This window comes from Eubacterium sp. CAG:156 (genome assembly GCF_000434315.1).
Lineage (GTDB): Bacteria > Bacillota > Clostridia > Lachnospirales > Lachnospiraceae > Eubacterium_U > Eubacterium_U album.
Genome location: NZ_FR878152.1, coordinates 1 through 89,774, shown reverse-complemented (window position 1 = coordinate 89,774; position 89,774 = coordinate 1). Strand labels below are relative to the sequence as shown.

The window sequence follows — 89,774 nt, the reverse complement described above, 5'->3', positions numbered from 1 at the left end:
CTCTTAATCAGGGTGTCCAGGGTTCGAGCCCCTGATCGCGCATTTGCGGGTACCGTTTCTGTAGTGCAACTACGGGGATGGTGCTTTTTTTGTGCGTAAGCAATGAGTCCACATGCACCAAAAAAGGAACAGGTTCTAGAGAAAGCTTGCTTTCAGAAAGAACCTGTTCCTTTTTTGGTGATGCGGCGAATGCCGCATCAGTGAGATGTAGCGAAGCGGAATCGAACTGTATGTGAACTCATTGCGTTAGAAAAGAAGCGAATGCCGCATCAGATTCTCCCATACTTAGCAAGAATACCCAGCAATTTATTGATAGCAATCGGTTTAGACATATAATCATTCATTCTGACATCAATACTTCCATTCATTAGATTAACTAATTCCTTACCAATAGAAAGTCCTAATCCATATCCGTATTTAATAAATCAGCGTAATACACAGAAGTATAGTCTCTGCAAAGAACTTCTAAAAATTGACGTTCCTGTTCTAGAGCAGAGATACTTTAATTTAAGGTAGTTTGTAAGTTTTTTTCTGCCATAAGGGTAAAAATCACTTCCTAAAACACTATTTTTATACGTTTCATAAATTTATATGTATATTAAAATATATAATATTTAAATAAATTTATATGATAATACTGCAAAAATGGCATGTCAATTAAGTTATGGGAGGGTTTAAATAAAAAAATAACTTCAAAATGTACAATTGAAGTTGAATTTGTTATAATAAAAAATTGAGTAAAATAATTGGAGGATAAAATTATGGATATGAACATTGTTTGTTTGGATTTAGAGGGAGTTTTAGTTCCTGAAATATGGATTGCATTTGCAGAGGAGACAGGAATTCCTGAACTTAAGAGAACAACAAGAGATGAGCCTGATTACGATAAACTTATGAAATATAGAATTAACATTCTTAAAGAACATGGATTAGGTCTTAAAGAAATACAGGATACAATTGCAAAGATTGATCCTATGCCAGGTGCTAAGGAATTTTTAGATGAACTTAGAGCAATGACTCAGGTAATTATTATAAGTGATACATTTACACAGTTTGCAGGTCCTTTAATGAAAAAATTAGGATATCCTACAATTTTCTGTAATTCATTAGAAGTTGCTGAAGATGGTGAAATCACAGGATTTAAGATGAGAATTGAAAATTCAAAACTTACAACAGTTAAAGCGTTACAGTCAATCGGATATCAGACAATTGCCAGCGGTGATAGTCACAACGACCTTGGAATGATTAAAGCAAGTAAAGCGGGATTTTTATTTAGAAGTACAGAGGAAATAAAGAAAGAATATCCTGAACTTCCTGCATTTGAAACATATGATGAATTAATGGATGCAATTAAGAAGGCATTATAGACAAACAAAAACCACATCAATTTGATGTGGTTTTTGTTTGTCTATATAATATTTAGTTAAAAGATTTATAGTAAATTGAAATTCCTGAGTCCTGATACAAAAATGAAATTAATACATCTTTAGTTCTCCACCAGGATTCTTTGTATCCATTTGAATATTCTCTGCTGTAAGTAGCAGGACCAAATTGGGACGAAGCATCAGCGATAATTGAATCATAAGCTGAAGCATCTAACTTTCCATATTGCCAGCGAACTTCTATAAGTTTGTTATCTTTAAATACATAAACTAAAGATGCGGAAGCGTCGGAAACATTAGCTACAGTTCCGAATGCTGTAGGGTCATTTTTACCATTAAATGAATATGTAAGATAAGTATATCCATCAACTGATGATGAATCATCTGGATTATCTAAAGTATCATCGGACTTACTCTCTAATGCTTTGATTTCATCCATGGATGATGCAAAACTAATGTTTCTAAAATTAATTTCTGAATCCGCAATTTCTGTCTGGTCACCGCTTTCATTCTGAACAACAACAGGTGGAACAGTAGTGCCGGAGTAACTTGAACTTGCAGCGATTGTTCCTGAAGTTGATGATGACTCGTTTTTATTTCGGGAACATTGAACAACAAAGAAAATTAAAACTATAGCTAAAAGTGCAATAGTAATAATTTCAGCAATATGCTTGTTAGAAGAAGTGTTATTGTTAGAATTGTTTGTTGAAATATTGTCAGATGAAACATCTGAATATTTATTATCGTTGTTATTATTATCGGACATAAAACCCTCCTTAAGTAAAAAAATCTATTTTAATAATAGTAAATAAATTAAAAAATCACAATAGAAAATTAATATCTCATATGATTATTTACAAAAATATACATAAAATCGCTTAATAAAAGAAAAATATTAATAAATATCAATAAAAACATTGAAAATATACTTTATATATTTTAGAAATTTGATATAATTTAACACGTAGTACCTAATACTTGATTTTACGAAGAATCGTAAAATAGAACCACTCCTAGGGTTCATAAGTATACTAACATATTTTTCAGTCCGGAACGGTTAAGGCAAGGGGGCCCTAACCGTTCTTTACGTTTATAAGAAAAAAGATATAATAGTACAAAATTATAATTAAGAGGTGGTGGACAAAATGAAGGGATGGCTTGTAGTTAACGGATATTTAAATAGTGATAAATTTAATGAAATATACCAATGGCTTGTAATTGCAGCAAAAAAACAGAATTGTGAATTGAAAATAATGACTAATGACAGGTTGCTATCAATTCTTGGAATAGAAAGTGGGAAAGTAGATTGGAATAACAAGCCGGATTTTGTAATATTTTGGGATAAGGATTACAAATTAGCAAGATTATTGGAAAAAACAGGATTAAAAGTATTCAATAATGCAAGGGCAATTGAGGTTTGCGACGATAAAGCATTAACATTTATTGCTTTAAAAAATGAAGAGATAAAGATGCCAAAAACATTCATGTCACCAATGACATTTGAAAAAGAATATTCAGATTATGCATTTTTAATGCAGGTTGAAGGAAGCCTAGGATTTCCGTTCATAATAAAAGCAAATAAAGGCTCGTTTGGAGCACAGGTGTATAAAGTTAACAATCATCAGGAAGCCATAGATACAATAAAAAAAATAGATGGAAATGAATTCATAATGCAGGAATTTGTAAAAAGTTCAGTAGGTAAGGATTTGAGATTAAATGTAGTTGGAAATAAAGTAGTCGCGACAATGAAGCGTTTAAACGAGGATGATTTTAGAGCGAATATAACCAATGGTGGAAAAATGGAACAGTATAATCCAACACAAAAACAACAGGATATGGCATTAAACGTGTGCAGGGCACTGGGATTAGATTTTGCAGGAGTTGATTTGATGTTTGGAGAAAATGATGAACCGATTTTTTGCGAAGTGAATTCCAATGCACACTTTAAGAATATATGTGATTGCACAGGCATAAATGTTGCTGATACAATTATTGAATATGTTATAGATAAGTGCAAATTATAATACAAAGTCTGGTTTGGAGTTGTTAATTATGACAGGTTACATGATTTATGAAAAAAACGATGCACAGAAAAATAAAATGTATGTTGAAATGCATAAAGAAGCCTTTGCAGATTTTGGTGTAGATATAAAACTAGTACTGACAGATAAAATTTATAAAGAACATAAAATGGAGTTAGGAAAACCTGATTTTGTAATAAACAGAAGCAGGGATTATATAATTTCAAAAGAGTATGAAAAAATCGGAATCAGGGTATTCAATTCGTCTGAAGTAACAAGAATTGCAAACAATAAAGGCTTAACATATAAATTCCTAAAGGGAAAAGTACCATTTATGCCAACGGAATATGAAAAACTAATGTTAATAAGTGGTGTAAATGTTAATAACAATTTGATTTCATATCCTTATGTGTTAAAAAGTTGTAGTGGTCATGGTGGAAGTCAGGTATTTATGATTAATTCAAATGACGATGAAGAGATTGCAATTAAAAAAATTGAAAATGATAAATTTGTAAAACAACAATGCTGTACAGATTTAGGAAAAGATGTAAGAGTATATATAATAGGGAATAAAGTGGTGGCAGCAGTTTTAAGAACCTCAGAAAAAAGCTTTAAAAGTAATTATAGCCTGGGCGGAAATGTTTCTTTATATGATTTAAATGAGACTGAAAGAAAATATGTAGACACAATTACACAAATGTTACCAATGGATTTTGCTGCAATAGATTTTATATTTAACAATGGGCAGGCTGCATTTAATGAAATAGAAGATGCAGCCGGTGCCAGAATGTTATATAGCATATCTGATATAGATATCGTAAAAATGCAGGTTGAATATATGATGAAAGAATTAAAGAAGTCATGCATTGCCAAAAATTAATATGGCAAATCAGCTTTTCCTTTCATAAATTTAATAACTTTTTTCTTTTGTGCCTTATTAGTTATAATGTCAGGCTGCCAGTTATTTGTGTCGCCTGTGTATACATAACAGGGAATAATTTTACCGGACTGATTAGATAAAACTCCATCGGTTATTGTAAGCTTATGTGTGTAAATAATTGTCCTGTTTTCAGGATGCCTGTTACCACCGAAAATAAAATTACCAAGAGAGTAAATAATTGTAACTCCTTTATATTTTTCCATTGGCTGCAACACGTGAGGATGGTCGCCCATTATCAAATCAGCTCCGGCATTGATTAAATCGTGGCAGGCCTGTTTTTTCCATGATTCAGGTACATGTATAGCTTCTTCTCCTCCGTGAAAATATATAATCTGGTAATCAGAATTTTCTGATGCTTCTGTAAGCAGTTCTTTAATTGAATCTACAGCGTAAGAGTTGTACATAGATACACAAAGAATTGCAATATTAAATCCATTTTTTGAAAAATAAATATTAGAGCCTTCTTCGCCCCATTTTACATTGGCTGCATCAAGTGCGGCCTTAGTATCAGAATGTCCCTGCTCGCCATAGTCATTAATGTGATTATTTGAAATCGAAACACCGTCAATTCCGCCGGCAGAAAGAATTGCGGCATTTTTTGCAGCAGATTTAAACCAAAAAGCTCTCATTCCGGGGTCAGCATATTGTCCCTTATCACGTACTTTTAAATTCTTGCTATCTGAATAAACATTTTCGCAATCAGCCATTGTAAAATCGTCATTAAGGAAAATGTTACTGACTTTAGAAAGAAAATATTTAGGCTTCTTTTCATCAGCAACGTCATTAAAACAATTTGCATAATATGTATTTTCATCTGTTGCGCAAAGACAATCTCCAATAAAACTTAAATCAATTGTAAAAGTATTGGTTGTTGTTGGCTCTTCAGTAGTAGATTCGGCTAAATTATTAGAAGGTTCATTGGAAACATCAGTGCTATAAGCAGGTTCTGTATGTTTAGGTTCCAGTAATTTTACAGTGCCAGATATTACTGCAACAATAATTAATATTGAAAGTGCACAACCTAAAATAAATTGCTTTTTATTCATAAATCCTCCGTATTTATAGTGTAAAATAAAATATAACATATTAAAATCTTCTGATTTTGAACAAATGAAAACGATAGTATTATATTTTATTTTAAATTTTATGTTTACACGTTAAATATAAACGAATACATATTATTTTACAACTTAACATTTCCTTAAGAAATATTCGTTTTAATGACAAAAGATAGCCTGTGTGCTATAATCACGAATGATAAAAATCATTTCAAACGGAGGGATAACGAAATGGAAAAAGAAGTTAAAGTATCGGTAATTGTGCCGGTGTATAATTCAGAAGCCTTTATTAGACAGACTGCAGAATATATTTTAGGACAATCTCTTAAAGATATAGAAATAATATTTGTAGATGATGGTTCTACTGACAAAACAAGAGAGATTCTTGAAGAAATAAGTAAGACAGATGATAGAGTTAAAGTATTGCATCAGCAAAACAGTTTTGCAGGTGCTGCAAGAAATTACGGATTCAGAGAATCATCAGGAAAATATTTAGTATTTTGGGATGCAGATGATATTTTTCTTCCGGAAGCGTTGGAAAAAATGTATGACAAAATAGTAGAAGACGATGCGGATATATGTATTTGCCCGGCTGATTACTATGATAATGAAACCAGCAAGATTTTGAAGAATAATGTATACATTAAATATGATATGATTCCTGAAAAAACTCCGTTTTTTAAAGAGGATGTTGAAGATGTATTGTTTAATTTTTCAACAAATGTTCCATGGAATAAAATGTTTAAAAGGGAATTAATTACTGATAATAATCTTGAATTTCAGCAGATACAAAGGGCGAATGATAACTATTTTGTAATGACAGCTTTTTTCTATGCAAACACATTTACTTACATTAAAGAAAGCGTAATTCAGTATAGAATTAATTTATCAACAAGCCTTATTGGTGGAAATTCTAAGACCCCATTATGTGTATATGAGGCTTATAAAAAAACTTATGATAGAATTAAAGATGAAGCAGGATTTGATAAAGTAAGACAGAGTTTTCTTAACAAGGCAATGCGTGCATGCTTTTATTTCTTAAGTGTTCAGACTAAATTTGAATCATATGAAGTACTTTACAATAAGTATAAAAATGAAGTGTTTAAGGAATGGAATTATCCTGAAGATAAAGAGTTTTATTATAATGAAAAAGATTATAACAGATATCAGAGAATGAAGGAAAGTACAGCAATAGAATTTATGGTGTGCGAGTATCAGGGGGCAATAAATGAAGTTAGAAAATTAAAGAATTCAAGATATCAGCTAAGATTGAAAAATGACAGACTTAAAGATAAAAATGACAGACTAAGGGAAAAGAATGAAAAATTAAAGATTGCAAAAGAAAATTTGAAAGCTCAGGTTTCAAGACTCAAAGCTAGAATTGCAGAAATTGAAAATAGTACGAGTTTTAAAATTGGAAAAGCAATTACTTATTTACCAGGCTTAATAAAGAAAGCCATAAAAGGTAAAAAGTAAAATATAAAATAATAAAAAATAAGAGAGTGAATAAATGTCAAAAAAGAAAGATAAAACTAAGAAAAATGGAATAACTGTTTTAATAGGTCTTATCGTAGTTGCTATTATAGTGATTGCTGTGGTAGCTGTTATTCAGTCGACCACAAGTTTAAGTACTCATAAACCAACAAACGCTGCAAAGAACTATGTAAAGAGTCTTTTAAAGGAGATGGATTATGATCTCGTGGTTAAAGGCGCAGAAGTAAAATATCATGGAGATCTGGATAAAGCTAAGGAACTGTATGGAAGTGAAGTAGATAATAAAAATTCCATAGAAGATTATTGCGTAGTTAATGTAAAATTAATGACAAGCACAGGAGATGAAAAGAAGTATATAGTTGATTGCATAAAATACAATGGCAAATGGAAGGCTATGGGTGTACATTCTGATTATAAAGAGTCAGAAAATAGTAGTAACAGTGCAATCGATAATCTGCCTAAAATTAATCTTGATGGAGAATCTAAATAATGAGCGTGGTTAACAATTTTTTTGGACATTTAAGAACAATAACGAAACATAGGCATATGGTTATAAAACATTGTAAGAAAGCAGGGATACTTTGGCAGGGGTTAAGACATGACTTGTCAAAATATTCACCAACAGAATTTATACCTGGAGTTAAATACTATACAGGTACAAAAAGCCCTAATGAAGGTGAACGAATTGATAAAGGGTATTCTGTCGCATGGTTACATCATAAAGGAAGAAATAAACATCATTTTGAGTATTGGATGGACTATAGCAATGTTACTCATAGAAATGATCCGGTAGAAATGCCTTATAATTATGTAGTGGAAATGTTTTGTGACAGAGTTGCTGCAAGTAAGATTTATAATGGAAGTTTATATAAGGAAACTGATCCTATAGATTACTTTAATGCAAAACATGGTCAAAGAACAATCCATCCAAAAACATCGGATGAGATTGAAAAACTTTTGAAAATGCTTGCCAGTGAAGGTGAGGATGCTACATTTGCCTACATTAGGGAGCAAATGAAAAAATTTAGAATTGAAAAGAAAAAACATATTAAATTGAAACGAAGCCTGCGAAATTATTAACATTTTTAAGTAGATAATAAATAAACATGGGCTATCAAATGCTTAACAAAGAGTAAAAAAAGAGCACCATAATGTGTATTAGATTAAATTTGTGATGCCAAGGTCAAAAGGTTTAAGCCCACATGAGCTTGATCATGAGTGGGTGAAAGACCTTTTGACCCTGCCATCAAATTATTATAAAATACACTTTTGATGCTCATTTTTATATGTATTTAATTTTCAACTTCTTTCTTAAAGATTACAAGTTTGCTTAAAACGTAATTTAAGACAATAACTACAACACTTATTGTAACTTTGCTAACCATTCCCTTTATACCGAAAATTGTTCCGTTTACACCTAATTTTACAAGGAGAGGTGTTCCAAAAACCTCAATTATACCGGTGAAAATTCTAGCGGAAATAAATTTGCCAAATTCAGCAATGACAAAAGAAGGTTTCCAGCTGTAACTTTCAAAAACCCATATTTTATTAGTGAAATATGCAAATATAACAGCAATTGTCCATGAAACAATACTTGAAAGTAATACATTTGTGTCATCGGAGAACGCTGAGAATACGAAGGTGAAAATTGAATAAGAAACCCAGCTTATAAAAGTAGTTGCAAAACCCATAATTAAGTACATAATAATTTCTTTGTACTTAATAAATAATTCCGAAAATTTTTTCATAATATTAATCTCCATATAGTATTATGTTGTTTATGTACTAATGTACTAAATACAACCTTTATAGTATAACATAGGCACAACAGCGGTTCAATAGATAGGAAAGTTGCACTGATAAAATTGTCGACTAATATCCTAACCTGCTGTATAATTGTTCTTTAGAAGTTTGAAATTTAAAGAGTATTTGAAAGAGTTAAAATAAAAAAGTAATATTAGGAAATTAGTATACAAACAAGGGTATTATTTGAAAGAAATATATTAAAAGAAAAGGAAAGAAAAATGAAATTTGATTATTTAATAGTAGGAGCAGGATTGTTTGGAGCAGTATTTGCCCATGAAGCAACTAAGGCAGGGAAGAAGTGTCTTGTAATCGACAAAAGAAACCATATTGCCGGAAATATTTATTGCGAAAAGATAGAAGATATTAATGTTCATAAATATGGTGCACATATTTTTCATACAAGTAATAAGAAAATATGGAACTATGTTAATGAGTTTGCAGAATTTAATAATTACATAAATTCTCCTGTGGCAAGATATAAAGATGAATTATATAATTTGCCATTTAATATGAACACATTCAGTAAATTGTGGAATATTGCAACACCGGCTGAAGCTAAGGCCATTATTGAAAAACAGAAAGCGGATTTGAATATTAGTGAGCCTAAGAATTTAGAGGAACAGGCATTGTCATTAGTTGGAACAGATGTATATGAAAAATTAATAAAAGGATACACTGAAAAGCAGTGGGGAAGAGATTGCAAGGATTTACCGGCATTTATTATAAAGAGACTTCCGCTTAGATTTATTTATGACAATAATTATTTTAACGACAGATATCAGGGAATCCCTATTGGTGGGTATACTGAAATTGTTGAAAAAATGTTAGAAGGAAGCCAGGTAGAACTTGGAGTAGATTACTTTGAATTTAAAAAACTACATCCTGATATTGCTGAAAAAACAATATATACAGGTATGATTGATGAATACTTTGATTTCAAATTAGGACATCTTGAATATAGAACTGTAAGATTTGAAACAGAAGTTTTAGATACTGATAATTATCAGGGGAATGCAGTTGTAAACTATACAGAAAGAGAAGTACCTTACACAAGAATTATTGAACACAAGCATTTTGAATTTGGAAATCAGCCAAAGACGGTTATTTCAAAAGAATATTCATCAGAATGGAAGCCGGGAATTGAACCATATTATCCAATTAATGATGAAACAAATGGAAAGTTATTTGAACAGTACAAAGAGTTGGCAGATAAAGAAGAAAATGTAATTTTTGGTGGAAGACTTGGAAATTACAAATATTATGATATGGATAAGGTAATAGAGGCAGCGCTTGATTGCGCAGAGAGAGAATTGGTGTAAGGAGTTTCTATGATTCAGCATACAATAACGCATACATTAGAGAAAATGGGATATCAAAATATTTCAGGAAATACTGTTACCGCAGATTGCATGTTTAGATTTAAAGATGGCGAAGCAAAATTTTGTGTCATAGTTAAAAATTGGGGATTGAATGCACTTAATTATGAAGAGGTTGTGGAATCTACAAAAGAGGTGGAAAATAAAATTCTATTGACCGGTGGAAAAAGCTTTGAAGCGTTTTATATAATTATCACCGATAGAAAAGAAAATGTAGAATGGTTTCAGCAACATGGCATGAAATTCTGGATAGCTGATTTAAATACAAAAAAGTTGTTAATCTATGAAAACCAGCCGGATGATTTTGAAGGATTAAGAAGTATTGTAGAAAGTGAACTTGAAAAGACTGACATCTCAGATGGAAAATATGAATATGACTGGAATGAGGTTAAGGTAAGAGATAATAATGGAGAAATTGTAGACATAACAGACCATTTTAGACAGAAGAAAAAGATTCCGATAATAACAATTTTATTGGTAGCGATAAATATAATTGTATTTATAATTGCTCAAATATTTGGAAACACGGAAGATGTTGATTATATGATAAAGATAGGCGCAAGCAATTATGAAGATGTGCTTATGAATGGTCAGTTTTACAGGCTTTTCACATCTATGTTTCTGCATTTTGGAGCAGAGCACTTACTTAATAATATGTTTATGTTGGCTGTTTTAGGAAATGAATTGGAAACTAAAATTGGAAAAAGACATTTTGCAGGAATTTACTTAGTAAGTGGACTTTGTGCAAGTATAGCATCTGTTGTGTATCACTATTATATAGCGGATTATGCGGTAAGCGCAGGAGCTTCAGGAGCAATATATGGTATATTTGGAGCGTTTATTGTGTTCATAATTATGAATCGTGATGATGGAAGAAAATTCAGCATAGGAAGAATAGCATTTGTTGTTTTCCTTCTTATATTTGGAAGTTTTCAGGAAACAGTGGATTTTGTAGCACATATAGGTGGATTTATAGCCGGAGCAGTGCTTGCAATAATCCTTTGCATAAATAAAAGAAAGACAGAGGTGTAAGACAATGGTAAATGATGATTGTATTTTTTGCAAATTAGCAAATGGCGTATTTGAAACAAATACACTTTATGAAGATGATGATTTTAGAGTTATTTTTGATGCCAGTCCTGCAACAAAGGGACACGTTCTTATTTTGCCAAAAGAGCATGCGGCAAACGTATTTGAACTTTCAGAAGAAACAGCTTCAAAAGTATTTGTACTCGCTAAAAAAATAGCAACTGTATTAAAAGAAGTTACAGGATGTGAAGGAGTTAATATTTTGCAGAATAATGGTGAAATTGCAGGTCAGACTGTATTCCATTTCCATATGCATATAATTCCAAGATATAAAGGCGATACAGCAAATATCAAATGGGTTCAAAATGAAGTTGACCAGGCTGTTGTCGATGAAATTATAAACAAGGCAAAAGATTTATTATAATGATGTCAGAATTAAAAGGCTTTCACCCACTTATGAGCAAACTCATGTGGGTGAAAGCCTTTTTAAATTTGGTATTTTAATTTATAAAGTAACGTCCTTGATTAACGAAATAATAGTGTCTACACCATTAGAAAGTCCGGAAACACGCATTGATTCAATGTAATCAGCACGGTTGTCATAAACTTTCTTAATTGTATCTAAAAGAACATCAGTTGTCATTGTATCTTCGTCTATTACTTCACAGAATCCCTGCTTCTCAAATGATTTTGCATTTAAAATCTGGTCGCCACGACTTGCATTTGCAGACAATGGAATTAAAACACTTGGTTTGTTAAGTGCTGCAATTTCGCAAATTGAATTTGAACCGGCACGGGATACAATAATATCTGCCATAGCAAAGAAATCTTTCATTTCATCACTTATGTATTCAAATTGTGCATAACCTTTTGTGCCTACAAGGCTTTCGTCAAGTTTACCTTTGCCGCAAAGGTGAGCAACCTGAAAATGTTCAAGTAATTGTGGTAAAGCAGCACGAATTGCATCGTTAACTTTTTTGGCACCAAGACTTCCACCTACGACTAATAAAACAGGTTTGTCAGTAGTAAATGAACACATATTAAGAGCATTAACTTTGTTTCCTTTAAACAATTCTTCTCTTAATGGAGAACCTGTAAATACTGCTTTATCTCCAAGAAATTTAGCTGTTTCAGGAAATGTGTGGCATACCTTAGTTGCGTAACGCATTGCTATTTTATTTGCTAAACCGGGAGTCATGTCGGACTCATGAATAATTGTTGGAATTTTGTAAGCACTTGCTGCCATAACAACAGGAACAGTTACAAATCCGCCTTTAGAAAATACAACGTCCGGTTTATATTTCTTAATAATTTTTCTAGCTTCAAAATATCCCTTAATTACACGGAAAGGATCAGTAAAGTTTTGCCAACTGAAATATCTTCTTAACTTACCTGAAGAAATTCCTACGTAGTTTAGACCTTCTTTTTCGACTAATTGTTTTTCCATTCCGTTATAAGACCCGATATATTTAATGTCAAAACCGGCTTCTTTTAATTTAGGAACTAATGCTATATTTGGTGTTACATGTCCTGCTGTACCACCGCCTGTAAGAATAATCTTTTTCATAATAATACATCTCCTTGCATAATATGTAATGACTCCGCCTAATGGTTGGTGGATAATCGTAGAAAACAGTTAATAAACTTTGTTAATTTTAGTTTAACAAAACTTAAATTGTTTCCTGATTTATAATCATAATTTTGGGGCCAAAATCACATTTTGACCCCATGAGTGTCGTAATATAACAACATATAATTTTATTTTTTATCTGCATTCAAGCTGTCTACATAAGCCTGAACAGTTTCGTAATCTTCTCCACCTAAAACTTTTTCTATGATAGAAGAAGCATTGGCAACAGAAGTTTCATCAATTGACAAAACAGATAGATTCTGTCCGTTCCAAGTACACTGTTTATAGCCGTCATTTAAACCACTAACACTGTATGAAACAATGTTCCAGCCATTGTAACCGGCACTTAACTGTTTCTTTAATTGAAGATTTGCTAAAGAACCTAAATCCATGTCAGTCGTAAAACTTGAACCGATTGCATTAATAATTTTATTGTAATTAGTTAAAGTTGAAACTGAAAGCATTTTATCAGTCATTGCTTTTATAACTGAAATCTGATTTTTGTTACGCTGAACATCACCACTTGCAAATGAATGACGCTCACGTGCATATGTAAGAGCTGTTGCTCCATCCATTTTCATTTTACCTTTAGTAAAAGTATATTTCTTACGTTTTGATTTATTAGTCTGCATATCTTTATCAGTGTAGTTTGCATAAGTATATGTGCTGAAACCTTCTTCAACATTAACAGTTATTCCACCTAATTCATCAATCAATTCAGAAAATCCTGTAAAGTTTAATCTGAGATAATGATATTCAGGACTGTCAGTTGTTAAAGTTTTACCATTAATCTGTATTCCGTATAAATTAGATAATGTGTTCATTAAAACCTGATAACCCGGCTTCCATGTCACTTCCTGTCCCCAACCCCATTCACTAGGACTTGTTGGTTCTGCCGGTTCACCACTTCCGTATAAACCACAGTGAGTAAGTTTATCGTATGAATTTGCAGCAATATTTTTACCTGCCTGAATTTCCACATAATAATCTCTAGGTGTTGAAATTAAAGCAACTGTATTTGTTTTAGGATTAACAATAGCTAAAATATTTGTGTCTGAACGACCATTTGAATTAGAGTCAGTTAATTCGCCAAAAGTATCACTTGCTGAAACATACACAACAAATGGGTCTTCAGAAACGGCAGCCCCTTTAGTATCAATAATTTTTGTTAAAGGTGCAACAAAATATGTACCTAAAAGACAAATAATAATAACTATAATAGAAAGTATCTTACCTATACGTCTTAAAATAGTTCCCCTTGTTGCAAATATAATTGTAATTAAGAAGAATATTCCAAGAACAACGCCAAGACCAATTGTAAGTGGCATTGTTAAAATGTTGATAGTTACCAGTTTAATCATTAAAAAGACTGAAGTAACTAATTGTAATATTGATAATATAATTCCAAATATTGTACTAACTTTATTTGGATTCTTTTTCTTTCCTGAATCTGAATAATCTGAATTAAAATCTTTACCATATACAGATTTATATTCATTTCTTGATTTGCTCATATGTACCTCCAAAATAAATGAGAAAAATCAGCCTGTAATTAAATACAAGCGTACTTGCTGTGTAATTATACTATATTGAATAAAAAAAAACAAACTAATGAAGGCGATGATGTCAATAATTAAGAAAATTTTAAAAAGTTCACAAATATGGCATTAATTGACAAACATTATAGGCTTTGATAAAATTAATAGAATTATGTACACTAATAAATAGTAGTAGTTTAAACGGACAGGAGTAGTTATGAGGGAATCAAGTGCGTTTAGAAGATGTATTATATTGTTGCTTCAGGCAATAATAATTGTAGCGCAGACTTATACGTTCTGGCATTTTTGGGACACTTATTATAGTGAAGGTTTAACAAGAATGTTCTTCTTTAAAGGACATATCGTAATTGTTTTTTTATATGCATTATTGTTTGGCGTGTTTGCAAACGTTTATGGAGCATTTCAAATAAGCAGATTAAGATTTGGGGATATGGTATTTTCTCAGATTTTATCATTCGGATTTGTTAATGTGGTAATGTATTTGCAGATTTCAATGCTTTCATTAAAGATGGTTAATGTAGCTCCTATTTTAGGAATGAGCTTTGACAATCTTTTATGTGCATTAATTTGGAGCTGCTTTGCAAAATTAGTCTACAGATGGTTATATCCACCAAGAGATTTGTTGCTTGTATATTGTGATAGAGATTCTGAGGGGTTAGTAAAGAAAATGAACTCCCGTAAAGACAAATATGACATTAAGGCATCAATTCATATAGATGAAGGCAACGAGAATGTATATAAGGCAATAAGAAAGCATGAAGCAGTATTGCTTTGTGATATACCGGCACAGAGTAGAAATGAAATATTAAAATATTGTTATGGATGCGGAAAAAGGGTATATGTAACACCTAAATTATCAGACATTATTTTAATGGGTGCCGAAACAAATAATATATTTGATTCACCATTACTTATTACCAAGAGCAAGGCTTTAAAATGGGAACAGACAGTAATCAAGAGAATTTTTGATATTGTTATTTCACTTATACTTTGTATTCCAACAATCATTTTGACAATTATTGTGGCAATCTGTGATTTGGTATACGACAGAGGTCCTGTATTTTATACTCAGGAAAGACTTACTTTGGATGGAAAGAAATTTAAGATATTTAAATTTAGAAGTATGAAAGTAGATAGTGAAAAAGACGGAGCAAGATTGGCGGCTAAGGAAGATGACAGAATTACTCCAATCGGAAGAGTACTTAGAGCTTCTCATTTAGATGAACTTCCACAGGTATTTAATATATTATTAGGAACAATGTCTATTGTAGGACCAAGACCGGAAAGACCGGAAATTGCTGAAAAGTATTTGGAAAGTATTCCTGAATTTTCATTTAGACTTAAGGTTAAAGCCGGACTTACAGGATTTGCTCAGGTTTATGGAAAATATAATACTACACCATATGATAAATTGAAATTAGATTTATATTATATAGAACATTATAGTTTTTGGCTTGATATTAAACTTATTCTTATGACATTTAAGATTATGTTTATGAAAGATAATACAGAAGGTGTTGAAAAGAATCAGAAGACAGCGACAATAACTAAAGATGTATTGAAAAAATAAAGGCAGGGTTATAACTTTGGAAAATTATTCTGTTTTAATGTCTGTTTATTATAAGGAACAGGCAGAAAACTTAAGAGAGGCCATAGACAGTATTTTAAATCAAACTGTAAAAACAAATGAATTTATTATTGTAAAAGATGGCCCTTTAACAGAAAAACTGGATAATACAATAAAAGAGTATGTGGAAGAATACCCGGGTGTATTTAAAATAGTTACTCTTAAAAAAAATATGGGACTGGCAAAGGCATTAAATAAAGGTATTGAGCAGTGCAGTAACGAAATTATTGCAAGAATGGATAGCGATGACATCAGTATGCCGGACCGAATGGAACGCCAGTTAGAAGCAATGGAAGCAAATAGAGCAGATATTCTTAGCGGAACTATTGTGGAATTTGATGAAAGCGTAGATAAGCCGACTGCCAAAAGAGAGCTTCCTGAAAAAAAAGAGCAGATTATTGAATTTGCAAAAAAAAGAAGCCCATTTAATCATCCGGCAGTTATGTATAAAAAAAGTTCAGTTTTAAAATCAGGATTGTACGAAGATTATACATATTTTGAGGATTATAATTTATGGGCAACAATGTTAAATGACGGATGCATAGGATATAATGTAAAGGAACCGGTGCTGTATATGAGAGCAGGCGAAGGAATGTACAAACGCCGTGGAGGATTAAAATATATATCCTATATATATAAATTTAAAAAGCATTTAAAAGATATTGGATTTATAACAACAGGGCAATTTATAGGTGATACGGTAGCAAGAAGTATTGTGAGTATAGTCCCATATAAAGTTAGAAAATTCATATATGCAAAACTTTTACGCAAGTAAGGTAATGAGAAAATGAACAAGAATGTATTAAGGCTTTTTTTTAAGCCCTTAACAATATTAAATAAATTTACTGCAAAGGATAGCAGGCTTATATTCTTTTATTCTAATTTAGGATTTAGGGACAATGTTAAAGCTATGTATGATTACCTCATTGAGGAAAAATTCAATATGGGCTATAAGTTTGTAGTAAGCATAAATGATTATGAAGACTATAAGGACAATGCCCCTGAGAATGTTACATTTGTAAACAATAAAGAGGGCATTAAGTATTTTATGAAGGCAAAATATGCTTTCTATTGCTTTGGCAAATATCCTATTAAGCCATCAAAAAAACAGACAGTTGTTAATTTGTGGCACGGTATGCCGTTAAAGAAGATAGGAAACATGGAGTCAGGGTTAGAAAAAATAGATTATAATTTTTTTACTGATATAGTTTCTACATCAGAATTATTTAATCCTATTTTGATGAAAAGTTTTAACTGCAATGAAAAACAGGTAATTATAACAGGACAACCTAGAAACGATGAAATGTTCAAGGAAAATCCTATCATGGATGGTGCTGTAAGAAGAGGTGCCGATAAAGTTATTTTGTGGTTGCCAACTTACAGAAATGAGGAAAAAGATTTTCCAACACCGGTGCTTACTGAAAGGCAGGCACTTGAATTAAATGAAATGCTAAAATTAAGAAATGCTAAGCTTATAGTAAAGATTCATCCCCTTCAAAAATTGTCAGGTGAGATGAAAAAATATTCATATATAGAATTTGTTACACAGGAACAGTTGAATAAATCTGAAATGACAGTTTATTCATTACTTAGAGCAGCAGACGCACTTATAACAGATTATTCATCAGTTTATTTTGATTTTATGATGTTAGACAGACCTATTGGATTTACGGTAGATGACATAGAAGAGTACAAAAAAAACAGAGGTTTTGTATTTGAAAATCCGTATGATTACATGCCAGGATATAAAATATCTAATTATGGTGATGTTCTAAGTTTTATAGAAGATGTAATAGAAGGAAATGACAGATACGCTAAAGAACGTAGAGAGTTAAATAAAAAAATAAATTTCTACAATGATGGTAAAAGCTGTGAAAGAGTTGTAGCTAAGGTATTTAGGAGACATAACTCATGAAAAAAATAAAAGATTTGTTGAGATGCATTATGCTTCTATACAAAAGAATGTTGTTTTTTATTGCAAAAATCACAACAAAAACTGATGAAAAGGCTGTGTTTTTTGAGTCATTTCAGGGAAGAAGCTTTGCCTGTAGTCCAAAAGCAATGTATTTGCAAATGCAGCAGGATGATAAATATAAAGATTTTTCATTTTTCTGGGGTTTGAGAAAAACAGACAGAGAAGATTTTAGTAATAAAAAAAATACTCAACTTGTTAAATTTGAAAGTTACTCATATTATAAGGCGTTGACAAAAGCAAAGTATTGGATAGTTAATTCAAATACAAGGTTATTTTTGAAACCGGGCAAAAAACATGTTTTCGTCCAGACATGGCATGGAACACCTCTCAAAAAAATAGGATGCGACATTACATGTACAGGAAATGCAATGACTAAATATGAAAATATTCAAAAAATTTACGATGGAGAGGCTGAAAAAATTACATATATGATTTCTCCGTCACAATACTGTACAGAAAAGTTTATTTCAGCATTTGATTTGAAGAAATTTGGAAAAGAAGATGCAGTGTTAACTGTAGGTTATCCGAGAAATGATTATTTGTTTAAATTTACTGATGATGAATGCAAAAATATAAAATTAAAACTTAATATTCCAATGGATAAAAAAGTTATTTTATATGCACCAACATTTAGAGATAACAAATATAGTGCAAAAGATGGTTTTAAAATTCAGAATTTTATGAATTTTGATAAAATGAGAGATAAATTTGGAGAAAATTGCGTTATATTATTTAGGGCTCATTATTTTATTTCGGGAAGAATTGATTTCTCAAAATATGCAGGATTTGTGTATGATGTGTCAAATGTAGAAGATGTTAATGAATTGTATGTAATCAGTGATATACTTATAACAGACTATTCTTCAGTATTTTTTGACTATGCAAATCTTAAAAGACCTATTATATTCTATATGTATGATTATGAAGAATATAAGAATGAGCTTAGGGATTTTTATATAGATGTAAATGAACTACCCGGCAGAATTGTAAGAGATGAGAATGAACTCGCAGATGCAATAGAAGGGTCATTAAACGATTTTAATGTAGATAATAAATATCTGCAATTTAATAATAAATTTAATTATCTTGATGGAAGTGATTCCAGCAGGAGAGCATTGGAAAAAATTATAAATTAAAGGAGATTAACCAATGAAAAGAGTAATTACTTATGGAACATTTGATTTGTTGCATTATGGTCATATCAATTTATTAAGAAGAGCTAAGGAATTAGGAGACTATTTAGTAGTTGTTCTTTCAACAGATGAATTTAACTGGAATGAAAAACAGAAAAAATGCTATTTTTCATATGAAGACAGAAAGAAAATGTTGGAAGCAATCAGATATGTAGACTTAGTAGTTCCAGAAGAAAATTGGGACCAGAAGAGATCTGATGTACAAAAGTATAATATTGATACTTTCGTAATGGGAGATGACTGGAAAGGCAAATTTGACTTCCTTAAGGATTTATGCGAAGTTGTTTATTTACCAAGAACACCGGACATTTCAACAACACAGATTAAAAAGGATTTAAACAAGAAATAAGGTTCAAAGGAGCAAAGTAATGGTAAGCATTATTGTTACACACAAAAAAGGATTGGCATATTTGGAAGATTGTCTTGAAAGTATTTCAGAGCAGGAATTTCAGGATTATGAGACAATCCTTGTTGTAGATGGAAATGAAGATGATCCGTCTGAAGTAATCGAAAAATACAAAGAAAGCGCAAAGATTAAATTATTCAGATTAGAAGGAAAACATGGTGTTTCCGCAGCTAGAAATTTAGGACTTGAAAAGGCAACAGGGGAATTTGTTTATTTCCTTGATGGAGATGATTATCTTGACGGCGATACAATTGGAAAATTAGTAAAATTAATGACACCTGAGGATGATGTTGCATATGGAGATATTATGTATACATGGTTCCAGAAAAAAGCTTTCAACGAAGAGCAAAAAGGTGAAAATGAAGATAACGACAGCGAAGATAAGAAACAGATATATACTTACAATGATATTTTCCAATACAGATATAACATGTACAACAGATTAAAAACAGTAACAGTACTTGGAATGCTTTACAGAAAAAGTTTCTTAGATGATAACGATATAAGATTTGACGAAAATCAGTTGTATTATGCTGACGCACCTTTCTTTACAAAGGTTATGTGTTGTGTAAAAAATTATAAATGTGATGAAAATGCAATTTATGTAAAGCGTTATCATAATGATAAAGAGGATAATCCTTCAATTAATCAGATTGTAGATGAAAATAGAGAGCAGCATTACATAGCAAGTTATAATCTCGCTATTGAATATGCAAAAGATAATGAAAAGATAAAAGCACATATGGAAGAGATAATCTGCAAATATTTTGTCAGATTTTATGCTCCAAGATTCCATTGGGATAAAGATCCTAAGTGGGATAATGAAAGACTTGTGCCATTCCAGACAGCTATTGCAAAGACAGATAAAAAATCACTTGTTACAATGCCATTTTTACATAAGGTATTGATAAGCAAGGTTAGAAAAAATAATTTAAAAGCAATGAAGCGCTGGACAAATATTATTTTGATTAAGAAAAAACTTGGAAAAATGCTTACAAATAAGAGACAGTTCTTAAGAGCTGTAAACCTTCATATTTTCTATAAAATGAGCATGAAGGAAAACTGGGTAACATTTGAAAGTTTTGTAGGAAGAAATTATTCAGGACAGCCTAAGTATGTATATCAGTATATGCAGAAAGTTTACGGTGACAAATATAAATACATTTGGATTGTAGATAAAAAAGGTATTAAGATTGATGGAAAACATACAACTGTAAAAAGATTTGGATTAAGATATTTTTACTATATGACACGTTCTAAATACTGGGTTAACAATATGAGACAGCCAACATGGCTTCCTAGAAAAGAAGGGCAGATAATGCTTGAAACATGGCATGGAACACCTTTAAAGAGACTTGTATTTGATATGGATGATGTACATGCGGCTAATCCACATTACAAAAACATTGTATATAAGCAGTCAAGAGGATGGGATTATTTATTGTCAGACAATCCATTTTCAACAGAAAAATTCCAAAGCTGCTTTAGATTTGATAAAGAAAAAATCCTTGAAGCAGGTTATCCTGCAAATGACCCTCTTTACGCAGAGGATTTAGAGGAACGCTCAAAGGCTATCAAGGAAAAACTTGGAATTCCTTTAGACAAGAAGGTACTTTTATATGCACCAACATGGCGTGATGATAATTACTATGATGCAGGTGAATATAAATTTGAACTTGCCCTCGATTTGGACAGATTAAAGAAAGAATTTTCAGACGAATATGTAGTGCTTCTTAGAATGCATTATTGGATTGTAGACCAACTCGACTTATCTAAATATCCGGGATTTGTATATAACGGAAGTGATTATGATGACATAACTGAGTTATACATGATTTCAGATATTTGTATGACAGACTATTCATCTGTATTCTTTGATTATGCGAACTTAAAGAGACCAATTCTTTATTACATGTATGATTTGGAAAAATACAGAGATGTACTCAGAGGATTCTATCTTGACGTAGAAAAAGAACTTCCGGGACCAATACTTCAGACAAACGATGAAGTTGTGGAAGCAATTAAAAATATAGATAAAGTAACAGAAGAATACAAAGACAAATACGCAGAATTTTATGACAGATTCTGTTGCATAGACGATGGACATGCAGCCGAAAGAGTCGTAAAAGCTGTATTTGGAAACTAGTTAGCCATTCAACACAAAAAACCAAAAGAACCATTATGCTTGCATAAAATGGTTCTTTTGGTTTTTTTGTGTTATGTGGCGCTTAGCCACAGTGAGATGGAGCGGAGCGGAATCGAACTGAATGGCTAACTAGTAATGCAAGGCATGTGGCGCTTAGCCACAGTGATGTTAGAGCGAAGCGGAATCGAACTGAATGGCTAACTATTTTTGTGTTATGTAGCGTATGTAATTACAAAAAATACAAGTTATGCAAAAAAAGATACAAGTTACGCAAAAAAATTTTTTGCACCGATTATTATGATAAAATATTTAATGTATTAAAATAAGACAAATATATATGCGAAAAAAGTGAAAAAATATAAAATAATAAATGGGAGATGTTTATGTATAGAATAGCAATTTGTGATGATGATAAAGAATTCATTGATTATATTAAAAAAATAATCATAGAACTGGGGATGAATTATAATAATACAGAATATTATGAATACGAGTCAGGAGAATTATTTATAAATGCATTAAAAAAAAATATAGAATATTCTTTAATTATATTAAGTGTCGAATTAAAAAACATGAAAAGTTATGACCTAGCGTTTAAAATAAGAGAAATTTACAAAGATACAATTCTTGTGTTTTGTTCTGGAATATATGAACCAAATCCAATTTCTTTTAAAACAATGCCTTTTAGATATTTACTAAAAGAATACAGCAGAGAAAAGATGGTTAAAGAAGTCAGAGAAATAATTAACTATATGAAAAAAAATGAAAAAAAAATAGAAGTACATTACAATTGTATTAAGTTTAAAATTAGTATTGATAAAATTTATTATATTTCTATTGCAAAAAGAGGAAGTGTTATACATACAAGTAAGATAGTGGAACAATTAGAAACTGATTGTTTTATATGTGACGAAAGAATGATTGACATTTATAATAGAATAAAAGAATTCGGATTTAGTTATGCACATAATAGTTATATTGTGAATTTAAAATATATTAAAATAAATGGAGCAAATGAATTGGAATTTCCAAATGGAGAAAAATTGACAATTTCGAGATCAAAAATACAAGAGTTCAGAACAAATTTTGCTAAATACTTAGAAAAATAAAATATAAAATAGTGGAAAAAGTAATGTTTAATAATTTGATTAACTTTATAATATGTTTGCAATCATAATTTCAGCATCGTCTAGTGAAATGTTTAGAAGTATAGAGTGTAAAGAGAAGCATTTTATAATTATGATTATATTGAGGTTATGTTACATATATATTTTTATGAGGCTTAGAAATTATGTTTTAAACTTAAGACGAAAAATAGATTTTCAAATATTAAAGTATTATATATTAATGTCAAATTTGAGTAATGGAATTATGGCGTCGATAATGTATGTTGAAATTGAAAAAATAGAATTAATTTTTGAGGGAATATATTTCGTTTAATGTTTTTAATAAAGATTCAATTTTAGTTCAAAATATAAATATGAAGAAGAGATAGTTAGTCGAGATATGAAAATGTAAAACAAAAAAATAAATGAAATAGCAAAAAAATAATAGGTATTTACAATAAATTACATTAGATGGGAAAAGCATGAAATTAAGACAATATTAATAGTACAAAGTTAATAAGATAGATATAAATACAAAAATTGACCTAAAAACGTAAAAATAGCCAATTATATTGATGTTTATACTTGGATAGAGTATATAAATAATAGACTAGTCAAATAAAATTAATTTGTAGGAGGTTTATTATGGATAAGATAAGAAAAGCAGTAATTTTTTGGATAGTAGTATTAGATATCATTGTTTGGGGACAAATGGGGGTGTATGCAGAAACAAAAAATTCTAATAGCAATACGATAAGAGAGTTTGTGATTAATGAATTAGAAGATTATTTAGCAGGATTAGGCTATACAAATTCCGATGAAATTGGTGTGAGTCAAAAATTTATGTTAGAAAATAGTAAGGAACAAAGTATATTTTTTGTTGCTGTGAATGGTAAAAAAATTGGAGCGGTTAATGTTTCGGAAATAGATGGCGAAAAAGTAACAGCTTTTTTGTATGGCAATTTTGACAAGTATATTCCAGACAATGAAAAAATTCTAGTAAAATCAAATGAAGATGGTTTGTCTATTGTTCATGGAGATATAGAAGAACATATATCAGGAAAAGATGCAGGAAAAACTAAAAAAAGTGAAAGTGAATATACGAATGCTAAAAAAATTAAAGTTATTGACGAAAGTGAAAATATAGAAATACAGAGTGATAAAATTGATGGTGAAGTAGATAAAGTTATTCAAACAAAAGGATATAATGCGAAAAATGTAACAGTGGGTTCTCATTATAGAACACCAAGCCAAATATCGAGTACTTCAAATAAAATATTATATTATATGAATGATGTATCGTTTAGACAAAATTATAATATAAATGGTGGAATCTGCTGGGCGGCAGCTGGAGCAAGTATTATAGATTTTAAATTGAATACGAATTTTACCACAAAAAATGTGTATAATTCCTTAAAAAATGCCTATGGAGCAACACCAATTGGAACAGATGATTGGATACAAAGGATGTGGAATTTATATGGTGTGCCTATGACATATGTTTCACATAGAGTGTCATTTAATACAATTATGCAGAAATTAGGTAGTAGAAATCCAATTATGTGTAATTTCTTTTATTCGCCAGATGGACAGTCTTTGACAGTGGGACATTCAGTTGTATTGTGTGGGTGCTATTATAGAACAGATTTAAGAAAATATTATTACGTTTATATGGATCCTAATTATGCAAATAGTGGCTTATATGTGGTAAATCATATACCAGTTTCTGTTTTAGATTATGAGGAAGGTACAGATTTTTATTATAATGACGGTAATGGATTAATATTTAACAATTGGATATCAGCATTTTATTAAACTGCAATTACTTAAAGTGTAAAATATCAATAGCATTAATAAAATATAACTAAAACTAGTGGAGGTATATTGTGAATAAAACAAAACTATTTATAATAACTATCTTGGCAATATCTGTATTGGCAATTCCTGTTGAAGCATCGACAATTAATTACAATGCTTCAGATTGTAGGAAAATTGTAATGAAAAAAGGAACAAAAGCCAAAGTTACAAATACAGGGTGGAAGAAATTTAAAATTAAAGTTTCAGATAGAAAAGTTGTGAAAGTTGTAAAAAATGGAACGATAAAGGCAATAAAAAAAGGAACAGTTAAAGTTAAATTAATAAAGGACAAAGAGGTAAAGAAAATAACAGTAGTTGTAAAGAAAAATACAGTAGATGCTAATACAAAGACTGTAAAAGCAACAGTGAATAAACAGGATGAACATATAAATACTGTAATTAATAATACTTCAGATAAATTATTACAAATTAATACAAATGGAATAATAGAAAAACTCGAGAATAATCAGTGGAAGAGTGTAGGATTAAAAGAGGCGATTGTAAGTTCATCTCCATATGTATATGTTGCTGCCGGTAAAAATTATACAATTAATAAACCCATCAATATATATAATATTGCAAGTTCTGGAACATATAGAATAACATTTAATTGCAAAATAATGGAGACAGGAGAGAAATTGCAAATATCAGAAAAATTTGAAGTAAAATAAAATTTGAATAATGCATCTAGAGAACAGGATGCAGTAATTTCCTTACAAGTCAAATTAAAATAATAGAAGATTTGTTAGAGGATTATGACAATATAATTAATTATGTAAACTAAAATACGGATGATATAAATAAGTTAAATATCATCCGTATTTTTTATTGAATTAAAAATATCCTACAATTTCTTTATTGCATTTCCAAATTCAGCCCAATATTCAGTTAATGTACCTTCCATTAAGACTTCGTCAAAACGCACATTTCCTAAAGAACGCTTGATTTCACGTTTGAAAAATTTCTGGTTATATTTTGTCACATAAGGAAGTGCATACCATACAAGTACACGGACTTCTTTCGGAATATTGTTGTTAAAATATACTTTATATTTAGTGTCAGTAAAGGAAGTAGTAAGTATTGTAACATCAGTTGTTCTATATTCGTATGATTCCAATTTCTTACGAAGATTTTCATAAAATGTCATATCGTTATAATTAGTATTTACGCATATTAAAATCTTTTCTTTATGAGCCTCTAAGCCATTGATAACAGAATACACACCGTTTCCTTCAAGTTCAGAAACAGGTTCTCTTCTAAACACTACATCCACTAAACGTTTGCAGGAATTGCCATCATCGTTATAAATACACCATTGCGACATGTCCTCATGAAGTTTAGAGTAACGTTCCAAATACTTTTCGCGAATCGGATTAACAAGTTCCGATGTACAAATATTTCCAAGAGTAATGGAAATGTCATTTATATTGGAGGACACATATCCCGGAAGTCTGCTGACAGGAACATATAAACCACGACCTGACTGATATTCTTCTAAATCCGGAACGTAGAAAAGAATAGGTTTCTTAGTTGCCAGAAAGTCAAAGAATATACTTGAATAATCAGATATTAAAACATCAACAACAGATAATAATTCATTAGTATCAATTGTAAATGGAATTAACATAGGTCTTAATTCAGGGTCATTTGCCAAAATCTTATAAAGGAAATAGTGAACACGAAGATAAATACGATAGTGCTCAGTGTCAATATTTTCGGATAATTTGGCAACGGTCTTTTTAAAATCCTCTACGTTATAATCTAAATTATTATATAAAGTGCCTTTCCATGTAGGGGCATATAAAATAATCTTTTTATCAGTGTGAATGCCTGCAGTGTTAAGTTTTCTGTGAACATCTAAAGTATTAGGATTAATGATTGCATCACTTCTCGGATGACCTAATTCAAGAATTTTTCCCTGAAACAGTCCGTCTAATTTGTAAGCACGTTTATACATAACCTCAGTCATAAACTGATTTGCAGAAACTAAATAGTCTGCAAGAAGAAAATTACGTGCAGGACCTCGGGCATTTTCCACTCTTTCAGCAGTATGCTCGTATCCCATATATTTTGTAGGAACACCATGCCATGTATTAATATAAACCTGGCTGTTTCGCTTTTCAAAATAATATCCAAAAGTTGAGTTATTTATTAAATACTTGCTTGTTGCCAAATATTTGTAATAATCCTCAGATTCACGCTTTACAATAATAACGTTATCTAAAGATGAAAATTCAGAAATATTATCTGCGGCAAGTTCCGGATTTTCAACAGACCATATATGAGTGTATGATTTAAAATCCTCCTGATTTAACAAATATTTAAAAATAGCTCTCGGGTTGTCCAAAATTCCTAGCCCGGCAAATGCTTCATAAAAAATAAATTTGTCATTAACCGGCATAGAAAGAAATTTGTTATAAAGTAACTTGCCCTTATCTTTTTCGGATATACGAAAAGGCTGAACAATTTTTTTTACTGTACGTTTTAATTTATACTTAAAACCTTGCGGAGCATTAGCAGTATATTTCATATGGCGATTCCTTTCTTAAAATTATAAATAATGTTTTTGATAGAGATTAATTATTCATTAATAATATCTTCAAATTGTTTGATTGTAATATTATTATAATCGGCGTATTCAAATTCGCAAGTAGGAACTTCATTATTTATAAAAGCAATTAATCCGTTGTAAATATCATCAACAGAATTGCCAATTACAAGTTGTCCGTTGTCAAATAATGAAGAAGCTGCGGAACTGAAATTTGACATAATTATTGGAAGTTTTAACAAACGTGCTTCCAACAAGGAAACAGGTTGACCTTCATGAAGTGATGGAAGAATGAAACAACTACATTCCTTCATAAGCATAAATGGATTATCCAAATTTCCTGTTAAAATAACTTTGCCGTCCAGATTTAAACTATGAACGAGACCTTTAAGTTCACCCATAAGGGCACCATCGCCAATAATATACAATCTTAAATTCTTATTTGCATCATAAGCTTTTGCAAATGCCTTTATTAATGCAGCCTGATTTTTCTCAGGTGAAAGACGGCCCATGTTTACAAATGAAATTAGGTCTTTATTTAATAAATCAGGAAAACCTGCTTCATCTGCAGATTCGGCTGTATAGGATTCTTTAGAACCGTTTATTACACGTTCAAAATTAGCAGCATTTCTTACAAAGCAACATTTATCCTTTAACTCATTATATCCGATTTTTTCTAAATTAACTTTCATCGTTGCCTCTGAACAGCCTACAATTTTGTCATAAAACTGATAAGTTGAAAAAACAACCCTAAGTTCTCTGCTGTGAGGTTTTTTGTGATTAACGATTTTATTCTTATCTGTTAATAAATCATTGTGTTGCCAAATAAGCTTCTTAGCATTTTTTGCACTTAAAAGCAAAATTGAATAAAATGAACCATATCCTGAGTAATCAATTACTGCGTCGAAATCACTTGTGCCAAAACAACGAATAAATTCTCTGTCATACATTGCTTTTGGGTAAATTTTCTTCATTAAAGGAAAATTAAATCCAAAAACTCTTAAAAAGTCATTTCGAATCTGCTCGCCAAATGTGGCGGGAGTATATGATACTCTGGCAAAAATTCTGGCTTTATCATTAAATGTACAAATCATATCCTTACTGTCAGCAAATTTTAAATTGCCGGCATAAACTGTTACGTCATATTTATCATAATCGATGAAATCAAGCATTGTTCTAAGAGCAGTGGAAATTCCGTTCATGCGAAGTCCGCCGCCAAAGAATAATAATTTCTTCTTTGTATTTTCACATTTAATAATGCGGTATGGATTACCATTTGAATCAGAAGTATTTCCTCTAAAAACAATGTCAACAATTCTTGAAGAAACATTGCCATCATCGTATGGACATGCAAAATTCTTGGCTTGTGAATAACTATCTTTATATTTATTAATAACTTCACCCAAATTGTTAATAGAATTTCCAATTTCCTTAACAGATGTTAATGCAGGTCCGGGAAGCTTGTCAGGTTCCATGTATAAACCACGATAATTTTTATATTCTTCTAAGTCAGGAATGTAAAATAACACTGGTTTGTCGCTTGCTAAAAAATCAAAAAATATACTTGAATAATCTGATATTAAAATATCAGTAATAGACAAAAGTTCGTTTGTGTCAATAAAAGCAGGAATTAAGGAATTGCTAAACATACCTGATTTTACCAACTCTTTATATACAACCTGGTGCGGCTTAAGAAGAATCTGATATTTGTCCGTATCTATATATTCTTCCAATTCTCTTTTAAAATTATAATAGTCATCAGGATTTACTTCAGGCTTATTATAATCGGCACCTTTCCATGTAGGTGCATATAAAATAACCTGCTTATCTTTTTCAAGTTCTATTCCATATTTAAGAAGAATTGACTTTATTTCTTCTTTAGGACAATTTAAAAGACGGTCATTTCTTGGATAACCTTCCTCGATAATACTTCCGTTGTAAAGCCCGCGTAATTTGTATTTATCTAAATAAACTTCTGTTAAAAATGGATTCGCAGAAATCATATAGTCAGCAGAAAGCATATTTCTAAGAACATTTGAAATAGTGGCTGCTGAACCCGGAATATCGTATCCTAAGCTTTTTATAGGAGTGCCGTGCCATGTGTTGACAAAAATTTGTCCGGGCTTTTTGCAATAATAAAAAGGCAGAGATACATTTGAAATAATATAATGTGCAGTCGCTAAATATTTCAAATGGTCATTACTATGCCTTCTTATGACATAAATATTATCGTGGTCAGCAAACTGTTCCATAACAGGTTCGTTTCCTACACGGTCATCAACAACCCATACATGAGTGTATTTGTCAAATTCAGAATTTGAAAGTAATTCTCTGAAAATTGCATAAGGATTGCAAAGCATTCCACGGCTAAAATATGAGTCGTATAAAATAATATTGTCTTCGATATCGTAATCTTTATAATAATGCGCGTATTTGCTACGTCTTGCAGTTTCTTTGAAATTGCCTAATTTTGTCTTAATTTTACTTAGCATATAAACCTCCTAATGCTATATACATATAGGAAGATTATAGTATACACAACTGTATTTTTCAAATAAGAAAGAGTTAATTTTAAATGTGGCAATTGTCTGGCAGATGGCATAAATCCTTTGACGAAAAAGAAAGAACCATTATAATGTAACGTAGAGTTTAGAGGAGGTAGTTATGAAAGAGAAAACATTAAAAAGCATAAGCAAGTTGCTTGTTGCAGTTATGATAGCCACTATCGCATTACCATCAGGTGCTTTTGCAGGTCATGGAAACTATAAACAGGATAAAGTCATGGCAGCAGAAGTAAGCATAGCTGATAGTGAACAGGAAACAACAAAAGAAAACACAGAGACAACAAAGCCGGCTGAAGAAACGAGCACGGATGAAAGTAGTACTAAGGAAACAGGAACTGATGAAACATCTACAACAGAAGAGTCATCAACAACTGAAACAACAACACAGGCACCGACAACAGAAGTGCCAACAACAGAAGCTCCTACAAGTAACCCTGATTTCGTAATTGAAAACGGAGTCCTTACAGGGTACAAAAAGGCAGCAACAGATACAACAAATAAAGAAATTGTAATTCCTGCAAGTGTTACAAAGATTAATGCAAATGTATTTTATCAGTATAAATATATTGAAAAGGTAACATTTGAACAGGGCTCATTACTTCAGGAAATTGGAGAAAATGCTTTTAAAGAATGTACAGCATTAAAGACAATTGAATTACCTGAAGGATTGCAGATTATTGGAATTGAAGCATACAGAGGATGCAGTGCCGTTACGGAAATTAAATTACCGACAACAATAAAGTATATTTATAAGAGAGCTTTTTATGGAATTAAAAAAGTAAAAGAATTAACTTTGCCTGAGGGCTTGCAGAAAATAAATTATCATGCATTTTACAAAATGACAGGGCTTACAAGTCTTACAATTCCAAGCACGGTAACAAGTACATATGAAATAATCGGCAAAGGGGCAAATGTTACAACAGTTACATTTGCTAATGGAATGACAAAAGTTCCAAACAGAGTTTTACTTAATGCAAATTCAGTAAAAAAAGTTATATTACCGGAAACACTTACTTCAATAGGATATCAGGCATTTAGCGGATGTACTCAATTATCAACAATAAAGATGGTTCAAACAATTAAGAAAATTGGAGAAAGTGCATTTAAGAATTGTACATCACTAAAAAAGCTTACATTATATAAAACAGTTAAGACAATAGGTGCAAATGCTTTTGCAGGAGCAACAAATTTAACTCTTAAGGTATATTCAAATTCAGCAGGAAAAAAATATGCAAGAGTTAACAATATACCTTGGGAATATACAGATTCTGAAAAAGAAAGAATGGCTGAGGATTTAAGAGTATACGATATGCTTGTAAATAGTGGAATTCAGTCAGTAAAGGATAAATACATATTATTATCTCTTAAAAATTATGTACCACAGGGAACCTGTGTTATTGGAAAATACATTGTAGTTTCAATGTATCACAAGAATTTGACAGCAAAATCAATACTTTTGATATATAATAAACGGGGTAATTTCGTAAAGAAACTTAAATTGACAATAAAAGATCACGTAGGTTCAGTAACAAATGTAAAGAAAAATTTAGTAGTAGGTATAAATAACCTTCCGGGTGCAGTAGATAAAGTAGGTATAATTACATATAAAAAACTTTTGAAAGCTAAAAATGGAAAGACAATAAAATTTAGCTATAGAGTAACTCTTAGAGGATGCGCAGACTTTGCAGCATTTGACGGAACTCATTTCTGGGCAGGAAGAAGTGCAAACAGTAATTCGTGCCTTATGTATGGATATAGAGTTAAGCGAAATAAAAAGACAAAACGATTAACATTTACAAATCAATATAACCTTTATGTTCCTGCAAATACACAGGGATTGGTTGTAAATAAGATTTCTGCTACAGAAAGAAAGTTTACATTGTCCCAGTCATACGGAAGAATAGCAGATTCATATTTAATGGTTTATGAACCGGTAAATATTGTGACAGCATCCGCACTTGATACACCTGTAAAAACAGTTGTGCTTCCATCAATGATGGAAGGAATTTGTGTAAGCGGAAAGAAGACATATATGGTATTCGAATCTGCAGCAGGTAAATATTGTTCAAATCAGGACAATACGTCAGAAATTCAGATTGATAAAGTAAAAGTAATTAAGACATGGAAATTGCTTGCACTTAACTAATTAAAAAATATCTATGACAGATGCATTGAAAAATGTAGAATAACAAAAATTCCCACAGATTAATTCTTAATTGTGAGGGTTTGTAATATTAACTAAATAACGCTCGCGCTGAATTCAAAAAAATTATCTCAGATAAAAAGCTTTGGCTGGTAAAACTGGAAAATTTCCCAGATATACATATTCACAATATGCTGATTTTAATGCACTACTTTCTAAACAAATTTTGTTACGAAAGTGGTGCATTTTTATGTGTGTAACAAAAGTGGCAACTATTATTAATTATATAAGCCAAAGCTATTTATATCATTATATTTCCCGTTAATTTGACATAAAAAAATTATAATATATAATAAGATTAGTTTATTGTCGGGAATTTAATCTTATATGGATAAACTATAAAAATAAGTGCTTCAGTTTTGGAGGTTATATGAATAAGTACGTGAAAAATTTTGCAAGATACAGATATTTATTAATCGAACTTGTAAAAAAAGGAATTAAGTTAAAGTATAGAAGATCATATCTTGGATTGATATGGACAATGCTTGAACCGTTACTTACAATGATTGTTCTTACAATCGTATTTGGACAGTTGCTTGGTAAAGGTGACAGATTATATCCTGTTTACATTTTGTGTGGACGACTTATATATAGTTGCTTCTCAAGTTCAACAAAGATTGCGATGAGGTCTATCAGGGCAAATCAGGCAATGATAAAGAAAGTTTATGTACCTAAGTATTTGTATCCGCTTTCAAGTTGCATTTATAACTACATTTTATTCTTACTGTCATTAATAGTTCTTGCAGTAGTTTCAGTAGTTTTAGGTGTTCCACTTACATGGCATGTAATTGAAGCGGTTATTCCTTTGACAATTTTGTTTATTTTGTCAATTGGTGCAGGAATGGTATTGTCAACGGTATGTGTATTCTTTAGAGATATGGAATATTTGTGGGATGTTGTGTTGATGCTTGTTATGTACTGCTCAGCAATTTTCTACAAAATCTCAAGTATGGGACAGGGATTAATTCTTATCAAATTAAATCCGCTTTACGGAATTATCAGTAACTTCAGAGCTGTATTGTTAGAAGGTCATTCTATGTTTAACAGTTATAGTTACGGAGTGTCAAATTTAAAATTATTTGCATACTCAGGAACTTGTAGTGTTGTATTACTGATATTTGGAATATATGTATTTAAGAAAAATCAGGATAAGTTTATTCTTCATATTTAGGAGGAGTTATGGCAAAGAATGATGTAGCTCTTAGAGTTAATGATGTTAGTATTTGTTTTAATTTAAGCAAAGAAAAAGTTGATAATTTTAAAGAATTATTTATAAAGAAATTAAAAGGCGAAAAGCTTCGTTTTAATGAATTCTGGGCGTTAAAAGATGTTTCGTTTGAGTTGAAAAAAGGCGAACGTCTCGGAATACTTGGACTTAATGGAGCAGGAAAAAGTACGCTTCTTAAAGTAATTGCAGGTGTTTATAAGCCAACAAAAGGTTCAGTGCAAAGATATGGACATATGGCACCTATGATTGAACTTGGTGCAGGATTTGATCCTAACTATACAGGTAGGGAAAATATATTCTTATATGGCTCGGTTCTTGGATTTTCAAAAGAATTTTTAATGTCAAAATATGATGAAATTCTTGAATTTTCTGAGTTAGGAGAATTTATAGACGTTCCAATTAAAAACTATTCTTCAGGTATGAAGGCAAGACTTGGATTTTCAATTGCTACAGTTGTAGAACCGGAAATTCTTATTTTAGATGAGGTATTATCAGTTGGTGATGCTAAATTTAGAAAAAAATGCGAAAAGAAAATGAAAAAAATGTTTGATCATGGGGTTACAGTTTTATTTGTATCACATAGTTTGGCTCAGGTTAAGAGATTGTGTAACAAGGCAATCATTTTGGAACATGGTCAGTTAATTGCCAAAGGTGATATAGATGATGTTGTAGAAATTTATGAAAAGAAGATAGGCGATTAGAAAGCCTTGGATAGGAGTGCAGTTATGAATTATAAGACAAAAGGAACATGTTCAAGAGAAATTAGTTTTGATGTTGTTGATAATAAAGTTACTAATGTAAGATTTCTTGGAGGATGCAGTGGAAATACACAGGGAGTTGCTGCATTAGTCGAAGGAATGGATGTGAACGAAGCAATTAAAAGAATGGATGGAATTGATTGTGCAGGAAGAGGAACTTCATGTCCGGACCAGCTTGCAAAGGCATTAAAATTGTACTTAGAAGAAAATAAATAAAGGAACAGGTGTAACGTGTTAGGAATAATTGGAGCGATGGACAGCGAAGTCCAGGAATTAAAAAATGAAATGCCGGATGCGAAAATTACATCAGTTGCAGGAATGGATTTTTATGAAGGACATATTCATGATAAAGATGTAGTTGTTGTAAAGTGTGGTATTGGAAAGGTAAATGCAGCTATATGCACACAGATTCTTGCTGACAGATATAAAGTAGATTCTGTTATTAATACAGGAGTTGCAGGCTCATTAAATAGTGATATTGATATTTGCGATATTGTTATATCAAAGGATGCCATTGAGCATGATATGGATGTGACGGCGTTAGGTTATGAACGTGGAGTTATTCCTGATATGGACAACTCTGTATTTCATAGTGACAGCAGATTAATTGATGTAGCAGTCAAAAGTATAGAAGAGGCAAATCTTTCTGTTAAGGTATTTACAGGAAGAGTTGTTTCAGGCGACCAGTTTATTGCCGGTAAGGAAAAGAAAGATGATTTGGTAAATACATTTGCCGGAGATTGTGCAGAAATGGAAGGTGCTTCTATAGCACATGCAGCATATGTTAACAATATTCCATGTCTTATAATCAGAGCGATTTCTGATAAGGCAGATGGAAGTGCAGAAATGGATTACCCTACATTTGAAAAGAAAGCAGCGGCTAATTCAATTAAAATATTAAAACAGTTAATTAAGAATTTGTAGAAATTTGACGAACGATTTATAGTGTTAAAAGACCTCTTGTATGATAAAATTTTATTGTATAAAGGAAACAAAAAACAAAGTTTAAGCATTAATGTTTCCGACTATCGGCCACCAACAAAAGGCTGGTCAATACATATCGTACGAGGAGGTTTTTTATGTTTGACAAATGTATGTCATGTTTTAATGTTAATATGGAAAAAATCACATCAATAATTGAAAATAAAGCGTACTTCCTATGTTTATTAGGAAGTATTTTTTTAGTAGGAATTGTAAGTAAATGTCTGGTAATGTGGATTTTTGGTAAAATGATTAAAAAGGCAGAAAATATGGATAGCCCCAAAAGTAATATTCTTCGCCAGATAAAATTGAAATTTGAAAGTATTAAAACCATAAACGGCACGGTGGCTAATCCCATGCTTTTAGTAAGTAGGTACATAAATAAGTGTAAAATAGGCATATTTTATCTTGATTCCATAAATAAAATTATTAGCTGGTGTGGATTTTTGTGTGTGGCAATAGGCGGATTATGTGGATATATACTGTATAATCAGGGATACGGAAAGACAACGGCGATGTCGTATATTCTTGTAGGATTTTATTTTGCACTTGCATTATTTGTAGTTGAAAATACAATTCATACAAATGACAGAAAAACAGAACTGATATATGTTATTACGGATTTCTTTGAAAATAGTGTTAATTTGCGAGAGCAGATTAGTAGGCGGGAAAATGATTACAACATAGAAATAGGTAGCAGCAAAAATGAGCAGGAATCGGAACAGAATGTTAATGTAAATGAAATAAATAATACAAATAAAAAAATAGAAAATGAAAAACAGGGTAGAATAAATATTACAAAAGAACAGGAGAGAATAATCAACGAAGTTTTAGGAGAATATTTGCAGTAAAGATTTAAATGGTTTTGCAAAAATAAATTAAGATTTAATCATATAAGTTTTGTAGAAATGTTTACAGGTTCAATTGTATAATTTATATAGAAATATTCGCAGGTTGAAACAAATATGTTTTAAGGAAATATTCGCAGATTAAGCAAAATAGTTTCGGGGATATATTCTCGGGTTGACTCCAATAAAATTGTTTCAATAAATATGCTAAAAACATTGACATATGACGACAAAATATTTATTGTATATATGTTAGAGAGAATTTGAAGGAAATTTTACCGGTCGGCATGAATATTATATTATGTCGATAAATAAACGCTTTACCGGACACTGTGGATTTAGTGGAGAGATACCATGACAGTTTGCAAGGTGTACGGGATAGCAGGATTTGAAATGACGGAGGAAAAAGATATGGCTAAGGTAACATTTGATTACTCAAAGGCATCAAAATTCATCTCAGATGATGAAGTAGTAGCAATGAAGAAAATCGCAGAAGATGCAAAAGAAGTTTTGGTTAACAAATCAGGAGCAGGAAATGATTTCTTAGGATGGATTGATTTACCTGTAGATTATGACAAGGATGAATTTGCAAGAATTAAAGCAGCAGCTAAGAAGATTCAGAGTGATTCAGAAGTTTTAGTTGTTATTGGTATTGGTGGCTCATATTTAGGAGCAAGAGCAGCAATTGACTTCTTAAGACATGGTTTCTATAACAATGTATCAAAAGAAATCAGAAAAACACCTGAAATTTACTATGCAGGAAATAGCATTAGCCCTGCATACTTAAAGGGATTATTAGATGTTGTTGGAGACAGAGATTTCTCAGTTAACATTATTTCTAAGTCTGGTACAACAACAGAACCTGCTATCGCATTTAGAATTTTCAAGGAAAAACTTGAAAAGAAATATGGCAAAGAAGAAGCAGCAAAGAGAATTTACGCTACAACAGATAAGGCAAAGGGAGCTCTTAAGAATCTTGCAACAGAAGAAGGATATGAAAGCTTCGTAGTACCTGATGATGTAGGTGGACGTTTCTCAGTTCTTACAGCAGTAGGTTTGCTTCCAATCGCAGTAAGTGGTGCTGATATAGATAAATTAATGGAAGGTGCTGCAAGCGGAAGAGAAAAAGCTTTAAACAATACATTTGAAGATAACGATGCAGTAAAATACGCAGCAATCAGAAATATTTTATTAAGAAAAGGAAAATCAATTGAAATTACAGCTAACTATGAACCAAGTTTACATTACTTTGGTGAATGGTGGAAACAGCTTTATGGTGAAAGCGAAGGAAAAGACCAGAAAGGTATTTTCCCTGCAGCAGTTGATTTGACAACAGATTTACATTCAATGGGTCAGTTCATTCAGGACGGATCAAGACTTATGTTTGAAACAGTTGTAAATATTGAAAAGACAGATGCTGATATCGTAATTCAGGAAGAAGCAGATGATCTTGACGGATTAAATTACTTAGCTGGAAAAGATATGGATTTTGTTAACAAGAGTGCAATGAATGGAACAATTCTTGCTCATACAGATGGTAATGTTCCTAACCTTATGGTTAATGTACCTGAACAGAACGAATTCTATCTTGGAGAATTATTCTACATGTATGAATTTGCATGTGGTGTAAGTGGATATATTCTTGGAGTAAATCCATTTAATCAGCCGGGTGTAGAAAGCTACAAGAAGAATATGTTTGCATTACTTGGAAAACCGGGTTATGAAGACATGACAGCAGAATTACAGAAAAGACTTTAATTATAAGATAACACGGAGCGATTCGTGTTATATCCGGTAAATTTAAATAGTATATAAATATCCCCTCTGTATCGGTTGTCCGGTAAAGAGGGGATATGTTTTCTATAAGGCTTTTTTGTCAAGAATGATTTTGACCCCAACATATTAATCTTCTTCGATAATATAAAAATCTAAATAATCAAAATCAATATGTTCAATAAAACTGTCCTGATAAAATCTGGTTCGTGAAATGCGTTTGAATTCATCAATGTTATTATCAAGCCAGATTGGATTGCTTAAATCAAATTCCTCGCAAATATCTTCAAGTGCTTTGAAAACTTTGTGAGTTCTCGTCATCTCAGGGTTATCTATTTCGATTGTGGTATTTTTTATCATTTTATTATTTTTGAAGGTTCTTCCCCATATTCTAAACATATAAACTATCTCCTGTTTCATATTTTACTAATGTAAAGATGCCGGATAATTGTGAGAGTGCGTAGCACTGAACAATCTGTAGGCATCATAGTCGTGGCGGTTAACCCTGACATCATTTAATTAAGGGTAATTTTATATGAAATAATAAAACATGTAAAGAGTATATTAGTAATCTGTTATGGCTTATAAAGTAGTATAGTGGAAATAAAAATTACAATATGGTATACTAAATCATTAAGGTGCGTTAGAAACGTTGTAAGCTTTTTATATTTTAAAGATATACAAATATAAGGCAGAGATGAAGAATAAAGCAAATTAGAGGTGCTTATATGTTAAATGATAAAAAAGTAGCATTAAATGGGAAAATTACAAAGTATTTAAGGTGGCCTATTAACCTTAGTGTGCTTTGGATAGTAGTAACGGCTATAATATTTTTTATTGACAAAAGAGCCGGAGTGGTTATGGCGTTTGCAACAATTGTGTTTATTGTAATAGCGATTGTTATGATGCTTAGATTTTATCCAAATATCAAAAGATATCTTGTGGATTTTGGCGCAGAGTATAGTCAGATACAAAGACAGATGATGCATGAATTTGAAATTCCTTATGCGTTACTTGATTGTAATGGAAAGATGCTGTGGCATAATAGCGAAATGGAAAAGGCGTGCGAAACTAAACTTTTAAATATGAGGGGAATTGAATCTATATTTAAAGAGTTTACAAAGGATAAATTTGAATTTAAAGAAGAAAAGAAAGAGTTCAAAGTTGAGTATAATGAAAAAATATATAGAGCTGTGCTAAAGAAGTTTAAAATGAAAGATGCAGTTGATGAAGTGCCTATCGCAGTACTTGATTCAGATGATGACGATGCGGATATGTTTGCACTTTATTTATTTGATGATACAAGAATTCAGCAATTATCTAAGGAAAATAAAAATGATAAGATGATACCGGGACTTATCTACATAGATAATTATGAAGAGGTTCTTCAAAGTATTGAAGATGCCAGAAGAACATTGTTAGTTGCATTGATTGATCGACAGATACAGCGATATTTTGCAGAAATGGACGGTCTGGTAAGAAAACTTGAAAAAGACAAATACTTTGTAGTTGTTAAGGCTAAAAATATAGCAATTATGCAGAGTAAAAAATTCTCACTTCTTGATGATGTAAAGAATGTTAAGATAGGTAATGAGCGAACAGCTACAATCAGTATTGGATTCGGAATGGGTTCAGATTCGTATGTTCAGAATTACACGTCAGCCACAGCAGCTATCGATATGGCACTTGGCAGAGGTGGTGACCAGGCAGTATTAAAAGATGGTGCAAAGATATATTATTATGGCGGTAAGAGCAAGTCTGTCGAAAAGAATACCAGAGTAAAAGCCAGAGTAAAAGCTCATGCATTAAGAGAATTAATTGAAACAAGAGATAAAGTATTCATTATGGGACATCATTTGGGTGATAATGATTCTTACGGCGCAGCAATTGGTTTGTATAGAGCCATAACTACAATGGGTAAAAAAGCTTATGTGGTAACGGGAACTATGAGTTCTTCAGTAAAACCTTTGATTGATAAGTTTACGACAGATAATGGCTATGAAGAAGATATGTTTATTGCAGGAACATTGGCTACAACTATTTTAGAAAAAAATGATATGCTCATTGTAGTTGACTGTAATAGAGCAGGATATACTGAATATCCTGAATTAGTGAGAAGAGCACAAACACTTGTAGTAATAGATCATCATAGACAAAGTGCAGATGCAATAGAAAATGCACATTTATCATACATTGAACCATATTCATCATCAGCATGTGAAATGGTTACTGAAATTATGCAGTATATGGTTGATTCAGTTAAAATGAAACCGTATGAGGCAGATGCATTGTATAGCGGAATTATGATGGATACAAATAATTTTTCTAACAGAACAGGTGTAAGAACATTTGAGGCAGCAGCTTATTTGCGAAAAAATGGAGCTGATATTGTCAGAGTTAGAAAAATGTTTAGAGATGATATTGGAGATTATAAGGCAAAAGCTAAGGCCATTCAAAATACAGAGATATTTATGGATAAATACGCTATAGCCATTTGCCCGTCTGAAGGAACAAGTATGCCGACAGTTGTTGGAGCACAGGCAGCGAATGAATTGCTTAATATTAAAGGCATAAAGGCGGCGTTTGTATGTACGTTTTATAATGAAAAAGTATATTTAAGTGCAAGGTCAATAGATGAAGTTAATGTTCAGTTAATTGCAGAAAGATTAGGCGGTGGAGGTCATATGAATCTTGCCGGAGCACAGATTGAAGATTGTACATGTGAACAGGCAAAGACCTTGATAAAAGAGATTATTCAGGATATGACTGATGAAGGTGAAATATAGTTATTTACACAAGTGATATTTGACCTTAACATTAATATAGTTTGACGGATCGAATTTGAAAAAATGAAATTAATTGCTTAGATATAATAAGTTTATTGCTTTGAAAGGAGACATGAATATGGAAGTTATTTTATTAGAAGATGTTAAAGCGTTAGGAAAAAAAGGTGAAGTAGTAAAGGTAAGCGATGGATATGCTAAAAACTTTATTTTAAAGAAAAAACTTGGCGTAGAAGCAAATAGCGCAAATAAAAATGATTTAAAACTTCAAAAAGCTAATGAAGCAAAGGTTGCTCAGGAAAAATTGGATGCAGCAAAAGCTTTGGCAGAAGAATTAAAAGATAAAAAGGTGGTTATAAAGATTAAAGCCGGAAATGGAGACCGTGTATTTGGATCAATTTCTGCAAAGGAAATAGCAGCAGAAACAAAGAAGCAGCTTGGTTTAGAAATTGATAAAAAGAAGATTGTTATGGAAGAAGGAATTAAAAATCTTGGAGTCCATACAGTAAAAGTTAAATTGCACAAGGATGTAATGGCAACTTTAGACATAAAGGTTGAAGCTTTATAGGAGATAATTATTAATGGAAGATCCAATAGTAAAAAAAATACTACCTCATAGCTATGAAGCAGAACAGGCAGTAATAGGTTCGATGATTATGGATCCGGATGCTGTTCCGATAGCTATGGAGTTGATAAATAAAGATGATTTTTTTAACAGACAATATGGATTGCTCTTTGGGGCAATGACAGAATTGTACCGTGAAGGAAAAAATGGAGATTTGGTTACCATAAAGGCTAAATTGGAAGAGATGGATGTTTCTAGTGAAGTAATCAGCCTTGATTTTATCAGGGAAATATTAGAAATGGTACCGACTTCAGCAAATATAAAGCAGTATGCGACTATTGTATATGAAAAAGCAATGTTGCGTAAATTAATAAAAGTAAATGATAATATTTCAGCTAAATGTTATGCAGGAACGGATAAGCTTGAAGATATAATGGAGAGTACTGAAAAAGAAGTTTTTGAAGTGCTTAGATCACGTTCAAGTGGCGACTTTGTCCCAATTAATAAAGTAGTTGCTAATGTATTTGATAAATTAGAACAGGCATCGCTTACAAAGGGAACTGTTACAGGTTTAGCAACCGGATATATATATCTTGATAATCAGTTATCCGGATTGCAGCCATCAGACTTTATTTTGATTGCGGCAAGACCTTCAGTTGGTAAAACAGCATTTGCACTTAACGTAACAGAGCATATAGCTATACGTAAGCCGAATGCAGTCGCTATATTTAGTTTGGAAATGTCAAAGGAACAGTTGGTTAACCGTCTTATATCACAGCATTCAATGGTAAGTTCTCAGAAAATGAGAGCAGGAGAACTTAATGAATCTGAATGGGAAAAAATTGTAGAAACAGCGGATATTATAGGAAATTCAAATATTGTAATTGACGATACGCCAAGTATTACGATTGGTGACCTTCGTTCCAAATGCAGAAAGTTTAAATTAGAAAAAGATATACAGCTTGTGGTTATTGACTACCTACAGCTTATGAGAGGAAATGGTAATTATCCAAGCCGTGAACAGGAAATTGCGGATATTTCAAGATCATTAAAGGGAATTGCCAGAGAGTTGAATATTCCGGTAGTTGCACTTTCACAGCTTAACCGAAGCGTAGAATCGAGACCTGACCATCGACCTATCATGGCCGATTTGCGAGAATCAGGTTCTATCGAGCAGGATGCCGACGTTGTAATGCTTTTATCAAGAAAATACAACAAAGAGGACGAAACAGAAGACAGAAATACTATTATTGTGGATGTTGCTAAGCAAAGAAACGGTCCTGTAGGAGCTATAGAATTATTATGGTTACCTGAATATACAAAATTCGAGACAAAAGCAAGAGAGTAGATTTGCTTGTTTGTCCGCATTTTAAAACAAATGTGAGAGAATAATTAATATATTGTTAATCAAACAACTGGTGAAAAATATAGGCTCAAAATAAATGTGAGAGAATAATTATGCTAAGCCATATGCGAATTTGAACGAAAAAAATGAGATGTTTACACTCATTTGACGGCATTCGTCATTTGCTTAAAAAATAATTGAATATGGGACTGCCAATTCGTTGAATTGAGTAATAGTCAGAATTATACTAATGTTAACAATAATTTGGAAATTATTGTTAACATTATTTTTTTGGAGGGGAAAATGGGAACACGACGATATATTATTTCAGATGCATCTAAAATGCTAAAGGTAGAATCTCATGTGTTAAGATATTGGGAAGAAGAACTTGAGATAAAGATTCCCAGAAATGAAATGGGACATCGATATTATACGGAAGAAAATATTGAATTACTTCGGAAAATAAGAGATTTAAAAGAACAGGGATATGGTCTAAGAACTATAAAAATGATGATTAATGGAGAAATTGACATTAATCGTTCTAATCCTAATACAGTCAACATTAGAAATCTTTTTGACAAACCAAAGAGTGAAAAAAATACATTTTATAAAGAAGATGAAGAAGGATGTAATAATGGTGTAAATAATAAAGAAATTATGGATACAAAAACAAAAGATAATAGTGGAGACATAGAAAAATATAGAGGATTAGAAAATAAAACATCTTTAACTGAAAGTGTTAGCTCAGAAAGTAAAATGCAGCAATTTCAGGAAATTATGGGAAACATAGTTTCGAGAGCCTTAGAGGAAAATACCGAAAGTATAGTTACCAGAGCGATAAATAAGTCGACACAGAATATGTCTAAAGAAGTGAGTGATTGTGTGAGCGAAAAAGTATTGAAAGGTGTAGATTATATTATTAGAATGCAGGATGAAAGAGAAGAAGAACGTTATCGAAAAATAGATGAAGTAATAAGAAAAAAACAAAGAAAGTCCAGAAAAGAGCGAAAAATGGAAAGCCGCATTAATAAAGATGAAAAAGTTATGAACAAAAAAGCTGAAAGGGCTCGAAAAAAAGCCGAAAAAGTGCGAGTAAAGTCTGAAAAAAATAGGGAGAAGTCTAAAAAATTGGCGTTTAGCACATTGAGTAAATGAAATTATGTACATAATGTACAAATTGTGACTAAATTATTAAAAAATATTGACTAAATGACGAAAAGTATTATAATAATACTATCATAAAGAAAACGTTTTAAACATTTAATACATAAGGGTTTTCTATGTAGATGCAAGTAAATACAGAGGAGGAAACAGCAATGGAATACGCGATATACGCGACGGTGGGTTTGCTCTCTGGATTATGTTTTTACTATCTGGCGAGATACCAGATACAAGTAAGAAGTATATATGATACAGAAAATAAAGGACAACGAATAAACAACATAGGTTACAGAATAGCATGGATGGTGGTTCCGGCAGTATTGTTTGTAGGTATAGCCCTTAAAGAATTTGATTACTGGCAGACAGTGCGATATATGCTTATCATATTGATGGCAATAAATGTAGCAGGAATTGATATGTTGATAAGAAGAATACCTAATGCATTATTATTAGGAATGTTACTTTTACAAATATGCAACATAGTAATTACAAGTGGTGGGTTAGATGTGTTTATGGATACATTTTTTAATTCATTTATGGGATTGATAATTGCATATGTAATATTTGTTATTCCGGGGTTCTTTAAATTGAGGATTGGGGCTGGCGATGTGAAATATAGCGCCGTAATAGGTTTTATGTTGGGTCTTCAAGGTTATGTTGAAGCAATGGCAGTGATGGGTTTTACAATATTTATCTATTATCTGTTCTTAAAAATCACAAGAAGAGGCAACTTAAAAACAGCAGCTCCTATGGCACCGTTTTTATCGGGAGGGGTTTTGGTTTCATTATTTTTCCCGTTAATTTATTAAATTTATAATTAAGCACGACGGAGTAAAAGATAGTCGTATGCAAGAAGGAGGAAATATTATGAGAGATGTAAAGAATTTCTTAATGGATGAAGATGGACAGGGCATGGTTGAATATGGTCTTATCATCGGATTAGTAGCTTTAGCAGTAATCGGAGCATTAGCTGTATTAGGACCAAAGATTGCTGATATGTTCACAAATGCAAGCGATCAGCTTACAACAACAGCAAGACCATAAAAGTTACAAAAAGATTATATTCTAAAATAGAGGGGCATCAGCCCCTCTATTTTAGAATATGAGGAAATTATTTGAGAGGTAGCATCAATGAAGAAAAGAGAAAAAGGACAATCGGCTGTTGAATTTGCTTTGGTTTTGCCTATATTACTTTTAATTGTATGCGGGATATTGGACTTTGGGTGGCTATTTTACAATCAGTTATCAGTTGAAAATGCCTGTAGGGAAGGCGCACGAGTCGGATGCGTAAATGCACAAGATGCACAATTAGATCAAATTGTAACCGATAAGGTGGAAGCAATATTGCCGAAAAATCTCAATTCAGTAGTGGTTGATTCAAAACTTACAAATCCCACAAGTCCACTTGAGGGAGATTTGAAAGTAAATGTTAAGGCAGAAATGAATACACTAACACCGGTACTGGGAGTTATATATGGAAAGACTAAGGAACTATCTTATACAGTAACAATAAAAACGGAATCGTAAATTAATAAAAGACTAAAAATAAGAAACAGAGGGGTACAATTACCATGAAGAGAATTTATTTGATTGCACTTATAAGTGCATTGGTTGCAGGAATCGCAACATATATGTTTGCACAATCAGTTATAAGCAATAATGATCCAAATAAAGATAAGACAGAGATTGTGTATGCTATAGCAGATGTTCCAGCTGGAACACAGGTTACAGCTAATAATGTAAATAATTTTTTTAGTACTAGAATGATTGATAATGGTGCAATTGTAGATGGCGCAGTAAGAAGTCTTGATGAAGTTATAGGAAATACATCATCGGGTTATATTTATGCAGGTGAGCAGGTATCAATAAAACGATTTGGAACTGAACAGGAATCGAATGCCGGACTATCTTATAATCTTGCGGATGGAATGGTTGCATACAGTATGACAGCAGATGGTGTTACGGGTGTAGATGGATATATCCTCCCAGGAGATACAGTAAATGTTTTGGCAATGAAGACAGGCGATGGTAAGGCTACTGTAGATACAGTTTTGAGCGATGTTAAAGTATTGAAAATATCAACAAATGATGTAAATACAGATACAGCAAATGCAATAGTAACATATTCATCAATTACATTTGAACTGTCATATGATGATGCTAATATTTTATACGAAGTAGAAAATTCAGGAGAATATTCAGGTTATAAACTTATATTAAATAAGAGAACTGCGGAGGACGGAGAATAATATGGAAAGTATAAAAGTTGTTATTATTTCAGAAGATACATCAATTCGTGTTAATTTGAAAAAAAAGTTAGCGGATAGAGATATTCAAATTGTTGGTTATGCAGATTTTAAAGACGAGTCAAGATTGAAAGTAGATGGATTATTTCCGGATGTAGTTATTGTTGGTGTTAAAGTACCAATTGACCCGGAAGTATTTTCATTCGTTGAGAGTATGAAGTTCCAGAGTAAAGGATGTGCAGCAGTTGTAGCTACAGATGACGTAACCGTTGATTTAGTAAACTATGCAGCAAGATTTGGAATAAGACAGGTATTACCTTTGGATATGAAGGATAATGAATTTTATTCAAGAGTAGTACAGGTTAATGAATACGAAAAAGTAATTCAGGCACAGCTAAATATTCAGAAAAGAGTAAGATCAAAAGTAATTGCATTTTTCGGATGTAAAGGTGGTACAGGAAAGTCCGTAATGGCAACAAACCTTGCAGTTGCATTATCTAAGAGAGGAAGTAATGTTATTCTTTTAGATATGGACTTAAGATTTGGAGATCAGAATATTCTTTTAGATTTGGAACCAAAAGATACAATTGTGGAATTGGCACAGGATCCGGAAGGAATATCAATTGAAAGAGTTAATGCATTTAGTATAATGCATTCTTCAGGTGTAGTATTGCTTGCAGCACCAAAAAGTCCTGAATATGCCGAATATATTAAACCGGAACATGTTACAAAGGTTATACGTAGTGTAAGACCATATTATGAATATGTAATAGTTGATTTAGGAACGAATTTTAGTGATGAAACAATAGCTGCATTACAGGAATGTGATGAGATTATGATTGTGAACAATCCTGACATTTTATCACTTAAAGCAGCAAAAGCAGCTGTAAGTATATTAGAGCAATTAGGAATTAAAGAAAAAGCAAGGCTGGTAATGAATAAGAATGTTAATAGTTTAATCCGAATGAAGGATTTCGAATCAATGTTGGAGATACCATTTTACGCTTCAATATCATCGGATAAGATGTTTAACAGTAGTGTAAATAAAGGAGAACCGTTTGTATTAAGAACAAGTAGAACGGTGGCAGCAAAAGAATTCTCAAGTTTTATACAAAGGGTTATTGCGGATAAAGGTGAGTAAATAGTCGGAGGTTAATCGTATATGGGATTACTTGACATAATAGAAAAGAATAAGGAAGAAAATGGGGAAGAAACAACTACTCAACAACAGAAAAAGGTTGAAGAGGTAAAGGAAATAAAGGTTGAAGACCCATATGACGCTGTAAAGAAAAAAATTCACGGAAGAATTATTTTGACATTAAACAGAGCGGGAAAGGCTACTGTTGATAGGGATGAAATGGAAAAACTTCTTACGGAAGAAGTTGATAAGGATGAGTACAATATTCCGAGAGTTGAAAGAAAACCGATAGTAAAGACTTTATTAGATGATATATTAGGATATGGTCCAATTCAGGATTTAATTGATAGCGATAATTGTAGTGAAATAATGGTTAATGGACCAGATCATGTATATATTGAACAAAAAGGGAAATTGGTTCTTACAGATATAAAATTTAGAGATGAAGAACATCTTATGAATATTATTGACAGAATCGTTACTCAGGTTGGACGACATGTAGACGAGACCAGCCCTATGGTTGATGCAAGACTTCCGGACGGTTCCCGTGTAAATGCTATTATTCCACCGATTTCACTTATTGGAGCAGTACTTACAATTCGTAAATTTAGCTCTACACCAGTAACAGCAGCACAGTTAGTTGAATGGGGATCATTAAACCCGGTAATGCTTTCATTTTTAGAAGCGTGTGTTAAAGGAAAATTAAATATAGTAGTATCTGGTGGTACCGGTTCAGGTAAAACAACATTGTTGAATGTATTATCATCGTATATTCCTGAAGACGAACGTATTGTAACAATCGAAGATGCAGCGGAAGTTCAGTTACATCAGGAACATGTTATTACACTTGAATGTAGACCGGCAAACCTTGAAGGAAAAGGAGCAATAACAATTAGAGCTCTTGTAAAGAATGCATTGAGAATGAGACCTGACCGTATTATTGTCGGGGAAGTTCGTTCTGAAGAAACATTGGACATGCTTCAGGCTATGAATACAGGTCATGACGGATCATTAACTACGACTCATGCAAACTCTCCGAGAGATGCTATGTCTCGTATTGAAACAATGGTTATGATGTCTGGTATGGAATTGCCGGTAAAGGCAATTAGAGATCAGGCTTCCTCAGCTATAGATTTAATAATACAGCAGAGCAGACTTAGAGATGGATCCAGAAAAGTAACATCTATTACTGAGGTTGTTGGTATGGAAGGTGATGTTGTAAGTTTGCAGGATATATTTGTATTTGAGACAGACGGAACAACAGATTCCAGAGGAAAGTTCAAAGGACAATTTAGAGCAACAGGTGTAGTTCCAAAATGTATTGAAAAGATTAGAGGAAATGGGGTTGTTGTAAAAAATGAATGGTTTGCTAATTAGTATGATTTTCTTAGTTGTGGTCATGATGGGAGTTACATTTGTGCTTGTTACAACTATAGTTGGTAAAATAACTGAAAACAGCAGAAATGTAAAACGAAGAGAAGATTACATCGTAGGAAAGAAAAAGGAAGAAAAAAAAGTTGCAAAAGTTGAGAAACAAAAAAATAACAAAAAGCAGTCTGTAAATAATAATGGAAGTGCATTTGCCAAAATTAATAAAATTTTAGCTGAAGAATTGGAAAAAAGTGATATTTCGAAAAAAACCGAAGATTTTATTATAATATGGATAGTAGTAACATTTGTTCCGGGATTATTGTTTATACTTATTTTTAAAAATCAGTTAATAGCACCGATGCTTATGATAATAGGAGCTATAGCACCAATCCTATATATGAAAAATAAACAAAAAAAGAGACGAGATATGTTTGAATCTCAATTGAGTGATGCTTTAATGATTGCAAGTAACTGCTTAAAATCCGGATTAACATTCAATCAGGCGATGGACACAATTTCAAATGAATGTGATGATCCTATAAAGTCAGAGTTTAAGAGAACTGTTAACGAAATAACTTTTGGTAGTTCGCAGGATGAAGCATTAGAGGCGATGGCTGAAAGAGTAAAGAGTGAAGATTTTAATCTCGTTGTTTCTGCGGTTAGTGTCCAGAGACAAACAGGTGGTAATTTGTCAGAGATACTTGATACGATAGCTGGAACAATTCGTGAACGATATAAGATTAAAGGCGAAATAAAAACAATGACAGGGCAAGGAAGAGTATCAGGAATGATAATTGGTATATTGCCTATTGCATTACTGCTAATAATGAGTTTAATAAATAAAGAATTGATAATGACTTTGTTTACTACAACGATAGGAAAAACTTTGATAATTATATCTGTTTGTTTAGAAACTGTAGGTGCAATTGTTATTAATAAAATTGTAACGATTAAGTTCTAAAGGAGAATAAGCATATGGAATTTATGGTATTAGCAATTAGTGAGTTAGTATTCTTTGTTGTTTCATCTATTGGATATAATAAAGGAAAAGAAGATGATGCAAAAGAAAGAAAAATAGAGTACATAAGTGGTAAAAAGAAAGTACAGAATGAAAAAGAAGGAGAGAAGTCTTCAAAAAGATTTCTCTCATCTCAAATACAGGCACTTAACAATATGGCAAATAGAAGTGCAGCAAATGTTAAGAAAAATGCTAAGTACAAACTTGTTGAAAAACAATTAAGATTAGCAGGACTTTCTATAAGCCCTGAAAATTTTTTGTTTTACAAAAAAGCGATTATGGTTTTAATAATAGTTGTGAGTGCATTTATAGCTATAATTACAAAGACGATATTTCTTATATTAATTGGATTATTAATAGCTTTGTTAATTCCAAATTTATATTTGAATAGTAAAGTGAAAAGTCACCAACAGGGGATAAGAGATCAGTTGCCAGATGCTATGGATCTTTTAGGAGTTTGTATTGAATCAGGATTAAGCTTTGATGCATCTTTATTGAAGGTGTCAGAAAGAATGGAAGGCCCATTTATTGAGGAATTGTTGAAATTATACAGGCAGATTCAGATGGGTGTTCCTAGAGGAGACGCATTAAAAAATATGGCAAATTCATCAGAAATACCAGAATTAAAGACATTTATCGCTGCTTTGGCACAGGCAACCCAGTTAGGTATTCCAATGAATAATATTATGAAGGTACAATCTGAAACATTAAGAGAAACAAGAATGCAGATGGCAAGAGAAAAAGGGCAGAAAGCACCAGTTAAGATGCTTTTACCTATGGTAGGTCTTATTTTCCCAGTACTATTTATTGTAATTTTAGGACCTGTTGTAATTAATATTATGAGTATGGGAGTTTTTTAAAGAAAAAGTAAAAATAATTTGAATTAATAATGCAAATTTATAAAAAAAGTGATAGAATCGAGGTATGGATATGGTTATAACGTGTGATAGTCAGATTATATGCACGAAAGCTGAATATGCAAATACATTTTTTAAGAGATTTAAAGGACTTATGGGTCGTAAATCTTTAGCGGAAGGAGCAGGACTTTTAATAGAACCGTGTAATCAGATACATACATTCGGTATGAAGTTTGCTATAGACACATTGACATTGGATAAAGATAATGTGATTTTGTATATAGACCATGAAATTCAACCGGGAAAAATAAGAAAAATGGTTTCGAAGGGCAGAAGGGTGTTAGAATTGCCAAGCGGAACTGCAAATAAATATATGTTACAGGTTGGACAAGTTATTTCAGTGGAGTAGGAAACATTGAAATTGGACTCCAGCATTTATACATTTCAATTGAAATGTAAAAAATCTAGGAAAAGGAGTTGAGAAGTATGGCTAAGTTGTCAAGAATAGCTAGACCACAGACCAGGTTTATGCAGAGCAACGAAATTGGGGAGGTTGCAGCAGAAGAGAATGCTTATGGATTTAATCATGCGGTAAGAGGATATGATCCTGAAGAAGTAGATGATTATATTAATAACCTTTTCGGCAACTACAAAAACACACAGAATGTTTTAAATAAACAGAAAGAAGAGTTTGAAACAGAACGAGAAATGCTTCAATGTGAAATCAATGATTTACATGGGAAAAATGGTGCTCTTCAAGAAGAGAATGATGAACTTAAAGCAACAATAGAGGAACTTAGAGAAGAAATATTAGCATTAGCAGAAGGAGCAGGAGATTCACAGCAGAGTGTAGCACCTGCCGCTCCAGTAGAAAAACCGGAACCTGAAATTGTATACGTTGAAGTGCCGGTAGAAAAACCATCTACAGACGATGGAAGTGCTGAGTATGAAGTTCTTTATGCCGAGAATAATGAATTAATTGGAAAGAACAGGACTTTAAGTATTGAGAATGCTAAATTGCAAAAGAGTGTAGCTACAAGTGCTATGGAAGCTAAAGAAGCAACGGACAAATTAGGTGAAATTCAAAGTAGATTAGACGAAAGCGAAAATAAATTAGCAGATAATCAGAATAAACTTGAAGAATGTCAGGCTCAATTAGAAGACAGTCAGGTTCAGTTATTGGAAACTCAGGAAAAGGTTGAAGAAGGTCAGACAAGAATTCAGAGCATGGAAGAAGAAATGACTAAGATGCGTAAGAAGATGGAAATTGTTGATAGTAAAGAATTAATTGATTCACTTATTTCATCTATGGGAAGTCTTGAATCTGTACTTAAACAAAGACAGGAATAATTAGTGGGGGTATGAATTTTTGTATAGAAAAGATCGACAAAAATTTTGTCGGTCTTTTTTTATGTAGATTAAAAATAGTGTATAAGAGGGAGGTACAGTGCATATTAAGCACATTGTGTTTAGAAAATCTAAATGCAAAAAAATAAAATGAATAAATTTAGAAAAATAATAAGTATATATATAACAATCACATTAATAATAACTAGCATACAAGTGTTTGCTACTAAAGCAGATACAGTTGACGAAATATTTGTGACGGGTGGAGTCAAGTATAAGATTACTTCAATTGAGAAAAAAGAGGTAGTGGTTGTAGGTGGACAAGATTCAAATACAAAACAGTTGTACATACCAGGGAAAATAAAAAATGGCGGAATTGAATATAATGTAAGGCAGATAGCAGATAATGCATTTAAGAACTGTAATGAGTTGGAAGAGGTAAGTCTGCCGGACACAATAGAAACAATAGGAGCAAATGCGTTTCAGAATGATAAAAAACTAACAGGATTAAAACTACCGAAGAATATTAAAACTATGGGGTATGGAGCATTTGGAGAATGTACAGGATTGACGGAAATAGAGATACCAAAAACATTGGAGAAAGTATGGTGTGCATACTATGATTCAAAAAGCGATGGAGCGTTCAGAGGCTGCAGCAATCTTAAAGATGTAAGGTTCGAGGAAGGAACAAAGACAGTAACAGAGTATGTATTTAAAAACTGTACGGGACTTGAAAAGATTACAATACCAGAGGGAATAGAAACAATAGGAAACGGAGCATTTTCTGATTGCGGTAACTTAACAGAGATAATAATACCGGAAAGCGTAATGAAAATAGGAGAGTGGGCATTTTCAGGGTGCAAAAATTTAAAGTCTGTAAATATTATGTCAGAAGTTAATGAACTAAAAAGAGGAGTTTTTGCTGATTGTACAGAATTATCGAAATTGAATATTGGTGATTCTATTGAAAAAATTAATGGTGAAGCTTTTAAAAATGTAAATGATGTAGTTGCATATGTTAATAAATATTCAAAATCTATGTTTACTTTTATAGATAAGAATATAAATGTTCAATTTAAGAATACAATAGATCAAAGTAATAATGATAGTATATTAAGAAAAGAAAAAACTACATATTTTGTAAACAGTGTGACTTCTGATGGACAAGTAGCATTAAATATAGATTTTTACTTAAAAAATAATGCATTAGAAAATAGTGAAGAAAGACAGCTTAAAGTAAAATTACCATTAAAATATTCAATAAAAGGAATAAAATACAATAATAAGATACTAGATACTAGTGAATTTACAATTTCAACAGATAATGTAGTGACGTTGCCAATAGAAGAGGAAAATGGAAGATATACTATATATACAAATTTAGGTAAAAGCTGTTTAATATCAAGCTATGCAAAATTAGAATACAAAAAGCAAAATAAGTTATATAACGAAAATATAGGGGCTATAAGTGAAAAATGTTTTAATATTTCTTTTGATACAAGTGATGAAATTAATTTCTCAGAAGGTGAAAGTAAAGTAAAAACTTTAATCAGAGGAGAAGGGCCTAAAAATGAAAATGTAGATGTATATGTGGATGGTAAGTTGGATAAGTCAATAAATATATCTAAAACAGGTCGATTTGAAACAAATGTTGAGTTGCTTAACCCAGAAGCTTATAAGGAATATGATATAGAAATAAAATCAACAAGTGCTGATGGTAAACAAAAGGTTGTTTCGAAAAAAGTGACAACTTTATTAGATTGTCCTAAATTAATAGAGGCATCTTTATATATTGAAGCACATGAATATAAAAATGGTTACAATGAATTTAATATACTTAATGCAGACAAAATAAAATATATTACATTTCAACCTGGGAAAAATTACAATTTTAAAATTAAGTATAAAAACAGAGAAAAAATAAGTCATGTATATGTTATAAGCAATAGGGATGGAGAAGAAAAAAAATTAGAAGCTAAATGGAACGAAAAAGAAAAAGCATATATTACAGAAGGATTTTTTGGTGATGATGCAAGGTATGTACCAGGTAATTTATCGATAATTTATACAAATAAATTAGAGGAAAAAACAAAAGTAAATAATGATGGTAGTATTGAATTATCCAAATTTGATCAATCAAATATACCGGAACAATGGAGAAATGCAGAAACAAATCAAATAAAAGATTCTGATAGTGATTATGAGACAAATATTACATTAGGTAGTGGTGATGTAATTAATTATAAATTTGATAAATTATCATTTGATGATTATGCAGAAGAGTTACAAGGTGAATTAAATAAATTTCAAAGCAATAGCTTGATATCGATGTATAGTAATGATGAAAATGAAATAAATACTCATTTAACTGATAAAGATATTAAAGCAATAGGAGATATAATTAAGACTATAAATATGCATTCAGGGGATTTTGCTAAATATACAAATGATGTATATGATGCTTTAACTAAATATGGATTTGAAAAATATGTAACGGGAGAAAGAGATTTTGTCAAGGATTTACTTATGATGAAAACAGAAGTCACTCCAGAAAGTATTATTACATATATGATAGATCCTTCTAGTAATGATAATTGCATTTATAAATATGTAGTGAAACAAGCAAACAAAAATGCAACAAGTTCAGTTTGTAAGGCAATAGGAATAGATAAAACATTAGTGGGATATGCAGCAAATGATATGTTTGCAACAGCTACTTTTGGAGTTGATTGTTTTGATTTAATGACAACCAAAATGGATATATATATGAATCCAAATTTAACATTAGCCCAAAAACAGGCAAAAAGTGCCCAACTACAAAAAATGGCAGCTATAAGTTTTGAAAAATTAATGTTTACATATTTATCAAATGCAATTGGAATTACTGCGTATATGTGTGCTGGAACCGGAGTTGGTGTAGGTTTATCATTAGCATTGTTAGCATTAAATTATTATGTACTTCCGTCTATAGAATCAGGAGATTTTGATGACTATTTGCAAGGGAAAATCAGTTTGAGTGATTTATTCCTGAAATGGATTATTGATCCAAGTGGATATGTGTATGAGGGAGTTACAAATAATAGAATTTCAGGGGTAAAGACCACTATTTATTATAAAAATAATTTGAAGGATGAGAAACCAATATTATGGAATGCAGACGAATATGATCAGTATAATCCAATAGTTACAGATGATTCAGGGTCATATGCATGGGATGTCCCGGAGGGATATTGGCAGGTTAAGGCAGAGAAAGCAGGATATGAAACTACATATTCGGAATGGTTGCAGGTACCACCAATACAAACAAATGTATTACTTAAAATGAAAAATTTAAATAAACCAAGTGTTATAAATTTTAAGGCATATGAAACCTTTGCTATAATAGAATTTGATCAATATATGAACCCTGAAACTGTAAAAAATATGACAATTACAGATAAGGAAGGAAAAGTAATAGAATCTAATTTATCATATGATACAGAAGAAAAGGATTCGATTGGAAATGTATATGCAAAAGAGTATAGAGTGGATTATTCGAGTACAAAAATACAAAAAGGAGATGAAATTAATCTATATGCCTCTGATGAAATTTTAAATAGCGATGGCATTGCTATAAATGAAAGGCATTTAAGAGATAATGCAAAAAGTGACATAATGTTAGAATGTATAGATTATTTATATCTTGGATTAAATACGGAACATGTTATAAAACTAAATACAAATGGTTCAACAAGAGATAATATAAAGATTTATGCTGAAAACAATAATATTGTTGCTATTGGAGAGTTATTAGAAGCAAATGATAAAAATAATTATGAAATACAAGTATTTGGTAAGATAAATGGAGATACAAATTTACATATTGAAATAGAAGGAACAAATATTGAAAAGATAGTACCTATATATGTTGGAAGTTCAACAGAAGAGGGAAAATTAAAAAAAGAAACAATTGTTGTTCCAATTAAAAATGACAGTAAATATATCATTAATGATAATAGTAATGATAGTAATCAGGTAACTAGTGAAGAAACAAATGTTAATAAAAGAAAAGATGATAGAAATAAAGCAGAAAATCAAGTGATTAATAGTGAACACAATAATGAACAAGTTTCTATAGAAACAGAAAAAAAGTTATGTGATATACAGAATACAAGTATAGTAAAAATATCTAGAAGAAAGAAATCATTGATAATATATTGGAAGAAAGCGAAAAATGTATCAGGATATCAAATACAGTATGGTTTAACTAAAAAATGTAAAGGCAAGAGAGTAAATGTTAAAGTAGGTAAGAAATGTTCAAAGAAAATAAATAAGTTGCGACCAAATATAAGATACTATTTTAGAATAAGAACATATGTAGTTAAAAATAATATTACATATTATTCAAAATGGTCTAAAGTTAAAAAGAAAAAAACAAAATAAAATATAAACAGGGTTGTCATTATGACAACCCTGTTTATATTTTTCTAATATTTAGATTCTAAATATTAATCGTCCGATTTTAAATTAGTCTAAAACGATTGAGTCTGTTGGGCAAGCTGCTGTGCAAGCACCACATTCGATGCACTGATCAGCGTTGATTACGCAAGCACTACCGTCGTTTGAGATTGCTCCAACTGGACAAGCTCCTTCACAAGCACCACATCCGATGCAACCATCTGTAATTTTGTAAGCCATTATGTATGCCTCCTTTATAGTTTTATACAGTAATAATAATACAAATAATTACATATTGCAACATCTAAGTGATGAGAAAAATAAACATTTTAGGTAAAAAATGGACCTATAAAATATATGAAAAAATGTGCATATATTAAAAATAATATTCATATCCGGATAGAAGTAAAAGAATACTCATTTATTGTTATAAATCTGGGAATTACTGCTTGTATTTAATTTATTTGCAATTATAAAAACCTACCTTATAACCGTTAGTACGCGTCCGAATACATACCATTCAGATGGGTCAGTAGCAACAATATCTTTTCCAAAACCATTTACAGGTTTAAGCACGGAAGGAGTGCCATACTCATATTTTCTGATATAAACATGACGTCCTTTAAGAAAAATACCGGTTTCTCCGTAGGCAGGAGAACGGTCATTTGCAATAATCAAAACATCGTCTTTAAGGTATGCCGGATGAAGTGATTTATTAGTGACTTTTATTCCGCACATCATAGATGAACCGAATTCCTCCTCATAAGATGAAACATCTATGTAATCGGCATAAAAACTGTCAAATAACATTTCGTCTCCCATGCAACCGGTTGGAACAATGACAGGAATATAGGTTTTGCCCTGAAGTTGATTTAAGTTGTACAATTTTGTTTCAAAATTTGCTATTTCAGAAATTAGATTACATGCTCTTTCAGGGAGCTTTGTGTAATCTATATTTAGATGTCTGTCAAGTCCTAATAGATAATCTATTGAGACACCTAATGCTTGAGATAATTTTATTAAGTTATATGTTGTAGGACATCCGGTATGACCGCTCATCAGTTTTTTTAGAGTGTCATATGAAATGTTGGAAACATCAGATAATTTCTTTAAAGTCCAATTTCTTTCATTGAGAATCTGATTAATTGTCTCTACAACAGTGTTAGTATATTGTAATAAGTCAAATTGTTTAAGATTCATTTTGGTTCCTTCGATGGCACTTTTTAAAATTTTAGAAAATTAAAATAGTGCAATTTAAGTTCTTTTAAATAACTTTGGTTACAGTTATATTTTATTATAAGAATTAAATAAATTCAAGTTAGCTGTAGGTGACAAGCTTGGGGTGTGGCTTATCATATAGCAGAATAAGGCGAAAATACGACTTATTCATTAATAAAATATTATGAGAGCAAGGGGTGTTTTAATGAGTAAAACCAAGATTGTAGTAATTGACAATGACAAGAAGGCAGTATGGGAGCTTAGTAAAAGCTTAGAGTGTGAAGAAAACATTGAGGTAGTATCAGTTGAAGAAAATGGAATAGACGGATTGGAAGCAATTAATAAATATAATCCGGATATAGTCATAATGGAACTACTGCTAACAGGAATAGATGGATTTAGTATTATTGATTATATAAAAGAATGCAAATATGATATAAAAATAATTCTTACATCTGTAATTAATCAACAAAATATAGTTAGGGAGGCCTTTGATAAGGGAATAGATTATTTTGTTGTTAAGCCATATGATGTAAACACAATAGTGAACAGAGTTAAGCGTATAATCGGAGAAAATAAAAATAGTGAAACATTTAGTGCAATTTATAGTGTAGATTCTATAATTGCAAATTCACTGATTCAGTTAGGTATTCCAGCAAGTTTAAAAGGATACAGATATGTAGCGACAGGAATAAAAAGAGCAACAGAAGATCAGGGAGTGCTAGAGGGAGTTACAAAAATATTATATCCTGACATTGCAAAGGAATATGATTCAACACCGCAAAGAGTTGAAAAGGCAATTAGACATGCAATTGAAGTTGCTTGGAATAAAAATAGTGACAGTGATTTAAAAAACAAATTTTGCGTTAATTTAGATAAAGGAAGAAAAAGACCAACAAATTCAGAATTTATTGCAACAATGTCACAATACATAATTAATTCATATAGGTAGTTAAGCAAAACTCTATATGGGGAATGCTTTAAGCTATATTGGGGTAAAAGACAAAAAAGAACTGCTATTATTAAAAAGAAATGCGATGTATGTGTAGCATATTTGATAAATTATTTTGTAAATTTACACCGAAGTAATTTATCAATTCTTTAAAATAATAGTGGTTCTTTTTTTATATAATTATTAGGTAATTATGTCTGTTTTTATAATTAAAATTATTTTTTTGCGAGTGATAATGAGAAAATAAATTCTGTTCCCACTCCTTCGGTGCTTATAACATCAATAGTTTCATTGTGCGCTGAAATAATTTCTTTTACAATGGAAAGCCCAATCCCGGAACCGGTTTTATCCATACCTCTTGAAGAGTCTGTCTTATAAAAACGCTGCCAGATTTTATTAATATTATCATGGGAAATACCAATTCCATTGTCTTTGACAACGCAGAATAATTTGCTACGATTGTTGTATAGTCTGATAATAATTTCAGAATCATTAAAACTAAATTTAATGGCGTTATCAATGAGATTATATATAACCTGTTCAATCTTACCTTTATCGGCATTAACAGTAGTTTTCTTTGCTTCATTAACAATAGTTAATTTAATATTTTTCTTTGAGCTCATTCCTTCTAGAGTTTCTATAGAACTATGAATGAGTTCAAGAACATCGAAGTCTTCTAAAATAAGTTCAGGACCTTTGTTACTCCAAACATTTAAATCTCTTAGACCATTGGTTAAATGCTCCAGTCGGTTTGCTTCAGACAAAACAATCCCAAGATATTTATTTTGCATTTCAGGAGGAATGGTTCCATCCATAATAGCTTCAATGTAACCTTTTATTGAAGTAAGTGGAGAACGAAAATCATGAGAAATATTTGATATAAATTTCTGTTGATATTCATTGCTGTCTCTTAACTGACTTGCCATATAATTTAGAGAAGTGGCAACATCTCCTATTTCATCGTCTGAATAAATTTTTATAGGTTCAAAATCAAAATTACCTTGAGCATATTGCATTGCAGCAGTTCTAATATCCTTTAATGGTGCATAAATAAACCATACAAAATTAAAGAAAATAATTAACGACAATAATAAAATTATAAAATATGTTAAATAAAAAATCTTTGTTATGGTGTAACTTGAAGATTTTATTGATGCTGTGGAAACATGTACAAGCATATAACCGTAAGGGCTTGATGAACCGGATTTAATCGGGTGGACAACATGAAGCATGTCGGTTTTAAAAATGTTGTACATATTGCTAATCTGATAATGACCTCCGTTCTGGTAATCTGAAGGGTCAAAGTTTGAAATAATAATTGACTTTGAAGAGTCAGAATTTAAATCAGAGCCATCACTTGAATACTTTAAGTTAAAATCAGAGCCTAAAATCCAAACTTCTGCATTTAAAACTTTATTAAAATCTTCTACATATGGTTCAAAATCAGTAATATCTGAAATTGAATATTTGCAATCGTCTGCAATATTTTTGGAGGCAACAGTAGCGTAGTTGTATAATTGAGACGCTGTAGTTTCAACCAAATGATTGTAGGTTATATTTGTTGACCAATAGGTAATAATAAGCATACCTAAAATCGCAAATGAAATATAACCAATAAAAAATTTCTCAAGAATAGAATCTTTCATAGTAATCTCCAATTTGTAAATAGCAACATAATCTTTATTTGTTATAATGGCGGGTCACAATGTCCTTTACCCACTCATGAGCAAGCTCATGTGGGCTTAGACCTTTTGACCCTAGCATCTTGATAAATTATGCTTTGCTGTGTACTTCAAATTTGTAGCCGATACCCCATACAGTGGAAAGAGCCCATGTGTCGCTGTCGTGAATTTTTTCACGAATTCTTTTAATGTGTACATCGACAGTTCTGGTGTCTCCGGCATATTCATATCCCCAGATATTGTCTAATAACTGTTCTCTTGTAAATACCTGATTTGGAGAGGAAGCAAGGAAATATAAAAGTTCAATTTCCTTAGGTGCCATTTCAAGAGTTTCACCTTTATAAACTACTTCATAATTAGAAAGGTTAACTGTAAGGTCTGGGAATTTAACGACTTCAGCTCCACCGGTAGTAGTAGAAGTTGTCTGGTTTGCGCGACGTAAAAGAGCTTTGACTCTTGCGACGAGTTCCTTAGAATCGAATGGTTTAATCATATAGTCATCTGCTCCAAGTTCCAATCCAAGAACCTTATCAAAAACTTCTGTTTTGGCAGAAAGCATAATAATTGGTACATTTGACTCCATTCTTATTTCACGGCATACTTGATAACCGTCTTTTCCGGGAAGCATAATGTCTAACAAAACAACATCAGGCATATATTCCTTAAATGCTGTGATTGCAGACTGTCCGTCATGCTCAATACGGGTATCAAAACACTCTTTTGTCAAATAAAGAGAGATTAATTCTGCAATATGTTCATCATCATCTACTATTAAAATTTTCTGTTTACTAACCATAATATCCTCCAATTATACATATACAAGTGTTTTTTTAAAGTTATATGCATGATAAATGTAACATTTATAAATGAACAAACATTGTATATACTTTTATTTAAATGTAACAACAGTAGCTCCTGCACCACCTTCGCCATGTTCACCGTTTCGATAAGATTTTACATAACTCAAATTTTTTAAATGATTCTGAATGGCACTTCTAAGAGCACCGGTTCCCTTTCCGTGAATTATGTAAACCTGAGGTAAATGTGCTATATAAGCGTCATCTAAATATTTGTCTAATTCAAATATAGCTTCATCTACAGTTTTGCCAATCAAATTTAATTCCATTTTTACGTTTTTAGCCTTGTCCATTTTTATCTTACCTGTGCTGCTTCGGACAAGACCAGGTGCTTTTACATCAGGCTCATCTAGAATCTCTAAATCAGAAATGTTAACCTTGGAATTTAAAATACCCATTTGTACATTAACGTCTCCATTGGCATTTGGTAAAGTAGAAATCGTTCCTTTTAAATTAAGACTAAGAACCTTAACTCCGGTTCCGATTTTAAATTCAGAAGGCTTGTGCTTTTTCTTTGCAGCGGAAGCTTTCATGGAAAGACCGCTTTGGTTTTCCTTTAATTTGCTGCCGAGTTTGCTTCTGGATTTTTCCATAGCCTTTGTATTATGAGATTTAGAGCCCTGATTAATTGTTCTTATTGACTCGTCAGCTAATTCTTTTGCATCCTTTAAAATATCAACAGCTTCTTCACGGGCTTTAGTAATAATTTTTTCACGTTGTTCATCTAAACGTTTATTTTTTAATTCATAATCGCGCTTTAATGATTTAATTTGTGATTTATAGGCTGCAATTTCCTCACGGTCTTTTTCAATTGTAAGTTTGCTCTCTTCTAATTTTGCAATGACATCTTCAAATTTTTCATTTTCTGAATCAATACGTTTCTTTGCATCATCAATAATGTAATTAGGAAGTCCGAGCTTTGAAGAAATGGCAAAAGCATTACTTTTTCCGGGAATTCCAATTAACAGTTTATATGTTGGACGAAGAGTCTCAACATTAAATTCGCAGCAGGCATTTTCTACACCGTCAGTAGAAAGGGCAAATAACTTCAATTCACTATAATGTGTTGTTGCCATTGTGCGTGTTCCGATATTTTTTAAGAATGACAAAATGGAAATTCCAAGAGCAGCACCTTCTACAGGGTCAGTTCCCGCGCCTAATTCATCAAACAAAACGAGAGAATTTTCGTCAGCTTCGTTTAAAATATTTACAGTATTTACCATGTGTGCAGAGAAAGTACTAAGACTTTGTTCAATACTTTGTTCATCACCGATGTCGGCAAATACCTCATTAAATACAGCTAACATACTTCCTTCAAATGCAGGAATGTGAAGACCGGACTGTCCCATTAATGTAAGTAAACCTACAGTTTTTAAAGAAACTGTCTTACCACCGGTATTTGGTCCGGTTACTATTAATAAAGTAAAATCTTTTCCTAAATGTATATCAATAGGAACTACTTTATGTGGGTCAAGCAATGGATGACGTCCCTGTTTAATATTAATTTGCTTATTATTACTAAATATAGGTTCACTTGCTTTCATATTCTTAGCAAGTATAGCCCTTGCAAATATAAAATCGAGTTCAGCAAGAATATCCATATCTGTTTTTAATTCGTATAAATGCTCAGCACATAAAATACTTAAATTTGCTAAAATGACCTGAATTTCATCAGCTTCTTTTGATGCAAGTTCACGAAGTGTATTATTCAAATTGACAACCGCCATAGGCTCAATAAAAAGAGTAGAGCCTGTTGAAGACTGGTCATGTATCATGCCGGGAACTGCACTGCGGTATTCCTGCTTGACCGGTACACAGTAGCGACCGTCACGCATTGTAATTAATGCATCCTGCAAATAAGTACGCCCTGACTGAGAATTAATTATTGAATTCAATTGAGAATGAATTCTATCATTAGTAATCTTTATCTGTCGACGGATATTTTTCAAATTAGCTGAAGCGTCATCGGCTATCTCATCTTCTGAAAGAATACAACCTGTAATTTCAGAATTTAAGTTTGACAAAGGTTCAATGCTGTCAAATAATTGGTCAAGACTGTTGGGTTCACCATCTGCATCTTCTTTACGTGCAAATGTTTTTACGCGCAAGGCAATTTTTAACAAAGAACTGATTTTTAAAAGCTCTCCGGCACCGAGTGCACTGCCAATTTCAAGTCTTTTAAGACTTGCACTTATATCATGTAATCCGGAAAATGATACGCTTCCCTTTTGCCACACGAGTGATAGAGCGTCAGCAGTTTCCTTTTGTAAATTTTTTATTTTATTTAAATCTGATATCGGCTCAAGCTTGCGACATTTTTCTTTTCCAAGCTCAGAGCACGCACAATCTGAAAGTCTGTCTATAATTTTGTTATATTCAAGAGTTTTTAAGACCTTTTTGTTCATGATAATACTCCAATTCTTGTATTTAAATTCATAATCAATTATAATAAAGAACAGTTGCAAGGTAAAGGGAAAAATGCCTTAGTAAAATTAGTGTAGTGGCCATTTGGCTTAGAAAGAGGAAGAAATGAAATATATTGAAGCATTGAGAGAAGGCGAAAGGATTCAGGAAATCTATTTATGTAAACAAAAGAATGTTGCAATGACAAAGACAGGTAAAGAATATGAAAATGTAATCCTTCAGGATAAGACAGGTTCTTTGGATGCCAAAATATGGGATCCAAGATCAATGGGAATAGATGATTTTGATGCATTAGATTACGTCGAAGTAAGTGGTGACGTAACTGTATTTAATGGTCAGACACAGTTATCAATTAAAAGAGCAAGAAAGGCAAAAGAGGGAGAATATGATCCTTCTGACTATTTGCCTGTTTCAGATAAGAATCTTGATGATATGTTTAATGAATTATTAGGATTTATTTCAAATGTTGAGAATATATACTATAAGCAGTTGCTTAGCAAATTATTTATAGAAAATCAGGAATTTGCTAAAGCATTTAAAAATCATTCAGCAGCAAAAAGTGTTCATCATGGATTTATTGGTGGCTTACTTGAGCATACAGTTTCAGTAACAAGATTGTGTGAATTTTACACAAAGCAATATCCAATGTTAAACAAGGATTTGCTTATAACTGCAGCAATTTGTCATGATATTGGAAAAGTATATGAATTATCTTCATTCCCATTAAATGATTACACAGATGTAGGACAACTTTTAGGTCACATAGTTATGGGATCAGAAATGGTAGGAGATATTGCCAGAACAATTAGTGGATTTCCAAAGACTCAGTTAGTGGAATTAAAGCACTGTATTTTGGCTCATCACGGAGAACTTGAATATGGTTCACCAAAGAAACCGGCATTAGTTGAAGCTATGGCTCTTAATTTCGCAGATAATACAGATGCTAAGATGGAAACAATGGCAGAATTGTTTAAGGCTAATGCAAATAAGTCTTCAGATGAATGGTTAGGTTATAACCGCTTACTGGAAACAAATATCAGAAAGACAAGCGAGTAAAGGAATATTCATGGTTAGAAAGAACGATATTATAGATTTAACAATTGAAGATTTAGGAGTAAACGGAGAGGGTATAGGCAAAGTTGATGGCTATACTCTCTTTGTCAAAGATGGGGTAATTGGTGATGAAGTCACTGTCAAAGTAATGAAGGCAAATAAAAATTTTGGATTTGCAAGACTTATGGAGATTAAGAAACCATCAAAAGATAGGGTGACTCCACGTTGTAGTGTGGCAAGACAGTGTGGTGGATGTCAGATTCAGTGCTTAAGTTATGAAGAACAGCTTAAGTTCAAGCAGAATAAAGTGTATAACAATCTTGTACGAATTGGTGGACAGGATGACTTTGTAATGAAAGATATAATAGGGATGGAGGAACCATTTAATTATAGAAACAAAGCACAGTTTCCTGTGGGCATAGATAAAGAAGGAAATATTGTTTCAGGATTTTATGCCGGAAGGACACATTCAATTATTGGAATCGACAGTTGTGATTTAGGACTTAAATTAGATGGCAGAGACATTAATAAAGAAGTTATGGATATTGTGAAAAAATTCATGACTAAATATCAGATTGAACCATACAACGAGGTTACGCATAAAGGATTAGTGCGTCATGTCCTTATAAGAATAGGTGCAAAAACAAAACAGATAATGGTATGCATCATTATAAATGGTAGAAAGTTACCAAATAAAGATGAATTGGTAGAAAAGTTATGTAAACTAGAAGGTATGCACAGTGTGTCCTTAAATGTTAATACAAATAAGAGCAATGTAATTTTAGGCAGCAAAATTATAAACTTGTATGGACCGGGATATATCGAAGATTATATTGGAGATGTTAAATTTAGAATTTCACCATTGTCATTTTTCCAGGTAAATCCGGTTCAGACAGAAAAATTATATAATAAGGCATTGGAATATGCTGATTTGTCGGGAAATGAAATTGTATGGGATTTATATTGTGGAATCGGAAGCATTTCCTTATTTCTCGCAAAGAAGGCAAAGAAAGTGCTAGGTGTAGAAATTGTACCTGAAGCAATTGAAGATGCAAGATTAAATGCAAAAATAAATAAAATAGATAATTCGGAATTTTTCGTAGGAGCAGCGGAAGATGTTGTTACAGAGTATTTTTCTAAACACGAAAATGAAGCTGAGTGTAAACCGGATGTTATAGTTGTTGACCCTCCGCGAAAAGGTTGTGATGAAAAATTATTGTCTACGATTGTAAAAATGAATCCAAAGCGTGTTGTGTATGTAAGTTGTGACAGTGCAACACTTGCAAGGGATGTAAAATGGCTTAGCGAGAATGGATATAAATTAAAGGAAGCAACGCCATGCGATATGTTTGGTCAAACCGTTCATGTGGAAACGGTCTGCTTGCTCAGCCGAAAAGAACCTAACTAAGGGGCAGGTAATGCTAGATAAAGATTTGGCAGAAATATATGGCTATAAAGGCCAAAAGTTAGAGGCTGACATTTTGATATGTACCCCTTTTACTGGACATCCAATGAAAGGGATATATATCATTTTGTACAGTTTCTAAATAAAAACAGAATCTAAAATACATAGGTGTTCATTGAGAAAGATTTAGTGCTACAATAAAAGAAAAACTGAAAGGCTGAAAAATGAAAATAAAACTATTACATACTTTAAAAAATTATGATAGAAAAAATCTTATAAAAGATATAATTGCCGGAATTATAATAATGGCCGTGTCTATTCCTATATCAATGGGATATGCTCAGATTGCGGGATTGCCGGCAGTTTATGGAATATATGGTTCAGTATTTCCGATACTTGCATTTGCACTTTTTTCCACATCATCACAATTTATATTTGGAGTCGATGCGGCTCCAGCGGCTCTTGTTGGCTCTGCTTTATTAAGCCTTAATATAGAGTTAGGTTCAGACGAGGCAATTGCAGCAGTTCCGGTAATGACATTTTTTGTGGCCGTATGGTTGCTTGCATTCTATTTTATGAAGACAGGAAAACTTGTAAATTATATTTCAGCGCCTGTAATGGGTGGATTTATAACAGGAATATGTACAACGATTATATTAATGCAGATTCCTAAAATAATGGGTGGAACATCAGGAACAGGAGAATTTTTTGAACTGGCAGAGCACACATTTGAAACAGGAAAACACATAAATATTCCATCTGTAATAATGGGGGTGATAGCTCTTGTTATATTATTAGTTTCAAAAAAATTAATACCAAAGTTTCCAATGGCAGTAGTGCTTATGTTTGCGGGAACAATAATAACATTAAATATGCCAATAAGAGATTGGGGAATAAATACTTTAAGTGCCGTGGAACCGGGGCTCCCAAAGTGGAGCATTCCGGATTTTTCTATTATTTCGATTCAGCAGACAATAACAATAAGTTTATCTGTAGCAGTAGTAATAATGGCAGAAACCTTATTGGCAGAAAATAGTTTCGCACAAAAAAATAATTATCGTATAAATGATAATCAGGAAATCCTGGCTTTTTCAGTTGGAAATTTTATGGCGGCATTTACAGGATGCTGTCCAATTAATGGTTCCGTCTCACGTACTGCAATGGGAGAACAATATCAGGCAAAAACTCAACTTACAGGAATTGTTGCAGGACTTTCAATGATAGTGTTGCTTATTTGTGGAACAGGGTTTATAGGTTATTTGCCAATACCAATTTTAACAGCAATTGTTATTTCAGCACTTTTGGGAGCAACAGAGTTTGACCTTGCAGCACGACTTTGGAAATTGAGCAGAACAGAATTTCTTATTTTTGTAGGAGCATTTTTAGGCGTACTATTACTTGGAACAATAAATGGAGTTTTAATAGGAATAATTCTTTCGTTTACAGAAATGATTATAAGAACTTCAAAACCATCAAGATGTTTTCTTGGAATACAGCCTGGACATAGACATTTTAGGGATTTGAAAGAAGGAAATCAGATTCATGCCATAGAAGGTGTAATTATTTACAGATTTAGCAGTAATTTGTTTTTTGCAAATATCGGAGTGCTACAGCGTGATATAGAAGACAGTATAAAACCTGATACAAAGGCAGTAATTTTAGATGCAAGCGGAATAGGAAGCATAGATATAACAGCAGCAGACAGACTTGCAATGTTATATAAATCCTTGAAGGAAAAAGGAATACGATTTTACATGACCGAGCATATAGCAAAGGTAAATGAGCAGATAAGAACTCTTGGGCTTGGATATATGATTGAAGAGGGAAGGGTAAGAAGAACAATACATATAGCATTAAAAGATATGGGAATCGCAAGACCATATCCGTTAGAGGGTGGAATTGAAAATGAAGAAAGAAGTGCTTCAAGAAAGCGTGCGGATAACAAAGTACAGGAATTCGTATGGGCGTTTGGAGCTGAAAGCGAGGAGCAAATAGAAAAACAGATAGTTTTACAGATTCAACAGCTAAAGAAAACGGGAGATATCGAAAAACTTTTCCACGGAAGCTGGTCACACATGGATGCATTTGACGAGGATGAATGGTTAGAACATTTAGAAGAACATTTGAAGGAAATCGTTAATATTTCAGGAAAAGATGAAAAGAGCATTGCTACCAGATTTGAGGAACATAGAAAAGAAATCCATGAGAGAATCAAAAATGAGCATCCGGAAATGGCAGAGCGATTCAAGAAAAGAAGGCATATTCTTGATGAACATTTAAGACAAAGACATCCTGAAGTATTTAATCTTATTGAGCATTTAAGGGAAAGTGATGATAGTAACTAAATCGTTCATATACCGGATTTCTAATATTCGGTCTGTATTTTTTATAAAATGATGATAGCAACTTAATTTTTCCTGTACCCAGTATAACAGAATCGGGTATAGGAAAAATTAAATGTATTATTTTAATCTAATACACAATACAACTAATAGCGAATCTGTTTAACTAACCGCAATTATATAAAATCATCAATTTCGCATAAGCAGCTTCGCAAGAAATATTGTAAAGAGGAGTTACACCGGTATCTATAATTTTTGCACTGCTGTCGTATAAGGCTGCATCTTTGCTTTTAAATGATGCACAGTAAAAATCTATTCCTAAATCTATACATTTTTTTGCAAAATCAATAATAGAATAACTGTCAGTTGTACATGCCGTTGCTGAATGATACATATAATGAAGGACAGCTTTTGGCTTTGCACTTAAATCAATGTTGCCATATTTTAGACCCGGATAAGGACGAATTAATAATATCCCATTGTTAAAGTTCCCACTCCATAAAGCAGAGTGAGCGTCTGTAGTTTTACAGTGCTCCGAATTATTGCAAATATTATTAAAATCAGGTGCATTTTTAAATGATATATTTAATTTATGGGATTCTGACAAATGAGGATAGCTCTCGTTAGCAAAAAATCTTTCATCAATCATTTTGCCAAAATATTTGCCTGTAAAACTGCGAAACTGGTCCGTAAATGGGTCTGATTCTACAATATGAGTAGAAAGATAAACAGGCATTTCCCCCTTATTATTTTCAAAAATAGTGAACACACCATGCATGTGAGATTCTTTAATAAAACATACAGCATTTCTAAAATTGTTCATGCCATTGCTACCAGGAAGTCCCAAAGCAAGATTGCTTGCAACAAGTACAATTGGAATAGAACAATTTTCAAACATTGTTCCAATTAAAGCTGATGTATAGGAAAGTGTATCAGAACCATGTGTTATAATGATTCCCTGATATTTTTCAAAATCTAATTCAAAAAGGCAATTGCATAAAACACCCCACTCTACAGGAGTAAGATTTTCACTTAAAATATTAATCGGCTGAATTACTTCAAATTCAGTATCATCAGCATATTTCTCATTATATAACTGAAGAAGTCTATAAGAGGAAGCAGCAGTGGTATTGATAATTTTTCCCTCGACTTTGCTTCCAATAGTTCCTCCGGTTAAAATGACTAAAATTTTCTTCATAAATTGCTCCTAAGTATTGGAAGCGTTGCAAAATTATGTACGAACCTTAATAATTTTTCCATAGTTTATTGCAGGAACTCCCATTTTATATGGACGGATTCTAAAATAATATGTTTTCTTCTTTTTCAAATGTTTTTTATATGTAGATGTCTTGCCGCCTGATGCTCGGACGGTTTTGACACCTTTTTTAAATGACTTATCATAGGAATACTGAATAAAATATCCGTCACAATTTTTATCAGTTTTCCATGTAAGCTTGAGTTCTTTAGACTTGTTTAGTTTCTTCTTTGCAAATTTAACGGAATCAAGTTTAGGTTGCTTTTTAGTTTTTGCTGAAACTGTTTTACTCCAATTCCCAATTCCTACATTATTAGTATAAGCACGCATACGTATATAATATTTTGTATTATAAGGAAGCTTTTTGATGACGGTTTTTGAATCCTTTCCGTCAACCTTAATAGTTTTTACGTGCTTTTTAAATTTTTTGTCTTTAGAATATTGTATAGTGTACCCGCTTACTCCGTTTTGGGTAGTCCATTTTAAATTAATTTCATTGGAACGGCTAATTTTAGCTGATGTAATTTTAGCTTGCTTTGGTAAAATTAAAAAATCAGCGGAACATGAACTTAAATATTTAATCTCATTTCCTATTACTTTAACAGAACCTACGCCGGAATATACATTGTCTGAATAATCGACAGTGTAATTGTCAGGAGATACAACCTGTCCGTTATAAGTTACTGTTACGTCAGGGCGTTGCTCTGAGCCGTTGCACGTATAAATGTTTTGGCTAAGAGTTACAGAAGCATTTTTCAAAGAAACATATGGATTATTTTCCTGGGCATCTGTAGTTATTTCGCCATTTACAAAGTTAATTTTAACATTACCGTCTGTAGTGCGGTAAGTTTTAATAAATCTTCTAGCCAATCGTTTAAGAACAGATGGTTTTGGAAGAGTAGTCTCATTGCCCCTTTCGGATGAAATAACAGCCATTGATGGTGCACATGCATCTAAAAAATCCGCACAAGAAGATAATGCGGCACCATGATGACCAACTTTTAATACATCGCATTTAAAATCAATTCCCATTGCCAATAACTTTTCTTCCATCGTAGAAGGCAAATCTCCGGTCAACACAACTGATCTGTCATCGCAGGTAACTTTTAAAACAAGACTACATTCATTATAAGTTGAGCCCATAGTTCCATCATATAAGCATGTGACTGTGGCATCGCCAAATGACCAGCTTTGAAGATATGAAGGGTTAGAATAAGGGCATCCTTCAGCTTTTAAAGCTTCCATAAAGGCATAAAATACATCTAAATCTTTTGAGCATGGAGAACAAAAAGTTTCTCCGATTTCAAATTCTTTAAAGATACGGGCAAATCCACCGACATGGTCTCCATCAGGATGCGTGGAAACAACATAGTCAATTTTTGAGATTCCGAGCGATTTAAGATAAGTAACAATATTTTCAGTTTCTGTATTAACACCTGAATCAACAAGCATATAATGTCCTTCACTTTCCATTAAAATGCAATCTCCACGTCCGGCATAAATGGCAGTCATTGACATTTGTCCTGCGTTAGCATCAACAATAAATTGAGGCAGATATAATTGTAAAATAAAAATCAGGCATACAAAAAATATATGCCTGACAGATTTTTTCATTCGTAATGAAAAATTAATACTCATAATGTTAAACCTCGGCTTTAATATTATTTTTGTGAATTATAATTTTCATTAATATAGTCTAAACACCTTTTCGCTAATAAATAGTATACAACAATAAGACAAATAATTACAAACGTAAAAAGATTGCCGGTTACAATTAAAGCATGATAATCGGAACCGAGCCAGTAAACAAAAGTTGCCAATACAAATCCCACTACGCTTACATACCATGTAGCTTTTATCCAACCACGCTCATCACGACATGCAATTCCCGGAGCTAATTTAAGAAAGCCGTGAGTGTAAAAAAATGTTGTTATAACACCAGCGAACAAATATGCAAAACCAATAGCAAATACTAAATTACAAAGTAATATTCCATTAACGAAAAATGGAAGAATATAAATAATAATGCTGAGAATTAAAGAAATAATACTGAGTAATATAGCATAATTAAATTGACGGCTGCCTTTGTTCTTGAGAAGAAAAGCGGCGATTGCAATTAAAATAAATCCGACAATATCATTAAAAATATCTATATGAATATTGTCAAAAAATACTTTGTCAATTACTTTGGCCTCGTTAGTTGAAACTGCATCTGAATTATCATCAGACAAAGAGCTGTCATGCTTGTCTTCTATCATTTTATAAGTACAGGAAGCTCCATAAGTTGATTTAATATTATAATATTGAAATTCGCCAATAACGTTGTCAGAGTTATTGTAATTGTTAGGATATGCTATTCCTGTGTCGATATTAACATCTAAAACAATAAATAAGAAACCAAGTAAAAATAAAATTATACTAAGTTTACCACGGGATAATTTCATAGAATCCTCCTTATTAATATGTACAAAATTAATATGTATAAACTAAAAAAATAATACAAACGTCATATTTTTTTAAAGTGTATCCATTGATGTCACCAAATGAAATTTTAAAGAGATAACATTTGTAATAAATATTAATAATATAATATGTGTGATGCCGGTAGGAGTACGTAGTACGTAACAATCCATGGGCGTAAAAATCGGGACTTTTGCCACAACATCATATGTGTATGATGTGAATTGAAACAATTTTAATAAGTCGATTATAACCTATTTAAAATTAAAATCCAATAGTATTTGATTATTCAAAATTTAAAGTGTATAATATTTTACGATTATAAATAACCCTTATATTATAGGAAAGGAATTATGGAAACAATGAAGAAAAAATTAATGATGTTAGTACTTTCATTAGTACTTTGTGTTACTACAGTTGGTCAGTTTAGTACACCGGTACAGGCTGAAGAAAGAACAGATTACGTTATTAAAGTTAATAAAGGGACAAACTGTGTTACAGTCTATGATAAAGACGGGAAGCCGGTTAAGGCTATGATTTGTTCTCCAAGTAATGAAACACCTGTAGGAACATTTTATACTCCTGTAAAATATAAATGGCATGAAATGATTGGTAACTGCTATGCACAGTACTGTACAAGAATTACTTGGGATGGAATACTTTTCCACTCAGTTTGGTATTACAAAAATGGTGATAAGTCAACAATGTCAGTATCAGCATACAACGTAATGGGTAACAAAGCATCTCACGGATGTGTTCGTTTACTTTGCAAAGATGCAAAATGGATTTATGACAATTGTGCATTAAAAACAAAGGTAGTTATTTTTAACGGAACAAAGAAAGATGATCCATTAGGAAGACCATCATTTACACCACTTTCAACAAAATCACGTACTTCATGGGACCCAACAGACCCAGACCCAAAGAATCCATTCAGAGGAAACAAGCCAACAATAACAGCTAAAACAGCTACAGTTAAACTTGGTTCAAAGGTTAATGTAAAAGACTTAGTTTTAATTAAGGATTCAGCTGGAAATGAATTAACAGCTAAAGAAGCAAAGGTTAAAGTAAAAGGAAAAGTAAATACAGCAAAAGTTGGTAAATATAAAGTTACATATAGAATAACAGATAAACTTGGAAAGAAGACAAGCAAGACATTTAAATTTAATGTTATTGATAATAAGAAACCTACGATTTTAGTTGATAAAAAGAAAAAGACAGTTGCGATGACAACAACTCAGAATCTTTTAAATGGTGTAACAGCACAGGCAGCATCAGGAAAAGATTTGACTCAGAAAATCAAGGTAAAAGTTATTGATGAAGCAGGCAACAAAGTAAGAGTAAAACAGGGAAATGTTACATTTGATAAAGCAGGAACTTACAAAGTTGTATACAAAGTAACAGGAAATAATAAGAAAACAAGAACAACAACAGTTAAGTACAATGTTGTTGACAGAGGAGTTAAATTAACTGTAAACACTAACATTACAATTAATCAGGGTGAAATATTTGAACCATTAAAATATGTTTCAGAATTAAAGACATTTAAGGGCGTTGCTATTGATATCGCTAAGAATGTAAGCATTACAGGTACAGTTAATTCAAATGTTCCCGGAACATACAAGGTAGTATATGCAGCAGCTAACAGAGGAATTGCTTATACAAGAAGAGAAGTTGAAGTAACAGTAACAGTAGTTGCTAAGACACCTGAAACAACTACTGTACCGGAGACAACAAAGGCTCCAGAAACAACTACTACACCAGAAACAACAAAGCCTGCTGAGACAACAAAGCAGGAAGAAACAACTGCACCACAGACAACAAAAAATTCAGCTAATCAGGATAAAGATTGGTCAGAAAGATATTAAGATATGTATACATTTGAAACAATGATAAGCTACAGTGCTGTTGACAGAAATGGAAATTTGCCACTATATGGAATTTTAAATTTGCTGCAGGATTGCACTAATATGCAGTCTTCAAGCATAGGAATGGGAGTTGAGCATATGAAACAGGTTAACAAAGGATGGATACTTGTTTCATACAAAATCTCATTAAAAAAGAAGTTAAGATATGGCGAAAAAGTCCGTGTTGGAACGGCAGCAAGTAGTTTTAGCAGCTTTTATGGAGACAGAAAATTTCAAATAGAATCGCTAGATGGTGAAAAATTAGTAGAAGCCGATAGTATATGGGTTTTAATGGACATGGAAACACGCCATCCCATAAGAGTATCCGAGGAAGAAAGAAAAGGATATGTAATTGAAGAAGGAATAAATGATTTGAAGGCTGACAGAAAAATCAAATTCTCTTCTGAAAGGGAAAAAGTTGGTGAATTTAAAGTCCTAAAGACTTATATAGATAATAATGGTCATATGAATAATGCTGATTACTTAAGGGTTGCAGCAGAATTTGTACCTGCAGATTTTGAATACTATGAGGTTGATATTATCTATAATAAGGAAGCTATGGAAGGCGAAATGATGACAGCATATTTGCATCGTGAGGAAAATGAAATTGAAATTACATTTGAAGATAAAGATGAGAATGTACTGGCAAAGGTAAGACTGCAAAATAAATAGCATTATAAAATAAAACAATTCATTACTCAGGAATAATGATAAATGATTTTAGACTAACATTTTAGGAATAATGAATAAAAATATTAAGGCGGGAGTAGAAATCTCCCGCCTTATAAAATATAATAAAGTCGTAAATAATTAATAAAATGTCTGATTAAAATTAAAAAATAGTTAGAAAATATCTTATGGCAGGCATTTAAATATTTATAAATAAAAACAGATACAGAAAGGACGGAAACACATGATTGAATTAGGAAAATATCAGATATTAAAGGTAGTTAGAAAGTCAACAATAGGAGTATATCTTGGGGATGAAAGAGAACAGGTATTGTTACCAAAGAAACAGGTACCACAGGATATTAGTGTTGGCGATTCAATAAAAGTATTTATATACAGAGATTCAGAGGACAGACTGATTTCTACTGTAAATCAGCCACTATTAACATTAGGTGAAGTAGCAATGCTTACAGTAAAAGATGTTTCAAAAAATGGAGCATATCTTGACTGGGGACTTGAAAAAGATTTGTTCCTTCCATATAAAGAACAGACAACGCAGGTAAGACCGGGTGAAAGATACTTGATAGCTTTATATATTGATAAGAGTAGCAGATTATGTGGAACCATGAATGTATACGATTATTTGGAAGATAATCCACCATATGTGAAAGATGATCAGGTTTCAGGTATAGTTTACAATTATAATGAAAGATTTGGAGCATTTGTAGCAGTAGATAACAAATATCACGGAATGCTTTTAAAAAGAGAACTCCACAGAAATGTTCAGATAGGTGAGCAGATTGAAGCAAGAGTCATAAATGTAAGAAAAGATGGCAAGATGGATTTGAGCCTCCAGAAGAAAGCATATTTGCAAATGGAAGACGATGCAAAGAAAATATACGAAATAATAGAGGCTATGGGTGGAGAATTACCATATACAGATAAGGCAAAACCTGAAGTTATTAAAAATGATTTTAATATGAGTAAAAACGAATTTAAGCGTGGTATCGGCAGATTGCTCAAAGAACATAAGGTGTCAATTGGGGTAAATTCAATAAATTTAACAAAAGAATAATGCCGATATACAATTTAGCCAAATTATAAAATTATATTTTGGCTATTTACAATATAGAATTTTCTCTGGGGCTGATTTACAATAACCACTGTAATAAAGAAGAGTACGGAGGCGTGATTTGCGGAGTATGTTGCGCCAGGCACTAGATATTAGAGGAGGAACTTATGGCAAGTTTATCATTAAAAAACATTAGCAAGGTATATCCTAACGGATTTGTTGCAGTAAAAGATTTTAACCTTGAAATCAAGGATAAGGAATTTATCATTTTCGTAGGACCATCAGGTTGTGGTAAGTCAACAACACTTCGTATGATTGCAGGTCTTGAAGAAATCTCATCAGGAGAATTATATATTGGAGACAAGTTAGTTAACGATGTAGAACCTAAAGATAGAGATATCGCAATGGTTTTCCAGAACTACGCTTTGTATCCACATATGACAGTATATGATAATATGGCGTTCGGTCTTAAGTTAAGAAAAGTACCTAAGGCTGAAATTGAAAGATTAGTTAAAGAAGCAGCTAAGATTCTTGATTTGGAACACTTACTTGACAGAAAGCCAAAGGCTTTATCAGGTGGTCAGAGACAGAGAGTTGCTATGGGTCGTGCAATCGTTCGTGATCCTAAGGTATTCTTAATGGATGAACCTCTTTCAAACTTAGATGCTAAGTTAAGAGTTCAGATGCGTGTTGAAATTGCTAAGATTCATAAGAGATTAGGAGCAACAATCATTTACGTTACTCATGACCAGACAGAAGCTATGACACTTGGTACAAGAATCGTAGTTATGAAAGATGGTGTAGTTCAGCAGGTAGATTCACCTAAGAACTTATATGATAATCCGGTTAACTTATTCGTAGCAGGATTCATGGGATCACCACAGATGAACTTCATCGACGCTGAAGTTGAAAGAGATGGAGAAGATGTTAAACTTCACATTGGTCAGGCAAGACAGTACATCACAGTACCAGCTGATCAGGCTAGAGCTTTAGTTGAAGGCGGATATGTTGGAAAGACAGTTGTTATGGGTATCAGACCAGAAGATATTCATGATGAAGAAAGCTTCATTGAAATGTCACCTGAAAGTGTATTTACAACAACAATCAGATTATACGAATTATTAGGTGCTGAAGTTTACTTATATTTCGATGTAGAAGGATTCGATTGTACAGCAAGAGTAAATCCTCGTACACAGGCTAGACCTGGTGATGAAGTAAGAATGGCAATGGATCTTACAAAGTTGCATATCTTTGATAAAGAAACAGAACAGGTTATCACAAACTAGTAAAAATGAAATAAATGTGAAAAAAAGAGGAAATGCACAAAAAAAGTGTATTTTCTCTTTTTTTTTAATGAAAATTATATTAAACTATAAGATAAGAATGTGTTGAGCTTATTTTGATGAAAATAAAAAGATAAACTCTAGTCAGAAAAGATTTACGTACACACAAAATTTATAATTTTAAATTATAATTTCTTAGAAAACAAAATGTTGGGATGCATTAAATTAAAAAGAAATAGAGGTATACAGAATGATTTCAAATCAGATACTACAATCAACAATCAAAGGAGTAAAAGACATATCAAGAGTTGACTTATATGTTGCTGATACAGATGGAAAAATAGTTGCCAGTACTTCCCAGATTGGAAACCAGTTTAAAGATGCTATAATTGCATTCGCAGGTTCACCGGCAGATAGCCAGTCTGTTCAGGGATACCAATTTTTTAAGGTATATGATGAGAACCAGTTAGAATTAATTTTAATAGCTCAGGGAGCAAATGATGATGTATTTATGATTGGAAAGATGGCAGCCTTCCAGATACAGAATCTTTTGGTAGCGTATAAAGAAAGATTTGATAAAGATAATTTCATAAAGAATCTTTTGTTAGATAATCTTTTGTTGGTTGATATTTATAACAGAGCTAAGAAATTGCACATAGACATGGATACAAGAAGAGTTGTGTGCATTATTGAAACAAAGAATGAAAAAGACAGTGTTGCATTAGAAACTGTCAGAACATTATTTGCAACACAGAAGAAAGATTTTATTACAGCAGTAGATGAAAAGAGCATAATATTAATTAAGAATCTTGAAGAAAAACAAGGATATGAAGATGTTCAGAAGATTTCAGAAACAATTGTTGATATGTTAAATACAGAAGCAATGGTTAAGGCAACAGTTGCATATGGTACAATTATTTCAGAATTAAAAGAAGTGTCACGTTCTTATAAGGAAGCAAAGATGGCTTTAGATGTAGGAAAGATTTTCTATAGCAATAAGAGTGTTATTGCATATAACAACTTAGGAATTGGACGTTTGATTTATCAGTTACCTATTCCTCTTTGTAAGATGTTTATAAAGGAAAACTTCAATGGAAAGTCACCTGATGATTTTGATGAAGAAACACTTACAACAATAAATAAGTTCTTTGAAAATAATTTGAATGTATCTGAAACATCAAGACAGTTATATATTCATAGAAATACACTTGTATACAGATTAGATAAATTACAAAAGAGCACAGGACTTGATTTAAGAGTGTTTGAAGATGCAATAACATTTAAGATTGCATTAATGGTAGTAAAATATATGAATTACATGGATAGTATGAATGAATTCTAAATACGGCTATAATGGAATGCGCAGTTTTTCTGCGCATTTCAAATGCTTTTAGGAGTCACGGCAGGGTGAGAGGACAAAGAAAATGATTACTTTTGAAAATGTTACTAAGTCGTATGGTAATGGTGCACCGGCGCTAAGTAACCTTAATATAGAAATTGAAGATGGAGAGTTTGTATTTGTTGTAGGAACAAGCGGTTCAGGCAAATCAACATTTATTAAATTACTTTTGAAGGAATTAGAACCGACAGAAGGAAAAATTATCGTAAACGATACTGAATTAAGAAAACTAAGATCAGGAAAGACTGCAAAATACAGAAGAAAAGTAGGAGTTGTATTTCAGGATTTCCGTCTTTTGAAAGATAGAAATGTATATGAAAATATCGCATTTGCACAGAGAGTAATAGGTGTGTCCACAAGAGAAATAAAGAAAAATGTTCCTAGAATGTTATCTTTAGTTGGGCTTTCTGAAAAATATAAGTCATTTCCAAATGAGTTATCAGGTGGTGAACAGCAGAGAGTTGCACTTGCAAGAGCGTTGGTAAATAAGCCGGCATTGTTATTGGCAGACGAGCCAACCGGAAACCTGGATCCGGGAAATTCATGGGAAATCATGAAATTGTTGGATGAGATTAACAAACAGGGAACGACGGTAGTTGTAGTTACGCATAATATGGAAATAGTTGAGCGAATGCAAAAAAGAGTAATTACAATGAAAAAAGGAATAAAGGTAAGCGACAGTAAGGTGGATTAAAGATGAAAATTAGAACAGCATTATATTGCCTTAAGCAAGGGCTTGTAAATATAAAGAGAAACAAATTATTTTCACTTGCTTCGATTAGTACAATAGCTGCCTGTGTATTTCTGATTGGTATGTTTTATACAATTGTAGTAAATTTCCAGTACATTGTAAAATCAGCAGAAGACCAGGTAGGAATTACTATATTTTTTAACGAAGGAATAGATCAGGCAGGAATTGATGCCATAGGGGCGCAGATAGCTGCAAATGATAAAGTGGCAAATTACACATTTACTTCAGCAGAAGAAGCGTGGGATATTTTTAAAGTAGAATATTTTAAACAGAATGAAGATTTAGCAGAAGGATTTAAGGATGACAATCCGTTGGCAAATTCAGCATCTTATACAGTATATTTGAAAAATATAGAAGACCAGAAAAGCTTTTCAGATGAGATGTCTCAGGTAGAGGGTGTAAGAGCAGTAAATTATTCAGAAGGAACAGTAAGCGCAATGACAAGCTTTGGAAGGCTTGTTGGATATGCATCTGTAGCCATAATTGTTGTATTGCTTGCTGTAGGTATTTTCCTTATTAGTAATACGGTAATGATTGGTATTTCTGTTCGTAAGAAAGAAATAAAAGTAATGAAGTTAATTGGTGCTTCAAATATTTTTGTAAGAGCACCATTTATCATAGAAGGTATAGTTATAGGTTTAGTAGGAGCAACAATTCCATTAGTACTTATTAAAGTGTTATATGAAAAGGTTGTCGAATTCGTAATGCAGCAGTTTAGCGCATTATCTTCTATAATTGTATTTTTACCACAGAGCACAATTTTTGCAGTATTGGTTCCTATGGGATTAGGAATCGGTGCAGGAATTGGATTTGTAGGAAGTATTTTATCAATTAGAAAGCACTTAAAGGTTTAAGGAGGAGGAAACAAAATGAACAAAGTTCATTTTCTATAAATGTTTCCGACGAATAGCCGCCGACCGAAGGGAGGGGGCAACACATATATGAGGAGAATGTTCATGAAAAAAAGAAACAAGATATTGTGTGGATTTCTTGTCCTTAGCTTAATAATAGGAACGGCAGTGCCGTCTAGAGCTACAATTAAGGACGAAAAAGATAAATTAAATAATTTGCAGAATGAGCAGGAAGATGTTCAACAGCAGATTAATGGTTTGGAAAAATCAAAGGCTGACGCAAAAACATTTATTAATACAGTGGATTCTCAGGTTTCAGCTATTTCAAAACAAATGTATGACAACGAGAATGAACTTGATAAAACTGAAAAGAAAATAAAGAAAAATGAGAAAAAATTAGAGAATGCTCAGACAAGCATAGAGAATCAGTATGCTGCGATGAAACTTAGAATACAGTTTATGTATGAAAATGGCGATACACAGATGTTGGATTTGATTTTGTCATCAAAGAGTGTTGGAGATTTTCTTAATAAGGCAGAATACATATCAGAAATTTCATCATATGACAGAAAAATGTTAAATAAAATGAAAGAGACAAAGCAGGAAATTGCTGATACTCAAGTTGCGTTAGAAGACAGTAAAACTAATTTAGAGAATTTGCAAACAAAGCTTTCAAAACAAAAGAGCGATTTGCAGATATTGTCTGATGCAAAAGAAAAAGAAATGGAAGAATATAATAACCTGATTGCTGCAGGAAAGAAAAGCAAAGATAATATAGATGATGAAATCAGCAATCAGAAACAGGTTATTCAGGAAATGGAAAGCATTGAAAAGGCAAGAGAAGAGGCAGCAAGAAAAGCAGCACTTGCAGCTCAGAATGCTAATAAAAGTACAGGACAGAGTTCTGCTTCAACAGGAGTAACTAAGACAAATCCAAATACTGACAGCAATGCAGGAAGTACACAAAATACCGTAAATTCTGCAACAGGATATATTTGGCCTTTGCCTGGATATAGCACAGTATCATCTGATTTTGGATACCGTTCAGATCCATTTACAGGCAAACAGTCATATCATTCAGGTATAGACATACCGGCTCCGGCAGGAACAAGAATTGTGGCAGCCGCATCAGGACAGGTTGCGTGGGCAAACTATAGTACAACAGCAGGAAACTGGATTGGAATAGATCACGGCAATGGTGTATATACTGTATATATGCATTGTTCTGCATTAATTGTATCAGCAGGACAAAATGTAAGTGCGGGAGACGTTATAGGGCTTGTAGGAACAACAGGTTCGTCAACAGGAAATCATTTGCATTTTAGTGTACGATTAAATGGGGCATATGTAAGTCCTTGGAATTACGTGAGCAAATAAAGAAAACGAAGGCACACTACTAAGATAAAATAGTGGGTGCCTTTGTTCTGTTATATACGGCAAAAATATAAATAACTATTATAAGGAGACATATAAATTATGAAAAAAAAGAAAGCTGCTAAAATAATAGGCGTAATTTTGGTTGTTGTGTTTGTATTTGGAGGTGGATTTGCAGCAGGTACAATTTCAACAATAGTTAAGACAAATAGCTCAGATAACATTGCATCACAAGTACAGACAAAGATGAATTATCTAAATAAATTGATTGATGATTATTATTTGGATTACAATGACAATAAGGATGATGAAAAAATAAAAGACAGTATTTATAAAGGCCTTTTAAATGGATTAGATGATCCATATTCTGTGTATTATACAAAAGAAGAATATCAGTCATTGCTTGAAAGTACTAGCGGAAGCTACTGTGGAATAGGTGTTGTTGTTAGCCAGAATAATGATACGGGAGTAATTACTGCAGTTAGAGTATTTGACGGAGCACCTGGAGATAAAGCGGGTGTTAAAGCTAAGGATATTATATATAAAGTAGAAGATGAAGAAGTAACCGGTGAAGATTTAAGCTCCGTTGTTGCAAAGATGAAAGGAGATAAAGGAACTAAGGTTAAAGTCACAGTATATCGTCCATCTACATCAAAGTACATTGATATGGAAATTGAAAGAGATGAAGTTAATGTTCCTACAATAGAAACAAAAATGCTTGATAATAATATAGGATACATGCAGATAACAGAATTTGATGAGGTTACATACAATCAGTTTAAAGAGGGCTTGGAAAGTTTAAAGAAGCAGGGAATGAAGTCTATTATTTTTGATGTTAGAGATAATCCGGGTGGAATGTATAAAACTGTAGTAAATATGTTAGATGATATTTTGCCTGAGGGAGTTTTGGTGTACACTGAGGATAAAGATGGCAATAAAGAAGAACAAAAATCTGATGCAAATTGCCTTGATATGCCTATGGTTGTTTTACAGAATGAAAACAGTGCCAGTGCAGCAGAGATTTTTGCAGGGGCAATTAAAGATTTTAAGGCAGGTACAATAATAGGGTATACATCATTTGGAAAAGGAATTGTACAGACAATAATGCCATTATCTGACGGTTCGGCAATAAAACTTACGATACAGAGATATTTTACACCAAGTGGAGTTAATATTCAGGGAACAGGCATTGAGCCGGATATTAAAGTAGAAGAAAATTCTGAGACAGAAAGAGATGACCAGTTACAAAAAGCAATAGATACATTGTCAGAAGAATAAAAAATTGTCAAAAGCGTACAGAACAAAAGTTCGATTTTGTTCTGTACTTTTTTTTGCCTGAATGATATACTAATCAGGTAGCAATACTAAGAAGATATCGAATAGAGTAAAAGTTTTATAATTAAATAATATGATGCTAGGGCGAAAGCCCCTATTTGTGAGCAAATAATGCTATTTATCAACTCTTTATAAAATTCGTTTGCAGGGCGACCCCTATTTGTGGGCAAACTCATGTGGAACTTAGACCTTTTGACTCTGGCATCACATAAAATAAGGGGATAAATATAACAGAGGTATTTTATGGATCATTTTGAATTAGTATCAGAATTTAAGCCGACAGGGGATCAGCCCCAGGCAATAGAAGAATTAGTTGAAGGATTTAAAAAAGGTAATCAGTGTGAAACCTTATTAGGTGTAACAGGTTCAGGTAAGACATTTACAATGGCGAATGTTATACAACAACTTAATAAACCAACGCTGATTATTGCTCATAACAAGACTTTGGCAGCTCAGTTATATGGTGAATTTAAAGAATTTTTTCCAAATAACGCAGTGGAATATTTTGTCTCCTATTATGATTATTATCAGCCGGAGGCGTATGTGCCAAGTACAGATACTTATATAGAAAAAGATTCGGCAATAAATGATGAAATAGATAAATTAAGACATTCGGCAACAATGGCTTTGATGGAAAGAAAAGACGTTATTATTATTTCGTCAGTTTCCTGTATTTATGGCTTAGGAGATCCGATTGATTATAAGAATATGGTTGTTTCCCTAAGACCGGGAATGATTAAGGATAGAGATGAAGTAATAAGAAAATTAATAGAGATACAATATGATCGCAACGATATGGATTTTAAGCGTGGTACTTTTCGCGTAAGAGGAGATGTTGTTGAGGTGTTTCCGGCTTCATATGGCGACACGGCAGTCCGTATAGAATTTTTTGGAGATGAGGTGGACAGGATAACGGAAATTGATACATTAACAGGTGAAGTTAAGAACAGACTGGAACATGTGGCAATTTTCCCTAATTCTCATTATGTTATTCCACCTGAAAAGATGGAAGGTGCGATTGCGGCAATTGAGAAGGAACTGGCAGAACAGGTAGCTTATTTTAAGAGTGAGGATAAGCTGATTGAAGCACAAAGAATCGCCGAGCGTACTAATTTTGATATGGAAATGCTTAGGGAAACCGGCATTTGCTCAGGCATAGAGAATTATTCAAGACATATGGCAGGATTAGAACCGGGTGCGACACCTCATACATTAATGGAATATTTTGGAGATGATTTTCTAATAATAGTAGACGAATCGCATATTACAGTTCCACAGATTAGAGGAATGTATGCAGGCGATCAGTCAAGAAAGACAACACTGGTGGATTATGGATTCAGACTTCCATCAGCAAAAGATAACAGACCACTTAATTTTGATGAATTTGAAAGCATGATTGATCAGATTATGTTTGTTTCGGCAACACCGGGAGAATACGAGAGTCAGCATGAGTTATTAAGAGCACAACAGGTTATCAGACCTACAGGTCTTTTGGATCCTGAGGTTGAAGTGAGACCGGTTGCAGGGCAGATAGATGATTTAATTTCTGAAATTAATAAAGAAGTAGAAAAGAAGAATAAAATATTAGTTACTACTTTGACTAAGAGGATGGCAGAGGATTTGACTGACTATATGAAGGAAGTTGGAATCAGGGTTAAATACCTTCATTCGGACATAGATACATTGGAGCGAGCAGAAATTATAAGAAATATGAGACTTGACCAATTTGATGTACTTGTAGGAATTAACCTTTTAAGGGAAGGTCTTGATATTCCGGAAATTGCATTGGTAGCAATATTAGATGCAGATAAAGAAGGCTTTTTAAGATCGGAGACATCGCTTATCCAGACGATAGGACGTGCCGCAAGAAATGCTGAGGGTCATGTAATCATGTATGCGGACAAGATTACTGATTCAATGAGGGTTGCCATAGATGAAACAAATCGACGTAGAGATATACAGATGAAGTACAATAAGGAGCATGGAATTACGCCAAAAACTATTATTAAAGCAGTGCGTGACCTTATTAGTATTTCAAAAGAAGTGGACAAGAAGATTAATGATATTGAGAAAGATCCGGAATCAATGGATCCAAAGGAAATTCGCAAATTGATAGATAAGCTGACAAAGAAAATGCAGAAGGCTGCAGCTGATTTTGATTTTGAGTCAGCAATAGAATTTAGAGATAAGATAGCAGATTTGCGAAAATATTTGAATTAAGCAGATTTGAATATAGGCAGAGTGTAAGAGGTTTGAGAGAAAATATAATTATAATAATTGTAGTGAATTTGCAGTTTGTTATTTTTAATTAATATTCAGAACACCCTGCATGTAGAGAGGACAGACAATTGGATAATAAAAAATATATAAAAATCAGAGGTGCAGCAGAGCACAATTTAAAAAATATAGATATAGATATTCCAAGAGATGAATTTGTCGTATTGACAGGTCTTAGTGGCTCAGGTAAATCGTCTCTTGCATTTGATACAATTTATGCTGAGGGGCAGAGAAGATATATGGAATCATTATCTTCTTATGCAAGACAATTCCTAGGACAGATGGAAAAACCACAGGTAGAAAGTTTAGAAGGACTTCCTCCGGCAATTTCAATAGACCAGAAGTCAACAAATAGAAATCCACGTTCTACAGTTGGAACTGTTACGGAAATATATGACTATTTAAGACTTTTATTTGCGAGAGCAGGTATTCCGCATTGCCCGAAATGTGGCCGTGAAATAAAAAAACAGACTGTTGATGAAATGGTGGATAAGATAATGGCACTTCCTGAAAGAACAAAGATTCAGGTTCTTGCACCGGTTGTTAGAGGAAGAAAAGGACGCCATGAAAAAGTGCTTGAAGGAGCGAAAAGAAGTGGATATGTACGTGTTCGTGTAGATGGAAATATGTACGAACTAACAGAAGACATAACATTAGATAAGAATATAAAGCATAATATTGAAATAGTTGTAGATAGACTTGCAATTAGAGAAGGAATGGAAAAGAGACTTAATGACTCTATTGATAATGCACTTAAATTAGCAGATGGTTTAATGATTATCGATGTAATTGATGGAGAACCAATGACATTTAGTCAGCATTTTTCATGCCCGGATTGTGGAATTAGTATTGATGAAATTCAGCCGAGAAGTTTTTCATTTAATAATCCGTTTGGTGCGTGTCCTGATTGTTATGGATTAGGATATAAGATGGAGTTTGATGAGGATTTAATGATTCCTGACAAAAGTTTAAGTATTAATCAGGGAGCGATAGTTGTTCTTGGGTGGCAGAGTGCAAATGATGGTAAGAGCTTTGCAAATGCCATTCTTAAGGCTTTAGGTAAAAAATATAATTTTGATTTAGATACACCGTTTGAAGACTATCCACAGGAAATTCATGATATTTTGATACATGGAACAAATGGAGTTTCCGTGCCTGTTCATTATAGAGGACAGCGTGGAGAAGGTGTTTATGATATTGCATTTGAGGGACTTATAAGAAATGTTGAAAGACGATATAGAGAAACAAGTGCAGAATCAACAAAGGCAGAATATGGGACATACATGAGAATTACACCGTGTAAGACTTGTGGCGGACAAAGATTAAAGAAAGAATCGCTTGCTGTAACAATTGCAGATAAGAATATTTATGAGATGACAGAAATGCCTGTTAGGGATTTAAGAGAGTTTTTGGAAAATGTTGAACTGTCAGAAATGCAACATAAAATCGGCGATGAAATTCTTAAAGAAATAAAGGGAAGACTCAAGTTTTTGGTTGATGTAGGATTGGACTATTTAAGTCTTTCAAGAGCAACGGGAACATTATCCGGTGGAGAAGCTCAGAGAATACGTCTTGCAACCCAGATAGGGTCAGGGCTTGTTGGAGTCGCTTATATATTAGACGAACCAAGTATAGGTCTTCATCAGAATGACAATGATAAGTTACTTGCAACACTTAAACATTTGCGTGATTTGGGTAATTCATTGATAGTAGTTGAGCATGACGAAGATACAATGAGAGCAGCAGATTTCATAGTAGATATAGGTCCGGGAGCAGGAGCCCACGGAGGTGAAGTTATAGCTACCGGAACGGCTGAAGATATTATGAAGAATCCAAACTCAATTACAGGAAAATACTTAAGTGGTGAAATAAAGATTCCTGTTCCAAAAACAAGAAGAAAACCGACAGGTTGGCTAAAAATCGTTGGAGCAAAGGAAAATAATTTAAAAAATATAAATGTAAAAATTCCTACAGGAGTGCTTACATGTGTAACAGGTGTTTCAGGTTCAGGTAAGAGTTCACTTGTAAATGAAATTTTATATAAATCTCTTGCAAAACAGTTAAACAGAGCAAGATATATTCCCGGAAAGCATAAGACAATAGAGGGAGTAGAGCAGTTAGATAAAATTATTGATATTGATCAGTCTCCAATAGGAAGAACTCCACGTTCTAATCCGGCAACTTATACAGGGGTATTTGACACTATTAGAGATTTATTTGCAAATACAATGGATGCTAAGGAGCGAGGTTACAAGAAAGGTCGTTTTAGTTTTAATGTTAAAGGCGGCCGTTGTGAAGCTTGTTCAGGTGATGGTATTTTAAAGGTAGAAATGCATTTCCTTCCAGATGTTTATGTGCCATGTGAAGTATGTGGTGGAAAGAGATATAATCGTGAAACATTAGAGGTTAAGTATAAAGGAAAGAGCATATACGATGTACTTGATATGACAGTTGAGGAGGCATTGGACTTTTTCAAAAATGTACCAAAAATTCATAACAAGATACAGACTTTATACGATGTTGGATTGTCATACATTAAATTAGGACAGCCATCAACTACATTATCCGGTGGAGAAGCTCAGAGAATTAAACTTGCTACAGAATTAAGTAAAAGAAGTACGGGAAGAACAATTTATGTACTTGATGAACCTACAACAGGACTTCATTTTGCAGATGTACACAAGTTAGTAGAAATTCTACAAAGGCTTGCAGCCGAAGGAAACACGGTAGTTGTAATAGAGCATAATCTTGATGTTATTAAAACCGCAGATTATATTATTGACATGGGTCCTGATGGAGGAGACAGAGGTGGAACTGTTGTAGTTTCGGGAACTCCTGAGGAGGTAGCAAAACACCCTACATCTTATACTGCAAAATACGTAAAACAGTATTTGGAAAAAGACAAAAAATAATAAAGTTGACATTTTAAAATATTGTGTATTTTTCATAAAAAACAGGAAAATAAAAAGGATTTAAAAAGGCCAAAAACAGCAATGGTTACAAAGATTAAAAACATGTTTTTAAACCCTTTAAAATTGCATAAAAATGTGCTAGATTATAGTTACAAGTTAAAGGAAAAGTACATTAAAACTTAATAAGAAATTAATACCGTAAGACTTCTAAAAATTATCATTAGAACGTGTCATGAGATGAAAATTAAGTAAGTATCCAAGAGGAATGTTTAATGGGAAAAAGTCCTATAGGAGAAAACGAGAGACTCCAATATTTATTTAATCCGTACTAGGGAAACAGAACAATTGGAATCGAGTGAATATTAGTCAAATATAGGTAAGAAAGGAGTTACCGTATTATCTACATAAGGTACAACGGATCGGAAGAGTTGTAAGAAGAGAGTGGATTGAAGGATGGTTATTAATCTCCAAGTGGCAACGTTGTTACAGAGATTAGAAAGATAACATCCTTATATATGTAGATATATTAAATTATTTGCAGATGGTATTTTTGAAACACGATTTTGATTAGGTATGATAAATCGAAAGTAAAGTAAGGGAATATAGTTTCATATAAGATTAATGATTAATGAAGTTTAATCTGCAGCTAATGAATCAATTTTAGAAGTAAGGTATTTAAATACGAGCACCTGATATTAATAAATGTCAGGTGCTTTGTTAATTTAAGAAAAGGTTTATATTGTTATGGTTTTAACAATAGCCTACTTGTTTTAATATTAAAAATAATGTAGAATTGTTAATGATTTGAGAAAAATACAATTAATGATATTAATAGCATTTATCGTATTTTACAATAAATTGGTTAAAGCCATTATAGGAGAAAACAAAATGAATAAAGTTCAGTTTTAATAAATGTTTTCGAAAATTAGCCAACGATTCAAGTGGAAACACATATTAATTAGGAGGAATTATAGTGAAGAAAGAATTAGTAATCGTACTTGATTTTGGTGGTCAGTATAATCAGCTGGTTGCAAGACGAGTTCGTGAATGCAATGTATATTGTGAGATTTATTCTTATAAGACTGACATTGAAAAAATAAAAGCTATGAATCCAAAGGGAATTATTTTAACCGGAGGACCTAATAGTTGTTATGAAGCTGATTCTCCAACATATTCAAAGGAATTATTTGAAATGGGAGTTCCTGTTTTAGGACTTTGCTACGGAGCACAGCTTATGATGCATGTTTTAGGAGGAAAGGTAGAACGTGCAGACGTTCGCGAGTACGGTAAAACAGAAGTAATCGTAGATAAAACAAATTCACAGATATTTGAAGGCGTTTCACCTAAAACAATTTGTTGGATGAGTCATTTTGATTATATATCAAAGGTAGCACCTGGATTTGAAATATCATCTCATACAAAGGACTGCCCTTGTGCATCAGCAGAAAATGCAGATAAGAAACTTTATGCAATACAGTTCCATCCTGAAGTACTTCATACACAGGAAGGAACAAAGATGCTTTACAATTTTGTTCGTGGAGTATGCCAATGCTCAGGTGAATGGAGAATGGATTCATTTGTAGAGGAATCAATTAAGGCAATCCGCGAAAAAGTTGGAGACGGGAAAGTATTGTGCGCATTATCAGGTGGTGTAGATTCATCTGTTGCAGCAGTAATGCTTTCAAAAGCAATTGGAAAACAGCTTACATGTGTATTTGTAGACCACGGTTTACTTCGTAAAAATGAAGGAGATGAAGTAGAAGCTGTATTTGGCCCTGATGGTCCATATGACTTAAACTTTATTCGTGTAAATGCACAGGAACGTTACTATAGCAAATTAGCAGGAGTAACTGAACCTGAAAAGAAGCGTAAAATTATCGGAGAAGAATTTATCCGTGTATTTGAAGAAGAAGCAAAGAAAATCGGAGCAGTAGACTTTCTAGTACAGGGAACAATTTATCCTGACGTTGTAGAAAGTGGATTGGGTGGTGAATCAGCAGTAATCAAGTCACATCACAATGTAGGAGGATTACCTGATTGCGTAGATTTTAAAGAAATAATCGAACCACTCCGTGACTTGTTTAAGGACGAAGTAAGAAAAGCCGGCTTAGAAATGGGCATACCTGATTATCTTGTATACCGCCAACCATTCCCGGGACCGGGACTTGGAATCCGTATCATCGGCGAAGTAACAGCTGAGAAAGTTAAAATGGTACAGGATGCAGACGCAATCTATCGCGAGGAAATTGCAAATGCCGGATTGGACAAAACAATCGGACAGTATTTTGCAGCGCTCACAAACATGCGAAGCGTAGGTGTAATGGGTGATGAAAGAACATATGACTACGCCATTGCACTCCGTGCAGTAAATACTGTAGATTTTATGACAGCAGAAGCTGCAGAAATACCTTACGAAGTATTATCAAAGGTAATGAGCAGAATTATAAATGAGGTGCGAGGAGTCAATAGAGTAATGTATGATTTGACGAGTAAGCCACCTGGAACTATAGAGTTTGAATA

General features: G+C 32.4%; 72 protein-coding genes and 1 tRNA gene (1 of these 73 running past the window's edge). 57 read left to right on the top strand and 16 right to left on the bottom strand.

Translation table 11 applies throughout. The features are described from left to right. Positions 1-42: transfer RNA gene (locus ABMA45_RS04865), tRNA-OTHER, on the top strand; it begins 60 nt to the left of the window's first position. Between the two features lie 725 nt (positions 43-767). Next, positions 768-1,367: a bifunctional phosphoserine phosphatase/homoserine phosphotransferase ThrH gene (gene thrH / locus ABMA45_RS04860; protein ID WP_118565787.1), complete on the top strand. Its 600-nt coding sequence runs from the start codon at positions 768-770 to the stop codon at positions 1,365-1,367. Positions 1,368-1,419: 52 nt separating this feature from the next. Here the strand turns inward: thrH and ABMA45_RS04855 are convergent, their stop codons facing one another. Beyond that, a complete protein-coding gene (locus ABMA45_RS04855; RefSeq protein WP_022088763.1) occupies positions 1,420-2,148 on the bottom strand; it encodes a hypothetical protein in 729 nt (242 codons plus the stop codon). A gap of 379 nt (positions 2,149-2,527) precedes the next feature. On the opposite strand from ABMA45_RS04855, the gene ABMA45_RS04850 reads away from it, so the two are divergent. Both ABMA45_RS04850 and ABMA45_RS04845 read left to right on the top strand, forming a co-directional pair. Next, positions 2,528-3,406, top strand: coding sequence for an ATP-grasp domain-containing protein (locus tag ABMA45_RS04850; protein ID WP_022088762.1), 879 nt, complete (start codon positions 2,528-2,530; stop codon positions 3,404-3,406). A gap of 28 nt (positions 3,407-3,434) precedes the next feature. Then, positions 3,435-4,283 carry an ATP-grasp domain-containing protein gene (locus tag ABMA45_RS04845; protein ID WP_022088761.1) on the top strand — a complete coding sequence of 283 codons (849 nt, stop codon included), beginning with the start codon at positions 3,435-3,437 and terminating at the stop codon, positions 4,281-4,283. Here ABMA45_RS04845 and ABMA45_RS04840 read toward each other — a convergent pair. After that, the gene (locus tag ABMA45_RS04840; protein ID WP_022088760.1) at positions 4,280-5,389 is read right to left on the bottom strand and encodes a CapA family protein; all 1,110 of its coding nucleotides are present in this window, start codon (positions 5,387-5,389) and stop codon (positions 4,280-4,282) included. The two genes, ABMA45_RS04845 and ABMA45_RS04840, sit on opposite strands and share 4 nt — an antisense overlap. A 243-nt stretch (positions 5,390-5,632) precedes the next feature. Between ABMA45_RS04840 and ABMA45_RS04835 the strand changes: the two genes are divergently transcribed. Genes ABMA45_RS04835 through ABMA45_RS04825 form a run of 3 tightly spaced genes read left to right on the top strand, consistent with a single transcriptional unit; the run spans position 5,633 to position 7,975 of the window. Beyond that, on the top strand, positions 5,633-6,877 hold the full coding sequence (locus ABMA45_RS04835; RefSeq protein WP_022088759.1) for a glycosyltransferase family 2 protein: 1,245 nt from the start codon (positions 5,633-5,635) through the stop codon (positions 6,875-6,877). 34 nt (positions 6,878-6,911) lie between these two features. Further along, positions 6,912-7,385 (top strand): hypothetical protein, encoded by a 474-nt coding sequence (locus ABMA45_RS04830; protein ID WP_022088758.1) that lies wholly within the window; start codon positions 6,912-6,914, stop codon positions 7,383-7,385. Beyond that, positions 7,385-7,975 (top strand): DUF5662 family protein, encoded by a 591-nt coding sequence (locus ABMA45_RS04825; RefSeq protein ID WP_022088757.1) that lies wholly within the window; start codon positions 7,385-7,387, stop codon positions 7,973-7,975. The genes ABMA45_RS04830 and ABMA45_RS04825 overlap by 1 nt, the downstream gene beginning before the upstream one ends. 212 nt (positions 7,976-8,187) lie before the next feature. Here the strand turns inward: ABMA45_RS04825 and ABMA45_RS04820 are convergent, their stop codons facing one another. After that, positions 8,188-8,643, bottom strand: a complete 456-nt coding sequence (locus tag ABMA45_RS04820; protein ID WP_022088756.1) for a GtrA family protein — start codon at positions 8,641-8,643, stop codon at positions 8,188-8,190. 276 nt (positions 8,644-8,919) lie between these two features. Between ABMA45_RS04820 and glf the strand changes: the two genes are divergently transcribed. From glf to ABMA45_RS04805, 3 genes are read left to right on the top strand one after another with little or no spacing between them, the layout of a single operon-like run. Beyond that, positions 8,920-10,020, top strand: a complete 1,101-nt coding sequence (gene glf / locus ABMA45_RS04815; RefSeq protein ID WP_022088755.1) for a UDP-galactopyranose mutase — start codon at positions 8,920-8,922, stop codon at positions 10,018-10,020. Between the two features lie 9 nt (positions 10,021-10,029). Beyond that, positions 10,030-11,109: a rhomboid family intramembrane serine protease gene (locus tag ABMA45_RS04810; protein WP_022088754.1), complete on the top strand. Its 1,080-nt coding sequence runs from the start codon at positions 10,030-10,032 to the stop codon at positions 11,107-11,109. Positions 11,110-11,113: 4 nt separating this feature from the next. Further along, positions 11,114-11,530, top strand: a complete 417-nt coding sequence (locus tag ABMA45_RS04805; protein WP_022088753.1) for an HIT family protein — start codon at positions 11,114-11,116, stop codon at positions 11,528-11,530. An 81-nt stretch (positions 11,531-11,611) separates the two neighbouring features. On the opposite strand, the gene ABMA45_RS04800 is transcribed toward ABMA45_RS04805, so the two are convergent. Next, complete coding sequence (locus ABMA45_RS04800; RefSeq protein WP_022088752.1) at positions 11,612-12,673, bottom strand: undecaprenyldiphospho-muramoylpentapeptide beta-N-acetylglucosaminyltransferase; 1,062 nt, start codon at positions 12,671-12,673, stop codon at positions 11,612-11,614. Positions 12,674-12,864: 191 nt separating this feature from the next. Then, positions 12,865-14,250 (bottom strand): LCP family protein, encoded by a 1,386-nt coding sequence (locus ABMA45_RS04795; protein WP_022088751.1) that lies wholly within the window; start codon positions 14,248-14,250, stop codon positions 12,865-12,867. 241 nt (positions 14,251-14,491) lie between these two features. Here ABMA45_RS04795 and ABMA45_RS04790 point away from each other — a divergent pair, with 241 nt between their 5' ends. The 9 genes from ABMA45_RS04790 (at position 14,492) to ABMA45_RS04750 (ending at position 25,276) form a co-directional block, all read left to right on the top strand. Continuing rightward, the gene (locus tag ABMA45_RS04790) at positions 14,492-15,865 is read left to right on the top strand and encodes an exopolysaccharide biosynthesis polyprenyl glycosylphosphotransferase (RefSeq protein ID WP_022088750.1); all 1,374 of its coding nucleotides are present in this window, start codon (positions 14,492-14,494) and stop codon (positions 15,863-15,865) included. Between the two features lie 16 nt (positions 15,866-15,881). Then, the gene (locus tag ABMA45_RS04785) at positions 15,882-16,697 is read left to right on the top strand and encodes a glycosyltransferase (protein WP_022088749.1); all 816 of its coding nucleotides are present in this window, start codon (positions 15,882-15,884) and stop codon (positions 16,695-16,697) included. A 12-nt stretch (positions 16,698-16,709) separates the two neighbouring features. Continuing rightward, on the top strand, positions 16,710-17,837 hold the full coding sequence (locus ABMA45_RS04780) for a CDP-glycerol glycerophosphotransferase family protein (RefSeq protein ID WP_022088748.1): 1,128 nt from the start codon (positions 16,710-16,712) through the stop codon (positions 17,835-17,837). Beyond that, positions 17,834-19,033, top strand: a complete 1,200-nt coding sequence (locus ABMA45_RS04775) for a CDP-glycerol glycerophosphotransferase family protein (protein ID WP_022088747.1) — start codon at positions 17,834-17,836, stop codon at positions 19,031-19,033. Before ABMA45_RS04780 ends, ABMA45_RS04775 begins: the two co-directional genes overlap by 4 nt. A gap of 13 nt (positions 19,034-19,046) precedes the next feature. Further along, on the top strand, positions 19,047-19,439 hold the full coding sequence (gene tagD / locus ABMA45_RS04770; RefSeq protein WP_022088746.1) for a glycerol-3-phosphate cytidylyltransferase: 393 nt from the start codon (positions 19,047-19,049) through the stop codon (positions 19,437-19,439). A 19-nt stretch (positions 19,440-19,458) separates the two neighbouring features. After that, a complete protein-coding gene (locus tag ABMA45_RS04765) occupies positions 19,459-21,642 on the top strand; it encodes a bifunctional glycosyltransferase/CDP-glycerol:glycerophosphate glycerophosphotransferase (protein ID WP_022088745.1) in 2,184 nt (727 codons plus the stop codon). Between the two features lie 383 nt (positions 21,643-22,025). Beyond that, positions 22,026-22,751, top strand: coding sequence for a LytR/AlgR family response regulator transcription factor (locus ABMA45_RS04760; protein ID WP_022088744.1), 726 nt, complete (start codon positions 22,026-22,028; stop codon positions 22,749-22,751). Positions 22,752-23,393: 642 nt separating this feature from the next. Further along, on the top strand, positions 23,394-24,563 hold the full coding sequence (locus tag ABMA45_RS04755) for a papain-like cysteine protease family protein (RefSeq protein WP_022088742.1): 1,170 nt from the start codon (positions 23,394-23,396) through the stop codon (positions 24,561-24,563). 71 nt (positions 24,564-24,634) lie between these two features. Next, a complete protein-coding gene (locus ABMA45_RS04750; protein ID WP_022088741.1) occupies positions 24,635-25,276 on the top strand; it encodes an immunoglobulin-like domain-containing protein in 642 nt (213 codons plus the stop codon). 173 nt (positions 25,277-25,449) lie between these two features. Here ABMA45_RS04750 and ABMA45_RS04745 read toward each other — a convergent pair whose 3' ends face one another. Both ABMA45_RS04745 and ABMA45_RS04740 read right to left on the bottom strand, forming a co-directional pair. Then, positions 25,450-27,135, bottom strand: a complete 1,686-nt coding sequence (locus ABMA45_RS04745) for a CDP-glycerol glycerophosphotransferase family protein (RefSeq protein ID WP_022088740.1) — start codon at positions 27,133-27,135, stop codon at positions 25,450-25,452. A gap of 50 nt (positions 27,136-27,185) precedes the next feature. Next, positions 27,186-29,645: a glycosyltransferase gene (locus ABMA45_RS04740; protein WP_022088739.1), complete on the bottom strand. Its 2,460-nt coding sequence runs from the start codon at positions 29,643-29,645 to the stop codon at positions 27,186-27,188. A gap of 172 nt (positions 29,646-29,817) precedes the next feature. Here ABMA45_RS04740 and ABMA45_RS04735 point away from each other — a divergent pair, with 172 nt between their 5' ends. The 7 genes from ABMA45_RS04735 (at position 29,818) to ABMA45_RS04705 (ending at position 37,493) form a co-directional block, all read left to right on the top strand. Beyond that, complete coding sequence (locus ABMA45_RS04735) at positions 29,818-31,863, top strand: leucine-rich repeat domain-containing protein (protein ID WP_022088738.1); 2,046 nt, start codon at positions 29,818-29,820, stop codon at positions 31,861-31,863. A 427-nt stretch (positions 31,864-32,290) separates the two neighbouring features. After that, positions 32,291-33,091 carry an ABC transporter permease gene (locus ABMA45_RS04730; RefSeq protein ID WP_022088737.1) on the top strand — a complete coding sequence of 267 codons (801 nt, stop codon included), beginning with the start codon at positions 32,291-32,293 and terminating at the stop codon, positions 33,089-33,091. Between the two features lie 8 nt (positions 33,092-33,099). Beyond that, on the top strand, positions 33,100-33,849 hold the full coding sequence (locus tag ABMA45_RS04725; protein ID WP_022088736.1) for an ABC transporter ATP-binding protein: 750 nt from the start codon (positions 33,100-33,102) through the stop codon (positions 33,847-33,849). Positions 33,850-33,873: 24 nt separating this feature from the next. Beyond that, the gene (locus ABMA45_RS04720) at positions 33,874-34,122 is read left to right on the top strand and encodes a TIGR03905 family TSCPD domain-containing protein (protein WP_022088735.1); all 249 of its coding nucleotides are present in this window, start codon (positions 33,874-33,876) and stop codon (positions 34,120-34,122) included. Positions 34,123-34,137: 15 nt separating this feature from the next. After that, a complete protein-coding gene (locus ABMA45_RS04715; protein WP_022088734.1) occupies positions 34,138-34,830 on the top strand; it encodes a 5'-methylthioadenosine/adenosylhomocysteine nucleosidase in 693 nt (230 codons plus the stop codon). Between the two features lie 155 nt (positions 34,831-34,985). Continuing rightward, complete coding sequence (locus ABMA45_RS04710) at positions 34,986-35,738, top strand: hypothetical protein (RefSeq protein ID WP_022088733.1); 753 nt, start codon at positions 34,986-34,988, stop codon at positions 35,736-35,738. Positions 35,739-36,146: 408 nt separating this feature from the next. Then, complete coding sequence (locus ABMA45_RS04705) at positions 36,147-37,493, top strand: glucose-6-phosphate isomerase (RefSeq protein ID WP_117910551.1); 1,347 nt, start codon at positions 36,147-36,149, stop codon at positions 37,491-37,493. 144 nt (positions 37,494-37,637) lie between these two features. On the opposite strand, the gene ABMA45_RS04700 is transcribed toward ABMA45_RS04705, so the two are convergent. Beyond that, complete coding sequence (locus ABMA45_RS04700; RefSeq protein ID WP_022088731.1) at positions 37,638-37,907, bottom strand: hypothetical protein; 270 nt, start codon at positions 37,905-37,907, stop codon at positions 37,638-37,640. Positions 37,908-38,236: 329 nt separating this feature from the next. Between ABMA45_RS04700 and ABMA45_RS04695 the strand changes: the two genes are divergently transcribed. The 15 genes from ABMA45_RS04695 to ABMA45_RS04625 all read left to right on the top strand — a co-directional run bounded on the left by ABMA45_RS04695 (position 38,237) and on the right by ABMA45_RS04625 (position 55,761). Continuing rightward, entirely contained in the window at positions 38,237-40,294 is a 2,058-nt protein-coding gene (locus ABMA45_RS04695) for a DHH family phosphoesterase (RefSeq protein WP_022088730.1), read from the top strand. Between the two features lie 118 nt (positions 40,295-40,412). Continuing rightward, a complete protein-coding gene (gene rplI, locus ABMA45_RS04690; protein ID WP_022088729.1) occupies positions 40,413-40,859 on the top strand; it encodes a 50S ribosomal protein L9 in 447 nt (148 codons plus the stop codon). Between the two features lie 13 nt (positions 40,860-40,872). Continuing rightward, positions 40,873-42,204, top strand: a complete 1,332-nt coding sequence (dnaB, locus tag ABMA45_RS04685) for a replicative DNA helicase (RefSeq protein WP_022088728.1) — start codon at positions 40,873-40,875, stop codon at positions 42,202-42,204. 300 nt (positions 42,205-42,504) lie between these two features. Next, entirely contained in the window at positions 42,505-43,356 is an 852-nt protein-coding gene (locus ABMA45_RS04680; protein WP_022088727.1) for a helix-turn-helix domain-containing protein, read from the top strand. Positions 43,357-43,517: 161 nt separating this feature from the next. Beyond that, positions 43,518-44,171, top strand: a complete 654-nt coding sequence (locus tag ABMA45_RS04675; protein ID WP_022088726.1) for a prepilin peptidase — start codon at positions 43,518-43,520, stop codon at positions 44,169-44,171. Between the two features lie 58 nt (positions 44,172-44,229). Further along, positions 44,230-44,406, top strand: a complete 177-nt coding sequence (locus ABMA45_RS04670; RefSeq protein WP_022088725.1) for a Flp family type IVb pilin — start codon at positions 44,230-44,232, stop codon at positions 44,404-44,406. Positions 44,407-44,493: 87 nt separating this feature from the next. Further along, positions 44,494-44,889, top strand: a complete 396-nt coding sequence (locus ABMA45_RS04665; protein WP_022088724.1) for a TadE family protein — start codon at positions 44,494-44,496, stop codon at positions 44,887-44,889. A gap of 44 nt (positions 44,890-44,933) precedes the next feature. Continuing rightward, the gene (cpaB, locus tag ABMA45_RS04660; RefSeq protein ID WP_022088723.1) at positions 44,934-45,611 is read left to right on the top strand and encodes a Flp pilus assembly protein CpaB; all 678 of its coding nucleotides are present in this window, start codon (positions 44,934-44,936) and stop codon (positions 45,609-45,611) included. A gap of 1 nt (position 45,612) precedes the next feature. After that, positions 45,613-46,749: a P-loop NTPase gene (locus tag ABMA45_RS04655; RefSeq protein WP_022088722.1), complete on the top strand. Its 1,137-nt coding sequence runs from the start codon at positions 45,613-45,615 to the stop codon at positions 46,747-46,749. A gap of 21 nt (positions 46,750-46,770) precedes the next feature. After that, a complete protein-coding gene (locus tag ABMA45_RS04650; protein ID WP_022088721.1) occupies positions 46,771-48,123 on the top strand; it encodes a CpaF family protein in 1,353 nt (450 codons plus the stop codon). Beyond that, positions 48,104-49,078: a type II secretion system F family protein gene (locus tag ABMA45_RS04645; RefSeq protein ID WP_022088720.1), complete on the top strand. Its 975-nt coding sequence runs from the start codon at positions 48,104-48,106 to the stop codon at positions 49,076-49,078. Before ABMA45_RS04650 ends, ABMA45_RS04645 begins: the two co-directional genes overlap by 20 nt. Positions 49,079-49,092: 14 nt before the next feature. Then, the gene (locus tag ABMA45_RS04640; protein WP_022088719.1) at positions 49,093-49,995 is read left to right on the top strand and encodes a type II secretion system F family protein; all 903 of its coding nucleotides are present in this window, start codon (positions 49,093-49,095) and stop codon (positions 49,993-49,995) included. A gap of 70 nt (positions 49,996-50,065) precedes the next feature. After that, entirely contained in the window at positions 50,066-50,401 is a 336-nt protein-coding gene (locus tag ABMA45_RS04635; RefSeq protein WP_022088718.1) for a DUF192 domain-containing protein, read from the top strand. 77 nt (positions 50,402-50,478) lie between these two features. Next, on the top strand, positions 50,479-51,342 hold the full coding sequence (locus ABMA45_RS04630) for a hypothetical protein (protein WP_022088717.1): 864 nt from the start codon (positions 50,479-50,481) through the stop codon (positions 51,340-51,342). A gap of 147 nt (positions 51,343-51,489) precedes the next feature. Continuing rightward, a complete protein-coding gene (locus tag ABMA45_RS04625; protein WP_022088716.1) occupies positions 51,490-55,761 on the top strand; it encodes a fibronectin type III domain-containing protein in 4,272 nt (1,423 codons plus the stop codon). A gap of 84 nt (positions 55,762-55,845) precedes the next feature. Here ABMA45_RS04625 and ABMA45_RS04620 read toward each other — a convergent pair whose 3' ends face one another. Both ABMA45_RS04620 and ABMA45_RS04615 read right to left on the bottom strand, forming a co-directional pair. Then, positions 55,846-56,016 (bottom strand): DUF362 domain-containing protein, encoded by a 171-nt coding sequence (locus tag ABMA45_RS04620; protein WP_022088715.1) that lies wholly within the window; start codon positions 56,014-56,016, stop codon positions 55,846-55,848. 240 nt (positions 56,017-56,256) lie between these two features. After that, complete coding sequence (locus ABMA45_RS04615) at positions 56,257-56,976, bottom strand: helix-turn-helix domain-containing protein (protein ID WP_022088714.1); 720 nt, start codon at positions 56,974-56,976, stop codon at positions 56,257-56,259. 223 nt (positions 56,977-57,199) lie between these two features. Here ABMA45_RS04615 and ABMA45_RS04610 point away from each other — a divergent pair, with 223 nt between their 5' ends. Beyond that, on the top strand, positions 57,200-57,946 hold the full coding sequence (locus tag ABMA45_RS04610; protein WP_022088713.1) for a sporulation initiation factor Spo0A C-terminal domain-containing protein: 747 nt from the start codon (positions 57,200-57,202) through the stop codon (positions 57,944-57,946). A 215-nt stretch (positions 57,947-58,161) separates the two neighbouring features. Here the strand turns inward: ABMA45_RS04610 and ABMA45_RS04605 are convergent, their stop codons facing one another. From ABMA45_RS04605 to ABMA45_RS04595, 3 genes are all read right to left on the bottom strand, one after another. Continuing rightward, the gene (locus ABMA45_RS04605; RefSeq protein WP_022088712.1) at positions 58,162-59,592 is read right to left on the bottom strand and encodes a HAMP domain-containing sensor histidine kinase; all 1,431 of its coding nucleotides are present in this window, start codon (positions 59,590-59,592) and stop codon (positions 58,162-58,164) included. A gap of 127 nt (positions 59,593-59,719) precedes the next feature. Further along, positions 59,720-60,424, bottom strand: a complete 705-nt coding sequence (locus ABMA45_RS04600; protein ID WP_022088711.1) for a response regulator transcription factor — start codon at positions 60,422-60,424, stop codon at positions 59,720-59,722. A 93-nt stretch (positions 60,425-60,517) separates the two neighbouring features. Next, positions 60,518-62,890, bottom strand: a complete 2,373-nt coding sequence (locus ABMA45_RS04595; protein ID WP_022088710.1) for an endonuclease MutS2 — start codon at positions 62,888-62,890, stop codon at positions 60,518-60,520. A 124-nt stretch (positions 62,891-63,014) separates the two neighbouring features. Here ABMA45_RS04595 and ABMA45_RS04590 point away from each other — a divergent pair, with 124 nt between their 5' ends. From ABMA45_RS04590 to ABMA45_RS04580, 3 genes are all read left to right on the top strand, one after another. Beyond that, positions 63,015-63,965, top strand: a complete 951-nt coding sequence (locus ABMA45_RS04590) for a 3'-5' exoribonuclease YhaM family protein (RefSeq protein WP_022088709.1) — start codon at positions 63,015-63,017, stop codon at positions 63,963-63,965. Between the two features lie 10 nt (positions 63,966-63,975). Further along, positions 63,976-65,370, top strand: coding sequence for a 23S rRNA (uracil(1939)-C(5))-methyltransferase RlmD (rlmD, locus tag ABMA45_RS04585; protein WP_022088708.1), 1,395 nt, complete (start codon positions 63,976-63,978; stop codon positions 65,368-65,370). A gap of 221 nt (positions 65,371-65,591) precedes the next feature. Then, positions 65,592-67,712, top strand: a complete 2,121-nt coding sequence (locus ABMA45_RS04580; RefSeq protein ID WP_022088707.1) for a SulP family inorganic anion transporter — start codon at positions 65,592-65,594, stop codon at positions 67,710-67,712. A gap of 163 nt (positions 67,713-67,875) precedes the next feature. On the opposite strand, the gene ABMA45_RS04575 is transcribed toward ABMA45_RS04580, so the two are convergent. Genes ABMA45_RS04575 through ABMA45_RS04565 form a run of 3 tightly spaced genes read right to left on the bottom strand, consistent with a single transcriptional unit; the run spans position 67,876 to position 71,408 of the window. Further along, positions 67,876-68,907 (bottom strand): asparaginase domain-containing protein, encoded by a 1,032-nt coding sequence (locus ABMA45_RS04575; RefSeq protein ID WP_022088706.1) that lies wholly within the window; start codon positions 68,905-68,907, stop codon positions 67,876-67,878. A gap of 33 nt (positions 68,908-68,940) precedes the next feature. Continuing rightward, complete coding sequence (locus ABMA45_RS04570; protein WP_022088705.1) at positions 68,941-70,602, bottom strand: MBL fold metallo-hydrolase; 1,662 nt, start codon at positions 70,600-70,602, stop codon at positions 68,941-68,943. 23 nt (positions 70,603-70,625) lie between these two features. Continuing rightward, positions 70,626-71,408, bottom strand: coding sequence for a hypothetical protein (locus tag ABMA45_RS04565; protein ID WP_022088704.1), 783 nt, complete (start codon positions 71,406-71,408; stop codon positions 70,626-70,628). Between the two features lie 369 nt (positions 71,409-71,777). On the opposite strand from ABMA45_RS04565, the gene ABMA45_RS04560 reads away from it, so the two are divergent. From ABMA45_RS04560 to guaA, 12 genes are all read left to right on the top strand, one after another. Then, positions 71,778-73,292 carry a L,D-transpeptidase family protein gene (locus ABMA45_RS04560; protein ID WP_022088703.1) on the top strand — a complete coding sequence of 505 codons (1,515 nt, stop codon included), beginning with the start codon at positions 71,778-71,780 and terminating at the stop codon, positions 73,290-73,292. Positions 73,293-73,295: 3 nt separating this feature from the next. Beyond that, positions 73,296-74,003, top strand: coding sequence for an acyl-[acyl-carrier-protein] thioesterase (locus tag ABMA45_RS04555; RefSeq protein ID WP_022088702.1), 708 nt, complete (start codon positions 73,296-73,298; stop codon positions 74,001-74,003). A 241-nt stretch (positions 74,004-74,244) separates the two neighbouring features. Further along, the gene (locus ABMA45_RS04550) at positions 74,245-75,075 is read left to right on the top strand and encodes a CvfB family protein (RefSeq protein WP_022088701.1); all 831 of its coding nucleotides are present in this window, start codon (positions 74,245-74,247) and stop codon (positions 75,073-75,075) included. Between the two features lie 164 nt (positions 75,076-75,239). After that, a complete protein-coding gene (gene ugpC / locus ABMA45_RS04545) occupies positions 75,240-76,358 on the top strand; it encodes an ABC transporter ATP-binding protein (RefSeq protein ID WP_022088700.1) in 1,119 nt (372 codons plus the stop codon). A 247-nt stretch (positions 76,359-76,605) separates the two neighbouring features. After that, complete coding sequence (locus tag ABMA45_RS04540; protein WP_022088699.1) at positions 76,606-77,697, top strand: PucR family transcriptional regulator; 1,092 nt, start codon at positions 76,606-76,608, stop codon at positions 77,695-77,697. A gap of 82 nt (positions 77,698-77,779) precedes the next feature. Continuing rightward, positions 77,780-78,448, top strand: coding sequence for a cell division ATP-binding protein FtsE (ftsE, locus tag ABMA45_RS04535; RefSeq protein WP_022088698.1), 669 nt, complete (start codon positions 77,780-77,782; stop codon positions 78,446-78,448). Positions 78,449-78,450: 2 nt separating this feature from the next. Then, positions 78,451-79,359, top strand: a complete 909-nt coding sequence (gene ftsX, locus ABMA45_RS04530; RefSeq protein ID WP_022088697.1) for a permease-like cell division protein FtsX — start codon at positions 78,451-78,453, stop codon at positions 79,357-79,359. A gap of 102 nt (positions 79,360-79,461) precedes the next feature. Next, positions 79,462-80,733, top strand: a complete 1,272-nt coding sequence (locus ABMA45_RS04525; protein ID WP_022088696.1) for a murein hydrolase activator EnvC family protein — start codon at positions 79,462-79,464, stop codon at positions 80,731-80,733. Between the two features lie 99 nt (positions 80,734-80,832). Then, a complete protein-coding gene (locus tag ABMA45_RS04520) occupies positions 80,833-82,008 on the top strand; it encodes a S41 family peptidase (protein ID WP_022088695.1) in 1,176 nt (391 codons plus the stop codon). Between the two features lie 300 nt (positions 82,009-82,308). Then, positions 82,309-84,285, top strand: coding sequence for an excinuclease ABC subunit UvrB (gene uvrB / locus ABMA45_RS04515; protein ID WP_022088694.1), 1,977 nt, complete (start codon positions 82,309-82,311; stop codon positions 84,283-84,285). Positions 84,286-84,413: 128 nt separating this feature from the next. Continuing rightward, a complete protein-coding gene (uvrA, locus tag ABMA45_RS04510) occupies positions 84,414-87,254 on the top strand; it encodes an excinuclease ABC subunit UvrA (protein ID WP_022088693.1) in 2,841 nt (946 codons plus the stop codon). A 973-nt stretch (positions 87,255-88,227) separates the two neighbouring features. Beyond that, positions 88,228-89,774 (top strand): glutamine-hydrolyzing GMP synthase (gene guaA / locus ABMA45_RS04505; RefSeq protein WP_118565900.1); only part of this gene is annotated, 1,547 nt, incomplete at its 3' end.

Excerpts from the sequence above, each read along its gene's own strand:
- thrH (WP_118565787.1), top strand. The coding sequence starts at position 768 with ATGAACATTGTTTGTTTGGATTTAGAGGGAGTTTTAGTTCCTGAAATA.
- ABMA45_RS04855 (WP_022088763.1), bottom strand. The coding sequence starts at position 2,148 with ATGTCCGATAATAATAACAACGATAATAAATATTCAGATGTTTCATCT.
- ABMA45_RS04850 (WP_022088762.1), top strand. The coding sequence starts at position 2,528 with ATGAAGGGATGGCTTGTAGTTAACGGATATTTAAATAGTGATAAATTT.
- ABMA45_RS04845 (WP_022088761.1), top strand. The coding sequence starts at position 3,435 with ATGACAGGTTACATGATTTATGAAAAAAACGATGCACAGAAAAATAAA.
- ABMA45_RS04840 (WP_022088760.1), bottom strand. The coding sequence starts at position 5,389 with ATGAATAAAAAGCAATTTATTTTAGGTTGTGCACTTTCAATATTAATT.
- ABMA45_RS04835 (WP_022088759.1), top strand. The coding sequence starts at position 5,633 with ATGGAAAAAGAAGTTAAAGTATCGGTAATTGTGCCGGTGTATAATTCA.
- ABMA45_RS04830 (WP_022088758.1), top strand. The coding sequence starts at position 6,912 with ATGTCAAAAAAGAAAGATAAAACTAAGAAAAATGGAATAACTGTTTTA.
- ABMA45_RS04825 (WP_022088757.1), top strand. The coding sequence starts at position 7,385 with ATGAGCGTGGTTAACAATTTTTTTGGACATTTAAGAACAATAACGAAA.
- ABMA45_RS04820 (WP_022088756.1), bottom strand. The coding sequence starts at position 8,643 with ATGAAAAAATTTTCGGAATTATTTATTAAGTACAAAGAAATTATTATG.
- glf (WP_022088755.1), top strand. The coding sequence starts at position 8,920 with ATGAAATTTGATTATTTAATAGTAGGAGCAGGATTGTTTGGAGCAGTA.
- ABMA45_RS04810 (WP_022088754.1), top strand. The coding sequence starts at position 10,030 with ATGATTCAGCATACAATAACGCATACATTAGAGAAAATGGGATATCAA.
- ABMA45_RS04805 (WP_022088753.1), top strand. The coding sequence starts at position 11,114 with ATGGTAAATGATGATTGTATTTTTTGCAAATTAGCAAATGGCGTATTT.
- ABMA45_RS04800 (WP_022088752.1), bottom strand. The coding sequence starts at position 12,673 with ATGAAAAAGATTATTCTTACAGGCGGTGGTACAGCAGGACATGTAACA.
- ABMA45_RS04795 (WP_022088751.1), bottom strand. The coding sequence starts at position 14,250 with ATGAGCAAATCAAGAAATGAATATAAATCTGTATATGGTAAAGATTTT.
- ABMA45_RS04790 (WP_022088750.1), top strand. The coding sequence starts at position 14,492 with ATGAGGGAATCAAGTGCGTTTAGAAGATGTATTATATTGTTGCTTCAG.
- ABMA45_RS04780 (WP_022088748.1), top strand. The coding sequence starts at position 16,710 with ATGAACAAGAATGTATTAAGGCTTTTTTTTAAGCCCTTAACAATATTA.
- ABMA45_RS04775 (WP_022088747.1), top strand. The coding sequence starts at position 17,834 with ATGAAAAAAATAAAAGATTTGTTGAGATGCATTATGCTTCTATACAAA.
- tagD (WP_022088746.1), top strand. The coding sequence starts at position 19,047 with ATGAAAAGAGTAATTACTTATGGAACATTTGATTTGTTGCATTATGGT.
- ABMA45_RS04765 (WP_022088745.1), top strand. The coding sequence starts at position 19,459 with ATGGTAAGCATTATTGTTACACACAAAAAAGGATTGGCATATTTGGAA.
- ABMA45_RS04760 (WP_022088744.1), top strand. The coding sequence starts at position 22,026 with ATGTATAGAATAGCAATTTGTGATGATGATAAAGAATTCATTGATTAT.
- ABMA45_RS04755 (WP_022088742.1), top strand. The coding sequence starts at position 23,394 with ATGGATAAGATAAGAAAAGCAGTAATTTTTTGGATAGTAGTATTAGAT.
- ABMA45_RS04745 (WP_022088740.1), bottom strand. The coding sequence starts at position 27,135 with ATGAAATATACTGCTAATGCTCCGCAAGGTTTTAAGTATAAATTAAAA.
- ABMA45_RS04740 (WP_022088739.1), bottom strand. The coding sequence starts at position 29,645 with ATGCTAAGTAAAATTAAGACAAAATTAGGCAATTTCAAAGAAACTGCA.
- ABMA45_RS04735 (WP_022088738.1), top strand. The coding sequence starts at position 29,818 with ATGAAAGAGAAAACATTAAAAAGCATAAGCAAGTTGCTTGTTGCAGTT.
- ABMA45_RS04730 (WP_022088737.1), top strand. The coding sequence starts at position 32,291 with ATGAATAAGTACGTGAAAAATTTTGCAAGATACAGATATTTATTAATC.
- ABMA45_RS04725 (WP_022088736.1), top strand. The coding sequence starts at position 33,100 with ATGGCAAAGAATGATGTAGCTCTTAGAGTTAATGATGTTAGTATTTGT.
- ABMA45_RS04720 (WP_022088735.1), top strand. The coding sequence starts at position 33,874 with ATGAATTATAAGACAAAAGGAACATGTTCAAGAGAAATTAGTTTTGAT.
- ABMA45_RS04710 (WP_022088733.1), top strand. The coding sequence starts at position 34,986 with ATGTTTGACAAATGTATGTCATGTTTTAATGTTAATATGGAAAAAATC.
- ABMA45_RS04705 (WP_117910551.1), top strand. The coding sequence starts at position 36,147 with ATGGCTAAGGTAACATTTGATTACTCAAAGGCATCAAAATTCATCTCA.
- ABMA45_RS04700 (WP_022088731.1), bottom strand. The coding sequence starts at position 37,907 with ATGTTTAGAATATGGGGAAGAACCTTCAAAAATAATAAAATGATAAAA.
- ABMA45_RS04695 (WP_022088730.1), top strand. The coding sequence starts at position 38,237 with ATGTTAAATGATAAAAAAGTAGCATTAAATGGGAAAATTACAAAGTAT.
- rplI (WP_022088729.1), top strand. The coding sequence starts at position 40,413 with ATGGAAGTTATTTTATTAGAAGATGTTAAAGCGTTAGGAAAAAAAGGT.
- dnaB (WP_022088728.1), top strand. The coding sequence starts at position 40,873 with ATGGAAGATCCAATAGTAAAAAAAATACTACCTCATAGCTATGAAGCA.
- ABMA45_RS04680 (WP_022088727.1), top strand. The coding sequence starts at position 42,505 with ATGGGAACACGACGATATATTATTTCAGATGCATCTAAAATGCTAAAG.
- ABMA45_RS04675 (WP_022088726.1), top strand. The coding sequence starts at position 43,518 with ATGGAATACGCGATATACGCGACGGTGGGTTTGCTCTCTGGATTATGT.
- ABMA45_RS04670 (WP_022088725.1), top strand. The coding sequence starts at position 44,230 with ATGAGAGATGTAAAGAATTTCTTAATGGATGAAGATGGACAGGGCATG.
- ABMA45_RS04665 (WP_022088724.1), top strand. The coding sequence starts at position 44,494 with ATGAAGAAAAGAGAAAAAGGACAATCGGCTGTTGAATTTGCTTTGGTT.
- cpaB (WP_022088723.1), top strand. The coding sequence starts at position 44,934 with ATGAAGAGAATTTATTTGATTGCACTTATAAGTGCATTGGTTGCAGGA.
- ABMA45_RS04655 (WP_022088722.1), top strand. The coding sequence starts at position 45,613 with ATGGAAAGTATAAAAGTTGTTATTATTTCAGAAGATACATCAATTCGT.
- ABMA45_RS04650 (WP_022088721.1), top strand. The coding sequence starts at position 46,771 with ATGGGATTACTTGACATAATAGAAAAGAATAAGGAAGAAAATGGGGAA.
- ABMA45_RS04645 (WP_022088720.1), top strand. The coding sequence starts at position 48,104 with ATGAATGGTTTGCTAATTAGTATGATTTTCTTAGTTGTGGTCATGATG.
- ABMA45_RS04640 (WP_022088719.1), top strand. The coding sequence starts at position 49,093 with ATGGAATTTATGGTATTAGCAATTAGTGAGTTAGTATTCTTTGTTGTT.
- ABMA45_RS04635 (WP_022088718.1), top strand. The coding sequence starts at position 50,066 with ATGGTTATAACGTGTGATAGTCAGATTATATGCACGAAAGCTGAATAT.
- ABMA45_RS04630 (WP_022088717.1), top strand. The coding sequence starts at position 50,479 with ATGGCTAAGTTGTCAAGAATAGCTAGACCACAGACCAGGTTTATGCAG.
- ABMA45_RS04625 (WP_022088716.1), top strand. The coding sequence starts at position 51,490 with ATGAATAAATTTAGAAAAATAATAAGTATATATATAACAATCACATTA.
- ABMA45_RS04620 (WP_022088715.1), bottom strand. The coding sequence starts at position 56,016 with ATGGCTTACAAAATTACAGATGGTTGCATCGGATGTGGTGCTTGTGAA.
- ABMA45_RS04615 (WP_022088714.1), bottom strand. The coding sequence starts at position 56,976 with ATGAATCTTAAACAATTTGACTTATTACAATATACTAACACTGTTGTA.
- ABMA45_RS04610 (WP_022088713.1), top strand. The coding sequence starts at position 57,200 with ATGAGTAAAACCAAGATTGTAGTAATTGACAATGACAAGAAGGCAGTA.
- ABMA45_RS04605 (WP_022088712.1), bottom strand. The coding sequence starts at position 59,592 with ATGAAAGATTCTATTCTTGAGAAATTTTTTATTGGTTATATTTCATTT.
- ABMA45_RS04600 (WP_022088711.1), bottom strand. The coding sequence starts at position 60,424 with ATGGTTAGTAAACAGAAAATTTTAATAGTAGATGATGATGAACATATT.
- ABMA45_RS04595 (WP_022088710.1), bottom strand. The coding sequence starts at position 62,890 with ATGAACAAAAAGGTCTTAAAAACTCTTGAATATAACAAAATTATAGAC.
- ABMA45_RS04590 (WP_022088709.1), top strand. The coding sequence starts at position 63,015 with ATGAAATATATTGAAGCATTGAGAGAAGGCGAAAGGATTCAGGAAATC.
- rlmD (WP_022088708.1), top strand. The coding sequence starts at position 63,976 with ATGGTTAGAAAGAACGATATTATAGATTTAACAATTGAAGATTTAGGA.
- ABMA45_RS04580 (WP_022088707.1), top strand. The coding sequence starts at position 65,592 with ATGAAAATAAAACTATTACATACTTTAAAAAATTATGATAGAAAAAAT.
- ABMA45_RS04575 (WP_022088706.1), bottom strand. The coding sequence starts at position 68,907 with ATGAAGAAAATTTTAGTCATTTTAACCGGAGGAACTATTGGAAGCAAA.
- ABMA45_RS04570 (WP_022088705.1), bottom strand. The coding sequence starts at position 70,602 with ATGAGTATTAATTTTTCATTACGAATGAAAAAATCTGTCAGGCATATA.
- ABMA45_RS04565 (WP_022088704.1), bottom strand. The coding sequence starts at position 71,408 with ATGAAATTATCCCGTGGTAAACTTAGTATAATTTTATTTTTACTTGGT.
- ABMA45_RS04560 (WP_022088703.1), top strand. The coding sequence starts at position 71,778 with ATGGAAACAATGAAGAAAAAATTAATGATGTTAGTACTTTCATTAGTA.
- ABMA45_RS04555 (WP_022088702.1), top strand. The coding sequence starts at position 73,296 with ATGTATACATTTGAAACAATGATAAGCTACAGTGCTGTTGACAGAAAT.
- ABMA45_RS04550 (WP_022088701.1), top strand. The coding sequence starts at position 74,245 with ATGATTGAATTAGGAAAATATCAGATATTAAAGGTAGTTAGAAAGTCA.
- ugpC (WP_022088700.1), top strand. The coding sequence starts at position 75,240 with ATGGCAAGTTTATCATTAAAAAACATTAGCAAGGTATATCCTAACGGA.
- ABMA45_RS04540 (WP_022088699.1), top strand. The coding sequence starts at position 76,606 with ATGATTTCAAATCAGATACTACAATCAACAATCAAAGGAGTAAAAGAC.
- ftsE (WP_022088698.1), top strand. The coding sequence starts at position 77,780 with ATGATTACTTTTGAAAATGTTACTAAGTCGTATGGTAATGGTGCACCG.
- ftsX (WP_022088697.1), top strand. The coding sequence starts at position 78,451 with ATGAAAATTAGAACAGCATTATATTGCCTTAAGCAAGGGCTTGTAAAT.
- ABMA45_RS04525 (WP_022088696.1), top strand. The coding sequence starts at position 79,462 with ATGAAAAAAAGAAACAAGATATTGTGTGGATTTCTTGTCCTTAGCTTA.
- ABMA45_RS04520 (WP_022088695.1), top strand. The coding sequence starts at position 80,833 with ATGAAAAAAAAGAAAGCTGCTAAAATAATAGGCGTAATTTTGGTTGTT.
- uvrB (WP_022088694.1), top strand. The coding sequence starts at position 82,309 with ATGGATCATTTTGAATTAGTATCAGAATTTAAGCCGACAGGGGATCAG.